Below are 90268 nucleotides of genomic sequence, written 5' to 3'. Positions count from 1 at the left end.
AGGGTGTGGGTGGGGTGCGGGGGGGGGGGGTTGGGGGGGGGGGGGGGGGGGGTTTTTGGGTTCCCCACCAAAACCCCCCCCCCACGACCCCCTCGCCGAACAGCGCAAATCACCAAGTCGGACACTGTCACCGCGGAAAAGTCCGTTATGAACAGTTGGAAGGTGCCTGGTCGGCGAGTCCCGCTCCTGCCGCCAACTCCGAATCGCCACTCACGACGCCGGTCAGTGGTCGATGGCGACCATCATCCGTGAATGCTTCGGCCGCTCGATCTCGTCGACCAGCGCGACCGCGAGGTCCGCGTAGGAGAACGGTCCCGCGTCCGCCGCGCGCGGCAGCACCCGGTGGTCCCCGCTGCGGTACGAGCCCGTGCGCTCGGCGTGTTCGTCGATCATCGCCGGCGGCGGCGCGATGACCACCCAGTCGAGCCCGCCGCCGGACGCACGGAAGACCTCCAGTTCCGCCGTGTGCCCGAGCGAGAACTCGCGGTGCTCGGGCGGCCGGCCCGGCTGGTCGTGGAAGGCGACGCCCGGAGCGATCTCCAGCGCCGACCCGACGCCGACGACGACCAGCCTCGCGACACCGGCCCGGCCGAGGCCGTCGATCAGCGCGTGCGCGGCGGCCGGGTAGTACTCGCGTGACGGAAGGTCCGCGCGGTAGATGGAACTGATCGCGGCGTCGTGCCCGGCGGCGGCCTTCGCGACGTCGTCCGCGACGGTGACGTCGGCGGCGATCAGGGTGACGTTGTCCCCGGCGAGATCCGGGTGGCGGCCGGGATCCCGCACGGCGGCGGTGACCTGGTGCCCGCGGCTCACGGCTTCGGCGACGGCGCGGCGCCCGCCGCGTCCACCCGCCCCGAAGATGACGATCCTGCTCATCGCGCTCCCTTTTCCGGTGCCGGCACCCGAGTACCGGCGGCGATCGCGATGCTAGGAGCGGCCCCCTCGGTTACCGCAACGAAACCGGCCCCGCGCGTTCTGGAGCCGTTCACCCGGATGGTGCTGGTGTATCGTCCCGGGATGCGTCACCTGGTACCCCATTCAGCCCTGAAAACCCTGAGCCGGTCGGCTCGCGGCACGCTCGGCCGGGGCCTGCACCGGCTCGCCCGCCGATTCCATGATCCTTATACCGAGGAACTGGAACGGGTCGCCGCGGAACTGCGGGAGGAGATCGTCCGCCAAGGGGATCGCTGTTTCGATCGGATCGTCGAGTTCGAAATCCGGAGCCGTCGCGACATCATCTACGCCGGTGACCAGGACGCGGCCAGGGACAGCAATCGTTTCGCCCGTGAGCATCTGACCGGGACCAAGCATTTCGCGCGTCCACAAGAGACTCTCGCGTACGCGCTTTCCCTTGCCCCGTCCGGGGGAATGGCCCTCGAATTCGGTGTCGCGAGCGGGAACACGCTGCGCGCGATCGCCAAGGCCCGCGGTGGTGTCGAGACCTACGGATTCGACTGGTTCCAGGGACTCCCGGAGAACTGGCTCAACGGGATGCCCGCCGGTTCGTTCGCGCGCGACGACCTGCCGGACGTCCCCGGAGCCGAACTCGTCGTCGGACTTTTCGCCGACACGCTTCCGGGTTTTCTCGAGCGGCACGAAGGCGTCGTCGATTTCCTTCACGTGGACGGCGATCTGTACAGCTCCGCGAAAACCGTACTCGATCTGGTGGGCCCGCGTCTGCGGTCCGGCAGCATCGTGCACTTCGACGAATTCTTCAACTACCCCGGCTGGCAGCGGCACGAGCACAAGGCGTGGCTGGAGTACGTCGAACGCACCGGCGTCGAATTCGAATACGTGGCCTACACCTACGCCGACAACCAGGTCACCGTCCGGATCGCCTAAAGCAGTTCGCGGACCTCGATCGTGCCGATCGCGGCCCACGGGTGGGTCTTCGCCGCCTCGACGGCTTGTTCGCGGCTGTCGCATTCGAGGATGTTGATTCCGCCGATCTGTTCCTTCGTCTCGGCGAACGGACCGTCCGTGAGCAGTGCCTCGCCGCCGCGGACACGGACGGTCGTCGCCGACTCGGGCGGGTGCAGTCCCATTCCGTTCACGCGCAGGCCGCGTCGCGTCATCTCTTCGCCCCAGGCGCGGCAGGGTTCGGTGATGTCGGTGGTGACCGCCGGATCGCCGGCGGTCCCGCAGAGCATGAGCAGGTAGCGCACCGCTCTTCCTAGTCGGTCAGTCCGTCTTCGTAGGCGCGCAGGGTATCGATGAACACGCGCCGTTCGGCCGGGGTCAACGGCGTGAGCGCCTTCTGCCAGGCGCGGGCGCCCTGCGCGAGCCAGCCGTCGATCGCGGGCCGCATCGGCTCGGCGATGGCGACGATCCGCCGCCGCCGGTCCGTCTCGTCCTCGCGCCGGTCGAGCACGTCCTTTTTGGTCAGTTCGCCGACCATCAGGCTCACCGTGGTCGGGGCGACCTCCAGGCGCTCGGCCAGCTCGTTCACCGTCATGGGCCCGTCGAAGAGCAGGTACGACAACAGTGACAGATGACGCGGAGCCAGCGACAGTGACTGGAGTTCTTCGGGGATCTTGATCCGCTTCGCGCGTCCGACCATCCGCGGCATGAGCAGCAGCAAAGCCCGCACGGCGTCGTCGACTTCCATGTCCTCGGTTGACACAGGGCACCCTCCTGGATACCTTTGCAGACAAAGAGACTTTGCTTGCAAAGCAAAATAGCTTTCACGATGATGCTACCTGGGGAGTACCGGTGCCGATGACCACCGCGGACGCCGAAACGGGGCGTCCCCGCACCACTCGTGTCGACTGCCGCCCGTCCGGGAGCCGGTACCTGGCGTTCGCGCCCGACGGCGATTCGCCTTGGTATCGCGACCTTCTGGTCAGTCCACAAGCGACACTCGAGATCGACGGCGTGCCGCATGCCGCGCGTGCCGTGCCGCTCGAAGGCGGGCAGCGGGGTTTCACGCTGCATCTCTTGGAAGTCGATGCCGCCCGCGGCCGGGCGATCGCCGACCAGCTGCTCGTCCATCACGGGGAGCTCCGCAAGACGCTGGCGGCCGCGCGGGCCGAACTCGACGGTGCGCCGGTCGCGGACCGGCGGAATCCGCGGCGCGAGCTGCTCGGCCATTGCGTGACCTTCTGCAACGACCTGCGCATGCATCATCTCCGCGAGGACGGCGCGTTCACCGCGATCGAGAAGGCCCATCCCGGGCTCGCGCCGGCGCTGAAGCGGTTGCGTCAGGAGCACGAAACCGTGTCCCGCGCACTGCGCGATCTCGATCAACTGCTGCTGCAGGGTAAGGGGAAGATCGAACGCGCCGTGCTGCGAGAGGAGTTCGAGCGCGTCGTGAAGGGACTCGAAGAGCACTTCGCCTACGAGGAGGCGAATCTGCTTCCCGCGCTCCGCGGTGACGGCGCGAGCTAGCCGCCGTTTTGTCACAGCTTGGGAACGAGCGTGGTGATCGAACTGCTGACCGAAGGCGCGTGTTGTGCACCTGGAACACGCGAGCGGGTTGCTCCGAGCGGGTGAGAGCCTTGGGACGGCCGGTGGGAAACACCGGTAACGAAGGTCCGTTCCTGGGCGACTGATCGTTGTCCGCACCGATCGGCGCGACGCCCCCGACCGGAATAGTGAGAACCGAATGAAGCTTCGAAGAGCCTCGATTCTGTCTCTGGTGGCCGCGGTGGCCACGATCATGCTCGTGACGCCCACCTCTGCTCTCGCCGCCCCGCCGACCAGCGCGGTGGAGGTCTCGCCGACAACAGTCCAACGTGGACAGACATTCACCGTGACGCAGACCGTCTACAACGCCGACGCGACGTCGACGATCGAGGGCGGCAAGGCGACGCTTTACGGAAAGGAATCCCCGCTCCCTGGGATCGTCGACCTGGTGTCCTGTCCCGGCGCGTTCGCCTGCGACATGCTCGGCGGCAGCATCCGCGGCGGCGTCGGCACCGTGACCCCCGGACAGAGCAAGACCGTGGTGTTCACCTTCCGGGTCAAGGACGACGCCCCGTTGGGCGATGTCACGCTGCAGCACCAGTTCGTCGGTGACAACTACAGCTTCGAGATCCTCGACGGCCCTGTGCTGACCATCACCGACACGCCGAGCACGGCCGACCTCGGGGTCACGCTGACCGCGTCCCCGCGCGGGCTCCTGACGTCGTCGATCGACTTCACGGTCAAGGTCACGAACGCGGGCCCGGCCGCGGCGTCCGGGATCCGGGTGGCGTCGACCCTCGGCGACGGGCTGCGCTTCACCGGCTCCCCGGCCTGCTCGAACCCGAGCGGCACGAAGGTCGTCAACTGTGACTTCTCGTCCCTCGCGTCCGGTGCCAGTGCCACGGCCAAGTTCTCGGTGGCGACCGGGCTGCTGACCGTCGGACCGGTCAAGACGACCGCGAAGATCACGCAGAGTTCCGTCGCCGACCCCAACGCGGCCAATGACACCGCGTCGGCGACCTGCACGGCGGTCACCGGGCTCCTCGTCAGCTGCTAGCACCCGGTGTCACATGGGCTGGGCGGGTCGTGAGTGGTAAGGACGGTTAGAACCGTCTTTACCACTCACGACCCCCAAGCCCGGCTCGCCACTCATGATCAGCGCAGGCGTTCGGCGCGGGTGTGGAGATAGCGCTGGTGCGGCAGGCTCGTGGCGCGCCGCGCGGCCTCCACATAGGACTCGACGGCTTCGGCGGTGTCTCCGGCCATCTCCAGCAGATGCGCGCGAGCGGCGTGGAACCGGTGGTCGCCGGAGATCCGGTCACCGAGCTCTTCCAACGCCGCCAAGCCTTCTCGCGGCCCTCGGGCCATTCCGACGGCGACGGCGTGGTTCAGCGCCACCACCGGATTGTCGGAGAGCCGCAGCAGAAGCCGGTACAGCGCCTCGATCTGCGGCCAGTCCGTCTCCTCGGCGTTCGGCGCCTCGTCGTGCAGCGCGGCGATGGCCGCCTGGATCTGGTACTGCCCGGTCGGCCCGTGCGGCAGCGCTTCGGACAGCAGCGCGACGCCCTCGGCGACGTACTCGGTGTTCCACCGGCCCCGGTCCTGTTCGGACATCGGGATCGGCGCGCCGTCCGGCCCCGTCCTCGCCGGACGGCGCGCGTCGGTCAGCAGCATCAGCGCGAGCAGCCCGGCGACCTCGCTGTCGTCCGGCAGCAGCCGATGGACGATCCTGGTCAGCCGGATGGCTTCGGCGGACAGGTCGTTCCGCACCAGATCGGGACCGGACGTGCTGGCGTATCCCTCGGTGAAGATCAGGTACAGCACGTGGAGCACCGCGTCGAGCCGTCCCGCTTCCGGCGGCATGCCGAACGGGACACCGCCGGCCTTGATGCCGGCCTTCGCGCGGCTGATCCGCCGGGTCATCGTCGCTTCGGGGACCAGGAACGCGCGGGCGATCTCCGCGGTGGTGAGGCCACCGACCGCGCGCAGGGTCAGCGCGAACTGCGACGCGGGCGACAGGGACGGGTGGCAGCACAGGAAGAGCAGGACGAGCGTGTCGTCCGAGTCGGCGGCACGCCGGTCCGCGGCGGGGGCGAGGTGCTCCTCCGGCAAGGTGCGCTGGACGACGGTGTCCTCGCGACGGCGCCGCGCCTGCTCGGCACGCAGGAGGTCGGTCAGCCTCCGTGAGGCGACCGTGATGAGCCACGCGCGCGGATTCTCGGGCAGCCCTTCGGTAGGCCATTGCGTCGCGGCCGCGAGCAGCGCCTCCTGCGTCGCGTCCTCCGCCAGGTCGAAGTGACCGTAGCGGCGGACGACGGCTCCGAGGACCTGCGGCGACAGCTCGCGCAGCAGATCCTCGACGCCGCTGTCCGGCACCTAGAGCTCCAGTTCTTCGAAGCTGTCGGCGCACGGCCGGATGTCGACGTACCAGTCGCGGCCGAGGTCGCTGCCTTCCGGATGCGGGGTGGCCGCCAGCCGGGCCGCGATCTCGGTCGCGCGGTCGTAGCTCACGCAGTCGACGGTCGTGTACCCGACCAGGACCTCCTGCGTCTCGGCGTACGGCCCGTCCGTCACCACGAGCGCGCCGTCCCGCAGGGAGACGCGGCGCGCGTGCGTCGGCTGGGAGAGGCCCTGAGCGTCGACGAACTCGCCGGACTCGACCAGGTCGTTGTTCCACTTGCTCATGAACTCGTGCAGGGCCTTGACTTCGTCGGCACTCCAGGCGCCGGCGATGTCGACGAGGTCCTTCTGCGACCCGAACATCATGATCATGTACTTCATGGTTCTCTCCTCTCGGCGGGCACCGCTCCGGTGCCTTCTGCCGGGGACGTCGGAGCCGCCGGACAGGACCGGACATGGTCCGCCGAGGATTCTTCCTCAGCCGCGGTCGGCCGCGGTGTTCATCGCGTCGGCGGGTTCCAGGGTCCGCCCACCGGTGATCTTGGCGTAGAGGTGCTCGCCGCCCAGGACCGGCGGATACTTCGGCGGGTTTTCGGCGGACTGGCAGGTCGGAAGGCATTCGAACCGGGCGTCGTGGTCGCCGTCGAAGAAGAACGCCACGCTTCGCCGCCGTGACGGCCCCGGCCCGGACGGCGGCACGACCCGGTGCAGGGTGGAGCGCCAGCGGTCGTTGGTCCATTGCGCGGTGAGGTCGCCCAGGTTCACCACCAGCGCGTCCTCGGCGGGGACGACGTCGTGCCAGGCGCCGTCGGGACCGTGGATCTGCAGCCCGGGGACGGGGTCGGCGTAGAGGACGGTGACGATGCCGTAATCGGTGTGCGCGCCGAGCCGCATCTGGCCCGGCAGGGGCTCGGGCGCTCCGGCGCGGCGCTCGAAGTGATTCACCCGCAAGGTGCGTGTCGGGTGCCGGGTGTACGCGCCGAGGTAGCCGTCGGGAGCCCGAGTGCCTTCTCGAAGATCTCCAGCAGCACTCGCGCGACCCGGTGCGCTTCGTCGGCGTACGCGGTGAGCGCGGGACGCAGGTTCTCCGGCAGCTCGGGCCAGATGTTGGGGGCGAAGAAGCCATAGGGGTCCTCGCCGTCGATGTGCTCCGCGCCGATGACGAACGATTCCGACAGGTCGGGTGGCGTCGTCTCACCGAGGCTGTACGCCAGCCCTTCGGTGCCTTCGGCCGCGTACCCGCGATCCGAGGCGCGGTCGGCCGGCGCGGATCGGAGCTTCTCCTCGACAGGGAGCGCGAAGAAGGCTGCGGTCGCTTTCCGCATGTCGTCGATCGTCGTCCGCGGGATGCCGTGCCCGACGACCTGCAGGAACCCGACGCGGCTCAAGGCCTCGTCGACGGCGTGCGCGAGCCGAGTGCGGTCGCCGTCGTGCCAGGTGCTCAGGTCGACCGTCGGTACGAGAGTCATGGAGCGACGGTAACCAGGTCCGCGCCGGTGATCACCGGGTCGCGGTCATCCGATCGGGCGATCTGCGCTGCCCGATCGGCCCGCGCAGGTTCACCGAGCACAACAGTCCGAGGATCAGCGCGCCGACGGGAAGGAGGAAAGCGGCCTTGACCCCGTCCGTGAGCGCGGCGCCGGTGACCTGCGCGGCGAGTTCCCGTGCCTGGGCCGCGATCTCGGACGGCAGATCCAGGGGGACCTCGGGAGTGCCGCCGAACTCGCCGGCGGCGACCTCCGCCCCGGCCTCCCCGGTGAAACCGTCGACGAAACGCTGCCGGAACTCGGCGGGCAACGCCGCCGCCGCTTCGTTCGCCCGCGCCGTCATCGAGGCGCCCGCCCGCGCCTGCACCAGGACTCCGACGGCCGCGCCGCCGAGCACCCCGCCGACCTGGCGCGCGGTGTTGAAGATGCCCGACGCGCTGCCGACCAGCGAACGCTCGACGGAGTTGAGGGTCACGTTGTTCATCGGCGAGAAGGTGAACCCGACCCCGAGACCGCAGAGCAGCAGTCCGGGGAGCAGGGCCTGCGGCGAACTCGCCGGGATGATCACCAGCGAGACGAGGCACAGGCCGCCGCTCAACGAGAGCAGCCCGAACGCCAGCAGGTACTTGGGATTCACCCGGTCCGAGAGCCTGCCCGCGAACGGCGCGACGCCGCCGGACACCACGGCGAGCGGCGCGATGAGCAGCCCGGCGTCGGCCGGGGACAGGCCGAGCACCGACTGGACGTAGATGACGAACAGCAGAAGCATGCCGGTCATCGTGAAACCGACCGTCACCGCGGCCGCGGCACCCAGCGAGAAGTCGCGGTGGCGGAAGATCCGCAACGGCAGTAGCGGTTCGCGGCGGTTGGCCCGTTGCCACAGGACGAAACCGCCCAGCAGCAGCACCCCTGCCCCGATGACCTCGAAGGCCGTTCCCCAGCCGTAGGTCTGTCCATTTTGGATACCGAAGACGACGCAAACGAGACCCGCGCCGAAGAGCAGGATTCCGGGAACGTCGAAGCGGTGCGAATTCCCCGGCCGCCAGTCGGGGACGAGGACGACGGTGAGCGCCAGCGCGATCAGCCCGACCGGGACGTTCGCGAAGAAGATCCATTCCCAGCCGAGATGGTCGACGAGCACACCGCCCAGTACCGGGCCGGCGATCATGGCGAGCCCCGCCACACTGCCCCAGGCGCCCATCGCCGGGCCGCGTTCGTCCGGCGGGAACAGATGCGTGATGAAGGCCGTGGTCTGCGGGGTCATCAACGCGGCACCGAGGCCCTGCACCGCGCGGGCGGCGATCAGCGTCTCGACGTCACCGGAAAGCCCGCACCAGAGCGACGCCGCGGTGAACACCAGCAGCCCGGCGACGAAGACGCGCTTCGGCCCGAAACGGTCGCCCAGCCTGCCGGCGGGCAGGATCGGGACGGCGTAGGCGAGCAGGTACACGCTGGTCACCCAGATCACCGCGGTCAGCTCGGTGCCGAGTTCGCGCACCATCGACGGCACCGCGATGTTCACGATGCTGATGTCGAGCATGACCATGAAGAAACCCAGGCACAGTGCGAAAAGCGCCGGCCAGGGCCGGGTCCGCTTCGCCATCCGTCCTCCTGTTCCGGCGCTGGAAGGGGCGGACGACGAGCAGGGCCGCTCGCCGTCCGCCCGGGGTCATCCTGCTTGCGTGACCATTTCGACGACGTTCGCCACGGGGGCCCAGACGCTGTCCGGACGACCGATTCCCTGATACGAAAGCCCGGTCCGCGCCACGGTGTTCGGGTCGAGCAGGTTCCGGGTGTCGATGACGGACCGGCCGTGGAGCCGGTCGGCGATCCGCCCCCAGTCGAGGGCACGGAACTCCGGCCACTCGGTCAGCAGCACGACCGCCGCCGCCCCGTTCGCCGCGTGATAGGCGGTCCCGGCGATCCGCACGTCGTCCGTCACGCCCGCCACCGGCGCGTGGACGCTGGGGTCGTAGCCGGTCAGTACAGCGCCTTCGGCGGCCAGCAGTGCCGCGATCGCCAGCGACGGGGAATCCCGCAGATCGTCCGTCCCGGCCTTGAACGTCAAGCCGAGCAGGCCGATCCGGACGCCGGCGAGGTCGCCGCCAACGGCCTTGCGCACCTTGTCGACCACGAGTTCCTGCTGCTTCACGTTGGTTTCGATCGCCGCTCGCAGCAGGGCGAAATCGCTGCCCGCCGATTCCGCGGTGCGCAGCAGCGCGAAAGTGTCCTTCGGCAGGCAAGAGCCGCCCCAGCCCGGGCCCGGTCGCAGGAACGACTTGCCGATCCGCTCGTCGTAACCCATCCCGGTCGTCACGTCGTCGATACTCGCGTCGAGGTACTCGCACAGTTCGGCGACGGTGTTCACAAAGGACAGACGCGTCGCGAGGTAGCAGTTGGACGCGTACTTGATCATCTCCGCGCTCGCGGAATCGGTCACCAGCACGGAGGTGTCGAGCTGCTCGTACAACTCGGCGACCCGGCGGGCGGGGACCGGGTCACGGTCGGCCGAACCGACCACGATCCGGTCGGGGTTCAGGAAGTCGTAGACCGCGAACCCTTCGCGCAGGAACTCGGGATTGGACACGACCGCCACGTCCGGGCGATCGATCAGGTCCGCGACGCGGGCCGCCGTGCCGACGGGGACCGTCGACTTGTTCACCACGACGCAGCCGGGCGGCAGCAGATCCCGCACCTCGGCCACAACGGATTCCAAAGTGGACAGATCCGCCGCGCCGCTCGCGCCCATCGGGGTCGGCACGCAGAGGATCACGATATCCGCCGCGGCCGCCGCCGCGCTCGCGCCGAGGACGAACCGCAGCCGCCCGGACGCCAGCCCGTCCACCACGAGTTCGCAGATCCCCGGTTCCCTGATGGTCGCCTCACCGCGCCGCAGCGCGTCGACCTTCTCCTGGTCGACGTCCGCGCAGACGACGCGGTGTCCCAAGGACGAGAGGCACGCGGCCGTGGTCAGTCCGACGTAGCCCGCGCCGATGACGGCGACCTCTGCCCCCATAGTTGCACCCATTCCCTTACCCTCCAGTTATCGAGGTCATCGGGCAGCACGGAGCCGCGCTGCCCGATGACCTCGCGAGATACGGATTTTCAGCAGGACGAACCGTGAGTCACTTGGCGTGCGGGATGGCCCTGATGCCCTCGTACGGGGTCTCCCTGCCGAGGTAGTCCACCGTTTCGAACAGGCCGATGGCGTCCATCGGGTAGCGGGCGCCCGCCTCCGCCGCGAAGACGCACGGAAGGATCTGCTTCCGCTCCGAGGCGGCGGCCTGGCCACCCTTGCGGATGTGCTTGTGGGTGTGGATCAGGATCGGCATGTAGCCGCCGCCGAGGAACGAACCCGCCTGCAGCACCGCCCCGCCGACGCAGTCGATCACGCAGCCCTTGCCGAGGATCGCGTCGCGGCCCTGGTAGTAGTACGAAGGCGTGGCGAGCGTGCCGTGCTCCACATGGAACACGCCCGCCGACAGACCGATGATCGAGCGGCCGCAGGTGCGCAGCACCGAGCGGTAGAAGTCGACCAGGATCGGCCGCACGGTGGTGTCCGGAAGCGAGAATTCCCCGCACATCAGAGTGATGCGCACCAGTTCCGCGAGGGTGAGGCCGGAACCGTGCTCCCCGGGGAATTCCTGGTCCCACGGCACGAGGTAGTCCGACGCCGCCACCATGCTCGTCCCGACGTCTTCGAGGATGAGCCGCTCCGCCTCGCCGACCGGTTCCGACGGCAGGACACCGTTCGCGAGGATCCGCACGGCGAGCATATGCCTGCTCTCCAGCGTTTTCGCGCGGCTGGCCGCGATCAGGAGGTTGAGCCTGCCGGTCACCGTTTCGGGGATGTCGAAGAGGTGGTCGATGCCGTCGGTGGGGACGGCGATCTTCGCCTGCAATTCCCGGGCGGGCAGCGGTTCGTAGGAGTCGACGACCTCTTGGAGGGCGCCGGCGTACTCGCCCGTGCCGATCCGTACGAGCTTTTCCGCGGCCAAAGCCCGGTAGTCGTAAGGGATCGAGGTCGACGTCGACAGCACGACGTCGGCGAGCAGGGCGCGATACCGGTCGTCGTCCAGCGACGACGCGGCCAGCTCCAAGGACAGGTAAGGGGATTCGTCGCCGGGGCCGTGGATCCAGCTCGCGGTGAAGGGTGCCTCGAACCGGCACGCCTTCGCGAACAGCGCGCGGGCGGCGTCGTCGTTCTTGATCTGGCCGGTGACCTCGGCCAGTGCCACTTCACGTTCCGAGACTTCGGGCAACATGTCCTTGGCCGGCCGCAACAGTGTCGAAAGATCCTCGATGCTTCGCGTCATGCTTCGCTCCCAATTCGTGCGAACTTCTCGTTTTCCGTTGTCTGCGGGAAGGTTCCGGTGAACATCGCCGAACCCAGCGCGGCGAGGAACCGGTGCTCGGCGGGGCGGACCACCGTGGTGCCCTCGTCGAGGTGCCGCAAAAGGTCCAGCTGGGTCAGAAGCGCCTCCTTGAAATGGTTGACGGCGATCAGGAAATGGCGCGCCGGAGCGGCGGTGTTCCGGATGTGGACGGCGTGGATGTTCTTGTGGTCGGGATCCGCGCCGAAGAACGGTTCGAAGACCAGGGTGACGTGCTTCCCGGAGAAGAGTTCGACGTCCGCGAACCGATACCGGAACTCGGACCCGTACGGGATCGCCGATGGGGCGATGAATTCCCTCGAAACCCGTTCCGGGAAAGCGAATCCGGCCAGTTCGGGGAAGGCGATGGCGCCGGTCGACGACGTGTAGAGCTCGATCTCCGGGATGCCGGGCGCCGTGGTCCGCACCCGCATCTCCGGTGTCACCGAAGACGGCACCGTGCGCAGATACGTCCGGTATTCCGAGGCGGGAAGGATCGCTCGCAGGATGCTCAACATGTGGAAGCCCTCATAGCCGGCTTCGCCGTATCGGGTGTCGACGAACCTGCCGTTCGCGACGTCGAATTCCCGGTTCTTGGTGAATTCGACGGTGATCTTCCTGAGCGGATCGGAGCCGGCGAGGTCCCGCGCCGACGCCGCGAAGCGCTGTACGGCTTCGCTGTGCGAATACACGTCGTTGACGATGATCCGGGCACGGGGGTGGCGCCGGACCGTGCGACCGAGACCGGCGAGGTCGTCCGGGTAGCAGGCCGGTTTCTCCAGCAGGACACGGGCATCGGGTTGCCGCCGCAGGATCTCGTCGACGACCTCGAGATGGGTCGCCGTCGGGGTGGCGACCACCCAGGCGTCGACCGACGAGGGATCGGGAACCTGCTCCACCCGCTCCCAGTCCGCGCCGTCGCCGAGGTCCACGGTGCCGATCCGGTGCCCCGCCTGTCCGTAACACGCGGCGTACAGCGAGCCGATCTTGCCGAGCCCGACGATCACGATCTTCTTCTCAGCCAGCGGCGGTGCCGACACGGGCTTCCCCTCCTCGCGACCGGATGGCGTGACGGGCGGCGGACGTGCCCGCCGCCCGGCCCAGCACGGCGCCGGCCATCAGGCCGGTGCCGCCCGGATAGCCCTGGTCGTAAAGGCCGCCGACGATCACGCCCGCCGCGTAGAGACCGCTGATCGGTTCGCCGCCGCCGCGCACCTCGGCGTCCGGGGTCACGGACAACCCGCCGTAGGTGAACGTCAGCCCGCAGACCACCGGGACGAACAGGAACGGAGGCGTGTCGAGACGTTTCTCCGCCTGGCCGTCGTGCAGCCGCTGGACTTCGGCGGTCAGGTTCGCCGCGTCGATGCCGAGCCGCCGGGCGCCTTCTTCGAGCGAGGAGACGGACACCGACGCCGGGTCGCCGACGTAGCCCTTCGGGAGCGCGCCCGCCGAGACGACCTTGTCGTCGAAGATCTGAAAGGCGATCTTTCCGGGCTGTTCCTGGATCTTCTGGCCCAGCGTGACGTAGGTGAGGTTGCTGTAGCCGCCGGATTCGTCGAAGAACCGGCGCCCGTCCCGGTTGACCACGACGCCCAGCGGGTAGGCGTAGCGGGCGAGGCCGTGGGATTTGTGCATCTGCCCCGGCAGCATGTGGTCGGGCAGGTTGATGCCCTGCGGTGTGGTGTGGCACTTTTCCCAGTTGCCCGCGGTGTCGGCGCCGAGGTCGACGGCCGCCGCCAGCGGGGCGCCTTCGTTGAACGGAACACCGCGCAGCTTCACTTCCCGCCACTCCACGCCGAGGTGGCGTTCACGCAGCCGGGTGTTCGCCTCGAAACCGGCCGATGCCAGCACCAGCGCGTCGGCGAGCATCGGGAACGCGGGACCGGAACCGTGGAGCAGATACCGGTCGCCGGCGGTCTTCTCGAAACCGGTGACCGCGCTGTCGTAGAAGACCGTTCCACCGAGCTGTTCGAACCGCGCGAAGTTCCGGTCCTGGAGGCTCTGGCCGCCGCCGTCGAGGACGATCGGCACGTCACCGGGCAGCGGCGTCGGTCTCGGGGCCCAGCGCTGCCCGAAGTCGCGCATCCAAGTGATCGTGTCCGTCGAACGGCGGACGATCGATTCGATGAGGGCGACGTCCACCTGGTCGCCGGACACCGCCAGCCAATCGGCTAGGTACTGCTCGTCGGCGTACCCGGTCCGGCCCGCCAAGATCTCGTCGACCCGGCCCTTGTCCGCCTCCCGTAACAGGGAGGCGATGAAAGGGCTTCCCGGCCACGAGAAACGCATGGTCCTGGTCAGGGAACTGTTCCCGCCGCGTAATTGTTCCGGCGCGGCTTCGAGGACGCTGACCGCCGTCGCGCCCGCCTGTAGTGCGGCTATTCCCGCGCAGAGGCCCGCATTACCGGCGCCGACGACGACTACCTGCCTTTCGGCGACGGTATTTCGACCGTTATCCATCAACAACGCTCCACAAATCCGATGTTCGCCAATTCAGGGACGACCGAGTTCGAACGAGACCGCGACGTACCGCCGGAGGGCATTTCGAAGGGTTATGCCCTCGAACGGGCGCCGAACAGTCGGTTCACTGCGGGAATCGCAGCTTTCACTCCTCGCGTGTGCTCAGATGTGCGGCGCACGAGGGTCTTTCTTCGGAATCAGCGCATCGCCCGCCCCATACGGGCGATGTCGGCGTCATCCGGTCTTCAGTGCGGAGATTTCAGTGGACGCCTTCCGAGATGAACCAGGAGTTTCCGCCGGGTTCACCGTCGCCCTTGACGATGATCATGCGGATGCCTCTGGTTTGCTCATTTTCTTCGGCCCGGCTTTCCCGGGCCTCCCCAGTTTCGATCGGCGGTGAGGCCGACTGGGGCCAGCCTGACTTCCTGACCAGCGCAGGGGCAACCTTCGGCCAGTTCGGCCTTGTTCGAAATCGTTCGAGTGGTCCGAACAGCTGTTTCCGGCGCCGCTGAATGGCGGTATCGCGGCTGAGATCGGCTCAGACAATCTAGAGCGATGATCGTTGATGAGGGGGGCGACGACGGGAAGTCGCCGGCGACGGTTCACCCGCCGGACTCGACGGCTTCACCGGCTGAGTTCACAGCAGCACTGCGTGTATTGAGAACATGGTCCGGATTGACCTATCGACAGTTGGCCGGTCGGGCGAAAGAACTCGGGGGAACACTTCCGGCGAGTACGGTCGCGACCACTCTCGGCCGCACCACACTCCCTCGCGAATCGTTCGTCGAGACGTTCACGCGCGCGTGCGGGCTGAACGACGAAGAGGTACGGCGGTGGCTCGACGCCCGGACCCGGATCGCGATGGGGACTCCGCCGCGGCCCGCCGACGAGACGAAGGTGGAAGCCGTCCCCCCGCCGCCGGAGCCCGAGCCGGAGCCGGAACCTCGACCCCGACGGCGCTGGCGCGCGCCGATGATCGTGGCCGCGATCGTGACCATCGTCATCGTAGGGACCTTGGGATATCTGACGCGGTCCTTCGGCGCGTCCTCGAAGGCCAAGGAAACCGCGGCCGTGGTGCCGGGGCTGGACGTCCGGGAAGTGGGCAGCTGGGCGCAGATCCGCCCCGCCCGGTCTCCCGAGTTCTGTCTCGCCGAAGGGCAGGATCGGACCGGGCTCTATTCCGGTGCCATCGTCGCCCAGCAGATCTGCGGTGGTGACGCGGCACCACGCCTGTTCATCGATCCTGTCGGGGAAGAGAACGCCGTGCAGTTCCAGTGGCACCATCCGGAGACCGGGGTCGGCTGCCTCACGGTCGTGAACGAAGGGCTCGGGCACGACCTGATCGAGTCCCGCGACGACTGCGACGACGATGGTATGGACCAGTTGTTCACCATCGCCCCCTTGGATCCGGCGGAGCCGGGACGGTTCGTCATCCGGCCCGTCGGCACCAGCCAGTGTCTGGGCCTGCGCGACCTGGACACCGTCGCGGGTACGGAGGTGGTCCGGGAGCGTTGTTCCGGCGCGCCCGACCAGACGTTCCTCATCGATCTGATCCCGCCGCCGTGATCGGCGTGCCGGGGTGGTCGTTCGGGTCAGGTCGTGAAGGCCTCCTTGCCTACCCTGACGGTAGTGAAGGAGGCCTTCACTACCTTCAGAGTCGCCGCTCTCGTCCCAGGTGCACCAGCGGCCACAGCGGGCACGGCGGCCGCGCGTGAAGGCCCCCTTCCCGCGGCTCAGCCGAGGAAACTCGACCTTCACACCTTGCCGAGTACATGAAGGCTCCCTTTCCTTGCGCCAGGCGCAAGGAAAGGGGCCTTCATGTACTTCAGGCGGGCACGGGCGCCGGTGACTCGTTCGGTGCCCACTGTGACGAACCCCTATGTCTTGAAGGCCTTCAGGACATGCCCACGTCCGTGAAGGCCTCCTTGCCTACCTTGAGGGTAGGGAAGGAGGCCTTCACGGAGCGGCCCCGAACGCGCCTCCCGTGATCACTCCACGAGAAAGGTGGCGGAGCCGGGAACCGAAGACGACCTTTCGACGACTTGTGGGGCTGAATCGTGCGGCCCGGCGAGCGGAGAGAGATGCACTGGTACGAGGACGACGACCTGTGGGTCGGCTTCGCGGACGTGATGTTCCCGCCCAGCCGGGCCGAAGACGCCGAACGCCTGACGGCCACGTCACCGCTGCTCGAAGTCGCCGATGGCGCGAAGGTGCTCGATCTGGCGTGCGGCCCGGCGATCCACGTCGTGCCGCTGGCGAAGAAAGGCGCCGACGTGACCGGCGTCGACCTCAGCCCGGCGATGCTCGAACGCGCGCGCGAAGCCTGCGAAAACGCGGGAGTCGCCGCGAAGCTGATCCAGGCCGACATGCTCGAATACACCGAGCCCGCCGCGTACGACCTGATCATCAACATGTACACGTCGTTCGGCTACTTCACCGAGCCCGGCGACAACCTCACGGTGCTGCGAAACGCCTACGCCAGTCTCGCGCCCGGCGGCAGGCTGCTGGTCGACGTACTCGGCAAGGAGGTGCTGGCCGGCTGGGTAGGTCGCCCCAAGGCGGTCGACGTCGACGGCGGGACGGTGTTCATGCGCGACACCATTCTCGACGACTGGACCCGGCTCAGGACCGAGTGGACCCTGGTCCGCGACGGCGAGGCGAAGCAGGCGTCGATCCTTTCCTTCTTGTACAGCGCCGCGGAACTGAAGGCGCTGTTCGAGACGGCGGGCTTCACCGGCGTCGAGTGCTTCGGGGACTTCGACGGCTCGCCGTACGACAACCACGCGCGCCGCCTGATCGTGCGTGGTGGACGTGACGGCTGAACCTCTCCGCCTCTTCGCGGAACCGGACGACGACACCACACGCCCGCTCCGGCTCACCGGCCCGGTGATCCTGCTGTCGGTCGCGCTCCTGATCTCGCTGATCGCGGGCATCGCGCTCGGCCCGTCGAACGTCGCGCTCACGGATGTCCTGCGCTACTTGGGAAAGGCGATCACCGGCGGAACCATCACCGGCGATGAGGTCACCGGGTACTCGATCGTCTGGCAGGTCCGCACCCCGCGGGTGCTGCTGGCGGCCGTGGTCGGCGCGGGGCTCGCGGTGGTCGGCGTCGCGGTACAGGCGCTGGTCCGCAACGCCCTCGCCGATCCGTTCGTGCTCGGGATCTCGTCGGGCGCCTCCGTCGGTGCCGCCGCCGTCGTGGTGTTCGGCCTGTTCGCCGGGCTCGGCGTGCTGGCGCTGTCGACGGCCGCCTTCCTCGGCGCGCTGGGCGCGACGGCGATCGTCTATCTCGCCGCCCGCGGCAAATTCGGCCTGACGCCGTTGCGTCTCGTGCTCACCGGGGTCGCGCTCACGTATGCCTTCCAGGCCGTGATGAGCGTGCTCGTCTACCTGTCGCCGAACGGCCAGGCCGCGCAGACCGTGCTGTTCTGGTTGCTCGGCAGCCTCGGCGCGGCGACGTGGGCCTCCCTTCCGCTGGCCGCGCTCGGGGTGGCCGTCGCCGTCGTGGTCCTGCTGCGCTACGGCACCGCGCTCGACGTCCTGTCCATGGGCGACGAGACCGCGATGAGCCTCGGTACCGACGCGGCCGCGCTGCGCCGCTGGCTCTTCCTGCTCACCGCGGTCGTCACCGGCTTGCTGGTGGCGGTCAGCGGCTCGATCGGGTTCGTCGGGCTGGTCCTGCCGCATGTGGTGCGGATGATCGCCGGTTCGGGGCACCGCCGGGTGCTGGCGCTCGCGCCGTTGGTGGGCGCGGTCTTCCTCGTGTGGGTCGACCTGCTCGCCCGCACGCTCGTCGCCCCCGAGGAACTTCCGCTCGGCGTGATCACCGCGCTCATCGGCGTTCCGGTGTTCCTCGTCGTCATGCGGCGCCGCGGCTACGCGTTCGGAGGTCGCTGATGCTGTCGTTGCGCGAACTTTCCGTCGAGGTGGCCGGGTCGGCGCTGATCCGCGAGCTGTGCCTGGACGTCGGCGCGGGCGAGGTCGTCGGCCTTCTCGGCCCCAACGGCAGCGGCAAGTCGACGGCGTTGCGCTGCGTCTACCGGGCGTTGTCGCCGTCCGGCGGCGCGGTCCTGCTCGACGGGACCGACCTCGCCGAACAGGGTCTGCGCGACACCGCCCGCCGGATCGCCGCGCTCACCCAGGACAGCCGGGCCGATCTGGACTTCACCGTCGAGGAGGTCGTCGCGCTCGGGCGGTCGCCGCATCAGCGCGGCAATCTCCGGCTGTCGGCCCGCGAACGCACGCTGTGCCGGGAAGCGTTGCGGCGGATGGACATCACCCATCTCGCCCAGCGCAGTGTGCTGACGCTGTCGGGTGGCGAACGGCAGCGGGTCCTGGTGGCGAGGGCGCTCGTGCAGGAACCGGAGGTGCTGGTCCTCGACGAGCCGACCAACCATCTCGACGTCCGCCACCAGGTGGAACTGCTGAAGTTCCTGCGCGACTGCGGGCTCACCGTGCTCGTCGCGCTGCACGACCTCAATCTCGCCGCCGCCGTCTGTCACCGGATCGCGTTGCTGCGCGGCGGATCGCTCGCCGCCTGCGGGACCCCGGCCGAAGTGCTCACCCCCGGAACGGTCCGCGCCGTGTTCGGCGTCGAGGTCACCCAGGTGACCCACCCCGTGACCGGGGCGCTCCAACTGCTGTACGACCTTCCCGCCGATGAAACCGAGGGGATCACACGATGAAGCCGTCCAGGGTGACCGCGCTCTTCGCCGCGGCGCTGCTCCTGAGCGCCTGCGGTGCCCAGGTCGAGGCCGGACCGACCGCGCCGGCACAGGCCACGGTGACCAATTGCGGTGCGCAGGTCGCCTTCCCGGCGCCGCAACGTCCCGTCGCCTACGACGTTTCGGGTGCCGAGAAGATGTTCGCGCTCGGGCTCGCCGGCCGCATGCGCGGCTACGTGATGAATTCGCTGGGCGACCCGTCGATCGCCGGTTCGCCGTGGAAGGACGACTACGCCAAGGTCGAACGCCTCGGCACCTCGCGGGTCACCCGAGAGATCCTGGTCGACGCCAAGGCGGACTGGGTGATCGCGGGCTGGAACTCCGGGTTCAGCGAGGAACGCGGGATCACCCCGAAACTGCTGGAGCAGGTCGGTATCCGGAGTTACCTGCACACCGAGACCTGCTGGGAATATCCGACGGCGAAGCAGGAGGTGGCGCCGCTCGAAGCGCTCTACACCGACCTGCGCAATCTCGGCGACATCTTCGGTGTCCGCCAGCGGGCCGACGAGCTGGTCACGGAACTCAAGGGGCGCTTCGACAAGGTCCGCGCCGGAGCACCGAAGACATCGCCGGCCAAGGTGTTCGTCTACGACTCCGGCACCGACCAGCCGTTCACGTCCGGAAAACACGCCGCTCCCGACGACATCATCGACGCCGCCGGCGGGACGAACGTCTTCCGCGATCTGCCGGACGGCTGGGGGAGTGTCGGCTGGGAAGCCGTGGTCAAGACCGAACCCGAGGTGATCGTCGTGGTGGACTACGCCGACCAGCCCGCGCAGGACAAGATCGCGTTCATCAAATCCGCGCCGCAGCTGAAGAACACGCCCGCCGTGCGCGACAACCGGTTCCACGTCATCTCATACGGGGACCTCGTGAGCGGCCCGCGTAACGCGGCGGGCGCCGAGTCGCTGGCCGCTTATCTGCGCTCGATCGGCCGGTGACCGCGATGTCCGCGCTGGTCCACGAACACGTCACCGACGCGATCAAGACGCCCGCGTTGATCCGGCTCGAACCGAACATCGTGCTGATCCGCTTCGAGACCCTGAAGGTCTACGCGGCGCTCGGCGCGGTCCGGTCGCTGCTCGCCGATGGCACTGTCCGAAAAGGACAGACGCTGATCGACAGCTCCAGCGGGATCTACGCGCTCGCGCTGGCGATGGCCTGTCATCGTTACGGCCTGCGCTGTCATATCGTCGCGTCGACCACCGTCGACCTCACCATGCGGTCGCAGCTGGAGATCCTGGGTGCGACAGTGGACCAGATGCCGCCATCGGACGACCTCCGCCTCGACCAGCGGCGCCGCGTCGCGCGCGTGCATGAACTGCTGGAACGGCATCCGGGCATGCACTGGATGCGCCAGTACCACGATCCCGTGCATTACCTGGGCTACGCCGAGGTCGCCGATCTCGTCGCCCGCGCGCTGCCGTCCGGGCCGCTCACCGTCGTCGGCAGTGTGGGCACCGGCGCGTCGACCGGCGGGATCGCGCGCTCGCTGCGCGAACGCGATCCGGACGTCCGCCTGACCGGCGTCCAGCCGTTCGGCAGTGTCACCTTCGGCAGCGAACGGTTCAGCGATCCGGACGCGATCATCGCGGGTATCGGCTCCGCCATCCCGTTCGGCAACGTGGACCACGAACTGTACGACCGGATCCACTGGCTGGACTTCGCGCACGCCATGGCCGCGACCATCGGCCTCATGCGTGAGCACGCCGTATTCGCCGGGCTTTCCACCGGTGCGGCGTATCTCGTCGCGGGCTGGGAGGCGGCGCGGAATCCGGAGCGGACCCATGTCGTGATCGGCGCGGACACCGGGCACCGTTACACCGCAAGGGTTTTCGCCCGGCATCGGGAAGCCGTCGACCCGGCGGGCCTCGCGCCGCGCGAGATCGCCTCCCTGGACGAGCTCGCCCTGCCGTGGGCGGCGATGGACTGGAGACGCCGCCGATTCGGGTTACCCGCACAGCCGCTGTACCGGAAGGAGCGGGTTTCGTGACCGTCGTCCTGTTGGAAGCACTCACCTTCGGCCTGGGCAGGCTCGCCGACGCGGCGGCGGAGGCCGGGCGGAAACTGGTGCTGTTCACCGGAAATCGCGCCATCTACCGCTACGAACTCGGCACGCTCGGGCCGGACCGGGTCGAGGTCGTCGACATCGACACCACCGACATCGCGGCCTGTGAGACCGCGTCGCGCGCCATCCCGGACCTCGCCGGGATCATCAACTCGACCGACACGTGGGCACTGCCCGGCGCGGAACTCACCGCCCGGCTCGGCTTGCCCGGCCCGGACGCGGCCGCCGTGCGGGTGCTACGGGACAAGGGCGCGGTGCGCGACCGGCTGTACGAACACGGGCTCACCCGCGGCAGGCCGGTGCCGGTCATGGTCGCCGAAGAGCTCGGGTTTCCTTTGGTGGTCAAGGATTCTTCGGGAACGTCGTCGCGGGGCGTCTGGCTCGTCCGCGATCAGGCCGAACTCGAACGAGCCAGACTCGAGGCGAAGACCACGCCGCTCAAGGGGCATCTGATCGCCGAGCCGTATTTCGCCGGCCCGCTCTACAGCGCGGAAACCGTGACCTGGCAGGGAAGGACCCGGCTGCTCGGGATCCTCTCCCGTCAGCTGTCGCCCGAGCCGGTGCGGCGTGAGGAAGCCGCCGCGTTCCCGGTGGCCTTCCCCGCGGCCGAGTACGCGGGCTTGGCGGACTGGATCGGCAGGGTGCTCAAGGCCGCCGGACACGAGCAGGGCTTCGCGCACACCGAATTCGTGCTCACCGCCGACGGCCCGGAGGTCGTCGAGATCAACATCCGGATCGGCGGGGCGATGCTCGGCGAGGCCTTGTGCCGGTCGCTGGGCACCAACGTCTATTCCGCGATGATCGCCATGGCGCTGGGCGAGGAACCCGCCTTGCTCACCCAGGAAGTCGGTGGGGGACCCGGGATCGGGTTCGTCTTGGCATACCCGGCCGCGGAAGGCGTGCTGAAGGGATGGTCGGGGCTCGACAAGCTGCCCGGCCTGCCCGGTTCGCCGGAGTGGTATCCGACGGCGAGCCCCGGCGACGAGATCCGGCACCTCGCGGATCAGCGGTCGTGCACCGGGATCGTCCTTGCCGAAGGGCCGACGGCGGAGCTGGCGTTGCATCGCGCGCTGGCCGCGGCGGGCGGGATCACGCCGGAGATCGATTCTTGAGAGTTCTCTCAGATGGATAGCTTTACTTTCTGTTATGGGAAGTGGGGCTATCCATCTGGAGGGAATCGTGGACGGAACAGTGGGCAGGCGCGCCTTGCTCGGGGGCGCGATGGCAGCCGGTGTCACGATGCTGGCGGCGAACACGGCCACGGCGGGGGAAGACCGGCGGCGGTTCGCGGGCAAGGTCGTGCTTGTCACGGGGGCGACGTCGGGGATCGGCCGTGCGGCGGCCATCGCCTTCGCCGCGGCCGGTGCGAAGGTCGGTTTCTGTGGCAGGCGGGAAGAGCTCGGGCGTGAGGTCGAGCGGGAGATCCGCCGTGCGGGCGGGGAGGCGACCTATCTCCGGGCGGACGTCCGGGTTCCCGAACAGGTTCAGTCCTTTGTGGACGCCGTCGTCCGGCGGTACGGCAAGCTCGACATCGCGTTCAACAACGCCGGGATCCACCTCGGCAAGCCGCTGCACGAGATCTCCCTCGACGAGTGGGAGGACGTGCAGCGCACCAACGCGCGCGGCGTGTTCCTCTCGATCAAGTACGAGGTGCCGCATCTGCTGAAGGCCGGCGGCGGGGTGATCGTCTGCACCGCGTCGGCGCAGGCCGACCAGACCAGGCCGGGGCACGCCGCCTACACCTCGAGCAAACGCGCCGTGCAAGGCCTGGTGCGCGCGGCCGCGCTGGACTACGGCGCGAGGGGGATCCGGGTGTTCTCGATCGATCCGGGGACGATCGACACCAGGCTGGTGCGCCCGCCGGGTATCCCGGACGACCTGTGGGCGCGGTTCAAGGAGGCTTGGGGGCCGCTGAACGTCCACGGTCCGCGGAGGATGGGGGAAGCCGCGGAGATCGCTTCGGCCGTCCTCGCCCTGGCGTCACCGGATTTCGCCTATCTGACCGGGACTTCCGTTCTCGTCGACGGCGGCCTGAACACCGGGAGGCCGATGGTGATGCCGCCAGGGTTCACCCCGCCCGCCTGAGCGGCCGTCGGGTTCGCTTGAAGCAAAGGCGGTAGTGAAGGCCTCCTTTCCTACTCTGAAGGTAGGGAAGGAGGCCTTCACTACGCTGCCGACGGTGCTTGGCGAGACCCATGGTCTGGAGATGTTCCGCGAAAGCCACAGTGAGGTGTGATGTCCCGAAAGTGGCTTTCGCGACACGATCGCAGACTGCCCTGAGCAGACCGCCCACCGCACGCGAAACCTTTACCCACCCCTCGATAACCGTCCTTGAGCGGGCGCGCACTTCTTGGCCTCCGCGGCGGCCGGCGCGGCAGGAGACCGGGGGTGTCCGTGACCGGTTCCTGCGTGGCGTCCATCGCCTTGACGGCCGCGTCCATGGCGGCTTCGTTCCCGGACTTCTCCAACCGCTGCTTGCCCGCGGTCGCCGCGTCCCTCGCGGCGGCGTACTGGTCCACAAGGGACTTCTTCACCGCATCGGAGGGGTGGAGGGTTGCCCTCAGCCGCAGCCGCCCATGATCCGGGTCAGTTCCCCGGGCAGCAGCGGGGGCTCCGGCAACGGATTCGCGGCGGGCGCCCGCATCCCGTCGAACAGCAGTGCGAGATGGCGGCGCCAGACCTCCGGCCGGACGGCCGCGGTCGCCTCCACGGTGCGCGCGATCCCCCAGGTCACAAAGGCCATGTCCTCGAGGGTGAAGTCCGCGCGCAGGGCGCCGCTCTCCTTCGCGCGTTCGACGATCCGGGTCATGAGTTCGTAGCCGCGTTCGAGGTCTTCGGTCTGCGGCGGACGCGTCGAGGCGAGTTCGTTGTAGCCGCGATCGGTGGCCTGCAATTCGCAGACCCGTTCGACGAAGGAGGTCAATCCGATCCAGGCGTCGTCGAGGGAAAGTGCGTGCTCGGCCAGCTTCGCGACGGTCTCGGTCCGGTCGGCGAACACGGCGTTCACCAGATCCGCGCGCTGGGGGAAGTGGTTGTACAGCGTGCCGATGCTGACGCCCGCGGTCTTGGCGATCTCTTCGAGCGCGACGTCGAGGCCGCGCTCCGCGTAGAGCCCCCTGGCGGCCTCGACCAGCAGGTCGCGGTTGCGCTGTGCGTCCTTCCGCAGGGGTTTGGTCATGACGGCATCATAGCCAAGTTGAAGGTGGCCTCAAGTTACGGGTATAAGTTGAGGAGACCCTCAACTTAAGTCTCCGGGAGGACATATGACCAAGACGCTCGCGATCTTCGGCGCCGGACCGGTGCTGGGACTTTCGCTCGCGCGTCGCTTCGGCCGCGAGGGCTTCCGTATCGCCCTCGTCGCGCGCACCACCGAGAACCTCGACGCGCTCGTCGCCGAACTCGACGGCGACGGCATCGAAGCGAGCGGGTTCGTCGCCGACGTCTACGAGCCGGCGCGGATCGCGGCCGCCGTCACCGCCATCGGCCGGATCGACGCGGTGGCGTTCAACCCCGGCGGCGGGACCATGGGCGAGGGCATCGTGCCGGTGCTCGACGTGGACCCGGAGAACCTCCGGCTCATCCTGGACCGTTTCCTGGTGTCCGCGGTGGCGCTGGTGCGGGCCGTGCTGCCGGACATGACCGAGCGCGGCGACGGCGCGATCCTGTTCACCGCCGGGCAATCCGGCCTGCACCCGGCGCCCTTCCTCGGCAACGTCGGCATGGCGCAGGCCGCGCTGCGGAACTATTTCCACAATCTGAACGCCGTGCTCGCGGAGAAGGGCGTCTACGCCGGGGCCGTCAACGTAGGCGCGCTGATCGAGGGCAGCGTGCCGCATCGGGCGCTCACCGCGAGCCCCATGGACTTCGAGCCCGAGGTGATCCATCCGGACGTGTTCGCCGACGCCTTCTGGAAGCTTTACGAGACCCGTGAAGCGCCGGAAGCGCTGGTCGGATCCTTCGGGAGGTGACCTACTTCTCGACGGCGTAGGCCTCGATCTCGACCTTCATCTTCGGGTCGAGCAACGCCGACACCTCGACCATGGTGGCCGCGGGCAGCACGTCGGCGAAGGCTTCGCGGTGCGCCCGCGCCACCAGATCGGCGTCCTTGATGCCGGTCACGTAGGTGACCGTGCGCACCACGGCGGACAGGCTGGAGCCGGCCTCGCGCAGCGCGGTCTCGATGAGCGACAGCACGGCCGAGGCCTGCTCGTAGGCGTCGCCCGAGCGGGCGGGTTCACGCGCCGTGGTCCCGGAAACGTGGATGTGCTCGCCGACGCGCACCGCCCGGCTGTAGCCGAAGACCGGCTCGTAGTCGCCGCCGGAGGAGATGTTCACCCGTTCAGTCATGACCCGAACGAAAGCACAAGGGGTCCTGTACCGGAACACCGGTACAGGACCCCTGGCCTTTACTGCTCTTCCTTGTCCTCCGGCGGTTTCTCGTTCGCGGCCGGCGGGATGGCCTTCGTCAGCTCGACGATGGTCTTCCCGGCCATGCCCGAAGCGCCGTAGGTCGGGTCGCTGAGGATCTTGGTCGTCTTCTCGATCGCGTCCGCCACCTTGGGGAACCGCTTGTGCAGATCGCCGATCGGGAAGCTGTTCCAGTAGTCGAACCGCTTCAGGATGTCCGCCGCCCCGTCCACCCCTTCCAGTTCCTTCGCCAGCTTCTCGCGCACGACCCGGAGGGGCATGTCGCTGAGCTTTTCCCGAGGGGGCTTGGGCGGAGTGTCCGGAGTGGTGTCGGACGGTTTGGTCGGCGGGCCTTCGATCGGCTTCTTGCCGCCGGGCATCGGCGTGCCACCGCCGGGTTTCGGCTTGGGCAGCGTGACCTTGCCACCGGCGAGCGTCAGCTTGACGACCTCGTCGGCCGCGCCGCGCGTCTTGGCCAGGATCTTGATCATCTCGGCGAGCTTCTTGGCCGTGTCGGCGATCTGCTTGGCGATCTTGGCGATCGCCACGGCGACCGTGGTCATGATGGAGGCGATCGCCGCGATGATCGAACCGCCGAAGGTGACGGGCGCCAGCGCCACCGCCACGATCGCGGCCTTGAGGATGCCGGCCAGCGTCATGGCGATGATGTCGCGGACGATGCCGCGGACCGCGCCGATCACGGCACCGGCGATCCCCATCTGCTTGCCCGCGAAGTTGATGTACTCGGCGAGCGCGTCGATCTGGGCGGCGACGCCTTCCATGTCGGCACGGAACTTGTCGGCGGCCTCGCCGTCCCACTTCTCCATGAACTTCTTGGTGGCGGCCGCGTGATCCTCAGACCACTCCTTGACGGCCTTGCCCTCGTTGTAGATCGCCGTCTTGGCCGCCTCGATGCCCTTCGGATCACCCAGCAGGAAGTCCAGCGGCCAGCGGAAGATGACGATGTGCTCGATCAGCCAGCCGATCCCGGCGGTGAGCAGCGACCCGATCGGGTCGACGACCATGCCGAGGACCTCGATCGCCATTCCCGCCGAGGCCAGCCCGATGCTGAGGCTGTCGCCGTCGTCGACGGCTTTCTTCAGTGAGAACGCGGAATCGAAGAAACCCGCGCCCGCCGTGTCCCCGCTGCCCGCGAGGAAGCTGCGATTCTCGTCCTTGAAGTCGTCGGCCTTGGTGCCGCTGCCGTTCCCGAAGTCGTTGCGGCTGTACTCGTCGCTCACTTGACCTTCACCTCGTCGATGCCCTTGCCGGCGTCGGTGATCAGCTTCTCGGCCTCTTGCTCGTTGGCGTCGTACTTCTTCGCTGCCTCGCGCACCCTGTCCGAGAACTCCTGCACGTTCTCGGAGTACTTGTTCAGGTGGTCCCGCGCCTTCGCGCAGTGCATGCTCGCGCCGGCGCCGTAGATCTGGCCGCCGAAAATGCCGAAGATGCCGGGGTCGGCCACGCAGCTGCCCACCATGCCGGCGCTCTTCCGCAGCGCGTCTTCGAGTTTGTCGAGGTGACCGGCGAACTCGTTCAGGGCTTCCGTCTTGACACCGAATCCGCTCACCACGGGCTCATTTCATCGTCGTCGGGGGAGGCCGGTCGCCGGGGTCGCGGCGCCGGGGGGTTCGGCGGCCGCACGGGACGGCCGGGCTGCGGGGGCATCGGGGGGCCCGCCTGCGGTGGTGGCGGCGGCCGGTACCCCGCCTGAGGAGGCGGCGGCTCGTTGTGCGCCTCGGGGGCCCACTTGTCCTGTTCCGGGTCGTCCGGCGCCTCGTCCTCCACCTTCGGCAGGAACGTGCGGACCAACCGCGCGGCCTCGTCTTCGCCGTTGATCTCGGTGTAGGACTCGGTGACCTTCTCGACGGTCTTGCGCTGGGCCTCGCGCACGGTCTGCATGACCAGTGAGGAGAGCCGGGCAGGCCCCAGCGAGGTGGCCCGGTTGCCGAACTCGATGGCGCTCAGCGAGCCGTTGGCTTCGACCGTCACCGTCACCGAGCCGTCGGGAGACCGCACCGTGGACGCGGACGCGGTGAACGCTGCCGTCAGGGCATGGGCTTTTTCCTCGAGTTTCTTGGCCTCTCGCTCCAAAAGGAGTGCGAAGTCCTCACCTGCGTCGAAATTGGGTTGCATGCGTCGCCTTGGCCTGGTTGGGATGGGATCACTATCGGGAGGTCGACGAGGCGGAACACCCCCGGCTTCCCCGCACGGAGGGTAGACCGGCCGTACTGGTTCCGCAGTGGACCGGTAGGTCACAAGCTGATTCGCCCGTATCGTTACCACCGGGCGCGCATCCGGACAACCCCGGTGATCGAGAACTGCCCGAAAGGTCCTCGGGACTGGCGGATCGGGGCAGGACGATGATCGTGCGGAACGCCGACAGAGACGACGTCATGGCCATCTGCCGCTTCGCCGAGGAGTATGTCCGAGCCCACTACGCGCCGTTGATCGGCGAAGAATCCGCTGCCAGACAAGTGCGGATGTGCTGGAACGAGACGGACATCGCCGGCGCCGTGGCCCGCGGTTCGGTCGTGGTCGCCGAAGAAGACGGATACCTCGCCGGCGTCGGGCAGCGCGGTCGCGACGGTGACGAGTACGTGATCGGCAAGCTGTATGTGCATCCCCGGCATCGCGGTGGCGGGTTGGGCCGGTGGCTGCTCGATGTCCTCATCGGACAGTTGCCCGCGGACGCCGAGCGGGTGTACGCCGAGCACTTCGTGGCGAACGAACGCGCGGCAGCCTTCTGCGAGCGCGAGGGTTTCACGGCGGAGCGGAGCGAACTCGGCGTCGTGCGGCGCGTGCGGGATCTCCGCTAGCGGAGGTTCCGGGCGAGGGGCCCGTCGAGCCAGCGATCGACCTGGCGCTGACCACGCAGACGGACGACGACGAGGTCCGGATACCGGTTCTCGGCGATGGCCTTGTGCACGCGGGCCCGGATGATCGGGTGATAGCGCCAGGCGAGTTTGACGATGTGGTCGCGATCGGTGAAGAACGTGCGCAGCGGGCCCTCGACGTTGCCGCCGGCGATCTTCGAACCGCGCCCCACACGGCGTTTCAGCGTCCGGATGACCGTGCGTGCCACGGTCATCGCACGCGGATGATCGAGCCAGACCAGGACGTCCAGCCGCTCGGTCATCCGCTCCCGGACCTCCTCGCCCTGCCATTCGATGGCCCACTCGTCCCCGCTGATGAAGTCCAGGACGTCGGCCTGCCAGGTCTCCCGCACCGTCCAGCCGGGCGCGTGGAAGAAGGACTCGAACTCGACGAACGGAAACCCCATGCGCTCGCACAGGGTTCGCGCCAGCGTCGACTTGCCGGATCCCGCGGGGCCCGCCACCGCGGCCCGCCGGATCCGGCGCGCGGGAAGAGCGTCGTCCGGCCCGATGATCTCCATGCGGGGAGCATAAGGAGAATCGGGTGGGCGACGCGCCTCGGGTGCGATCGGCCTTCCCTCTTCACTACCGGTTTTCGGCGGCCTTCTTCAGATCCTTCAGCCAGATTTCGAGGCCCTGCCCGAGCATCGCGGTGGAGCCGGGCACGTCCTTGTCGACCTGCGGGCCGGTGTGGCTCTCCTCGGTGCGGACGATGACGCCGCCGGGGACCTTGACGAAATTCCAGACGTGGACACCGTCGATGTGCACGCCGCCGGGGCCGTCGAGGGGGCCGGTCCAGCGGATGCACTTGCCGGGCTGGAGTTGCCGGACGGTGGAAACGATGGTCACGTCACCGGGCGGGTAGGGCATGCCGGGCGGGACGGGTATGGTCCACTGGAAGCGAGAATGCTTGCGCAGCGGGCCGTGGTCCAGACGTTTCATGGTGACGGGGATGGCGGGGTTCTGCCAGGACGGCCAGGCCTCCACGTCGGTCTGCAGGTTCCAGATGGTGCGCAGCGGCGCCTTGACGAAGGTCTCGGTCCGGTAGTGCACCTTGGCGGACCGGTCGATGCCTTTGCCTTGGCACGTAAGCGAAGCCGGCTTGGTGTGGTGGGCGGGCGCCGCCTGGGCGGGCGCCGTGGCGCCGAGGACGCCGGCGAGGGCCAGCGGGACCGTGAGCAGAGCGGCGCGTGTGCTGATCCGGCGGCGTGCGATGCGGGTCATGTCTCTTTCTCCTCCGCTTGTTAGCGCTTGTCGCGATAGTTATAACCTATAGCGGTCACCCCCTGAGCGTCAAGAGAAACCGTGAGAGGTTCTAACTGGCGAAGCGCGTGAAGGCCCCCTTCCCTCGGCTCAGCCGAGGGAAGGGGGCCTTCACGCGCGAAACCGCGGGGCTCAGACCGTCCGGCCGAGGAACGCCAGGAACCGCGCCTGCGGGTCGGCGTCCGCCGGCGGTTTCACCCGCGGCCCGAAAGTGCCCGGAGTACGGCTGATGATCAGCCGGGCGAGCGAGAACGACGGTGCGACGATGTCGGGATCCATGCGCACGTCCACGCCGAGCGCGGAGCCGATGTCCCAGGTGTGCACCAGGGTGTCGAACGTCAGCAGCGCCAGGTAGTCCGTGACCGTCGCATCAGGACGGTTGGCCACGTACCACGCGGGAGCGGGCCGAGCTAGCAGTCCGCCGGTGACGACGGCACTTGTCGCCGCCCGGGTCGCGCGCCAGCGGGCCAGCGGGTCTTCACCCGCCAGTTCCCCTGGCTTCTCGGAGCCCGCGGGCCCGTTCTCCACCGTGAATTCCCGGCCCGACGCGTGGTGGTGCAGCACCTCCAGGCCCCAGATGACGTGACCCGTCACGTCGCGCACAGTCCAGTGTTCGCACGCCGACGCGGCGTCCCACTGGTCCGGCCGCACGGTGGCGAGCACGGCGTCGAAGGCGTCTTGTGTCCGCCGGTGGCGATCCAAGGTTTCCATGGGGTTCCCCTACTTCAACGTCGCGTCGATGGCGGCCGTCAGTTCTCCGGCTCCGGGCACCAGGGCCTTGTCGAGCGCGAGGGCGTACGGGATGACGGTGCCGTCCGGACGGCAGACCCGCCTCGGCGGCGCCACCAGATCGAATTCCTCGGCCGCCGTCGCGACGATCTCCGCGCCCAGCCCGCACATGCGGTTCGAGTCGTCGATCACGACCAGCCGCCCGGTCTTGTCGACCGATTTGCGCAGGCATTCCCAATCGAAGGGATAGACCGTGCGCGGGTCGACGATCTCGATGTCGACCCGGTCGGCGAGGCGCTCGGCGACCTCGATCGCCGTGCCGACGTGCTGGCCCACCGCCACGACCGTCAGGTCGCCGCCCTCCCGGACGACGTTCGCCTGCCCGAGCGGCACGATGTCCTCTTCGCCCGCGTAGGACACATCGGTCGCGCCCAGCAACGACGAGGGAGCGAACACGGCCACCGGATCCGGATCCTGGATCGCCGCCCGCAGCAGCCCGTAGGCGTCGGCGGCCAGCCCCGGGACGACGGTCTTGACCCCCGCGTGCGCGAGCAGGCTGTACGGGTTGTCCGAATGCTGCCCCGCCCAGCCGAACCGCGAGCCGGATCCGGCCACGAGATACGTGACCGGGATCCGGACCTGCCCGCCCGTCATCAGGGAGAACTTGTGCGCCTGGTTCACGATCTGCTCGAAGACCAGGTAGATCAGCGAGGAGATCTGGAATTCGATCACCGGTTTCTTGCCCGCCATCGCCGCGCCGGTCCCGAAACTGGTGAAGGCCTGTTCGGACAGCGGAGTGTCCAGCACCCGCTCCGGGCCGAACCGGGGCAGGAGCCCCGAAGTGACGCCGCTCGCCCCGACACCGACGTCTTCGCCGAGCAGGAAGACGTCTTCGTCGGCCGCCATCTCGGCGTGCAGGGCGCGGTTCATCGCGTGCATGTAGCCGAAGTTCTCCGGCGAAGGAAGCCCGCTCACAAGATCACCCCAGGCCGGACGGCGGCCGTTCCCGCGTACAGGTACATCAGTGCGTCCTTCGGATCGGGCGACGGGGCGTTCTTCGCGAACGCGACCGCCTCGTCGATGGATTCCTTGACAGCCGCGTCGATCCCGGCGACGACGTCGGCACCCAGCCGATCGCCCAGCAGGGGGATCGGATCCCGTTGGCGCCAAAGGGCCACTTCGTCGGGATCGCGGAACTCGACACCCAGGAGTTCGAGCACGGAATGGTGCCCGAAGAACCGGTACGTCTCGCATTCCAGGAACGCCGGGCCCCGCCCCGCGCGAACCCCTTCGAGCAGTTCGGCGGCGGCGCTCTCCACCGCCTCGACGTCCATGCCGTCGACACCGCGCGAGACCAGCCCGAAGCCTTCGGCGCGCCGGGCGGCGCCGCCCGCGAGCCCCGATTCGAGTTTGAGGCTCGTCGCGTACCGGTTGTTCTCGCAGACGAACAGCACCGGCAGGGACCAGATCGCGGCGAGGTTGAAGGCTTCCAGCAGGACACCCTGACTCATCGCCCCGTCACCGAAGAAGCTGACGACGACCTCGGAATCGCCGCGGGCCTTGGCCGCCCACGCGGCGCCGGAGGCGATCGCGCCACCCGCGCCGACGATTCCGTTGGCGCCCAGGATGCCCAGCTTCATGTCCGCGGCGTGCATCGATCCGCCGCGGCCCTTGTTGAACCCTTCGAGGGTGCCGAGCAGTTCGGCGAGCAGGCGGCGCGGGTCCGCGCCCTTCGCCAGTACGTGGCCGTGTCCCCGGTGGGTGCTGGTGATGAAGTCCCGTTCGGTCAGGTTCGCGCAGATGCCCACGGCGACGGCTTCCTGCCCGATGTACGGGTGGATACCGCCGTCGATCTCCCCGGCGATGGCCATCGCCAGGCAGCGTTCCTCGAACTCGCGGATCAGTTTCATGGACCGGTACAGGGCCGGCCGGTTCTCGCTGGTCATTTTCGCGACAGCCCTTCTGCGGAGGTCCGGACGAGCATTCGGTCGACGTAACGGAGCAGCGCGCCGTCATCGGGGCTCGGCACGACGACGGGCTCGAATTCGCTGCTCGGCAGGCCGCTCGACGAAGAGGATCCGAAGAGCAGCTTCAAGATGGCGTGTTCCTCGGGGGAACGCGCTTCGAGCGCCGAGAGCCAGTCCGCCACCGGCAGGGTGCCGATCTCGGTACCGGCGCTCCGCAGGAGCCCCACCAGGTACGTGAGGCGCATCGGGCGTTCGCCGGCCAGCACGAACCGGCTGCCGTCCGGCCGCCGGTCCAGGCCGAGCCGGGCGAGCGCGCCCGCCGTCTCGTCCACCGCGATCCACGGTTCCTCGATCTCGGTGTCGGGCGCGGCGCCGAGTTCGAGGATGGCCCGCAGCACCCGCAGCATGATGTCCCGCGTGTTCCCTTGCCCGGTCCGCGAATCCCCGACGATCCGGGGCAGGCGGCAGATCGCCGCCGGCATCCCGCGTTCGTACGCGGTGGTGACCAGCTGCTCCGCGTGCGCTTTGGTCTCCGCGTATCCGCTGCGGGAGCCGTTCTCCTCACCGGCGGAAATGGTCGACACGAACTGCAGCCGCTTGAGCCGGGTGGTGGCCGCCAGCCGGATCAGCTCGCGGGTGCCGCCCACGTTGGCGCCTTCGAGTTGTTCGTAACTGGAGAGCGCGTCGACCCAGGCGCCGTTGTGGCAGATCAGGTCGATTTCGCCCGCGAGCCGTGCGAACACCGCGTCGGTGAGGCCGAGCCCAGGCGCCGCGAGATCGCCGGGAACGACGCTGATCCGCTTCTCGTCGACGTCGTCCCACAGGCCGTAGCGGTCGAGGTTTTCGCGCAGCCGTCGCCATCCCGATCCTTCGTCCGCCGCACGGACGAGACAGTGCACCCGCACGTTCTCGCGGGTCAGCAGCTCGCGGACCAGGTACGCCCCGACGAATCCGGTGGGGCCGGTGAGCAGGATCTCCGCGACGCCGCCGGTTCCGCGCGACGGCAACGGCTCAGGGAGGACGTCGCGAAGCCTGGCCCGCGGATCGAATGAGCGCACGGCGGCCTGCCGCTCGCCGTTGATCTCTTCGGCCAGCTTCGCGATGGTGGGCCGCTCGAACAGCGTCCGCAGCGGCAGGTCGATCCGCAGGGTCTCCCCGATCCGGACGGCGAGCTGCGCGGCCTTGAGCGAGTGCCCGCCGACGTCGAAGAAACTTTCGTCCCTGCCGACGGTTTCGCGGCCGAGGACCTGCGCCCAGATCGCCGCCAGCTTCTCTTCGGTCGGGTTGCGCGGCGGGGCGGCCTCGTCCCGCCGGAGGTCGTCCTCGGGTTCCGGCAGCGCCCGGACGTCCAGTTTCCCGTTGATGGTCAACGGGAGTTCGGGAAGCGACACGAACGCCGACGGCACCATGTACTCCGGCAGTTCACGGCGTAGTCCGGCACGCAGGGTGGTGTCGTCGAAAGTGCCCTTGAGATAGGCGACGAGCCGCTTCTGGCCCGAACCGTCTTCACGGGCGATGACGGCGGCCTGCGTGATCTCCGGCCGGGCCAGCAGCGCGGTTTCGATCTCACGGGGTTCGATGCGGAAACCGCGGATCTTGACCTGGTCGTCGACGCGGCCGAGGTACTCGAGATCGCCGTCGGCGTTGTGTCGCACGATGTCCCCGGTCCGGTAGAGCCGGCCGCCGGTGGTGTCGTGGTGGTCGGCGACGAACTGTTCTTCGGTGAGCTCCGGTTGTCCCCGATAGCCCCGGGCGACACCGGGACCTGCCACGTGGAGTTCTCCCGGCACCCCGGTCGGTGTGGGCCTGCCGAGTTCGTCGAGGACGTACACGCGCGTGTTGCCGAGCGGGCGGCCGATGGGGATTCCCTTGGCGTACCCGGGAACAGGGGCGGGGATCGGGTGACAGGTGGCGAACGTGGTGCATTCGGTGGGGCCGTACCCGTTGAAGAACTTCGTACCGGGCAGCGCGGCGACGGCGCGGCGCACATGGGTAACGGACAGCGCCTCGCCGCCGACGAGCAGCTGCCGGAGCCCGGCGAGCGCCGAGGTGTCCTCGTCGACGACGTGGTTGAACAACGACGAGGTCAGCCACGCCGTGCTGATCCGGTGCCGGGTGATCGCGTTCGCGAGCGGCCGGGCGGTGAGCACCCGCTCGGTCGAGATGACGCAGGTCGCGCCGGTGAGCAGGGCACCCCAGATCTCGAAGGTGGCCGCGTCGAAGGAGATCGCCGACGCGTGCAGGACCACCTCGTCCGGGCCGAGGATGCCTTCCGGCAGGCCGGTGACGAGGCGGATGATCGACCGGTGCTCGATTTCGACACCTTTGGGGCGGCCGGTCGAGCCGGAGGTGTAGATGACGTAGGCCAGGTCTCGCGGCCCCACTCCGGTTTCGAGTGCGGTCGGTGGCTCCTCGTCGAGCGTCGGATCGCCGATCAGGTCGGTCGTGATCACCAGCCGTGCCCCGCCGTCGGTGAGCAGGAGCCGTTGGCGTTCCTCGGGATACTCCGGGTCGATCGGCAGATACGCGGCGCCGGTCTTGAGGATCGCGAGCAACGCGGTGATCAGGCCCGGCGAGCGCGGCAGGCAGACGCCGATGACCGTCCCCGGTCCGGCGCCCAGCGTGCGCAACCGGTGCGCGAGCCGGTTGGATCGGACGTCGAGTTCCTCATATGTCACGGAATCGCCGCCGCAGACCAGCGCTGTCGCCTGTGGACGGTCGCGCACCTGTGCGGCGAACACCGCGGGCACCGTCGTCGGGGAGGGCAGCTCCGTGGTCGTGTCGTTCCAGTCCTCCGTCAGCCGCCGGAGCTCGGCATCGCTCATCATCGACCAAGCGGAAAGCGGCAGCTCCGGCTCGGCGGACGCGAGCAGTTGCCGGAAGTGCCGGACGAAGCGTTCGATCGTGACCTGGTCGAACACTTCGGCGTTGTAGTCGATCCGCGCTTCCAGCACCCCGTCCCGGTCCGACACGAGGCATTCGAGGTCGAACGGTTCCGAGCGGGTGCCGACCGGTGCGACGTCCGGCAACGGTTCGTCCACCACCCGGAGCACGACCTGTGCGAGCGGAGTGCGGCCGAAGTCCCGCCGCGGCGCCAATTCCTCGACGAGACGCTCGAACGGGACGTCCTGGTTCGCGTACGCGCCGAGCGTGGTCTCCCGCACGCGGCCGAGCAGCTCCGCGAAGGTGGGATCGCCGGAAAGATCGGTGCGCAGCACCAGCATCTTCGCCTCGGGCACGGGGACACCGACCGTGACGTCGGTGGTGCGCGCGTAGCGGGACAGCACGACGTCGAAGGCCGCCAGCAGCGTCATGAACAGGGTGGTGTCATGACGGCTGCCCGTTTCACGGATTCCGGGGTCCACGTCGAAGGAGAGCGAGCCGGCGCGATAGGACGCCACCGGCGGCCGGGCGTGATCGGCAGGCAGCTCCAGCGCCGCGGGCAGGTCATCGAACTGCTTGCGCCAGTAGTCGAGCTGTCCGCGCAGGGCCTCGAAAATCGGCTCGTCGGGATGCGCCAGCGTGTGCTCGACCAGCCGGATGAGCCTGCCGACGAGCCGGGTGGCGGTGGAGCGGTCGAAGAGACCGGTCCGGAACACCAGGGAGCCGTGCAGTCTGCCGTCCTGCACATGGGTCACCAGTTCCAGATCGAACCGGGTCGCCACCCCGGCCCAGTGCACGCTGGAGATCTCGCCTTCGCCGTCGGCGGGGATCTCGCCGTTGTGCACGACCACGACGTCGAAGATCGCGTTGCGCCCGGCGTCGCGTTCCGGCCGGACCTCCGCGACCACCTGATCGAACGGTGCCTGCTGATGCGCGTAGGCGTCGACCATCTTGGTGCGCGCCACCTTCAGCAGCTCGCGGAACGACATCGACGGCGTGATCCGGGCGCGCAGCACGACGGTGTTCACGAAGAAGCCGAGGACGTCGGCGAACCGGCGGTCGTCACGACCGGCCAGCACCGTGCCGATCGTGATGTCCTCCTGGCCGGAATGGAGGGCCAGCAGTGCCTGGAACACCGCGGCCACGGCGCTGGACAGCGCGCATCGGTTCCGCAGCGCGAAAGAACTGAAGGCCTTCGTGAGTTCGGCGGGGAGCACGAAATCGACATGGTCGCCCGCGAAGCCGGGATTGCCCGATCGCGGCCGGTCCGTCGGCAGCCGCAGCGGCTCGTAGCCGTCGAGCTCACGCCGCCAGTAGTCGATGTGCTCCGCCACCGAGCCGGCGGCCGCGCGCTGCACCGCGACGTACTCCTCGTAGGTCACTTCGAGTGGCGCGGGGGTCTCCGAGCGGTACAGCTTGACGACGTCCTCGGTCACGATCTGGATGGACCGGCCGTCGGTGATGATGTGGTGGTTCACCACGCACAGCACCGCCGACCCGTCGGCGCATTCGACCACCATCGCGCGGATGGGCGGCGCCGCCGCGAGGTCGAACGGCTCGCTGACCAGATCGGCCGTGTGCTTCTGCCAGTCGTCGTCTTCCGCGACGCGCCGGGCCACCGGGATGCGGAACCCCGGGGTCGGCACGGCGGCCGGTGTCCCGGTCTCGTCCACGACGAACCGCCAGCGCAGCACCGGATGCCGTTCGACGAGCGCGCCGAGCGCCCGGTCGAGCACGTCGAAGTCGACACCGTCGTGGAACCGGAAGACGATCGGGATGTTGTACGCGGCGCTGGTCCGGTCGAGTTGCTGCACCAGCCACAGCCGCTCCTGCCCGAGCGACAACCTCATCGATTTCTCCTTCATCGGGCGTTCGCGATCAGGGCCTGCTCGTCGACTTTCCCGTTGCGGGTCAGCGGGATCTCGTCGACCACCACCCAGCGGGCGGGTAACGCGTAGCTCGGCAGCCGCCGCGACAGGAACGCGCGCAGGGCGCGGGGTTCGGTGTCCTCGCCGGGGTGGACGACGATGGCCGCCACGAGCTGGGGGTTTTGGTCCTCCTGCCGGGAAACGACGATCACGGCGTCGCGGACACCGGGGTGACCGGCGAGGAGGGTGCCGATCTCCTCGGTTTCGATGCGATGCCCGTCGAGTTTGATCTGCTTGTCCACGCGGCCCAGGAAGACCACGTTCCCGCCGGGGTCGAGCCGGACCAGGTCACCCGTGCGATACAGGCGTTCGTCCACGTCGGGGGAGAAGTGGCCGAAGCGCTGCTTCGTTTCGGTCTCGTCGTCCAGGTACCCGTCGGCCAGGCCCGTTCCGGCCGCGTACAGCTCGCCGACGCCGCCGGGCGGGACGAGGCGGGCGTTCCGGTCGAGTACGAAGACCCTCGTGCCGGCGATCGGCCTGCCGATGGGCAGGGGCCCGTCGATCTCCGCGCCGCCGCGCACGGTGTGCGTGGTCGTGAACGTGGTGTTCTCCGTGGGGCCGTAGCCGTTAGTGAGCACCAGCCCGGGGTAGGTGTCGAGTATCCGTGCCGCCGCGTCGTGCGGTACGACTTCGCCGCCGCTCAAGAGCCAGCGCAGCCCGGCGAGCGCCTGCGGCCGTGAGTTGGCGACCAGCCGGAACAGGCTGGCGGTCAGCCAGGCGACGGAGACCTTCCGCTCGGTGAAGAACTTCTCCAGTGCCCGGACCGTCGGAAGCCGTCCGGGAAAGGCCTCCAGGGTCGCGCCGTTGAGCAAGGTCACCCAGATCTCGTACGTCGACGCGTCGAAGGCCAGCGGCGCCATCCGCAGGACCCGGTCGCCCGGGCGCGTCCGGAGTTCCGCCGTCCGCGCGAGCCTTGTGACCGCGCGATGCGGGACGACGACGCCCTTCGGCTCACCGGTGGATCCGGAGGTGAACGCGATGTACGCCGTCCTTTGTGGATCGTCGTGGCCGGGAGCCGGTTCGGGATCCGCGTCGATTTCCCCACCAGGGACCCAGACGTCGACCCGGGCGAGCCCGCGCAGGACGGGATGACCGGCCGTGGCCGCGTCGACCACCGCCGCCGCGGGCGCCAGCTTGCCGATGATCCGCGCCATCCGGGCTTCCGGCGCGTCGTCGTCGAAGCCCACGTACGCGGCTCCGGCACGGATGATCGCGAGCAGCGCCACGATCTCGCCGACCGACCTCTTGGTGGCGACGAGGACCGTGTCACCGGGCCGCACCCCGGCACGCCGCAGGACTTCGGCGTACCGATCGGCCGCCCGCGCGAGCCGCCCATAGGTCAGCTCGGCGTTCGCGTCACGGACCGCGACCCGTTCCGGGTGAAGCCGCGCCTGTTCCAGGAACAGGGTTTCGATATCGGCCGGAGGCGTGTCGGCGCCGGCCAGCGCGCCGAGGATCCGGCGGCGTTCCGGCGCGATACAGCGCACGTCCTCCAGCGAACCGTCGAGGTGGGCCAATTCGCCCACCGCGGCGGCGACGTCGGCGACGAAACCGTGCTCGGCGTCCGGCACCGCGGTGGCGAACCTGACCTCCCCGGACCGCAGATCCGTGTGCAGGGAAGCGAGTACGAGGTCCACCGGCCCCTCTTCGGCGACGCCGACGGGGTGGACCGAATCCAGGAAGTCCTCGACGCGTGCCTTGTCGTCGACGTGGACCCGGATCACCCTTCCGGCGACCGAGATCGCGGCCTCGGCCGCCGCCGTCCACCGGCACAGGGTCACCGCGAACGCGGCGAGCACCACCTTCGCGCGCCGGTATTCGGACGGCTCGGCCGCGAGCTCGGTCGTCAGATCGTAGGGAGCGGTGAACGCATCAGGCATCGGCCTCGCTGCTTCCCGCGCGCTTGCGCTCCAGCCGGACATGGAGGTGATCGGGCCGCCGGAAGATGTGGCCGCGTTCCCGCAGCCGCCAGAAACCCGGCCGGACGCCGTCGAGCGAACCGCTGAGCCGGACGCCGCCGAACCGGTGCGACAACCGCTCGAACAGCGTGTCGAACTCCGCCAGCGCCAGCTGGATGCCCAGGCAGGTGTGCGGACCGGACGAGAACGCCAGCAGCCGCTGGTCGGTCCGCTCCGGACGCCAGGAATCCGGGTCCTCGAACGCGTTCTCGTCGCGGCTGGCGCTGCCCAGCGACAGCAGGAGCGCGGACCGGCGCGGGACGTCCACCCCGTGCAGGTTCAGGTCTCTGGTCGCGTACCGGAGGATGGTGTGGCTCGGCGGTTCCCACCGCAGCGTTTCGCGCACCACCTGGGTCCGGTATTCGTGGTCCGCCAGCGTCGACAGGTCGACATTGTGCGCGAGTACCGCGTACATGATCTTGCCGATGGTCGCGACGCTCGTCTCGGTGCCGGCGAGCAGGAACAGCGTGGCCGTGCCCAACATGGATTCGTCGAGCGGTTCGCCCGGCGGGAAGACGAGGTCGAGGAACGGCATCCGGCCGCCTTCGCGGCGGTCGGCGAGTTTGTCCTTGAGGTAGCCGATCAGCTCCGCCTTGGCCGCGAGCGCCGAATCCAGCGAGGTCGCCGGGAACTCGATGGCACCCGCCAGCGGGAGCACCCGTGGGCGCAGCCAGGCGGCGTCCTCCGGCGGCAACCCGAACAGCCGGGTGACCATCGCGTAGGGCACTCCGACCGCGACCCGTTCCATGAACTCGACGTCGACCTCGTCCTTGGCGCCCATTTCGGCCTCGATCGAGTCGAGGACCTGGTCCACCGCGGGGATGAGGATCTCGGTGCGCAGCCGTTTCACCGAGGCACCGGCGAACAGCGGCATGAACAGCTTCCGCAGATCGCGATGGCGTGGTCCGTCGGTGTCCAGCAACGTGCGGCCGAACAGGCGGCGGCTGCTGCGCATCGGGAACCCGCTGCCGACCTCGCGGTCGGCCAGCAGGGCCTGGACGTCTTCGAACCTGGTGACCAGGAAGGCGTTGAACGCCGCCGACCAGTGCACCGGATCCGAACGCCGGAGCTCGGAGTAGATGGGCCAAGGGTCGGCGAGGAATTCGTCGGAGCTGAAGTCCAGTTTCACCGGGGCGGTGCTCATTTGTCGCCTCCGTTGCCGACCAGTTCGGTCCGGGACTTCAACTGACGTGCGGCCTCTTCCGACGTGAGCCGGATGGACTCGGCGGTGCCCTCGAATCCGCCTGCCAGGGTGGGCACGACCTCGTGCGCGAGCGCGGTCAGCTGATCGAGGGTCGCGCGGTGCGAAATCCACCTGGGGACGAAGAAGTTCAGCGACACCGGGTCGCCGACGCGGTCGATCAGGTCGCGGATCCGGGCCGCGCAGGTCGCGGCGTCCCCGACGATGAACCCGCCCGTGTCGACGAGGTTCTGCAACGTCTTGCGGTGCGCGACCGGGGAATCCGGGATGGGCATGCCCAAGGTGTTCCGGTAAAGGCCTCGGCGCAGCGCGGAAAAACCTTCCAACAGTTCTTCGACGCCCGCGGCGGGGGAGTCCGCGATGTGGACGAAGACGTTGCAGCGGATCCGTGTCCCGCCGGCGGATTTGTTCCGGTAGGCATCGACGCGCTCGATCAGCGCGCCCACCGGATCCGGGTCCATTCCAGGCCGGATGGCGCCCCAAGGCGGTGCCACGTGGACGGTCGGGGTCGTCGACGTGTCGGTCAGGAGCTCGATACCGGCCGGGCTCAGCGAAGACGCGACGACGGTCTCGATGGTGCCGGGACCCCTCAGCGGCTGGAGCTGGAGCACGGCCTTCTTGACGGTGAACCACGGCGTCGTCGTGTTGACCGTTTCGCCGTTGAGGAGCGCTTGCACCGTCCCCAGCGCCGCACGGAAATGGTCGCGGACCGAAGCCGGATCCACCCCGACCATTTCCATGTCGTGGACGTAGGTTCCGGTGCCGACGCCCAGGATCGCCCGGCCGGCGGTGAGGTGATCGAGCAGCGTGATCCGTTCCGCGACGTGCAAGGGGTGGTGGTACGGCAGCGGGATGACACCCGTGGCGAATCGGATACGGCGCGTCTCACGGGCCAGCGCGGCCATCAGCATTTCCGGGGAACTGAGCGTGCTCCAGCCGCTGGAATGGTGCTCGCCGAGCCAGATCTCGTCGAAACCCAGTTCGTCGACGAGGCCGCACAACTCGATGTCGCGTTTCAGCGACGCGTGCGGGCTGACCGAAGGGTCGTGGAAGGGAGGCAGGAAGCAGCCGAATGCCTTTGCGTTCATCTCAATCCTTTGTCTGGGGGCGGGCGATGGTGCTGCCTCAGGCCGATGGCACCTGTTCGAGCAGGTAGTCGCAGAACTTGTCCACAGTGGTCAGATCCTCGTTCTCTTCGAGGTCGATGAACACGTCGAGCTTCGTCTCGATCTTCTCGATGAGCGCCAGGTACTCGATGGAGCTCATACCCGTCTCGGGGAACTCCGTGTCCGCTTCGATGGTCTGGTTTTCCAGAACGCCGCCCGCGACCTCGGTCAGAAGGGAGAAAATCTGCTGACGCAATTCCGCCCGCGCGTCTTCCGCGTTCATGTGTCCCCTTTGCTGAATCCGCGCGTGAAGGCGCGGATGGATGAATGCTGAATGGTGATCACGCCGCATTCGAAACGCGGCGGTTCATTCGATGATCACGACAGCGAAAGTCACCCCAGTGTGCTCGCTGTCGTTCCTCCCAGTACGCCCGGACATCCGTCCATGCGGGCGATTCGAACCATTGTTGCCCGAAGCTTCCGATGTCCGCAACAGTCCGCGAGACCGATCTTCGGTGTTCTTCCGCGGTTACGTGACGAAATGATCAATGCGGAATGACGTGAAGGGGGCTTTCCGTGCGCGCGTGCACGGAAAGCCCCCTTCACGTCTGGTCAGCGCTTGCGCTTCTGCAGCAGTTCCGCGAACTGCCGCCAGTCCTCCGCTCGCGCCCTGGCGAGTTCGGAGATCAATTCCAGCCGGTGTTCGGGGATGTTCCTCGCGACCTGGTCCCATTTGTCGCGGTCGTTCAGATGCCCGTCCAGCAGTCGCACGAGGGTGCGGCCGGACTCGGTGTAGCGGATGGTGGGGTCCGACCGGAGCCGCTCCACCGCCGCCTGGGTGTCCGCTCCCGTGGGATCACCGCCGTCGGCCGGACGGGGGCGTGGCCTGGTCGCGGCGCGTGCCGCCTGCTCTTCGCCAAGGCGATGCCGGTGACGCACGTCGTGCGCGGTCGCCAGGGAAACGCCGGCGCCGCGCGCGATCTCGCGGATCGAGGCGGACGGGTTGCTCGTGATCAGCTCGTGGGCACGGCGACGGCCCTGTGCCGGGTCCAGCGCGCGGACACGGCCGTCGCGGCCGACGTGGGCGTTCGACTGGGGAACTTCCCCACTCGAACGCCGGCGCAACTTGCCGACCGTCTTGTGGGAAAGGCCCGTGACCGCCGCGATCGCCCGGTCGGACCAGTGAGGGCGGGCGCCGAGGATCCGGCAGGCGGCGGCTTTGCGGTCGGCGAGGGAAAGCGGCAAGCCGTGCGCGATGTTCGCCTTCACGGCGAGGATGAAGGCGGCCTGCTCGTCGCCGTCGAAGAACTGCACGTTGATCGTGGTGGCGTTCTTCAGCTTCGCCGCCTGGAGCCGATGCGTCCCGTCGATCACCCGCATCGTGGGACGGTGGACGAGGATCGGCGGTAGCGGGGCATCCGTCTCGGCGAGCACCCGTGCGTACGCGGGATCCACGCCCGCCGCCCGCGGGGTGTCCCGCACGGACAACTCGTCGAGCGGGACCTCGACGACCTCACCGAGCGGCGGGTCCGAGCCGACCGCGACCCACTCGTCTTCCCTTCTGGCCGCGGGGATCTGCGCGCCCTCCGCAGTTTTCTCCTTATGCCAGTTTAACATCTTCCAGCCCCCAGAACACTTGGTGAATATCAAACCTTTTCAATATTCGAGCTGGTGTGAGTGGATGTCAAGGTCCGTGAGTCGCAATCGGTGGTTCCGGCGTCGCCAGGGTGTTCGACGGTGTCTCGTGTTCTCGGCTACTGTCCGTCGTCATACGGCCGAACGGAAGCAAGTCGCTTGACGGGAGCGCGGAAGCCACGCAACCTGAACTTGACCCGTCGACGGAGGGAAGCCCATAAACCGCTCGGTGAAATACGTCCCCGTGAATTCCGGGGACGGCTCGGCGAATACTCCGCGATTGTTCTTTCCGGTCATCGGATGATTTCCGCCGTCCGCCGTATGCGACGATACTGACCGCTATGGAAGAGGTCCAGGTGGTCGTCGCCCACCATGATTGCGCGACCGTGCGCGCCGGTGACGTGTTCCTGAAGATCGACGCCGATCAAACGCGCACCGACGTGGAAGTGGCGGCGATGACCATGGCGCCGATCCCGACCCCGGAGGTTCTCTGGCGAAAGCCGCCCGTGCTCGCGCTTGCCGCCCTCCCCGGCGAAGCGCTCGGCCGCCTCGGCCGTCCGTCGACCGCGTCACCGGAGGCATGGGCCGCGGCGGGCGCCGCCCTGCGGACGCTGCACGACGCGCCGCTGCCACCGTGGCCGGGCCGAAGCCCCGACGAGGTCGCGGCGCACCTCGACGACGAATGCGAATGGCTCATCACGCAGGATGTCCTGCCCCCGAAGCTGGTCGAGCGCAACCGCCAGATCGCCGAAGCCGCGCTTCGACCGTGGACACCGGTGTTCACGCACGGCGATCTGCAGATCGCCCACGTCTTCGCCGACGGTGACGAGATCACCGGCGTGATCGACTGGTCCGAGGCGGCGCAGGGCGATGCCCTCTTCGACCTCGCCACCTTGACTCTCGGACACGAGGAGCGTCTCGAAGACGTCTTGTCGGGCTACGGCGCCGACCTGGACCTCAACGTGATCCACGCGTGGTGGTCGTTGCGAAGCCTGCGAGCGGTCCGCTGGCTGATCGAGCACGGCTTCGATCCGGCCGCGCCGGGCTGCGAGATCGATGTACTGAAGGCGCGGATGTGAAGGATGGTCATGAACCCGCTCCGTCGTCTGGGTGCCGTCGATCGATCTGCGACGGTGCTTCGGATACGGGGTTTCAGGGGGCGGCCCTGATGAAGGACTTGAGCCCTGCTCATCAGGCAGTCGAGAGGGGTGATCTTCCGCTGCTTCGTGAACTCCTCGATGGCGGCGCTGACATCAACGAAGAGCATGCTGGGCTTACGTTGTTGCACCATGCCATTGACGTCGAGGTTGACAGTCACACGCAGACGGGCGAGCCACTGCACGTGGATGTCACGGCTTACTTGCTTGCGCGAGGAGCGGACCCGAAGCGACTTTCGGATGGCGGTCGCGGCGTTACTGCCGAGCATATGGCGTTCGTAAGCCGTCACTGGTTGGCGTCGGCTCTCTTTGAGAGATGGGGCGCCCGTCGCAACGGAGTGGGCACCTAGCGGTTCGCGCTCGCCGACGATGGAACAAACGTGCAACTGAACCGTATGGTCGATCTGTGTGCCCTCGGCAGGATTCGAACCTGCGACACCTGCCTCCGGAGGGCAGTGCTCTATCCCCTGAGCTACGAGGGCGTTGCCGCCTGAGCGACGTTGGAAGCTTAGCGCATGTCCCCGCAGGGGCTCCCGAGTGGTGGTCGTTAACCGGCGTGGTGCTCCACGAGGCGCGCCAGTAGCCCGGTCGACTGCTCCACTTCGGCGCGGTCCAGTGGCGTGAGGAACGTGTCCTGTGTGCCACTGACCAGGTCTTCCGACCGCTCCAGCCGGCCTTGGTGCGGGGCCGGTGGCATCGGAAATGCGTAGCGTTGGTGGTACCAACGAACTGGAGGCCCGATGATCGAGCCGTTCGAAGTCCGGATCCCCGAATCCGCCATCGCCGACCTGTGTGCCCGCCTGCGCGCCACGCGCTGGCCCGAGCCGGCCACCGTGGACAACTGGGAGCAGGGAGTCCCGCTGGAGTTCGCGCGGGAGCTGTGCCGGTACTGGGCGGAGGACTACGACTTCGGGCTGGCCGATCGGGTCAACGCTTTCCCGGGTTTCAGGACCACTGTGGACGGTCTAGGGATCCACTTCCTGCACGTTCGCTCGCCGGAGCCGGACGCGATGCCGCTCGTGCTCACGCACGGCTGGCCGGGATCGGTCGTGGAGTTCCTCGACGTGCTCGGGCCGCTGACCGATCCCGCCGCGCACGGGGGTGATCCGGCGGATGCGTTCCATGTCGTGGTGCCGTCGCTGCCGGGGTTCGGCTGGAGCGACAAGCCGGCGTCGACGGGGTGGAACGTCGAGCGCATCGCGCGGGCCTGGGATGAGCTGATGGGGCGGCTCGGCTACGAGCGTTACGCCGCGCAGGGCGGCGACTGGGGCGCCGGGGTGACGAACATGCTCGCCAGGGTCGCGCCGGAGCGGCTGACCGGCGTCCACGTCAACATGGCGGGCGTCCCGTATGACGAGGCCGTCCTCGGTGAACCGACGGCCGAGGAGAAGGCGGCGATCAGTGACCTGGCGCGATTCCGCGCGGTCGGGTCGGCGTACGCGCAACAGCAGGCCACGCGTCCGCAGACGCTCGGTTACGGGCTCACCGACTCGCCGGCGGCGCAGGCGGCGTGGATCGCCGAGAAGTTGTGGGAGTGGACCGACAACGACGGCTCGCCGGAGACCGCGCTGTCCTGGCGCCAGATGCTCGACGCGATCTCCGTCTACTGGTTCACCGCGACGGCGGCCTCGTCGGCGCGGATCTACTGGGAGAACAAAAAACAGGACGTCTCGGCCGTTGAAGTTCCTTCGGGTATCTCGATCTTCCCCCGTGAGATCATCCGGCCGTCCCGGCGCTGGGCGGAGCTGCGCTACACCGACCTTCGCTGGTACGAGGTGCTGGCCGGGGGCGGACACTTCGCCGCCTTCGAGCAGCCTGAGGCCTTCGTCGGTCAGCTGCGGGGGTTCTTCCGGTCGCTTCGGTAGCGGTGCGTGGCGAGTCCAGGTTCCGGGAAGGCCCTCCTGGGGGATGGCTTCCGTGTGTGGCTTAAGACATGGTGAATTAGGCTCACCTGTATTGCACATATGCGCATGTGACAATATATTCGGCCTGTCGACTTCACGAGAGGCGGAGCAATGGGTCACGGGCACGGGCATGGAACGGCCTCGCCGTCGAGCGCGTCAGGCCGCTACCTCAAGAGCTTGACGATCGCCCTGGTCATCGGCGCCGGCTTCATGGTCATGGAGTTCATCGTCGGGTTCGCCACGGGCTCGCTCGCGCTGATCTCCGACGCCGCGCACATGTTCACCGACGTCCTCGGTGTCGGCATGGCGCTGGCGGCCATCCTGCTCGCCCGGCGCAGCGGCCCGACGCTGACCCGGACCTTCGGCTTCTACCGCGCCGAAGTGCTCGCGGCCCTGGCCAACGCCATCCTGTTGTTCGGCGTCGCGGGCTACGTCCTGGTCGAGGCCATCGGCCGGATCAGCGACCCGCCTGCCGTGCCCGGCCTGCCCGTCTTGCTGGCGGCGGCCGCGGGCCTCGTCGCGAACATCGCCTCGTTCCTGATCCTGCGCAAGGGCGCGGAGGAGAGCATCAACGTCCGCGGCGCGTACCTCGAAGTCCTCGCCGACCTGATCGGCTCCGTGGGTGTCCTGCTGAGCGGCGCGATCACGCTGCTGACCGGCTGGCGCTACGCCGACCCGATCATCGGTGTCGCGATCGGCCTCTTCGTCCTGCCCCGCACCTACGCCCTCGCCCGCCGCGCGCTGCGGATCCTGTTCCAGCACGCGCCGAAGGGCGTCGACGTCGCCGGGATCCAGGCCGAGCTTGGCGGGCTGAAGGGTGTCGAGGACGTCCACGACCTGCACGTCTGGACGCTGACTTCGGGCATGGAGGTCGCTTCGGCGCACCTCACGATCGCGCCGACCGTGGAGCAGGCCGAGGTGCTGACCGAGGCGCAGAACCTTCTGGCGAACCGCTACTCGATCGAGCACGCGACCCTGCAGATAGAAGTGCCCCAATGCGCTCAACGTTGCCGGGAACTCTCCTGGTGACCCCCTGACGCATTTCGTCCTCTGAATGCGGTAGTTGGTAAAGCGAACTACCGCATTCAGAGGACGAAATGCGTGAGAGGAAAGGCGTCAGGCGGGGAGGGGGGCCGCGCCGCGCTCTTGGAGCATGCCCTTCATCAGGGTGATCTCGGCGCCCTGCGAAACGAGCATGCTCCGCGTCAGCGACTTCACGTCCGCGATCGACGTGTGATCGTGGCCGTACTGCGCCATCTCGGTCCCGCCCTCGTGGTGCCGCAGCATGAGCTGGAGGAAGAAGACGTCCAGCTCCTTGCCGGTCAGCGACCGCAGTTTGGCGAGTTCGGCCGACGTCGCCATGCCCGGCATCGGCGCGCCGTTCGACGGCTTCATGTCGCCGCCACCGTGCCCGCCGTGGCCGGACATCGGCTCGGTCATCCAGGTCATGTAGGCGCCGGTCGTCTGCTCGGGCTGGCCCCACAGGCCCAGCCAGCCCTTCATCCGGCCGACCTGGCCGGTCTGCGTGCGCTCGATGTCGAACGCGAGGGTCTTGATCGCCTGATCGGTCGTGTGATCCCGCGCCCAGCCCGCCATGGTGACGGCTTGGAGGTGGTGCACCGACATGTCCTGCGCGAAGCCGACCTCGACCGAGCCCGCGCCCGGTGTCGTCTGCTCCGGTTCGGAGTCGATCAGCCTGGTCGTCAGCGCGCCGAGGCCGAAGCCGAGGATCAGCATGACGACCAGGGCGGCCCCGATCACCAGCCATCGGCTCTTGGCCGACCGTGAGGCTTCGTCCTGGGGATCGGGGTCCACTTGGCTCACTACTTGCTCGCGGGCGCCGAGGGCTGGGTGGCGGGCACGGAAGGCACGCCGCTCTGGCCGGTGCCGGGCTGGTCCTGCTCCGTGCCCGCGGTGCCCTTGTAGTCCATCGGCTTCGCGTCCGGGCCCGGCGGGGTCGGGTCGAAGTCGCCCGGCTCGATCTGCGCGTCGCAGGTGGCGTCACGCTCGGGGTACGCGCCGAACGGGTTGGTCCGCAGCGCGGCGACGAACTGGTCGATCCGCTCGTCGGAGGCGGAGTCCAGCTTGAGCTGGTGGCCCCAGGACTGCACGGAGATCGGCTTGTCCAGGTTCGGGTACGGCGACATCACCATGTACGGCTTGCCCTCGACGCGCACCTTCAGCAGGTCCAGCGCTTCGCCGGTGACCTGCTGCGGGTTGTAGGCGATCCAGACCGCGCCGTGCTCGAGACCGTGGACCATGTTCTCGTTGCGGACGGCCTTTTCGTAGACGACGCCGTTGCACGCGGCCCAGGCCTGGTCGTGCGGACCGCCGAAGGGCGGGGTCTTGTCGTAGTTGACGCGCTCGGCGGCCGAGACGTGGACGGAGCCCTCGTAGGTGGCCGTGGTCACCCCGGGGATGCGCTTCGAGGGGTCCGGGTCCTGCTGCGAGGGCGCGAAGGCGGCAGCGGCCTCTTCGCGGGTCTTCTGCTCGCGCTTGGGCGCCGAAGCGACCATGTAGTAGGTGACCACCGAGGCCGCCAGGACGACGATCGCGACGACGGCGATGATCGTGCCCCAGGGCGTGCCCTTCTTGGACACGACGGAACTACGGGCGGCCTTCATGGCGTTCTTCGACGACGCGCCCTTTTTTCTGGTTGTCCCGTTAGCCATGGCTCCTGCGTTCTCCGAAAGGGGTGGTCCCTGCGCGGGCCAGTGTAGAGACCGCGCGTCTGATCACCGTGAACAGCCGGAAGATCACCGGCTTGGCTCACACCTTCCGGCGGTCGCTGCGAAGCCCGGACCAGGTCACACCTAGAATTCCGCGAGTGACTCCCGCAGCTCTCGCCGACCTGGTCCGTAACTCCGCCGTGCAGGTTCTCGCCGCGCGCGGCCTCGACGATTCCGTGCTGCCGGAGAAGGTGACGATCGAGCGTCCCCGCAATCCCGAGCACGGCGATTACGCGACCAACCTGGCGCTGCAGGTGGCCAAGAAGGCGGGCATGAAGCCCCGCGACTTCGCCGACGCGCTGGCCGAGGCGCTTTCGGCCACCGACGGCATCGAATCGGCCGAGGTCGCCGGGCCGGGCTTCCTCAACCTGCGGCTCGCGGCCGACGCGCAGGGCCAGATCGTCCAGCAGGTGCTCGACGCCGGGGAGAAGTACGGCCTCGGCGACGCGCTGGCGGGCGTCAAGATCAACCTCGAGTTCGTCTCGGCGAACCCGACCGGCCCGATCCACCTCGGCGGCACCCGCTGGGCCGCGGTCGGCGACGCGCTGGGCCGCGTGCTGTCCGCGCAGGGCGGCCAGGTCACCCGCGAGTACTACTTCAACGACCACGGCGCGCAGATCGACCGCTTCGTCCGGTCCCTGATCGCCGCCGCCAAGGGCGAGCCCGCCCCCGAGGACGGCTACGCGGGCGGCTACATCAACGACATCGCCGCCGAGGTCATCCGCCAGGAGCCGAGCGCGCTCTCGCTGCCCGACGACGAGCGGGCCGAGACCTTCCGCCGGGTCGGCATCGAGCTGATGTTCACCGAGATCAAGCAGAGCCTGCACGATTTCGGCACCGATTTCGACGTCTACTTCCACGAGAACTCGCTGCACGAGTCCGGCGCCGTGGCGTCCTCGGTCCAGCAGCTGAAGGACTCCGGGAACCTGTACTTCTCCGACGGCGCCTGGTGGCTCAAGTCCAAGGAACACGGCGACGACAAGGACCGCGTCGTCATCAAGAAGGACGGCAACCCGGCCTACATCGCCGGTGACCTCGCCTACTTCCAGGACAAGCGCAAGCGCGGCTTCGATCTCTGCATCTACATGCTCGGCGCGGACCACCACGGCTACATCGCCCGCCTGAAGGCCGCCGCGGCCGCGTTCGGCGACGACCCGGCCGTCGTCGAGGTGCTGATCGGCCAGATGGTCAACCTGGTCTCCGAGGGCAAACCCGTCCGGATGAGCAAGCGCGCCGGCACCGTGATCACCATGGAGGACCTGGTCGGAACCGTCGGTGTGGACGCGGCCCGCTACGAGCTGATCCGCTACTCGGTCGACTCCACTTTGGACATCGACCTCGACCTGCTGCGCAAGCATTCCAACGACAACCCGGTCTACTACGTCCAGTACGCCCACGCGCGGCTGGCCTCGTTGCAGCGCAACGCTTCCGACCTGGGCCTGAAAACCGATGGCGAAGTCGACTTCGGCCTGCTTACGCTGCCCGCCGAGGGCGATCTGATCCGCACGATCGGCGAATTCCCGACCGTCCTCCGCCGGGCCGCACAGCTGCGTGAACCGCACCGCGTCGCCCGGTACCTCGAAGAACTCGCCGGCGCGTACCACAAGTTCTACACCGTCGGCCGTGTCCTTCCCCAGGGCGACGAGGAGGCCACCCCCCTCACGTTCGCCCGGCTCGCGCTGTGCCAGGCCGCCCGCCAGGTGCTGGCGAACGGCCTCAACGTGCTCGGTGTCTCTGCTCCGGAACGGATGTAACGAAGAATGGCTCACCCCGCGGGCCCCCGCCACGCCGACGTCTACCCCCACGCCGACGCCTCCGGTTTCCCGCCGTCGAGTCCCGAAGAACTCGACAGGCTGTACCCGAAAGTCTGGCCCCGCAACACTTTCCGCGGCGGTGACGGCGTCGTCCGCATCGCCGGTGTCGACGTCCGCGAGCTCGCCGAGAAATACGGCACGCCGCTGTTCGTCGTCGACGAGGCCGACTTCAAGTCCCGATGCGCCGACTACGCCGAGGCGTTCGACGACCCGGCGCTCGTGCACTACGCGTCCAAGGCGTTCCTGTCCATCGAGATCGCCCGCTGGGTGGCCGAACAGGGGCTGAGCCTGGACGTCTGCAGCGGCGGCGAGCTCGCCGTCGCGCAGCGCGCGAACTTCCCGGCGGAGCGGATCACCTTCCACGGCAACAACAAGTCGTTGCCCGAGCTGGAAGCCGCCGTCGAAGCCGGCGTCGGCACGGTCGTGGTCGACTCCTATCACGAGATCGCGCGGCTGGCCGACGTCGCCGCCCGGCACGACGTCGTGCAGAACGTCCTCATCCGGGTGACCGTCGGCGTCGAGGCGCATACCCACGAATTCATCGCGACCGCGCACGAGGACCAGAAGTTCGGTTTCTCGCTGGCTTCCGGTGACGCGGCCGAGGCCGTGCGCCGCGTGCTCAACGCGCCGTCGCTCAAGCTGATCGGCCTGCACAGCCACATCGGTTCGCAGATCTTCGACGCCGACGGTTTCGAGGTCGCCGCCCGCCGCGTGGTCGGCCTGCTGGCCGAACTCGCCAAGGAGCACGGCACCGATCTGCTCGACCAGTTGTCGATCGTCGACCTCGGCGGCGGTTTCGGTATCGCCTACACCGACAAGGACAACCCGCCCCCGCCCGCGCAGATGATCACGCAGATCCGCGAGATCGTCCGCAAGGAATGCGAGTACGCGGGCCTTCCGGTGCCGAAGATCGCCGGCGAGCCGGGCCGCGCCATCGCCGGCCCCGGCACGATCACGCTGTACGAGGTCGGCACCATCAAGGACGTCTCGCTCGGCGACAAGGCCGCCCGCCGCTACGTCAGCGTCGACGGCGGCATGAGCGACAACATCCGCACCGCGCTCTACGACGCCGTGTACGACTGCCGTCTCGTATCCCGGTCCGCGGACGACGACGGGGACGGCCAGGTCGCCGCCGCGTTGTCCCGGGTCGTGGGAAAACACTGTGAGTCCGGCGACATCGTCGTCCGTGACTGCTGGCTCCCGGACACCCTTGCTCCCGGCGACCTGCTCGCCGTGGCGGCCACCGGGGCGTACTGCTACTCGATGGCCAGCGGGTACAACCGGCAGCCGCGGCCCGCGGTGGTGGCCGTGCGCAACGGCAGCGCCCGCGTGCTGCTGCGGCGGGAGACGACGGACGACATGCTGCGCCTGGAGGTCTAGCAAGTGTCTACTGTGGACGAACGCGTGATCAGGGTCGCCCTGCTGGGCTGCGGGACGGTCGGCGGCGAGGTGGTCCGGCTGCTCACCGAGCAGGCAGGGGAGCTCGCCGCGAGGGCGGGCGCCAGGGTGGAGCTGGCCGGTATCGCGGTGCGGCGCCCCGACAAGCACCCCGAGCTCCCACCGGAACTGGTGACCTCCGACGTGACGAAGCTCGTCACCTCCCCGGACGTCGACGTCGTCGTCGAGCTGGTCGGCGGCATCGAGCCGGTGCGGCAGTGGCTGCTCGACGCGCTCAAGGCCGGGAAATCCGTTGTCACGGCGAACAAAGCGCTGCTCGCCGAGCATTCCGCGGAGCTGTTCGAGGCCGCCGACGCGGCGGGCGTGGACCTGTATTTCGAGGCGGCCGTGGCCGGGGCGATCCCGTTGCTGCGCCCGCTGCGCGAATCGCTGGCCGGCGACCGCATCACCCGCGTGATGGGCATCGTCAACGGCACCACCAACTACATCCTGTCCGCGATGGACTCCACCGGCGCCGGTTACGCGGAAACGCTGGAAGAGGCGAGCAGGCTCGGCTACGCGGAGGCGGACCCGACCGCCGACGTCGACGGTTACGACGCGGCGTCCAAGGCCGCGATCCTCGCCTCTCTCGCGTTCCACACCCGGGTGACCGCGTCCGACGTGCACCGCGAAGGCATCGCCGATGTCACCGCGTCGGACCTCGCCGCGGCGAACGTCTTGGGCCGCACGGTGAAACTGCTCGCCATCTGCGAGCGTGTGACCGCCGACGACGGCACCGAGTCCGTTTCGGCGCGCGTGCATCCGGTGATGATCCCGCGCAACCACCAGCTCGCCGGGGTCGGCGGCGCGTACAACGCCGTCTACGTCGAGGCCGACGCCGCTGGTGAGCTCATGTTCTACGGTCAGGGCGCCGGTGGCGCGCCGACCGCGAGTGCCGTGCTCGGCGACCTCGTCGCGGTGGCTCGAAACCGGGTCGTCGGCGGACGTGGCCCGCGCGAATCCGCGCATGCCGCGCTCCCGGTCAGGCCGATGGGCCAGACGCCGACGCGGTACCACGTCAGTCTCGACGTGGCCGATCGAGCGGGCGTCCTCGCCCAGGTGGCCCAGGCGTTCGCCGGGCACGGTGTCAGCATCGCCGCCGTGCGGCAGCGCGACGCGAACGACACGGCCAGCCTGGTCGTGGTCACCCACCTGGCGCCGGACGCGGCATTGCGGTCCACTGTGGACGACATTGCCGAACTCGATGTGGTGAACCAGGTCGTCAGTGTGATGCGCGTGGAAGGCGAAGACCAGTGATTCCCCAACCGTGGCCCGGGATCATCCAGGCTTATCCCGACCGGATCCCGGTCCCGTCCGGCGCGAAGGTGATCACCCTCGGCGAAGGCAACACCCCGCTGCTGCCCGCCCCGCACCTCTCGGAACTGACCGGCTGCGAGGTCTACCTCAAGGTCGAAGGCGTGAACCCGACCGGGTCGTTCAAGGACCGCGGGATGACCGTCGCCATCACGCACGCGCTCGCCAGCGGGCTCAAGGCCGTCATCTGCGCCTCCACCGGCAACACGTCGGCGTCGGCCGCCGCCTACGCGGCCCGTGCCGGGCTCACCTGCGCGGTGCTGGTGCCTCAGGGCAAGATCGCGATGGGCAAACTCGCCCAGGCGGTGCAGCACGGCGCGCGGATCCTCCAGGTGGACGGAAACTTCGACGACTGCCTCGAACTCGCGCAGAAGACCGCGATCGACTACCCGGTGACCCTGGTCAACTCGGTCAACCCGGTGCGCATCGCCGGCCAGAAGTCGGCCGCGTTCGAGATCTGCGACGTCCTCGGCCGGGCGCCGGACATCCACTGCCTGCCCGTCGGCAACGCGGGCAACATCACCGCCTACTGGGCCGGGTATTCCGAGTACGCGGGCGACGGTGTGGTGAAGAACACCCCGCGGATGTTCGGGTTCCAGGCGGCCGGTGCCGCGCCACTCGTGCACGGCGAGCCGGTGGCCGATCCCGACACCATCGCGACCGCGATCCGCATCGGCAGCCCCGCGTCCTGGGACGGCGCGATGAAGGCGAAGAACGCGTCCGCGGGCCTGTTCGAAGCGATCACCGACGAGAAGATCCTCGAGGCGTACCGGCTGCTCGCCCGCAAGGAAGGCGTGTTCGTCGAGCCCGCTTCGGCGACCAGCGTCGCGGGTCTGCTCGCCACGGCCGCCGACGGGCGCCTGCCGAAGGGCTCGACGGTCGTGTGCACCGTCACCGGACACGGCCTGAAGGACCCGGCCACGGCGCTGGAGGGCAACGTCGAGGTCGAGCCGCTCGCCGTCGACCCGACCGCCGTCGCCACCGCGCTGGACCTGCGATGACGCTGATCGAGGTCAAGGTCCCGGCGTCGTCGGCGAATCTCGGCCCGGGATTCGACACCCTCGGCCTCGCGCTGGCGTTGTACGACCGGGTCGAAGTCCGGATCACCGACGCCGGGCTCAAGATCGAGGTGATCGACGTCGGCGCGGGCGGGGTGGACGACGTCCCGACCGACGAGTCGCACCTGGTCGTCCGCGCTTTCCGGCGCGGTTGCGAGCACCTCGGCCTCCGCCCGCCGGGCCTGCACCTGCGCTGCTTCAACGCCATCCCGCACGCCCGCGGCCTCGGGTCGTCCGCGTCCGCCGTCGTGACCGGTGTCGCGGCGGCGTACGCGCTGGCTGAGAAGGCCCTGGACGACGACGCGCTGCAGCTGGCCGCCGGGTTCGAGGGACACGCCGACAACGCCGCGGCGAGCCTGCTGGGCGGCTTCGTGGTGGCCTGGACCGAGGGCGAGCGGTTCCGCGCCGAACGGCTCCAGCCGCACCACGACATCCGGCCCGTGGTCGCCGTCCCGGCGCTGCGGTCCTCGACCGACGCCACGCGCGGGCTGCTCCCCGCCCAGGTCCCGCACGCCGACGCGGCCTTCACAGCAGGCCGCGCGGCGCTCGCGGTCCACGCGCTCACCTCGCGCCCGGACCTGTTGCTCTCCGCGACCGAAGATCGGCTCCATCAGCACTATCGGGCGCCCGCGTACCCGGCGAGCAGTGAACTGGTGCGCGCGCTGAGGGCCGAAGGGGTGGCCGCGGCCATCTCCGGAGCCGGTCCGACCGTGCTCGCGCTGACCACCGGGGGAATACTCCCGGCAGGCGTCGACGTTACGTCTTTCGACGTCACCGAGCTGCCGATCGATCCGGGCGGCGTTCAGGTTGCGGCTCAGTAAAGCCTCGGTCACAGGCCGGAGCCCCATCCCGCCACGCGGGGGGTGGTTGTTGCACCGGACCGTGGCGCGGTCTACCCTCGGGGGCGTTCGATCACCGTGCGTTTCCGCACCCGGTGCCGGTCCAGGTGACCAGTGTCATCCTTGGCCCGCATCCTTCGTTGATCCGCCAGTTCCGTACACCGCCTGGCAAGCGGGGAGTAGCGGATGGACGCAGGCGGGTTCCCGGTTCCGGCGGTGCCGAATTCCGCTTCCTCCGTTTGGAGGACGCAAATCCCTGTGCTGGAGGCCTTCTAGCTGTGTTCAACACGGCCGAGGAGCTGATCGCCCGTATCGGGGGCCAATTACGCCGTTTCGCAATCGGACGCGAGCGGCGGTCCGCTGATCCACCTGGAGGCGTGGATCGGTCAGGAAGGACATTTGTGAGCAACACCGATCTTTTGAGCGACGTCGAAGGTGGCGCCGCCGAGTCGAACGGCGCCGTCGCTCCCAAGCGCACGGTCGGCGGATTGACCGGCAAGACCGTCGCCGAACTGCGCTCGATCGCTGGGGACCTTGGCATCGGCGAGACCACGGGTATGCGCAAGGGCGATCTGATCGCGGCCATCCGCGAGCGCCAGGGCAAGACCAAGCGCAAGACCCCCGCCGCGGCGAGCGAAACGCTTCCGCTCGAGGGGATCGATGCACCGCGCAAGGCCCCCAAGGCCGAAGCGCCCAAGACGGAGGCCCCGAAGCAGGAAGCCCCGAAGGCCGAAGCAGCTCCGGCCGAGGCTCCTCGCGCCGAGAAGACCGAGAAGGTCTCGGAGAACGGCTCCGCGCCCGCCGCCGAGCGGCCCGCGCAGCAGGAGAACTCCCAGCAGGACGGCCAGCCGCAGCAGGAAGAGGGCGGCCGCAACCGTCGTCGCCGCGGCTCCAACCGTGCCGCGGGTTCGCCCGAGCAGGGCGGTCAGCAGCGTGAGCGCGGTGAACAGCGTGACCGTGGCGAGCGCGGTGACCGGGGTGACCGCAACGAAGGCGGTAACCGTCAGGGCAACCGCGACGGCCGTGGCCAGGACAACCGCCAGCGCAACCAGCAGGGCGGCGGCCAGGACAACAGCCAGCGCCAGGGCCAGGGCCCGCAGGGCGACGACGACGAGGAAGGCGGCCGTCGCGGCCGTCGCTTCCGCGACCGTCGCCGCCGCGGTTCCGGCGGTGGCCGTGAACAGGGCGGTTCGCCCGACACCGAGATCCGCGAGGACGACGTCCTGCTGCCCGTCGCGGGCATCCTGGACGTGCTCGACAACTACGCGTTCGTGCGCACCTCGGGCTACCTCGCCGGGCCGAACGACGTGTACGTCTCGCTTTCGCTGGTCCGCAAGTACGGCCTGCGCCGCGGTGACGCCATCACCGGTGTCGTGCGCCAGCCGCGTGACGGCGAGCAGCAGCGGCAGAAGTTCAACCCGCTGGTGCGTGTCGACTCGATCAACGGCCTGGAGCCGGACGAGTCCAAGCGTCGTCCCGAGTTCACCAAGCTGACGCCGCTGTACCCGAACGAGCGGCTGCGTCTCGAAACCGAGCCGCACAAGCTCACCACCCGCGTCATCGACCTGGTGATGCCGGTCGGCAAGGGGCAGCGTGCCCTGATCGTGTCGCCGCCGAAGGCGGGCAAGACGACGATCATGCAGGACATCGCGAACGCGATCTCGACGAACAACCCCGAGTGCCACCTGATGGTCGTGCTCGTGGACGAGCGTCCGGAAGAGGTCACCGACATGCAGCGGTCGGTGAAGGGTGAGGTCATCGCCTCGACCTTCGACCGCCCGCCGTCCGACCACACCTCGGTCGCGGAGCTGGCCATCGAGCGGGCGAAGCGCCTGGTCGAGATGGGCCACGACGTCGTCGTGCTGCTCGACTCGATCACCCGTCTGGGCCGTGCGTACAACCTGGCGGCCCCGGCGTCCGGCCGGATCCTCTCCGGTGGTGTCGACTCGACGGCGCTGTTCCCGCCGAAGCGGTTCCTCGGCGCGGCGCGCAACATCGAGAACGGCGGTTCGCTGACGATCTTCGCCACGACGATGGTCGAAACCGGGTCCACCGGTGACACGGTCATCTTCGAAGAGTTCAAGGGCACCGCGAACGCGGACCTCAAGCTCGACCGGAAGATCGCCGAGCGGCGCGTGTTCCCCGCGGTGGACATCAACCCGTCCGGTACCCGTAAGGAAGACCTGCTGCTTTCGCCGGACGAGCTCGCGGTCACCCACAAGCTGCACCGGGTGCTGCACGCGCTGGACTCGCAGCAGGCCATCGACCTGCTGATCTCGCGACTGCGCAAGACGAAGACCAACATCGAGTTCCTCATGCAGGTCTCGAAGACGGCCCTCGGCTCGAACGACGACGACTGATCTTTTCGGTCGGTAAGTACATGAAGGCCCCCTTCCCTGCGCCAGGCGCAAGGAAGGGGGCCTTCATGTACTCGGGGCGTATGTCAGCGAGGTGAGGTCGTGAAGGCCTCCTTCCCTACTCTCAGGGTAGGGAAGGAGGCCTTCACGGACGGCGGTCCATGCAGGGAGGAAGCCGTGGGTTCGGTGCCGGGGCGCATCGTCGTGTACGGGGTCACCGGCTCGGGTAAGTCGACGCTGGCGCGAAAGCTGGCCGAGCGGACCGGGCTGCCGTGCCATTCGGTCGACGACGAACTCGCCTGGCAGCCAGGCTGGGTGCCCGTCCCCGACGACGAGCAGCGACGCCGGATCGGCGCGCTGGTCGCGGGGGAGCGCTGGGTCATCGACGGGATGTTCGCCAAATGGCGCGACATCGCGTTGCCCCGCGCCGAACTGGTCGTCGCGCTGGACTATCCGCGCTGGGTTTCGCTGAGCCGTCTGGTGCGCCGGACCGTGGTGCGGTGTGTCACCCGTCGGCGGATCTGCAACGGCAACGTCGAGACGCTGCGGGGCATGCTCTCCGGCGACTCGATCATCGTGTGGCACTTCCGCTCGTTCGCGCGCAAACGGCGCACGATCCGCGGCTGGGTCGCGGATCCGGCGGTGCCGGTGGTGCGGCTGACCTCGCCGCGCACGACGAAGCGCTGGTTTGCGTCGATCGAAGGTCCGTGAAGGCCTCCTTCCCTACTCTCAGGGTAGGGAAGGAGGCCTTCACGGACGGCGGTCCAAGCGATGGCTCAGCGGTGCGGAACCGCAGCGGGAGTCCAGCCGCGGTAGTTGTTGAAGTAGTGCACGCTCGACGCGTGGCCGATCTTGCCGCCGATGCTGGAGGCGTAGATCCCGCCAGAGCCGTCGGCGATGCCGACGTGGCCCCACTGGCTGATGTTCCAGTACACGAAGGAGCCCTTCGGCGGCGTCCCGGTCGTGTGCTTCGGGCTCGCGCCGTTCCAGTGCGCGTTGGCCGAGGCCCAGACGCCGGTGGTCCCGTACGCGTTCTCGACGGCCTTCTCACAGAGGCCCTGGTACGCGGTGGAGCCCATGTGGTTCTTGAACCACTGGACGGCGCCGGCGGGCGTGCCGTCGCCGGCGCCCTGGATGGCCAGGTCGCCGTCGGACAGGGTGGTGAACGTCCCGGCGGCCGGGTTGATGTCGGCGGCGGTGATGGTGGCGGCCGTTTCGGGGGCGGCCGGAGCGGCTCCTGCGACCGGAGCCACTGCGAGGGCCGCGATGGCCAGCGCGGCGACGGAGGCCGGCTTCGCCACCTTGGCGAGGATGGTGCGCATGATCAGTACCTCCTGTTGAGGAATCACCAACAGGCGGAGCATCACGTGATCAAGTACAAATTTCGTACAACTGGATGTCGATAGTTGATAACTCAACGTAGTGGAATATGCCGAGGGTGGGGTGCGTTGACGCCACTGCCAGCACATCTGGCAAAATCATCCGCTGAAGTCCGGCACCGGTTCACCCCGCACGGGGACCCGGGGCCAACGAGAGAGGACACCATGAAAAGCGGTATTCACCCCGAGTACGTGGTCACGCACGTGAACTGTGACTGTGGCAACGAATTCACCACGCGCAGCACCAAGACCTCCGGCAACCTCCACGTCGAGATCTGCTCGAACTGCCACCCGTTCTACACCGGCAAGCAGAAGCTCATGGACACCGGCGGCCGCGTCGCGCGCTTCGAGGCTCGCTACGGCAAGCGCAAGAAGGCCGAAGACGCCAAGTAGCTTGAACGACGGCGCCTACCCGCATGTCCGGGTAGGCGCCGTTTTTCATGGTTCTATCAGGGTCCGTTGAGAGGTGGAGTGGTGGATTCGAGTTCGCTGAAGGGTCTGCTCGAAGAGCATGCCCAGCTGGAAGAGCAGCTGGCCGACCCGTCCGTGCACGCCGACCAGGCGCGCGCTCGCAAGCTCGGCCGCCGGTACGCGGAGCTGAGCCCTGTCGTCAAGACGGTCCGCGAGCTCGACACCGCCCGTGAAGACCTCGAGACGGCGAAGGAACTGGTGGCGGAAGACTCGGCCTTCGCGGCCGAGGCCGAGGAGATCTCCGCCAAGATCCCCGTGCTCGAAGCCAAGCTCACCGAACTGCTCCTGCCGCGCGACCCGTACGACGGCTCCGACGTGGTCATGGAGATCAAGTCGGGTGAAGGCGGCGAGGAATCGGCGCTGTTCGCCGGCGACCTGCTGCGTATGTACCTACGCTACGCCGAGCGTCACGGCTGGAAGGCCGAGGTGCTCGACTCGGTCGACTCGGACCTCGGCGGTTTCAAGGACGTCACCGTGTCCATCAAGAGCCGTTCCGCCGAGGCCGACGGCGTCTGGGCGCGCCTGAAGTTCGAGGGCGGGGTGCACCGCGTGCAGCGCGTGCCCGCCACCGAATCGCAGGGCCGCATCCACACTTCCGCGTCCGGCGTGCTCATCTACCCCGAACCCGAGGACGTCGAGGTCGAGATCGACCCGAACGACCTGCGGATCGACGTCTACCGCTCGTCCGGCCCCGGCGGCCAGAGCGTGAACACGACCGACTCGGCGGTGCGGATCACCCACCTCCCGACCGGCGTGGTCGTCTCGTGCCAGAACGAGAAGTCGCAGATCCAGAACCGCGCCCGCGCCCTGCAGGTGCTGCAGGCCCGCCTCCAGGCGATCGCCGAGGAGGAAGCCGCCGCGAAGGCGTCGGACGCGCGCCGCTCGCAGGTCCGCACCGTCGACCGCTCCGAGCGGGTCCGCACCTACAACTTCGCCGAGAACCGCATCGCCGACCACCGGGTGAACTACAAGGCGTACAACCTGGACCAGGTCCTCGACGGCGATCTCGACGGCGTGCTGGACGCGCTCATCACCGCGGACCGCGAAGAGCGGCTGGCGGCCCACGCCGGCTGAGGCGACGGGATCAGAGCCACGACCTCGGTGCCGGCCCGTTGTCGAAACGGCCCTCGTCGAGCTGGTCCTGGAGGTATTCCTCCAGATAGCTGTGCCGGTAGCTTCCGTCCAGGATGCCGACGGCCGCTGCTTCGGCTTCACCGATGAGACGGAAAGGTCCTTCTATGGGGCCCGCGCCACCGTACTCGCCGAAGCGATCCCCAGAGGCGGTCACCGCGCTCCAGTAGAGATCGGGTGGATCGGGGAAGAGTTCGAGCAGCGCCGGATGATTGCCGAGGATCGGCCACGTACCGTTCCTGATCAACCGGTGGCCCGTGTGGATCGGGATGTGCCGAGCGCGATGGCCACCGACGTCGCCGACCTGCGGCTGAGGGAAGACGCCTTCCAGCAGCCCGATGGCGAGGCCTGTGCTGTCGTCGCCGATCACCACCGCCAAGTGGTGCCCCCGCGGCTGCGCGGGGATCGCGATGACGTCGCCGGTCTTCGACCGGAAACTCTTCTTGGCTTTCGGCAACGTCAGCGCTTGGATGTTCTCGGCCGTGATATCGGCGAAGACGCGTTCGCCGGCCTGTAGGACCTCGAAGACACAGTTCGCGAGATCCCCGGGCGACATCGTCCGGGTGCCGCCGCCGGTATGCCGATCCACGAGAAGTGCCAGGAACGCGCCCGCCTCGGCGAAAGTGTTGTCGTTGAGGGAATCCATCCTGTCCGAGGGTTCGGCCTTGTACCACCGGCCGTTCTTCCTCTTCGCCTTCATCAGGAGAGGGAAGGGTGAGCCGGGAACGACGTCCTCGTCAGGCTGAATCGAGAGGCTCAGTACTTCGAGGAATTCACCGAGTGTCGGCTCTTCGCCGATCTCCTCGATGAACGCCTCGAACACGAAGTCCAACGCCTCCAGGGCGCTTCTCAGATCTGGTGGGTTCACGATGTCCCTAGCCGGGCTCGGTGTAGAACGGATCGTCCTCCAGCGCGGTATGGACCGCCCGGACGGACATGTTCACCTGCGACAGTCTGCCGGTCACCTCGTCCGCGACTCGCCTGAGCGCTTCTTTGCCGCTTTCCCCTTCCAGAGCCGGGAAAGCCGACAGCAACACCGCTTCGCAAGGACCCGCGTCCGTGCTGATCCGGACCAGCGACGCCGAAAGGTCGGCCGCGGGACGACCGCACAGGTCCACGGCCGACCGCAGGTCACCGGTGGGGACATAGAGATGCACCCGCGAAATCACATCGGTTTCGGCGCGCGGGGTGAAATCGTGCCTGGTGACGTACGCGGGCTCACGTGGATCGGTGCCGCCGACGGACGCCATCAGCGAATAGAGAGTGAATCCGTCCGCTCGGATGTCGTAGCCGTCGTAGCTTCCGTATTGTCCGGTCTCTGGCGTGCCGTGAATTTCGAAGAATTGCGCATTCAGGCTGAAGTGGAAAAGCGCGGGTACCGCGGCTCGATGCAGTGTTTCGGTGGGATCTTCGCCGTCGGCCGGAGGCGTGCGATATCCGACGGAGACCAGATACCCCGTCCAACCGCCTTCGGGGTCCGCCCGGCAGATCTCCAGCTCGGTGGCCTCGAACTCGCCGATGAGACGTTCGCCCAGCGCGGCGGCCGCGGCGAAGTCCTCGGTCTCGATATTCGCGGATATCCGCGTGACGACCGTCGTTTCCCGGAGATCCATGACTATCGCGTGAGCCCTTCGGCGACAACAGATGCGCCTCAGTCTACGTGTGTGGAGAAAGGCCGGTCGGATCGGGCCGTCCACGTTCGCCGTTGACCGCCCACCGGGCGCGTGGCTGGCCGAGTGGAGCCGCCACGTGCCCGGTAAGAATTGATCAGCCGCTCGTTTCAGGGGAAGGTTGTTTGTGTTCGCGTTGCGATGTGGCAAATATCAATTCAAGTTCTTGGCCCTCTTGTGAATTCCTGGTGATGCGGATTCCCGACGCGGCCACGAAACCATCGAAGTTCGAGCCGGACAACTTGATCAAGAGGCGGGGAAAGTGAAGTATCTCGGGATAGTCGCCGTGTTTGTCGATGATGGAGAAGCCGAACGGTGGCATGTAATGCCGGCTCGCTTCTATTCGTTCGACGCCATCGAACAAGACTTGGATTACGTCATCAATGCTTTCGCTGTAGCCATGAAAGAACAACTGTGAGTGGCTTGCTGTATATTGCGACAAGCTGAACCCGCGGTCGCTGGACCACGTCAGGTCGGCTGAATGCTTGCTTGAGGGGATGGGCCACCACCTTTGATTGTGTGATAACGGACATTCTACCTGTGATCAGTAGCATGGCGTTACCGGCTGACCTCCGGCGTTGAACGGATTGACCACAATTTTACCCTTGCAGTAGAAGATGACTCTGTTCCAGGCGTGAGATGCCTCCCTGATCTCGTTGAGCTCCCACGCCGTCAGATGGCCATAGTCGGTGAGCGGATTCCGGCCGACGCCGCCATTTGCGAACTTTACGGGGTCGGGAATTCCGTCAAGATTGAAATGAATTCTGGTAATGCCATCGTCGATGGCCTCCATGATGTGCTGGAACCATGGCTTGGATTTCGATCAGTGATTGTATGTCGCAGCGCCTATCTCCCAGCCGAACAGTTCCAGCGAGGAAACTCCATCTATTGTGCGGTCGCGCCCGAGGGCGATGTCCGTGCAGCCAGTGTTGTGGACCAGCACGAAAGTCGACCCAATTGCCGTGTAGTAGGTGTGCAGGTCGGCGACAGTGAAATTGAATACTTGGATTGATTCATCGTACGTTCGAACCGAGGTGATCAGCTCCGAAGCTCCGGATGGGCTTCGGAGGTGTGAGCCCGGCCGAAGATCTTTCGCGGCAAACCCACGAATCGCTGTCTTCGTTCCAGAACGGATGGTCATCGGTGGTTCGAAGAACTTCTCCGGTTTCAGAGGTGTCGAGTCGAAGCTCAACCAGGTGTTTCAAGCCCTGCCCATTCACCAACTGGGTGACCGGTTTGGCCGCTGTCTACCTGCTGTTGGATATGCCGGCCTTCCTCGCCGGTGCGGCTCCGGAGAAACTGCTCACCGTCTACGTCAGCGCCACCGACGTCTGGACGCAGCTCACCATGGGAGCACCGTCGATCTGGCAGTTCTTCCGGGGTGAAAAAGGCCTCGAAGCCATGCGTACGCCCGGTGTTCTCTTCGCCGGTGTCCTCGTCTTGATCGGCTGTCTTCTCGTCCTCATCAGCCGCGCCGAGCTCACCGACACCCGGATCCTGTTGCTGGGTGCCGTGTCGACGATTCTCGTCCCGTTCGTGTTGCCGTCGATGCACGACCGGTACTTCTACCTCGCCGACATCCTCACCGTGCTGCTCGCGTTCCACCTTCCCCGGCGACTTTGGTTCCTGCCGCTCGGGATCCAGTTCACCTCGTTGTTCAGCTACGTTCCCTTTCTCTTCTGGGCCAAGGGAGGTGCTGAGGGCATCGACTTCCGCATCCTCGCCGCGATTCAGTTGGTACTCCTCATCGCGCTCCTGCGCGAGACGACGCGGGAACTGTGGAGTCGACCCAGGTCGCAGCTGAGCACACCGCTACCGGAAAAGCCCTAGCCGGCGAGCGATGGGTGGTTCAGCCCGGCGAACCGGGCTGAACCACCGCGGGTTCGGCTGCCGCCTGCCGGAAGACGATCTTCTTGTACAGGACGTAGTTCCACACCATGCCGACCGCGATGGCGCCCAGTTTCGGGATGAGCACGTTGATCCCGGGGAAGAGCTTGGTGACCCCGAAGATCACCGCGGCGTGCACGACCCACAGGCCGAAGGCCGTCACGGCGAAGAAGAGAACGGCCTGACGGCGGATGTCGCCGTCCTTCGCGCGGAAAGTGAAGTTCCGGTTGAGCGTGAAACTCAGGAGCATGCCCGCCGTGGTCGAGATGAAGTTCGCGACGAACATCGGGACCCCGAGCGTCGCCAGCAGGGCGTAGCCGAGCGCGTCGACGGCGGTGTTGAGCACCCCGACGACACCGAAGCGCACTTGGGTGCCGCTGATCGGCTTCACCGGGCGACTTGCCCGGCGTCGACGGGTGAACCGGAGCGGACCGACGCGACGCCGTAGAGCGGGCGGTTCTGCACCTGCGAGTAGGTCCGGCCGATGTAGCTGCCGAGTACCCCGAGCATGATGATCTGGATACCGCCGAGGAAGAACATCGCGGCGGTGATGAAGGCCCAGCCCGGGACGGCGGTCGTCGGCGCGAAAAGCTTGACTCCGAGCACGTACAGGATGCCGAGGAAGCTGAGCAGCGAGATCAGGTAGCCGAGCCGGGTGATCATCCGCAGCGGCGCGACGGAGAAGCCGAGGATGCCGTCCGCGGCGAAGCGGAGCATCTTGCGCAGGGGATAGCCGGTCACCCCGGCGTGCCGCTTGTCGCGGTCGAACAGGACGGCTGTCTGCTTGAAGCCGATGTAGCTGATCAGCCCGCGCAGGAACCGGTCCTGTTCGCGGTATTTGCGCAGTTCGTCGACGACCTTGCGGTCGATCAGCCGGAAGTCGCCGGTGTTACGGGGGATCTCGACGGACGCCATCTTCCGGAGGAACCAGTAGAAGGCGCCGGCGGTGAGCTTCTTGAACGCCGAGTCCTGGCGCGAACGACGCTGCGCATAGACGACGTCGAAGCCTTCTTCCCATTTGGCGATCAATTCCAGCGCAACCCTCGGCGGGTCCTGCATGTCGCTGTCCATGATGATCGCGGCGTCCGCGTCCACCAGGTCGAGCCCGGCGGTGACCGCCATCTGGTGGCCGAAGTTGCGGGAAAGTTCGATCACGGTGACGCGGGCGTCGCGCCTGCTCAGCGCGGTGAGCAGGTCCATCGACCGATCGCGGCTGCCGTCGTCGACGTAGACGAAGCTGAAGTCGTACTTGTCGACGAGCGGCGCGATCGTCTCGTCCACCGTGCGGTGGAGGAGTTCGATGTTCTCTTCCTCGTTGTAGATGGGAAAGATGAACGCGATCCGGCGTCTGTCGTGGTCCGCGGGCACTGGATACCCCCTGTGCGGTTTTCAAGAGAAGGCGGTGAGTGACTCTCACGGCCTGAGCGGAGTGATTCTAGAAGATCGCTGAAAGGCTTTTCCGGGACCCTGCCGGTTTCTCAGCCTGCCCAGTGACCTGTCGCGAACCGGATGAAGATCGCGGTACAGATCAGCGAATTCAGGTACAGCGTCGCGTAAATCACACCGCGCAGTTTCGGTCGCCATTCGGCCAAATGGACCAACGCCAAGTACATGACCAGACACGGAAGGAGATAACGGTGCACCGAGACGACGTTGCTGTTCAGCGTCAGCATCACGAAGGAGGCGATCCCGAACAGCGCGAGCGGCAGGCCTTTCGACCGCAGCGCGACGAAGAAGTAGATCGACGAGGCCACGAGCAGGACCAGGCCGATCGTCGGCAGTACGTGGCTCATCAGCGTCCACCCGGTCATCGGGCTGCCGCCGGTGAGCGCGCTCGCGGTGATCTTCAGTTCCGTCAACGTCGTGCTGAGGATGTTCGGGTTGAACTTGTGGTACGACCAGGTGCTGGCGCTTTCGAGCGCGGTGAAACTGGCGGTCGCGCTGCCGGTCTCGAGCTTCATGTACAGCATGTGCGCGCCGAGGCCGACATACGCGACCGGGAACCAGAGGATCGGCCAGGACAGCAGGCCGCGCGGCTTCCAGCCGGCGGAACGCCAGAACTCGAGGAAGCACAGCCCGATGAACACCGCGGCCGTGATCCGCGACGCGGTGAGCGGGATCAGGCACAGTCCCATCCACAGCCATTGGCGCCGTAACGCGAACAGATACGCCCAGAAGCCGAGTGCGCAGAACACCGCCTCGCTGTAGAACGAGTGCAGGAAGAAGGCGGCGGGCGCGGTCAGGAACGCGCCGACGACCAGCCAGTGCGAGCGAGTCGCGGTGAGGAAGAACCGGGCGATCTTGAGCAGGGCGACGCCTGCCAGCCAGGTCGCGATCAGGTTGACGATGAACCCGGCCGTGAGCAGGCCGAGAGTGCCGAAACTGAGGGTCTTGACCAGCCACACGCAGATCGGGAACACCGGGTAGAAGGCCCGCACCGGGATGAAGTCGCCGGTGTACGCGTGTTCGGCGATCTCGCCGTAGTTTCCCGCGTCCCAGCGGTAGGTGTGGGACAGCAGGCTCAGCGTCGAGCCGATACCGGTCTTGGGAATACCCTCGCTCGACGGAGTGGAGGGGCCGAACAGCCACGCCACCGCGGTCAGTGCGACGTTCCAGGCGAGGACGACCAAGAGGACCTTGCCGTAGTCCCCGGCCAGCCGGCCGAGCACTCGCTCGCGGCCGGATCTTCGCTCGCTCGCGTCCGCGGGAACCTTGGTGGGGCCCGCCGTGATCATGTCGGTCATGACTGAATTCCTACAGGGGCGGCACGGCATGGCCTGAGCGGGGTGCCGATGCCCCGGTGACCGGAACAGAATCGGCCCGCCGGACTTGTCCGAATACCGCGGATTCAGGAGAGCGCGGTCGCTGTTTCCCTGGTCTCGGACGGTTTTTCGAGGTCCGATTCGTTGTTTCGCCGCGGAAGGAACGAAAGCGCGGCGAAGGCGGCGGCGAGCAAGGTCGGGAAGATCGTCAGCTGCTGGTGCTTGATGTTCTCGATGCCTTCCGCGAGGCCGGAGAGCAGGAACTGTCCCATCGCGAACAGCAGGAACATGAGCACCACGATGCCCACGTCGCGGCGCCCGGTGCGGTTCCGGAACGCGCGGAGCCCCGCCCAGCCGATGAGCAGCCAGATCGGCAGCAAGGCGAACAACCCCAGCGGCGCGATCCAGCCGGTGATCCCGGACAGGACGGGGATCCGGTACTCCTTGGCCATCGGCGGCTGCCCGGCGTGCTCGCCGAAGCTCCCGAGGTTCGGCACGCGGGCCGTCAGCGTCTCCTGCGCGGAGCGGTGCAGCATCTGGACCACGCGGCCCGGGTGTTCGAGGTAGTACTGGGCGACGTTGCGGCGGCTGATCTTGTCGCGGTACTTCGGATACTCAGGGGAGTGCCACGCCGCGTTGTCGCTCCACCAGCCCGTGCCGACGTACTCGGCGAACTCGGGCGGGAGACCCAGCGCGGCGAGATCGCCGGTGGTGTCGTGTTTCCCGTCCACGATCCCGTTGAACACGACGTGATACATGTTGGCCTCGCGGTACTCCGCGTTCGCGGAGTCGCCCGCACCCTGCACCAGTGCGGTGCCCGTGCCGACAACGGCGAGCACGGCCAGCGGCAGGGCCCATCGGGCCAGGCCACGGCTGCCCGCCGGCCGGACGAACAGGAGCGCGAGCGCGAACACCGGGATCAGCAGCAGCGTCTGCGACTTGGCGTTGATCCCGATCATCGCGCCGAGCACGGTGACCGCGGCGCCGGCGTAGCGCCACGGCCCGGTGCGATGCATGAGCAGGAGCCCGCCGGCGAGCAGGAGCATCCCGACGAAGGCGGCACCCTCGCTCAGCACCGAGGCGAAGTAGCCGAAGAAGGCCGAGTCCGCCACGACCAGCAGTAGCGCGACCGTGGCGATGACGCTGTTCCGGGCCGAAAGGCGCAGGCCCGCCACGATCGCGGCGATCCCGCCCGCGACCAGCAGGCAGCCCAGCACGCCCAGCACCAGGAGGTCCAGGATCGCCGACGAGCCGAGCAGCTGTCCGAGTTCGCTGGCGATCTTGTCGATCCAGCTCTGGCTGGAGATGTACTCGCTGTTACAGGCCGGGGCAGGGCCGTAGGAGAAGCGGACGAAGTCTTCCGAAGGCCTGTCGAGCTCGCGGGCGCCGAGCCGGCACAGGATGCGCCAGCCGTCACCGTTGTCCGCCATGCCGATCGGGCGCGGAACAAGGAAACGGACGAGCAGCACGCCTAGCGCGGCGGAAAACACGCCTAAGGGCAGACCGATCTCCCGATACCTCATCCGGGCCACCATAGAATATCCGGCACAGTGATCGACTCGGCACCCTCTGTATACGAGAACTATGCCTGGTCGAGGAACTTCTGGATCACGCCGAGCCATTCGTCGCGGGCCTCGGTGCCGATACCGTGCCCGGCCTCGATCTCGACCAATTCGGCGTCGGGGATCCCGGCCGCGAGTTCGCGGGAGTGGACCGGCGGGACGAGGCCGTCCAGTGTCGTGGCGATGACGAGGGTGGGGACCGAGATCCCGGCCAGTTCGGCGCGGGTGTCGACGTTCGCGACCAGGGCCGCGTGTTCGGGGCTGCCCTCCGGGATGAATCCGGCGAGTCCTTCGATGGTGGCTTCGAGCTCCGAGGGGGTCAGCGCGTTCAGCTGCTTCTCGCCGGTGGCGGCGAAAGTGAGGAACTTCGCGAGCAGCTTCCGGTCGCCGGTCAGCAGCTCGCGCCAGATGTCGACGGCCAGCAGGAGCCGGTTGTCCGGTTTCGTGAACCCGGCGGTCAGGATGAGCCCGGTGACCCGATCGGGGTGCCGGGTCGCGGCGCGGACGGCGACGCCGGTGCCGAGCGAGTAGCCGAGGATCGCGAAGCGTTCGAGGCCGGCCTCGACGGTGATGGAGACCAGCTCGTCCGCGACGGCGTCGAGGTCCAGCGGTTCGGTGCTGCGCGGCGTGGCCCCGGAGCCGGGGTAGTCGGGGCCGACGACGGTGTGCGTGCGGGCGAGGTCGTCGAGGATGCTCCCGAAGTTGCCCTCGACGCTGCCGCCACTGCCGTGGGCGAGCAGCAGGCCGGGACCGGAACCGCGGACGACGCGCGCGAAATGATTCGTCATGCTGGCGACGTTAGGTACTGACATCGATGTGAAGGTCAAACTCGGATGACGGGGGTCACATGCTGATCGGCGAGCTGTCCCGGCGGACCGGCGTGAGCCAGCGGCTGCTGCGCTACTACGAGGAGCAGGGGCTGCTGGTCTCGCGGCGCGACTCCAACTGCTATCGCAGCTTCGACGAAGACGCGGTCACCACCGTGCGGCAGATCCGCGCGCTCCTCGCGGCCGGGCTGAGCACGCAGGTCATCGCGAAGGTGCTGCCGTGCGCGAACGGCGAACTGCCGGAACTCGATCTGTGCCCCACGGTCGTCGGGGAGATCCGGCGCGAACTGGCCGAAATGGACGACCGCATCGACACCCTCCGCCGGCGGCGCGGGACACTGGTCGGATATCTCACTCTCGACGCGTAGGAGAACTGTGGAGGCCCTGGCCAGATTCGGGTTCGAACTGGGTGTGCTCAAGCGGATCCGGCGGGCCGGGTGGTGGCAGGCGGGGGTCCGCGATCCCGAATCGGTCGCCGAGCACACCGCCCGGGTCGCGCAGCTGGCCGGTCTGCTCGCGGCGGAGGGCGGTGCCGACCCGGCGAAGGCGGCGTATCTCGCGCTCTGGCACGACACGCAGGAGACGCGGACCGGCGACCTTCCGCACACGATCAAGGGTTTCGTCGAGAAGCCGGATCCGCGCGCGATCACCGCCGCGCAGACGTCGTCGCTTCCCGGTGCAGCGCGTGACTCGGTGCGCGACGCCGTCGACGAGTACGAGTCCGCTGAGAGTCCGGAAGCACTCTACGCGCGTGACGCGGACAAGCTGGAGATGTTGCTTCAAGCCGTCGAATACCGCGATGTCGGTGTACGGAACGTGGACGAGTGGATCGCTTCGGCGACGAAGAGCCTTCAGACCGACCTGGCGCGGCGTGTGGCCGAAGCGGCACTGACGTTGTCGTCGCTCTCGTGGCGGGTGAGGTGAAAGGAATCGATACCCTGGGCCCGCGTGTATCGACCCCGGCACGCGTGCCTCGTGTGTCAGGCTTGACTCTGTGAAGGAACACCAGTGAACCGGCAGCCGTTGCGCCTCGCCATCATGGAAGCGACCCGCATCCTCACCGAGGCCGGTGTGGCGTCACCGCGTTCGGACGCGGAACTGATCGCCTCCCATGTCCTCGGCGTCGAACGCGGCCGCCTGCCGATGGTGCCGCTGGTGGACCCGCCCGTCATCGACGCGATCGGCCAGCTCGTGAACCAGCGGGCCAAACGGATCCCGCTGCAGTACCTCACCGGCTGGGCCGCGCTCGGCGACATCACGGTCAACGTCGGCGCCGGGGTGTTCGTCCCGCGCCCGGAGACCGAACTGCTCCTGGAATGGGGCCTCAAACTGCTGCACGGGCGCGAGTACCCGGTGGTGGTCGACCTGTGCACGGGGTCGGGCGCGCTGGCGCTGGCCGTGCAGCACGCGCGGCCGGACGCCGTCGTCTACGCGGTCGACATCGACGCGCAGGCGCTCGCGTGGGCCCGGCACAACGCGGACGTCCACGCCGACGCGGGGGACACGCCCATCCGCCTGTACTCCGGCGACGTCGCGGACAGCACGATGTTCGCCGAACTCGACGGGCTCGTCGACCTGGTCCTGTGCAACCCGCCGTACGTCCCCGAAGGCACGCCTGTGCCGACGGAGGTCGCGGAGCACGACCCGCCGCGGGCGGTGTTCGCGGAGGAGAGCGGGCTGGCGGTGATCCGGCACGCGATCGCCGCGGCCGCGCGCCTGCTGCGGCCCACCGGCGGGATGGCGATCGAGCACGACGACACGCACGGCTCCGCCGTCCCGGCGCTCGTGCGGGCACGACGGGTGCTCACCGATGTCCAGGGGCACCTCGATCTCGCCGGACGGCCGCGGTTCGTCACCGCCCTGCGCGTCTCCTGACCCCCTGCATTTAGCCCTCTGAATGCGGTACTTGCACGCGCAAGGACCGCATCCAGAGGACTGAACGCGGGGGATAGTTAGCGAGACTCACGACTTCCGGCGGTGCCCACGGCAAAGGCCACCTCTTAACGTCGAGCACGGCCGCCTCATCGGCGGTCCGACTGGGAGGTGTACCCCGATGCGATCGTCTCTCCGACGAGCCCCACTCAGAACACTCGCCGTCCTCGCCACCGTCGCGCTGCTGCCGGGTCTGGTCGCCCAACCCGCGTCCTCCGCGGTGCCGGTGAAAGGCTGGCCCGCCCCGATCGACGGGTCGACCTGGGAGAACCAGGACCACATGACGTGGGACGACTACCGCAAGCCGCCCGGCACCAACTGGGCCGACCCCGCGCTGAAGCCGACGAAGCGGACGTTCAAGGGCGCCGTGGTGCTCGCGGACTACCCGGACCAGGAGTTCGCCGTCACGCAGCCGACGCATTCGACGGTGTTCGGCAACCCCGGCCCCGCCGCGAGCAACATCCCGCGCGCGGACGTCGCGAAGTTCTACCAGGACTTCCTCAACAAGCCGCAGGCGATCAACCGCGGCCACACCATCAACGAGTACTGGATGGAGGACTCCGGCGGCAGGATGGGGGTCGAACTGACCGCGTTCGGGCCGTACCGCCTGCCCGGCAAGTCCTTCGAATACGGCATGGAGTTCCAGCCCGACGCCTGTCCGCCGGACGCGAACTGCAAGCGTGACCTGCGCGCCGACGCGGGGGCGGCCTGGCGGGCGGACGTGGGTGACGTCGCCAAGCAGTTCGACTTCATCTTCTACCTTTCCGCGGGCCAGGACGAGAGCGCGACCTGGCAGGAATTCGGCGTGATGAAGTTCGGCGAGCCGGGGAACGTGCCCGACGAATTCGGCCCCGGTGTCGCGGGAATGCCGAACGCCGCGTCCACCCGGTACGTTCCGTGGACGTCGTGGAAATCGGCGGCGAGTATCTGGCCGAACGCGGTCACCGGTTCCTCGACCCAGGCCGAAAGCTCGGGTCAGGCGGTCTACGCGCACGAATTGAGCCACATTCTCGGTATCGGCGACAATTACAACAACCCGTTCGGCACCCCGCCGTCCAGGACCTACACCGGTCCGTGGGAGATGATGTCGCGCGGCAGCTTCAACGGCCCGGGCGGACCGCACACGCGCTGGCAGATCCCGGCGACGCAGGGTGGCTCGATGGGCTCGCATCACATGCTGCGCACCAAGATGAAGCTCGACATCATCGACCCCGAGGACGTGCTGAAACTCGACCGGAACCAGCTCGCCGAGACCGGCCCGGTTTCGGCGAGGATCACGGCGCGTTCGGTTCTTCCCGGGCAGGGTGCCTACAGCGGCATCAACATCGCGCTGACCGGCGGGGACCTTTCGCCGAAATGCGACCGGTCCAAGGATCCGTTCTGTGACGGCGGTGGATACAACAATTACACCGTCGAGGTCGTCGACCGGATGGGCAGCGATTCCTTCGCCCCCGATTCCGGGGTCATCATCGCGAAGACCAAGAACCAGGACAACGCGCCGTTCGAATGGATCGTCGACGCGAATCCGGCCGACATCGGCATGACCGACTACAAGAAACCGGACGGCACCGCGGTGCCGATCACGATCGGCGACTACCGCCAGCTCAACGACGCGGCGTTCAAGGCGGGCACCGGTTCCGCGAGCAAGTACGAGTACACCGACGAGGCGAACAGGCTGAAGTTCCTCGTCTCGGACGTCGAGCGCGACCGCAAGGGCGTGCTGTCCTACGTCGTCACGGTGGCTTCGCTCGACGGCGCCGGCTCTCGGGCCAGGGGTGTTTCGCTGTGGCCATCGGCCCCGGCGTTCGCCAAGCAGGGCCTCGCGAGCTGCTCGTTCCCGGTGTTCAACACCGGGGACGCGAAGGGCGCGGCGGCGCCGTTCGACACCGACACCTACCGGCTGAGCGCGTCCACCAACGCGAAGGGCTGGGAGGTACGGCTGCCGAACGAGCTGTCGACCGTCCCGTTCGGCGGGCGGTCTTCGGCGACGGCGCACGCCAAACGGGCCGCGGGCGGTGACCACGTCGCGCATATCAAGCTGACCGCGACGTCGATCGCGGATCCGGCGAAGACGGCGACGTCGTTCTGCACCGCTTTCGCCTTCTGACCCAGCACGGCTCGTGAGTGGTAAGGACGGTTCTAACCGTCCTTACCACTCACGAGGCCGCAGGGCTACGCTCACAGGCCATGAGCGCGGTGTACGACTGCAGCAAGCATGAATCCCGGGCCGACGGGCTCGCCGCGGCGGCGAGCGCCGTGCGGTCCAGCCGTCTCGTCGTCCTCCCGACGGACACGGTCTACGGCATCGGCGCGGACGCCTTCGACAGCGGCGCCGTCCAGTCCCTCCTCCGGGCCAAGAACCGCGGGCCGGACATGCCGGTCGGCGTCCTGGTCGGCTCCTGGTCCACTGTGGACGGGCTCGTGCTCGGCACGCCGCCGCAGGCCCGCGCGCTCATCGAGGCCTTCTGGCCCGGCGACCTCTCCATCGTCCTGCCGCACGCGCCGAGCCTGCAGTGGGATCTCGGCCAGTCACGCGGAACGGTGATGCTGCGGATGCCGCTGCACCCGGTCGCGCTGGAACTGCTGCGTGACGTCGGCCCGATGGCGGTCTCGAGCGCCAACGTCTCCGGACAGCCGCCCGCCTCCACCGCGCAGGAGGCCGTCGATCAGCTCGGCGACAGCGTCGCGGTGTACCTCGACGGCGGCTCCACCGGAGAGCCCGTTCCGTCCACGATGGTCGATCTCACCGGCGACGACCCGGTCATCCTGCGGGAGGGCGCGGTCAGCCGGGCCGCCGTCGCGGAAGTACTGGGAGTGCCCGCGGAGTCACTCGCCTGATTCACCGGGTGTCAGTACCGTGTCCGGGCGTATCCCCCTCACGCGGTAGCGTGTTCGAGTGACTTGGACCTCGGCGGCGTAACGCATCATGCCTCCTACGCAAGGCCTCCCGATCCGGGAGTACATCCTCGTCGCCCTCACCGCGGCGGCCGTGACCTTCCTGCTCACCGGCGTCGTGCGCCGGGTCGCCATCCGGATCGGCGCGATCGCCAACCCGCGGGCCCGCGACGTCCACGTCACCCCGATCCCGCGGATGGGCGGTATCGGGATCTTCCTCGGCGTCGCCGCCGCGATGGGGCTCGCGCACCAGCTGCCCGCGCTGAGCCGCGGTTTCGACTTCTCCTTCGATTCGCTGGGCGTCCTGCTCGCCGCCGGGGTGATCTCCCTGATCGGCGCCCTCGACGACCGGTTCGAGCTGGACGCCTGGACGAAACTGGCCGGCCAGGTCATGTGCGCCGGGATCCTGGTGATCTTCGGTGTGCAGTGGGTGTCGTTCTGGGTGCCGTGGGGCGGCGGTGGCGAGTCCTTCGGCCAGGTGCTGGTGCTGGACAAGAACCAGGGCGCGCTGCTGACCGTCGTGCTGGTGGTGGTCATGGTCAACGCGATGAACTTCGTCGACGGCCTCGACGGGCTCGCCGGCGGCCTCGGCTTCATCGCCGCCGCGGCGACCTGTTCCTTCTCTCTCGGCCTGCTCGACTCCTCGGGTGGCGACGTCGGCGCGTACCCGCCCGCCCTCATCGCCGCCACGCTCGCCGGGGCCTGTCTCGGCTTCCTGCCGTACAACTTCCAGCCCGCGAAGATCTTCATGGGCGACTCGGGTTCGATGATGATCGGCCTCATGCTGGCGGGCGCGACGACGTCCGCGTCGGGCCGCGTGCCGTACCCGCAGTTCAGCGGAAAGGACGCACTCGCGTTGCTTTCGCCGCTTGTCGTGGTCGCCGCGGTGCTGTTCGTGCCGATGCTCGACCTGATCATGGCGGTCATCCGCCGCACCCGTCGCGGCGAGAGCCCGTTCGCCGCGGACAAGATGCACCTGCACCACCGCCTGCTGGAGATCGGCCACTCCCAGCGCCGCGCGGTGCTGCTCATCTACTTGTGGGCGGGCCTGCTCGCGTTCGGCGCGGTTTCGGTCACGCTGTTCGACAGTGCCGCGGTCTTCTGGATCGTCGGCTTCGGCTTCCTGCTGGCGACCCTGGTGTCGATCGTGCCCCGGCTGCGGTCCCGGAACCGGACCGCCTGAACCGCACACACCGGCACGGGCCTACACTGGCGGGCTGAGACGACCAGGGAGTTTTCTGTGAGCGAGACCGAGAAGACCGTCGAGGCGGAGGAGAACCCCCACGCCAAGGTGGTCCTGCAGGCGGCCAACGCGATGACGAAGGCTTCCCTGCGCATCACCCCGCCCGCGGTTCTCGTGTGCGTCGTGGTGTTCACCATCCTCAATGGACTGCCCGGGCTCGTGGGTTCGGTCATCGGTGGCGTGCTCGCCATCGCGTCCGCCCTGGCGACGCTGGGAATGATGCGCTTCTGCGCCGGCTTGGACCCGATGTTCGTGCTGGCGATCACTCTCAGTGGGTACATCGCCAAGGTCCTCCTCCTTTTCGGGGCGCTTTCCCTGCTCCGCGGCGTCTCCGCCGTGCATCCCATGTCGCTGGGAATCACCATGATCGTGGGCATCCTCCTGGCCGCGGGCGTGGAGTTCGCGGCGTTCCGCAAGGTCAAGATCCCGACGATCATCCCTGCTTCCCGCTGAATCCGGGACGAAGGTCCTGACCTGGGACGGGACCTAGGTCCTCGACCGATCAGGGCAAAGTAGTACGCCTGTACGGTGCGTGGGAAGCGGCTGATATGGTCCGCGTGTGGGCGGCGGCCTCGGCTGCCTGCTCCCGATGACGAACCCCGAACAGCAGTGTGGCGACGGAGTTGAATCGTCCCCTCATGCCGCTGTCAGGCGTCTGTCCTCCGGGAGTATTGCAGCGAGAATCCTCGTGCGCGGAACGTGATCCCATGTTCAGCACATCGTGGGGTGGCCGCCTCCGACGGCCCGATACGTGTCGGGTACGTTAAGTCCAGATCGTGACGATTCCCCCGGCGGAGTGAACGCCGGCCGGGAGAACCGGAAGGAGCCCAGTGGGCGCGCTGGTACTAGCCGAGGGTGCGGAGTTCAAGCCGCCAGGCATCGCGGACTTCAACCTGCCGCCGTTGTTCGGCTCCGGCTATTGGCTGAGCTTCACCAAGCCGATGTTGCTGGTGATCATGTCCGTGGTCATCATCGCCACTTTTTTCCTGCTTGCCTCGCGCAAGCTGAAGGTCGTCCCTGGCAAGGGACAGTTCCTGGCCGAGTCGATTTACGGCTTCGGCCGTAACAACATCGCGCGGGACCAGATCGGCTCGAAGGACTTCAAGCCGTTCATTCCGCTGATTCTGGGACTGTTCACCTTCGTACTGGTGAACAACTTCTTCGGGATCATCCCGTTCTTTCAGTTCCCGACCATGTCACGGATCGGCTTCCCGCTCGCACTCGCGTTCCTTGTCGTTTACCCGGTGTACCACTACGTGGGTATCAAGCGCCACGGTCTCGGTGGTTATCTGAAGAAGGAACTCGCGCCGCCGAGCGTGCCGTGGTTCGTCATGCCGCTGTACGCGCTCATCGAGTTCGCGCAGAAGTTCTTCATCGCCCCCGCCACCTTGGCGATCCGGGTCTTCGCGGCGATGTTCGCCGGGCATCTCATCATCATGGTCTTCGCCCTCGGTGGCAGCTTCCTGCTGACCGATGGTGAAGGTTTGGTGAAACTCGCTTCGCCGGTCGGGTTCCTCTTCGCCATCGCGATGACGTTCCTGGAGGCATTCATCCAGATCCTGCAGGCGTACATTTTCGCATTCCTGGCCGCAGGGTACATCGGCGCCGCACTGGCGTCGGAGCACTGAGAGAACACCAAAAGCCCCCGATCCGCGTGAGTCGCGCGGACCGAGTTTGAAGGGAAACGCACGTGAGCAACATCGTTCTTGCGCAGGCTGCCGAGGCCGCCACCAGCATCAACCCGGGCCTCGCCGCCATCGGTTACGGTCTCGGTACCCTCGGGCCCGGCCTCGGCGTCGGTCTGATCTTCGCCGCGGTCATCAACGGCACCGCCCGTCAGCCGGAGGCGCAGGGCAAGCTGCAGAGCATCGCCTTCTCCACCTTCGTGCTGGTCGAGGTGCTCGCGCTGATCGGTATCGTCGTCTACTTCCTCGCCTCCACCAGCTGAGTTGTCGCTAGCTCATCTCGCTTAAGGAGACGTTGTGCTGAAGACCGAATTGGTGTTGGCCGCCACGGCGCCCAACCCGATCCTGCCGCACATTCCCGAGCTGATCCTCGGGTTCGTCGCCTTCCTCCTGCTGCTGTGGGTGCTCAAGAAGTACGTCGTTCCTCGTTTCGAGGCGATGTACGAGGAGCGGAGCAAGCTGATCGAGGGCGGCATCGAAAGGGCTGAGAAGGCGCAGGCCGAAGCCGAGGAAAACCTCGCGCAGTACAAGGCGCAGCTGGCGGAAGCCCGTTCCGAGGCCGCGAAGATCCGCGATGACGCCCGGCTCGAAGCCGAGCAGATCAAGGTGGAGCTGCGGGCCGAGGCCGAGGCCGAGACCCAGCGCATCGTCGCTCAGGGGCAGGCCCAGCTGCAGGCCCAGAAGGCGCAGATCATCGCCGAACTGCGTGCCGAACTCGGCCGTAACTCCGTCGAGCTGGCCAGCCGCATCGTCGGCGAGTCGCTCGCGGACGACGCGCGCCGTCACGGCACCGTGGACCGGTTCCTGGCCGAATTGGAGACCGCGGGCACCAACGGTGCCGGTCTCGGAGCGGGGAAGTAGACCAGAATGACGCTGCATGCTGCGAGCCGTGAAGCGCTCGACCTCGCCGAGAACAGGCTCGGCGAGGTTCTGGCCGCCGCGGGTACGGACCCGGCGACGGTCGGCGACGAGTTGCTTTCGGTCGTCGCCCTGCTGGACCGGGAGATCGGCCTGCGCCGGGCCGTCGCCGACGGTTCGGCCACGCCCGACGCCCGGATCGGCCTCGCTCGCGGGATTCTCGCGGGCAAGGTTTCCGAGCCGGCCCTGCAGGTGCTCGACTCCGTGGCGGGCAGCCGCTGGTCGAGCCCGCGCGAACTGACCGACGGGCTCGAGGCCCTCGGCCGCTCGGCGCTGCTCACCAGTGCGGAGAAGTCCGGGAACCTCGACGCGGTCGAGGACCAGTTGTTCCGGGTCAGCCGTATCGTTGCGGGCGAGCCGGAGCTCGAACGGGCCCTGTCCGACCTGACCGCCCCCGCCGAGGCGAAGCGGACGCTGGTCCGCACCCTGTTCGCCGACAAGGTGGACGTGGTCACCGAGACTCTCGTCGAGCAGGTCGTCCTGCGCGCCAAGGGCCGCGGGGTCGCCAATGCCCTCGAGCGGTTGGTCCGGCTGGCCGCGGAACGCCGTCAACGCTCGGTCGCCCAGGTGACCAGCGCGAGCGCGCTGTCCGACGAGCAGCAGGCTCGGCTGAGCGAGAAGCTCAACGCCCTGTACGGGCGGCAGCTCGCGCTGCACGTCGAGGTCGACCCGTCACTGGGCGGCGGACTCGTCGTCCGCGTCGGCGACGAGGTCATCGACGGCAGCACCGCGGGGCGCATCGACGCCCTGCGTCGCCGGTTGGCCAGCTGAACCCATAACAACGACTTTGCACACTGGCACGAACGAAGCGAGAGCGGGATTGAAATGGCGGAGCTGACGATCTCCTCGGATGAGATCCGTAGCGCGATCGAGAACTACGTCTCGAGTTACGCCCCGGACGTGAGCCGGGAAGAAGTCGGCGTCGTCATCGACGCCGGTGACGGCATCGCCCACGTCGAGGGCCTTCCCTCGGCGATGGCCAACGAACTGCTCGAGTTCCCCGGCGGGGTCCTCGGTGTGGCGCTGAACCTGGACGCGCGCTCCATCGGTGCCGCGATCCTCGGTGACTTCGAGACCGTCGTCGAAGGCCAGGAAGTCAAGCGGACCGGGCAGGTCCTTTCGGTTCCGGTCGGCGAGGGCTACCTCGGCCGCGTCGTGAACCCGCTGGGCGCCCCGATCGACGGCCTCGGCGAGATCGAGACCACCGACCGCCGCCCGCTGGAGGTCAAGGCCGCTTCGGTGGTCGAGCGCCAGCCGGTGTCGGAGCCGCTGCAGACCGGTATCACCGCGATCGACGCGATGACCCCGATCGGCCGTGGCCAGCGCCAGCTGATCATCGGTGACCGAAAAACCGGTAAGACGGCCGTCGCGGTGGACACGATCATCAACCAGAAGGCCAACTGGGAGACCGGCGACCCGAAGAAGCAGGTTCGCTGCATCTACGTCGCGGTCGGCCAGAAGGGCTCCACGATCGCCGCGGTGAAGAAGTCCCTCGAGGACGCCGGCGCGATGGAGTACACCACCATCGTCGCGGCCCCCGCGTCGGACTCCGCCGGCTTCAAGTGGATCGCGCCGTACACCGGTTCGGCCATCGGCCAGCACTGGATGTACGAGGGCAAGCACGTCCTCATCGTGTTCGACGACCTGACCAAGCAGGCCGACGCCTACCGCGCGATCTCGCTGCTGCTGCGTCGCCCGCCGGGCCGTGAAGCCTTCCCCGGCGACGTCTTCTACTTGCACTCCCGTCTCCTCGAGCGTTGCGCGAAGCTCTCGGACGAGCTGGGCGCGGGCTCGCTGACCGGTCTCCCGATCATCGAGACCAAGGCGAACGACGTGTCGGCCTACATCCCGACGAACGTCATTTCGATCACCGACGGTCAGTGCTTCTTCCAGTCGGACCTGTTCAACGCCGGTCAGCGCCCGGCCATCGACGTGGGTATCTCGGTTTCCCGCGTGGGTGGTGCCGCGCAGGTCAAGGCGATGAAGGACGTTTCGGGTTCGCTCCGTATCGACCTGTCGCAGTACCGCGAGCTGGAGGCCTTCGCGGCCTTCGCTTCGGACCTCGACGACGCGTCGAAGGCGCAGCTCGAGCGTGGTGCCCGCCTGTACGAGGTGCTCAAGCAGCCGCAGTACTCGCCGATCCCGGTCGAGGAGCAGGTCGTCACGGTGTACCTCGGCACGAACGGTCACTTCGACTCGGTCCCGACCGAGGACGTGCGCCGCTTCCGCGACGAGTTCATCGATTCCGCGCGTCGCAGGCACGGCGAGCTCCTCAAGGACATCCGCGAATCGGGCAAGTTCTCCGACGAGACCGCCTCCGGGCTGGTCGACGCGGTGAACGAGTTCAAGAAGGAGTTCACCACTTCCGAGGGCAAGAGCCTGGTCGAGGTCTCCGACGCGATGGACGCCGAGAAGGTCGGGCAGGAGACCGTCAAGGTCAACAAGCCCGCACCGAAGAAGTGAGCTGATAGCTCATGGCCGCACAACTCCGAGAACTCCGGTCGCGTATCAAGGCGACCAAGTCCATCGGCAAGATCACCAAGGCGATGGAGCTCATCGCCACCGCGCGCATCACCAAGGCGCGGGCGAAGGTCGCGGCGTCGCGGCCCTACTCGGACGAGATCACGAAGGTGCTCTCCGCGTTGGCCAGCGCCTCGGTGAACCTCGACCACCCGCTCCTGGTCGAGCGCCCCAACCCGAAGCGCGCGGCGGTCCTCGTGATCACCAGCGACAAGGGTCAGTGCGGTGGATACAACTCCAACGTGCTCAAGGCGACCGAGGAACTGCTCACGCTGCTGCGTGAGCAGGGCAAGCAGCCCGAGCTCTACGTCACCGGCAACAAAGGCTTGAGCTACTACCGGTTCCGTGGCCGCGAGGTTTCCGAAAGCTGGACGGGCTTCTCCGACCAGCCCGGTTACGTCAACGCCGCGGAGGTCGGTGAGCTGATCGTCGAGTCCTTCCTCGCCGGGGCGGACGACGAGGAAGGCAACGCCGACGGCATCGACGGTGTCGACGAGATCCACGTCGTCTACACCGAGTTCGTCTCGATGCTCACTCAGCGGCCGGTCGCCAAGCGTGTCGCGCCGCTCGAAGTCGAGTACAGCGACGACGAGGACGAGAACGAGAAGTCCGCCGGTCTGCTGCCGGGCTACGAGTTCGAGCCCAACGCCGAGGAGCTGCTCGCCGCGTTGCTGCCGAAGTACCTCAAGACGCGGATCTTCGCGGCGATGCTCGAGTCGGCGGCGTCCGAACTCGCGGCCCGCCGCACCGCGATGAAGGCGGCGTCGGACAACGCGAACGAACTGGTGAACACGCTGACGCGGGAGGCGAACCAGGCCCGCCAGGCGCAGATCACCCAGGAGATCTCCGAAATCGTCGGTGGGGCGAACGCTCTCACCGCAGCAGGAAGTGATGACTGATGACCAGTACTGAAGCCCGTGCCAAGGGGCGCATCGTCTCGGTGACCGGCCCGGTCGTCGACGTCGAATTCCCGCGCGGTTCCGTTCCCGACCAGTTCAACGCGCTCAAGGTCGAAATCGAGTTCGAGCAGCTCCGCAAGACGGTGACGCTCGAGGTCGCCAGCCACCTCGGTGACAACCTCGTCCGCACCATTTCGCTCCAGCCGCAGGACGGCCTCGTCCGTGGCGCCGAGGTCACCGACACCGGCGGCCCCATCACGGTGCCGGTCGGCGACAAGGTCAAGGGCCACGTCTACAACGCGCTCGGCGAGTGCCTCGACGAGCCCGGCTACGGCGAGGACCTCGAGCGCTGGGGCATCCACCGCAACCCGCCCTCCTTCGACCAGCTCGAAGGCAAGACGGAGATGCTGGAGACCGGCCTCAAGGTCGTCGACCTGCTGACCCCGTACGTGCAGGGTGGCAAGATCGGCCTGTTCGGCGGTGCCGGCGTCGGCAAGACGGTGCTCATCAAGGAGATGATCACCCGTGTCGCCCGGAACTTCGGTGGTACCTCGGTGTTCGCCGGTGTCGGCGAGCGCACCCGTGAGGGCAACGACCTCTTCCTGGAGATGTCCGAGGACGGCGTCATCAACGACACCGCCCTCGTCTTCGGTCAGATGGACGAGCCGCCGGGCACTCGTATGCGGGTCGCGCTGTCCGCGCTGACCATGGCGGAGTACTTCCGCGATGTGCAGAACCAGGACGTGCTGCTCTTCATCGACAACATCTTCCGGTTCACCCAGGCCGGTTCCGAGGTGTCGACCCTGCTGGGCCGCATGCCTTCGGCCGTGGGTTACCAGCCGACGCTGGCCGACGAGATGGGTCAGCTCCAGGAGCGGATCACCTCGACCCGTGGTCGTTCGATCACCTCGATGCAGGCGATCTACGTCCCCGCGGACGACTACACCGACCCGGCCCCGGCGACGACGTTCGCCCACCTGGACGCCACCACGGAGCTTTCCCGTGGCGTGTTCCAGAAGGGCATCTTCCCGGCGGTGGACCCGCTGGCGTCGACGTCGACCATTCTCGACCCGGCCATCGTCGGTGAGGACCACTACCGCGTGGCCTCCGAGGTCATCCGGATCCTGCAGAAGTACAAGGAGCTGCAGGACATCATCGCGATCCTCGGTATGGACGAGCTGTCGGAAGAGGACAAGCTGACCGTTCAGCGCGCGCGCCGCATCGAGCGGTTCCTGTCGCAGAACATGCTGGTCGCCGAGGCGTTCACCGGTCAGCCGGGCTCGACCGTGCCGCTGTCGGAGACCATCGAGTCCTTCGACCGCATCACCAAGGGCGACTTCGACCACTACCCGGAGCAGGCGTTCCTGGGTATCGGTGGCCTCGAAGACCTCGAGAAGAAGTACAAGGAAATCACCAAGAAGTGATGTTCCGATGAGCGGCGGGATCAGTGTCTACTGTGGACGCTGGTCCCGTCGTTCGCTTACCGGGATCATTGACTATTACACTCGGTGCCAGCACCTGAGGTGAAGGGAAGCTACGTGGCTGAGATTTCTGTCGAGCTGGTAGCCGTCGAGCGCCGTCTGTGGTCCGGTACCGCCACGTTCGTGGTGGCGCAGACCACCGAGGGCGAGATCGGCATCATGGCCGGTCACGAGCCGGTTCTTGGCCAGCTCGTCGAGGGTGGCGTCGTGAAGGTGACGACCACGGACGGCGAGACCGTGACCGCCGCGGTGCACGGCGGGTTCCTGTCGGTCACCGCGACCGGTGTGAGCATCCTCGCCGAGAGCGCGGAGCTTTCGGACGAGATCGACGTCGACGCGGCCAAGAAGGCGCTGACCGGCGAAGACGAGCAAGAGCGGGCTAGGGCGACCGCCCAGCTCCGCGCGGCCGGTCAGTCAGTCTGACCGGGCGAAGGACAGGGGCCGGGCCGTGGAAATCGCCGTGGGTGTTCTCGGGGCCCTGACCATCCTGGCCGTCGTCGTGGCCTGGTATTCGTTGCGGTGGGTCCGGATGCGCCGCGGTGGTGGCGTGAGTGTCGCCCTGCGGTGGCGTCCGGACGAGGCGCGGTCCAGCTGGCATCTGGGGCTGGGCCGCTACGAGGGCGACGAGTTCGTCTGGTTCCGAGTGTGGAGCCTGCGGACCGGCCCGGACCGGGTCTTCCAGCGGGCGAGTATGGAGATCGCGGACCGGCGCGATCCCTCCGGCACGGAGGCGTACGCCGTCCCCGAAGGTTCGATCGTCCTGCGGTGTGAGTCCGCCACGCAGGAGGCGATCGAGATCGCGATGGGTCCCGGTGCCCTTACCGGCTTCCTCTCCTGGCTGGAGTCGGCCCCGCCGGGCCGCCGCCTCCCACGCGCCTCCTGAGTTACGCCCCCAAGCACGCATGTCCCGTCTCTGAGCACGCGAGTTCGCCGTTCGAGCACGCCGTATGCTCACGCCGTGACCATCGTCGACATCCCCGGTTCGAAGTCGATCACCGCCCGAGGCCTGTTCCTCGCGGCCGCCGCCCACGGGACGACCGTGCTGGGCAGGCCGCTGCGTTCGGATGACTCCGAGGGCTTCGCCGAAGGCCTTCTCAAGCTCGGCTACCAGGTTTCCCGCACTGACGGGGAGTGGACGATCGAAGGCAGGCCCGAGGGGCCCGCCGTCGACAGCGCCGACGTCTTCTGCCGCGATGGTGCCACCACCGCGCGTTTCCTGCCCGCGCTGGCCGCGGCCGGGCACGGCACCTTCCGCTTCGACGCCTCCGAGCAGATGCGCGCCCGGCCGCTGGGGCCGCTGACCGACGCGTTGCAGGAGCTGGGCGTCGACCTGACCTTCGAAGGCTCGCCGGGGCACCATCCGCTGGTCGTGCGGGCCGACGGGATCAAGGGCGGGGAGCTGACGCTGGACGCGGGGCTGTCCTCCCAGTTCCTGACCGCGTTGCTACTGGTCGGGCCGCTGACGTCCGAGGGACTGCGGATCACCGTGACGGACCTCGTTTCGGTGCCCTACGTCGAGATCACCATCGCGATGATGCGGCGCTTCGGCGTCGAGGTCGTCCGGGACGGCGACACGTTCGTCGTGCCGCCCACGCCGTACCGGGCTTGCCACTACGAGATCGAGCCCGACGCTTCGACGTCCAGCTACTTCTTCGCGGCCGCCGCGCTGACCGGCAACTCGGTGACCGTGCCGGGCCTGGGTGACGGTGCCCTGCAAGGAGATCTGGCCTTCGTCGAAGTCCTGCGGCAGATGGGCGCGGACGTCGAGGTGGGCCCGGACGCCGTGACCGTGACCGGGACGGGCGGGCTGCGCGGCGTCACGGTGAACATGCGCGACATCTCCGACACCGTGCCGACGCTCGCGGCCATCGCGCCGTTCGCGGACGGGCCGGTGCGGATCGAGGACGTCTACAACACGCGGATCAAGGAATGCGACCGGCTCGCGGCATGCGAGGAGAACCTGCGCGCGATGGGTGTCTCGGTCGAGACGGGGCGGGACTGGATCGAGATCCAGCCGGGTGTGCCGACGGGGACGCTGGTGAAGTGCCGTCGGGATCACCGGATCGCGATGTCGTTCAGCGTCACGGGGCTGCGGACGCCGGGGATCACGCTGGACGACCCGGGTTGCGTGAAGAAGACGTTCCCGGGTTTCCACGACGCTCTCGCTTCACTGCGGGCTTCCTGGGGCACTTAGTCCTCTGAATGCGCCCGCGGAAACATGGGATCATCACGAAGCGGCATTTCTACCGGCCTTCCGGTATGCCGCGCGGCTATTCTCGGCATATGACTCAGAGCGAGGACACGAACCGCTGGAGCCACCTTCCCGAGGCCGTGTCCCTGGAGGACACGATCACGATGAAGGCGATCGACCCGGGCAAGGACGGCACGCCCGAAGTCGACCTCGAGCGCTATTGGGCAGCACAGGAACAGGGCTGAACTCCTACCCATCACGCGATCCGGCACCTGGTCGCGGTGATCGCTCACGCGACGACCGCGACCAGGTGCCGGATCGCGTCGTCAGGAGGCGCCGCCGGGCCGCCACAGGATGTCGCCGTCCGGATTCGCCAGCCGGGACAGGATGAACAGCAGATCCGAGAGCCGGTTCAGGTACTTGATCGCCAGCTGATTGGTCGTGGCCTGCTCGGCCTCGAAAAGCGCCCAGCCGGAACGCTCCGCCCGCCGCGCGACCGTGCGGGCCTGGTGCAGGAACGCCGCACCCGGGGTGCCACCCGGCAGGATGAACGACGTCAGCTTCGGCACCCGCTCGTTGAACTCGTCGCACCAGCCTTCCAGCCGCTCGATGTACCGCTCGGTGATCCGCAGCGGCTCGTACGGCGGGTTCTCCACGATCGGCGCGCACAGATCCGCGCCGACGTCGAAGAGATCGTTCTGCACCGCACGCAGCACCTGCGTGATCTCCTCGGGGAGACCACCCATCGCGAGCGCGAGCCCGATGACGGAGTTGGCTTCGTCGACGTCGGCGTACGCACCCAGCCGTGGCGAGGTCTTCGGCACGCGGGAGCCGTCGCCGAGCGCCGTGGTGCCGTTGTCGCCGACCTTCGTGTACACGCGGTTGATGCGTACGACCATGAAGCCGACTCTACCGGCCCGGCGTAAGGCAAATCCGGGCGAGAGGGCATGATTGGCGCCCATGAGCGAGCACTTCGACGTGCACGGCGGAGCACGGCTGGTCGGCGAGGTCGACGTGGTCGGGGCCAAGAACAGCGTCCTGAAACTGATGGCCGCGGCCCTGCTGGCCGAGGGTACGACGACCATCACGAACTGCCCCCAGATCCTGGACGTCCCCCTGATGGGCGACGTCCTGCGCAGTGTCGGCTGCGACGTCGTCATCGACGGCGACACCGCCAAGATCACCACTCCGGCCGAGCTGTCGCACCGGGCCGATTCGGCCGCGATGGGCAAGCTGCGCGCGTCGGTGTGCGTGCTGGGTCCGCTGGTCGGACGGCTCAAGCAGGCCGTCGTCGCGCTGCCGGGCGGTGACGCCATCGGTTCCCGTCCGCTGGACATGCACCAGAACGGACTGCGCAAGCTGGGCGCCACCAGCACCATCGAGCACGGCTGTGTCGTGGCGAAGGCCGACGGGCTGCGCGGCGCGCAGATCTGGCTGGACTTCCCGAGTGTCGGCGCCACCGAGAACATCCTGATGGCCGCCGTGCTCGCCGAGGGCACCACGGTCATCGACAACGCCGCGCGTGAGCCCGAGATCGTCGACATCTGCACGATGCTGACCGAGATGGGCGCGAAGGTCGAAGGCGCGGGCACCTCGACCCTCACCGTCGAGGGCGTCGAGAAGCTGCACCCCACCGAGCACCGCGTGATCGGCGACCGGATCGTCGGCGCGACCTGGGCGTTCGCCGCCGCGATGACCAGGGGCGACCTGACCGTCCGCGGCGTCAACCCGCACTACCTCGACCTGGTCCTCGACAAGCTCCGCCTGGCGGGCGCCGAGGTCGAGACGTTCGGCGACAAGGGTTTCCGCATCGTCCAGAACGAGCGCCCGAAGGCGGTCGACTGGGTGACGCTGCCGTACCCCGGTTTCGCGACCGACCTGCAGCCGTTCGCGGTGGCGCTGTCCGCGGTCTCCGAAGGCACGTCGATGATCACGGAGAACATCTACGAGGCCCGGTTCCGGTTCATCGAAGAGATGATGCGGCTTTCCGGCGACGCGCGTACCGATGGCCACCACGCCGTCGTGCGCGGCGTGGAGAAGCTCTCGAGTGCTCCGGTGTGGGCCGCGGACATCCGCGCCGGTGCCGGGCTGGTGCTGGCCGGTCTCTGCGCGGACGGCGTCACCGAGGTCTGGGACGTCTTCCACATCGACCGCGGTTACCCGCACTTCGTGGAGAACCTGAACCGGCTCGGTGCCAGGATCGAGCGCGTGGCCGGGGAGCCTGACCGGGCTTGATCAGGGCAGGGCGACGAACGGCGCGAGGAAGTCACGCGACGTCGGCGAGTCCAGCCGGTAGGTGACGTTGGTGGCGAAGCAGGGTCCGTCGCCGGTGATGGTCGTCGACACCAGGACGCGCTTGCCGCCGATGGTGGCGAAGTTCGGCCCACCGGAGTCGCCGTAGCAGGCGCCGCCGTTGCCCTGAGGCGCTGTCATCGCCAGCCGCACCCACGTGTTGTTCAGCGCGTTGAAGGTGACCGGCGCCTTCATCCGGACTCCGCCGCCCGGATGGGTGTGCCCGCCCGGCGCGTTCACGGCCTCCTGCGTGCCGTAGCCGGCGACCACGAACGGCGTCGAGTTCAGCGCCTGTGGCCCGAGCGCGTCGAGCTGGCCGGCGCTCGGCAGCGTGGCCGGAGTGAAGGTCCAGCGCGCGGAGACCTGCTTCGCGGGCACCTGGACGACGGCGATGTCGTGCGAGTCGGCCGAGTTGCCGGGGTATCCGGGCTCGTTGTGCGCGACCCCTTCCACCGCGACGGCCTTGGCGATCGCCGCCGGGTCGCCGGGGTACTTCTTCGCCGCCGCGTCGAGACCCGCTTGCACGTCCTGGTCGAGCGAGACGAAGAACCGCACGTTGGCCGGCCAATCGGTGGTGCAATGCGCGGCGGTGAGGAAGGTGTCGGCGTCGACCATCGTGCCCGAGCACACCCAGTCGACCCGGTCGGGTGTGGCGGGGTCGCCGTCGTTGTCCCAGGTCGCGACGAGGGCACCGACCTCGGTGCGCTCCGGTGCGGGCGTGGCGTTGTAGGAGTTGATCGCGGGCGCGGCGGTGGCGCCGCCCAGCAGCAGGGCGGCGGCCATCGCCGCGACGGTGGCGGCGGGGGTGAACCTCACGAAGGGCCTCCTCGTCTCGTGCTTCTGGAGACGGGATTCAATGTGGTGGGCGCCCGAAAGTCATCCGCCGAAAGTAGTCACGCGTCCCTGCGCCGCCGGGTCCCCGCGTACAGCGCGGCACCCGCGGCCAGCGAACCTAGCCCGGTCAGCAGCACGGGTTCGAGTTCGAAACCGGTCTTAGCCAGCGAAGGCGGGCTCGCGACCGCGCTGACGGGCCGAGGCGTGACGGCCTCGCCCTGGACCGCTACCGGCACGGCCGCGGGACGGACGCCCCCGCTGTGCGGTCCCCCGCGCGGGGGAGTCTCGGCCGGAGGGTTCGAGGCAGGCGGTGTCCGGTCCGGCACGCAGGCGGTGTGCGCGGGATTGCCGCGCCCGACGCCGTGGTTGCGGTCGCATTCGTAACCCGCGTTGGCATCCGAGCCGCCGGGCAGCTGTCCGGGCGGGTTCTTGTTGTCGGCCTTGCCGACGCAGCCCGCGCACGGCTTTCCGGCCGCTTCACCACCGCCGTTGCCGTTGGCCGACGGTGAGCCGTCCCGTGTCGAGTCGTAGGGCCCGCGCTTGTTGGCGCCGTGCCCGGAGAAGTCCGCTTTGGACGGAGGCTGCGGTTTGGTGGTGTCCTGGGCGCGTCCCGGCGGGGCGACGCCGTTGCCGCGCTCACCGGCGTCGGCGGGGGCCGCGCCGAGAAGAACGAGGGAGAAGGCGGCTCCGGCGAGAACGCCGTAGGTCTTCTTGTTCATCGAAGCCTCCTAAGGTCGCGCCATTGCGACATCCGGAGTATCGCGTAAACGACCGAAGGGGTTACTCGAGGACGAGAGCGGCGCCGAAACCGACCAGCGCGGTCCCGGTGACGCCGTCGAGCGCGCGCCGGACCTTGCGGCGTTCCAGCCAGGCCCGGACGCGGTGCACGAAGAACAGCAGCAGAAGCTGGGCGATGGTGCCCGCCGCCGCGATCGTGTAGGCCAGCAGCAGGGCGTCCCCGGTGCCGGTGACGCCCGGGGTCAGGAACTGCGGCAGCACCGACAGGTACAGGACGAGGACCTTCGGATTGGTGAAGTTGGAGAGGAAACCCTCCCGCCAGCGGCGGAATCCGCTCCGGGCGGCGGCGGTCTCGGCGAGCAGGCCGTAGTCGCCGCGGAAGGCGCCGATCAGTGCCCGGACGCCGAGGTAGCAGAGGTAGGCCGCGCCCGCCCATTTCACGGCTTCGAACACCGGCCGCGAGTTCATGATGACCGCGCCGAGGCCGAGCGCCGCCGCGGTCGCCTGCGCGAGGTTCGCGACGCCGATGCCGAAACAGGCCCAGCCGCCACCGCGGACACCGCCGGACAGCGCGTTCTTCAGCACCACCATGTTGTCCGGGCCCGGGACGAGCGCCAGCGCCAGCATCATCAGCGCGAAACCGCCGTAGACACCCCAGGTCATGACTCGAGCACCAAAGCCGCGCCGAAACCGACCAGCGCGGTCCCGGTGACGCCGTCGAGCGCGCGCCGGACCTTGCGGCGTTCCAGCCAGGCCCGCACGCGATGCACGAAGAACAACAGCGTCAGCAGCCAGACCGCGCCCAGCACCGCGACGGTGTACGCGAGCAGCAGCGCGTGCCACGCCGAGGTCGTCACGGGGTCGAGGAACTGCGGCAGCACCGAGAGGTACAGCACGAGCACCTTCGGGTTGGTGATGTTGGAAAGGAAGCCCTCACGGACGCGGCGGAATCCGCTCGATCGTTGCTGCTTCACCGCCGTGACACCGGAGTAGTCGCCCCGCCACGCGCCGCGCAACGCCTGGAAACCGAGGAAGACCAGGTATGCGGCGCCGACCCATTTGAGCGTCACGAACACCGGCTGCGACTGCGCGATCACGACGCCGAGGCCGAGCGCGGCGGCGGTGCCCTGGACGGCGTTGGCCACGAAGATCCCGGCCGTGGCGAGGAAGCCGCCGCGGGTGCCGCCGGAGAGCGAGTTCTTGAGCATCACCATCGTGTCCGGCCCCGGCGCGAGGACGATCAGGACGACGATGACCAGATAGCTGCTGTACGCACTCCACGTCACGGTCACCCACGCTAGACGCCGGGCACGGGCGAGTCTCGCGGATTTCGGTCACAGTCACGATTCCGCGGCCGCGGTAGCCGCTGGGCCGGGTGGGTCGTGGGGGGGGGGTTGGGGGGGGAAACCAAACCCCCCCCCCCCCCCCCCCCCCCCCCCCAACCCCAACAGGCCCTTCTTCTCCAAAATCTC

Annotated in this window: 93 protein-coding genes and 1 tRNA gene; 47 read left to right on the top strand and 47 right to left on the bottom strand. The window is 68.1% G+C overall.

Annotated elements, in window-relative coordinates:
• Window positions 1–222: 222 nt before the first annotated feature.
• Complete coding sequence (locus tag AC069I_RS24795; RefSeq protein ID WP_478229625.1) at window positions 223–876, bottom strand: NAD(P)-dependent oxidoreductase; 654 nt, start codon at window positions 874–876, stop codon at window positions 223–225.
• A gap of 141 nt (window positions 877–1017) precedes the next feature.
• On the opposite strand from AC069I_RS24795, the gene AC069I_RS24790 reads away from it, so the two are divergent.
• Window positions 1018–1842 carry a class I SAM-dependent methyltransferase gene (locus AC069I_RS24790; RefSeq protein WP_478229626.1) on the top strand — a complete coding sequence of 275 codons (825 nt, stop codon included), beginning with the start codon at window positions 1018–1020 and terminating at the stop codon, window positions 1840–1842.
• Here the strand turns inward: AC069I_RS24790 and AC069I_RS24785 are convergent.
• A complete protein-coding gene (locus AC069I_RS24785; RefSeq protein ID WP_478229627.1) occupies window positions 1839–2165 on the bottom strand; it encodes a YciI family protein in 327 nt (108 codons plus the stop codon). The genes AC069I_RS24790 and AC069I_RS24785 overlap by 4 nt on opposite strands.
• 8 nt (window positions 2166–2173) lie before the next feature.
• A complete protein-coding gene (locus tag AC069I_RS24780; protein WP_340688756.1) occupies window positions 2174–2608 on the bottom strand; it encodes a MarR family transcriptional regulator in 435 nt (144 codons plus the stop codon).
• A gap of 110 nt (window positions 2609–2718) precedes the next feature.
• Here AC069I_RS24780 and AC069I_RS24775 point away from each other — a divergent pair, with 110 nt between their 5' ends.
• On the top strand, window positions 2719–3387 hold the full coding sequence (locus AC069I_RS24775) for a nitroreductase/quinone reductase family protein (RefSeq protein WP_478229704.1): 669 nt from the start codon (window positions 2719–2721) through the stop codon (window positions 3385–3387).
• A 250-nt stretch (window positions 3388–3637) separates the two neighbouring features.
• Window positions 3638–4462 (top strand): hypothetical protein, encoded by an 825-nt coding sequence (locus AC069I_RS24770; RefSeq protein ID WP_478266490.1) that lies wholly within the window; start codon window positions 3638–3640, stop codon window positions 4460–4462.
• A gap of 98 nt (window positions 4463–4560) precedes the next feature.
• On the opposite strand, the gene AC069I_RS24765 is transcribed toward AC069I_RS24770, so the two are convergent.
• The 9 genes from AC069I_RS24765 to AC069I_RS24725 all read right to left on the bottom strand — a co-directional run bounded on the left by AC069I_RS24765 (window position 4561) and on the right by AC069I_RS24725 (window position 14125).
• The gene (locus AC069I_RS24765; protein WP_478266489.1) at window positions 4561–5781 is read right to left on the bottom strand and encodes an RNA polymerase sigma factor; all 1221 of its coding nucleotides are present in this window, start codon (window positions 5779–5781) and stop codon (window positions 4561–4563) included.
• Window positions 5782–6186: a YciI family protein gene (locus AC069I_RS24760; RefSeq protein ID WP_478229630.1), complete on the bottom strand. Its 405-nt coding sequence runs from the start codon at window positions 6184–6186 to the stop codon at window positions 5782–5784.
• A 96-nt stretch (window positions 6187–6282) separates the two neighbouring features.
• Window positions 6283–6750 (bottom strand): 2OG-Fe(II) oxygenase family protein, encoded by a 468-nt coding sequence (locus AC069I_RS24755; RefSeq protein ID WP_478229631.1) that lies wholly within the window; start codon window positions 6748–6750, stop codon window positions 6283–6285.
• Complete coding sequence (locus tag AC069I_RS24750; protein WP_478229632.1) at window positions 6747–7274, bottom strand: 2-oxoglutarate and iron-dependent oxygenase domain-containing protein; 528 nt, start codon at window positions 7272–7274, stop codon at window positions 6747–6749. Before AC069I_RS24750 ends, AC069I_RS24755 begins: the two co-directional genes overlap by 4 nt.
• Window positions 7275–7305: 31 nt before the next feature.
• A complete protein-coding gene (locus AC069I_RS24745) occupies window positions 7306–8895 on the bottom strand; it encodes a DHA2 family efflux MFS transporter permease subunit (RefSeq protein ID WP_478229633.1) in 1590 nt (529 codons plus the stop codon).
• Between the two features lie 66 nt (window positions 8896–8961).
• Window positions 8962–10308: a UDP-glucose dehydrogenase family protein gene (locus tag AC069I_RS24740; RefSeq protein WP_478229634.1), complete on the bottom strand. Its 1347-nt coding sequence runs from the start codon at window positions 10306–10308 to the stop codon at window positions 8962–8964.
• Window positions 10309–10417: 109 nt separating this feature from the next.
• Complete coding sequence (locus tag AC069I_RS24735) at window positions 10418–11608, bottom strand: hypothetical protein (protein ID WP_478229635.1); 1191 nt, start codon at window positions 11606–11608, stop codon at window positions 10418–10420.
• Complete coding sequence (locus tag AC069I_RS24730; protein ID WP_478229636.1) at window positions 11605–12705, bottom strand: Gfo/Idh/MocA family oxidoreductase; 1101 nt, start codon at window positions 12703–12705, stop codon at window positions 11605–11607. The genes AC069I_RS24735 and AC069I_RS24730 overlap by 4 nt, the downstream gene beginning before the upstream one ends.
• The gene (locus tag AC069I_RS24725; RefSeq protein ID WP_478229637.1) at window positions 12683–14125 is read right to left on the bottom strand and encodes an FAD-dependent oxidoreductase; all 1443 of its coding nucleotides are present in this window, start codon (window positions 14123–14125) and stop codon (window positions 12683–12685) included. The genes AC069I_RS24730 and AC069I_RS24725 overlap by 23 nt, the downstream gene beginning before the upstream one ends.
• Before the next feature lie 555 nt (window positions 14126–14680).
• On the opposite strand from AC069I_RS24725, the gene AC069I_RS24720 reads away from it, so the two are divergent.
• The 8 genes from AC069I_RS24720 to AC069I_RS24685 all read left to right on the top strand — a co-directional run bounded on the left by AC069I_RS24720 (window position 14681) and on the right by AC069I_RS24685 (window position 23002).
• Window positions 14681–15691 (top strand): helix-turn-helix domain-containing protein, encoded by a 1011-nt coding sequence (locus AC069I_RS24720; protein WP_478229638.1) that lies wholly within the window; start codon window positions 14681–14683, stop codon window positions 15689–15691.
• Between the two features lie 515 nt (window positions 15692–16206).
• A complete protein-coding gene (locus AC069I_RS24715) occupies window positions 16207–16947 on the top strand; it encodes a class I SAM-dependent methyltransferase (protein WP_478266488.1) in 741 nt (246 codons plus the stop codon).
• Window positions 16928–18022, top strand: coding sequence for a FecCD family ABC transporter permease (locus AC069I_RS24710; RefSeq protein WP_478229640.1), 1095 nt, complete (start codon window positions 16928–16930; stop codon window positions 18020–18022). The genes AC069I_RS24715 and AC069I_RS24710 overlap by 20 nt, the downstream gene beginning before the upstream one ends.
• The gene (locus AC069I_RS24705) at window positions 18022–18810 is read left to right on the top strand and encodes an ABC transporter ATP-binding protein (protein WP_478266487.1); all 789 of its coding nucleotides are present in this window, start codon (window positions 18022–18024) and stop codon (window positions 18808–18810) included. The genes AC069I_RS24710 and AC069I_RS24705 overlap by 1 nt, the downstream gene beginning before the upstream one ends.
• Window positions 18807–19790 (top strand): ABC transporter substrate-binding protein, encoded by a 984-nt coding sequence (locus AC069I_RS24700; protein WP_478266486.1) that lies wholly within the window; start codon window positions 18807–18809, stop codon window positions 19788–19790. The genes AC069I_RS24705 and AC069I_RS24700 overlap by 4 nt, the downstream gene beginning before the upstream one ends.
• Window positions 19787–20842: a cysteine synthase family protein gene (locus AC069I_RS24695; RefSeq protein WP_478229643.1), complete on the top strand. Its 1056-nt coding sequence runs from the start codon at window positions 19787–19789 to the stop codon at window positions 20840–20842. The genes AC069I_RS24700 and AC069I_RS24695 overlap by 4 nt, the downstream gene beginning before the upstream one ends.
• Complete coding sequence (locus AC069I_RS24690; RefSeq protein ID WP_478266485.1) at window positions 20839–22029, top strand: ATP-grasp domain-containing protein; 1191 nt, start codon at window positions 20839–20841, stop codon at window positions 22027–22029. The genes AC069I_RS24695 and AC069I_RS24690 overlap by 4 nt, the downstream gene beginning before the upstream one ends.
• A gap of 67 nt (window positions 22030–22096) precedes the next feature.
• Window positions 22097–23002 carry an SDR family NAD(P)-dependent oxidoreductase gene (locus tag AC069I_RS24685; protein ID WP_478266484.1) on the top strand — a complete coding sequence of 302 codons (906 nt, stop codon included), beginning with the start codon at window positions 22097–22099 and terminating at the stop codon, window positions 23000–23002.
• Window positions 23003–23477: 475 nt separating this feature from the next.
• Here AC069I_RS24685 and AC069I_RS24680 read toward each other — a convergent pair whose 3' ends face one another.
• Entirely contained in the window at window positions 23478–24095 is a 618-nt protein-coding gene (locus AC069I_RS24680) for a TetR/AcrR family transcriptional regulator (protein ID WP_478229646.1), read from the bottom strand.
• Window positions 24096–24180: 85 nt separating this feature from the next.
• On the opposite strand from AC069I_RS24680, the gene AC069I_RS24675 reads away from it, so the two are divergent.
• Window positions 24181–24885 (top strand): SDR family NAD(P)-dependent oxidoreductase, encoded by a 705-nt coding sequence (locus AC069I_RS24675; protein WP_478231858.1) that lies wholly within the window; start codon window positions 24181–24183, stop codon window positions 24883–24885.
• A 1-nt stretch (window position 24886) separates the two neighbouring features.
• Here AC069I_RS24675 and AC069I_RS24670 read toward each other — a convergent pair whose 3' ends face one another.
• Genes AC069I_RS24670 through AC069I_RS24655 form a run of 4 tightly spaced genes read right to left on the bottom strand, consistent with a single transcriptional unit; the run spans window position 24887 to window position 27460 of the window.
• Window positions 24887–25264, bottom strand: coding sequence for a RidA family protein (locus AC069I_RS24670; protein ID WP_478266483.1), 378 nt, complete (start codon window positions 25262–25264; stop codon window positions 24887–24889).
• Between the two features lie 59 nt (window positions 25265–25323).
• Window positions 25324–26565: a hypothetical protein gene (locus AC069I_RS24665; protein WP_478266482.1), complete on the bottom strand. Its 1242-nt coding sequence runs from the start codon at window positions 26563–26565 to the stop codon at window positions 25324–25326.
• The gene (locus AC069I_RS24660) at window positions 26562–26894 is read right to left on the bottom strand and encodes a type VII secretion target (protein ID WP_425341953.1); all 333 of its coding nucleotides are present in this window, start codon (window positions 26892–26894) and stop codon (window positions 26562–26564) included. The genes AC069I_RS24665 and AC069I_RS24660 overlap by 4 nt, the downstream gene beginning before the upstream one ends.
• Entirely contained in the window at window positions 26891–27460 is a 570-nt protein-coding gene (locus tag AC069I_RS24655) for a YbaB/EbfC family nucleoid-associated protein (protein WP_478229650.1), read from the bottom strand. Before AC069I_RS24655 ends, AC069I_RS24660 begins: the two co-directional genes overlap by 4 nt.
• A 227-nt stretch (window positions 27461–27687) precedes the next feature.
• On the opposite strand from AC069I_RS24655, the gene AC069I_RS24650 reads away from it, so the two are divergent.
• Complete coding sequence (locus AC069I_RS24650) at window positions 27688–28143, top strand: N-acetyltransferase family protein (protein WP_478266481.1); 456 nt, start codon at window positions 27688–27690, stop codon at window positions 28141–28143.
• On the opposite strand, the gene AC069I_RS24645 is transcribed toward AC069I_RS24650, so the two are convergent.
• The 11 genes from AC069I_RS24645 to AC069I_RS24595 form a co-directional block, all read right to left on the bottom strand.
• A complete protein-coding gene (locus AC069I_RS24645; RefSeq protein ID WP_478266480.1) occupies window positions 28140–28721 on the bottom strand; it encodes a P-loop NTPase family protein in 582 nt (193 codons plus the stop codon). The genes AC069I_RS24650 and AC069I_RS24645 overlap by 4 nt on opposite strands.
• Window positions 28722–28785: 64 nt before the next feature.
• The gene (locus tag AC069I_RS24640) at window positions 28786–29424 is read right to left on the bottom strand and encodes an SRPBCC family protein (RefSeq protein ID WP_478266479.1); all 639 of its coding nucleotides are present in this window, start codon (window positions 29422–29424) and stop codon (window positions 28786–28788) included.
• 171 nt (window positions 29425–29595) lie between these two features.
• The gene (locus AC069I_RS24635) at window positions 29596–30174 is read right to left on the bottom strand and encodes a TIGR03086 family metal-binding protein (RefSeq protein WP_478266478.1); all 579 of its coding nucleotides are present in this window, start codon (window positions 30172–30174) and stop codon (window positions 29596–29598) included.
• A gap of 9 nt (window positions 30175–30183) precedes the next feature.
• The gene (locus AC069I_RS24630; RefSeq protein WP_478229655.1) at window positions 30184–31167 is read right to left on the bottom strand and encodes an alpha-ketoacid dehydrogenase subunit beta; all 984 of its coding nucleotides are present in this window, start codon (window positions 31165–31167) and stop codon (window positions 30184–30186) included.
• Window positions 31164–32138, bottom strand: a complete 975-nt coding sequence (locus AC069I_RS24625; protein ID WP_478229656.1) for a thiamine pyrophosphate-dependent dehydrogenase E1 component subunit alpha — start codon at window positions 32136–32138, stop codon at window positions 31164–31166. The genes AC069I_RS24630 and AC069I_RS24625 overlap by 4 nt, the downstream gene beginning before the upstream one ends.
• Window positions 32135–36892, bottom strand: a complete 4758-nt coding sequence (locus tag AC069I_RS24620; RefSeq protein WP_478266477.1) for an amino acid adenylation domain-containing protein — start codon at window positions 36890–36892, stop codon at window positions 32135–32137. The genes AC069I_RS24625 and AC069I_RS24620 overlap by 4 nt, the downstream gene beginning before the upstream one ends.
• An 11-nt stretch (window positions 36893–36903) precedes the next feature.
• Complete coding sequence (locus tag AC069I_RS24615) at window positions 36904–38850, bottom strand: amino acid adenylation domain-containing protein (protein WP_478266476.1); 1947 nt, start codon at window positions 38848–38850, stop codon at window positions 36904–36906.
• Window positions 38843–40072, bottom strand: coding sequence for a cytochrome P450 (locus AC069I_RS24610; RefSeq protein ID WP_478229659.1), 1230 nt, complete (start codon window positions 40070–40072; stop codon window positions 38843–38845). Before AC069I_RS24610 ends, AC069I_RS24615 begins: the two co-directional genes overlap by 8 nt.
• Complete coding sequence (locus tag AC069I_RS24605) at window positions 40069–41217, bottom strand: LLM class flavin-dependent oxidoreductase (RefSeq protein ID WP_478229660.1); 1149 nt, start codon at window positions 41215–41217, stop codon at window positions 40069–40071. The genes AC069I_RS24610 and AC069I_RS24605 overlap by 4 nt, the downstream gene beginning before the upstream one ends.
• Window positions 41218–41254: 37 nt before the next feature.
• Window positions 41255–41518, bottom strand: coding sequence for an acyl carrier protein (locus tag AC069I_RS24600; RefSeq protein WP_034309004.1), 264 nt, complete (start codon window positions 41516–41518; stop codon window positions 41255–41257).
• A gap of 329 nt (window positions 41519–41847) precedes the next feature.
• Window positions 41848–42852, bottom strand: coding sequence for a ParB/RepB/Spo0J family partition protein (locus AC069I_RS24595; protein WP_478231847.1), 1005 nt, complete (start codon window positions 42850–42852; stop codon window positions 41848–41850).
• A 359-nt stretch (window positions 42853–43211) separates the two neighbouring features.
• Between AC069I_RS24595 and AC069I_RS24590 the strand changes: the two genes are divergently transcribed.
• Window positions 43212–43949: a phosphotransferase family protein gene (locus tag AC069I_RS24590; RefSeq protein ID WP_478266475.1), complete on the top strand. Its 738-nt coding sequence runs from the start codon at window positions 43212–43214 to the stop codon at window positions 43947–43949.
• 89 nt (window positions 43950–44038) lie between these two features.
• Complete coding sequence (locus AC069I_RS24585; protein WP_478231845.1) at window positions 44039–44377, top strand: ankyrin repeat domain-containing protein; 339 nt, start codon at window positions 44039–44041, stop codon at window positions 44375–44377.
• Window positions 44378–44436: 59 nt separating this feature from the next.
• On the opposite strand, the gene AC069I_RS24580 is transcribed toward AC069I_RS24585, so the two are convergent.
• Both AC069I_RS24580 and AC069I_RS24575 read right to left on the bottom strand, forming a co-directional pair.
• Window positions 44437–44509 (bottom strand) — tRNA-Arg (locus tag AC069I_RS24580).
• Window positions 44510–44574: 65 nt separating this feature from the next.
• The gene (locus tag AC069I_RS24575; protein WP_478229664.1) at window positions 44575–44724 is read right to left on the bottom strand and encodes a hypothetical protein; all 150 of its coding nucleotides are present in this window, start codon (window positions 44722–44724) and stop codon (window positions 44575–44577) included.
• A gap of 43 nt (window positions 44725–44767) precedes the next feature.
• Between AC069I_RS24575 and AC069I_RS24570 the strand changes: the two genes are divergently transcribed.
• Window positions 44768–45892 (top strand): epoxide hydrolase family protein, encoded by a 1125-nt coding sequence (locus tag AC069I_RS24570; protein WP_478266474.1) that lies wholly within the window; start codon window positions 44768–44770, stop codon window positions 45890–45892.
• A gap of 150 nt (window positions 45893–46042) precedes the next feature.
• Window positions 46043–46960, top strand: a complete 918-nt coding sequence (locus AC069I_RS24565; RefSeq protein ID WP_340683776.1) for a cation diffusion facilitator family transporter — start codon at window positions 46043–46045, stop codon at window positions 46958–46960.
• Window positions 46961–47047: 87 nt separating this feature from the next.
• Here AC069I_RS24565 and AC069I_RS24560 read toward each other — a convergent pair whose 3' ends face one another.
• Both AC069I_RS24560 and AC069I_RS24555 read right to left on the bottom strand, forming a co-directional pair.
• The gene (locus AC069I_RS24560) at window positions 47048–47746 is read right to left on the bottom strand and encodes a DUF305 domain-containing protein (protein WP_478229705.1); all 699 of its coding nucleotides are present in this window, start codon (window positions 47744–47746) and stop codon (window positions 47048–47050) included.
• 8 nt (window positions 47747–47754) lie between these two features.
• Entirely contained in the window at window positions 47755–48555 is an 801-nt protein-coding gene (locus AC069I_RS24555) for a DUF3105 domain-containing protein (protein WP_478229706.1), read from the bottom strand.
• 203 nt (window positions 48556–48758) lie between these two features.
• Between AC069I_RS24555 and argS the strand changes: the two genes are divergently transcribed.
• The 7 genes from argS to AC069I_RS24520 all read left to right on the top strand — a co-directional run bounded on the left by argS (window position 48759) and on the right by AC069I_RS24520 (window position 58190).
• The gene (argS, locus tag AC069I_RS24550; RefSeq protein WP_478231842.1) at window positions 48759–50414 is read left to right on the top strand and encodes an arginine--tRNA ligase; all 1656 of its coding nucleotides are present in this window, start codon (window positions 48759–48761) and stop codon (window positions 50412–50414) included.
• 6 nt (window positions 50415–50420) lie between these two features.
• The gene (gene lysA, locus AC069I_RS24545; protein ID WP_478229667.1) at window positions 50421–51854 is read left to right on the top strand and encodes a diaminopimelate decarboxylase; all 1434 of its coding nucleotides are present in this window, start codon (window positions 50421–50423) and stop codon (window positions 51852–51854) included.
• A 3-nt stretch (window positions 51855–51857) separates the two neighbouring features.
• Window positions 51858–53168, top strand: coding sequence for a homoserine dehydrogenase (locus tag AC069I_RS24540; RefSeq protein ID WP_478231840.1), 1311 nt, complete (start codon window positions 51858–51860; stop codon window positions 53166–53168).
• Window positions 53165–54226 (top strand): threonine synthase, encoded by a 1062-nt coding sequence (gene thrC, locus AC069I_RS24535; protein WP_478266473.1) that lies wholly within the window; start codon window positions 53165–53167, stop codon window positions 54224–54226. The genes AC069I_RS24540 and thrC overlap by 4 nt, the downstream gene beginning before the upstream one ends.
• Window positions 54223–55104: a homoserine kinase gene (gene thrB, locus AC069I_RS24530; protein WP_478266472.1), complete on the top strand. Its 882-nt coding sequence runs from the start codon at window positions 54223–54225 to the stop codon at window positions 55102–55104. Before thrC ends, thrB begins: the two co-directional genes overlap by 4 nt.
• A 419-nt stretch (window positions 55105–55523) precedes the next feature.
• Window positions 55524–57482, top strand: coding sequence for a transcription termination factor Rho (gene rho, locus AC069I_RS24525; RefSeq protein ID WP_478266471.1), 1959 nt, complete (start codon window positions 55524–55526; stop codon window positions 57480–57482).
• Between the two features lie 174 nt (window positions 57483–57656).
• The gene (locus AC069I_RS24520) at window positions 57657–58190 is read left to right on the top strand and encodes an AAA family ATPase (RefSeq protein ID WP_478229672.1); all 534 of its coding nucleotides are present in this window, start codon (window positions 57657–57659) and stop codon (window positions 58188–58190) included.
• A 65-nt stretch (window positions 58191–58255) separates the two neighbouring features.
• Here the strand turns inward: AC069I_RS24520 and AC069I_RS24515 are convergent, their stop codons facing one another.
• The gene (locus tag AC069I_RS24515; protein WP_478231835.1) at window positions 58256–58801 is read right to left on the bottom strand and encodes a CHAP domain-containing protein; all 546 of its coding nucleotides are present in this window, start codon (window positions 58799–58801) and stop codon (window positions 58256–58258) included.
• Window positions 58802–59023: 222 nt separating this feature from the next.
• Here AC069I_RS24515 and rpmE point away from each other — a divergent pair, with 222 nt between their 5' ends.
• Both rpmE and prfA read left to right on the top strand, forming a co-directional pair.
• Complete coding sequence (gene rpmE, locus AC069I_RS24510; RefSeq protein ID WP_007028345.1) at window positions 59024–59251, top strand: 50S ribosomal protein L31; 228 nt, start codon at window positions 59024–59026, stop codon at window positions 59249–59251.
• 81 nt (window positions 59252–59332) lie between these two features.
• Window positions 59333–60403 (top strand): peptide chain release factor 1, encoded by a 1071-nt coding sequence (prfA, locus tag AC069I_RS24505; protein ID WP_478229674.1) that lies wholly within the window; start codon window positions 59333–59335, stop codon window positions 60401–60403.
• A 10-nt stretch (window positions 60404–60413) separates the two neighbouring features.
• Here prfA and AC069I_RS24500 read toward each other — a convergent pair whose 3' ends face one another.
• Together AC069I_RS24500 and AC069I_RS24495 are read right to left on the bottom strand one after the other, a co-directional pair.
• Complete coding sequence (locus AC069I_RS24500) at window positions 60414–61328, bottom strand: hypothetical protein (RefSeq protein ID WP_478266470.1); 915 nt, start codon at window positions 61326–61328, stop codon at window positions 60414–60416.
• Between the two features lie 7 nt (window positions 61329–61335).
• Window positions 61336–62073, bottom strand: a complete 738-nt coding sequence (locus AC069I_RS24495; protein ID WP_478266469.1) for a hypothetical protein — start codon at window positions 62071–62073, stop codon at window positions 61336–61338.
• Between the two features lie 319 nt (window positions 62074–62392).
• Here AC069I_RS24495 and AC069I_RS24490 point away from each other — a divergent pair, with 319 nt between their 5' ends.
• Complete coding sequence (locus AC069I_RS24490; protein WP_478266468.1) at window positions 62393–62548, top strand: hypothetical protein; 156 nt, start codon at window positions 62393–62395, stop codon at window positions 62546–62548.
• A 126-nt stretch (window positions 62549–62674) separates the two neighbouring features.
• Here AC069I_RS24490 and AC069I_RS24485 read toward each other — a convergent pair whose 3' ends face one another.
• Window positions 62675–62923, bottom strand: coding sequence for a hypothetical protein (locus AC069I_RS24485; protein ID WP_478266467.1), 249 nt, complete (start codon window positions 62921–62923; stop codon window positions 62675–62677).
• Between the two features lie 30 nt (window positions 62924–62953).
• On the bottom strand, window positions 62954–63271 hold the full coding sequence (locus AC069I_RS24480) for a polymorphic toxin-type HINT domain-containing protein (RefSeq protein WP_478266494.1): 318 nt from the start codon (window positions 63269–63271) through the stop codon (window positions 62954–62956).
• Window positions 63272–63366: 95 nt separating this feature from the next.
• Here AC069I_RS24480 and AC069I_RS24475 point away from each other — a divergent pair, with 95 nt between their 5' ends.
• Window positions 63367–63960 carry a hypothetical protein gene (locus AC069I_RS24475; protein ID WP_478266466.1) on the top strand — a complete coding sequence of 198 codons (594 nt, stop codon included), beginning with the start codon at window positions 63367–63369 and terminating at the stop codon, window positions 63958–63960.
• A 19-nt stretch (window positions 63961–63979) separates the two neighbouring features.
• Here the strand turns inward: AC069I_RS24475 and AC069I_RS24470 are convergent, their stop codons facing one another.
• The 5 genes from AC069I_RS24470 to AC069I_RS24450 form a co-directional block, all read right to left on the bottom strand.
• On the bottom strand, window positions 63980–64408 hold the full coding sequence (locus AC069I_RS24470; protein WP_478266465.1) for a GtrA family protein: 429 nt from the start codon (window positions 64406–64408) through the stop codon (window positions 63980–63982).
• Window positions 64405–65385 (bottom strand): glycosyltransferase family 2 protein, encoded by a 981-nt coding sequence (locus AC069I_RS24465; RefSeq protein WP_478229681.1) that lies wholly within the window; start codon window positions 65383–65385, stop codon window positions 64405–64407. The genes AC069I_RS24470 and AC069I_RS24465 overlap by 4 nt, the downstream gene beginning before the upstream one ends.
• A 110-nt stretch (window positions 65386–65495) precedes the next feature.
• Entirely contained in the window at window positions 65496–66761 is a 1266-nt protein-coding gene (locus tag AC069I_RS24460; protein WP_478266464.1) for a mannosyltransferase family protein, read from the bottom strand.
• Window positions 66762–66865: 104 nt separating this feature from the next.
• Complete coding sequence (gene wsfD, locus AC069I_RS24455; protein WP_478229683.1) at window positions 66866–68302, bottom strand: glycan biosynthesis hexose transferase WsfD; 1437 nt, start codon at window positions 68300–68302, stop codon at window positions 66866–66868.
• Window positions 68303–68361: 59 nt separating this feature from the next.
• Entirely contained in the window at window positions 68362–69129 is a 768-nt protein-coding gene (locus AC069I_RS24450) for an alpha/beta fold hydrolase (protein WP_478229684.1), read from the bottom strand.
• 59 nt (window positions 69130–69188) lie between these two features.
• On the opposite strand from AC069I_RS24450, the gene AC069I_RS24445 reads away from it, so the two are divergent.
• From AC069I_RS24445 to AC069I_RS24360, 18 genes are all read left to right on the top strand, one after another.
• A complete protein-coding gene (locus AC069I_RS24445) occupies window positions 69189–69536 on the top strand; it encodes a MerR family transcriptional regulator (RefSeq protein WP_478229685.1) in 348 nt (115 codons plus the stop codon).
• Window positions 69537–69543: 7 nt separating this feature from the next.
• Window positions 69544–70092: an HD domain-containing protein gene (locus AC069I_RS24440; protein ID WP_478229686.1), complete on the top strand. Its 549-nt coding sequence runs from the start codon at window positions 69544–69546 to the stop codon at window positions 70090–70092.
• Window positions 70093–70176: 84 nt separating this feature from the next.
• Window positions 70177–71043: a peptide chain release factor N(5)-glutamine methyltransferase gene (gene prmC, locus AC069I_RS24435; protein ID WP_034308966.1), complete on the top strand. Its 867-nt coding sequence runs from the start codon at window positions 70177–70179 to the stop codon at window positions 71041–71043.
• 178 nt (window positions 71044–71221) lie between these two features.
• Window positions 71222–73207 carry a M6 family metalloprotease domain-containing protein gene (locus AC069I_RS24430; RefSeq protein ID WP_478266463.1) on the top strand — a complete coding sequence of 662 codons (1986 nt, stop codon included), beginning with the start codon at window positions 71222–71224 and terminating at the stop codon, window positions 73205–73207.
• An 80-nt stretch (window positions 73208–73287) separates the two neighbouring features.
• A complete protein-coding gene (locus AC069I_RS24425) occupies window positions 73288–73938 on the top strand; it encodes an L-threonylcarbamoyladenylate synthase (RefSeq protein ID WP_478229688.1) in 651 nt (216 codons plus the stop codon).
• Window positions 73939–74026: 88 nt separating this feature from the next.
• On the top strand, window positions 74027–75178 hold the full coding sequence (locus AC069I_RS24420; protein WP_340683754.1) for a glycosyltransferase family 4 protein: 1152 nt from the start codon (window positions 74027–74029) through the stop codon (window positions 75176–75178).
• A 57-nt stretch (window positions 75179–75235) separates the two neighbouring features.
• Window positions 75236–75691: a hypothetical protein gene (locus AC069I_RS24415; RefSeq protein ID WP_478229689.1), complete on the top strand. Its 456-nt coding sequence runs from the start codon at window positions 75236–75238 to the stop codon at window positions 75689–75691.
• Window positions 75692–76068: 377 nt separating this feature from the next.
• A complete protein-coding gene (gene atpB, locus AC069I_RS24410) occupies window positions 76069–76866 on the top strand; it encodes a F0F1 ATP synthase subunit A (RefSeq protein ID WP_478229690.1) in 798 nt (265 codons plus the stop codon).
• 62 nt (window positions 76867–76928) lie between these two features.
• Window positions 76929–77186, top strand: a complete 258-nt coding sequence (locus tag AC069I_RS24405; protein WP_478229691.1) for an ATP synthase subunit c family protein — start codon at window positions 76929–76931, stop codon at window positions 77184–77186.
• 34 nt (window positions 77187–77220) lie between these two features.
• The gene (locus tag AC069I_RS24400; protein WP_478229692.1) at window positions 77221–77784 is read left to right on the top strand and encodes a F0F1 ATP synthase subunit B; all 564 of its coding nucleotides are present in this window, start codon (window positions 77221–77223) and stop codon (window positions 77782–77784) included.
• 6 nt (window positions 77785–77790) lie between these two features.
• Window positions 77791–78612 (top strand): F0F1 ATP synthase subunit delta, encoded by an 822-nt coding sequence (locus tag AC069I_RS24395; protein WP_478229693.1) that lies wholly within the window; start codon window positions 77791–77793, stop codon window positions 78610–78612.
• 54 nt (window positions 78613–78666) lie between these two features.
• Entirely contained in the window at window positions 78667–80304 is a 1638-nt protein-coding gene (atpA, locus tag AC069I_RS24390) for a F0F1 ATP synthase subunit alpha (RefSeq protein WP_478229694.1), read from the top strand.
• An 11-nt stretch (window positions 80305–80315) separates the two neighbouring features.
• Window positions 80316–81260 (top strand): F0F1 ATP synthase subunit gamma, encoded by a 945-nt coding sequence (locus tag AC069I_RS24385; protein WP_478229695.1) that lies wholly within the window; start codon window positions 80316–80318, stop codon window positions 81258–81260.
• Window positions 81260–82684: a F0F1 ATP synthase subunit beta gene (atpD, locus tag AC069I_RS24380; RefSeq protein ID WP_038508936.1), complete on the top strand. Its 1425-nt coding sequence runs from the start codon at window positions 81260–81262 to the stop codon at window positions 82682–82684. Before AC069I_RS24385 ends, atpD begins: the two co-directional genes overlap by 1 nt.
• 114 nt (window positions 82685–82798) lie before the next feature.
• Window positions 82799–83164: a F0F1 ATP synthase subunit epsilon gene (locus AC069I_RS24375; protein WP_016336851.1), complete on the top strand. Its 366-nt coding sequence runs from the start codon at window positions 82799–82801 to the stop codon at window positions 83162–83164.
• A gap of 25 nt (window positions 83165–83189) precedes the next feature.
• Window positions 83190–83624: a DUF2550 domain-containing protein gene (locus AC069I_RS24370; protein ID WP_039915170.1), complete on the top strand. Its 435-nt coding sequence runs from the start codon at window positions 83190–83192 to the stop codon at window positions 83622–83624.
• Window positions 83625–83699: 75 nt separating this feature from the next.
• Entirely contained in the window at window positions 83700–84935 is a 1236-nt protein-coding gene (gene aroA / locus AC069I_RS24365; RefSeq protein WP_478266462.1) for a 3-phosphoshikimate 1-carboxyvinyltransferase, read from the top strand.
• Between the two features lie 89 nt (window positions 84936–85024).
• Window positions 85025–85177, top strand: a complete 153-nt coding sequence (locus tag AC069I_RS24360; protein ID WP_478229697.1) for a hypothetical protein — start codon at window positions 85025–85027, stop codon at window positions 85175–85177.
• An 81-nt stretch (window positions 85178–85258) separates the two neighbouring features.
• Here the strand turns inward: AC069I_RS24360 and AC069I_RS24355 are convergent, their stop codons facing one another.
• The gene (locus tag AC069I_RS24355; protein WP_478229698.1) at window positions 85259–85831 is read right to left on the bottom strand and encodes a cob(I)yrinic acid a,c-diamide adenosyltransferase; all 573 of its coding nucleotides are present in this window, start codon (window positions 85829–85831) and stop codon (window positions 85259–85261) included.
• Window positions 85832–85892: 61 nt separating this feature from the next.
• Here AC069I_RS24355 and murA point away from each other — a divergent pair, with 61 nt between their 5' ends.
• The gene (gene murA / locus AC069I_RS24350; protein ID WP_465367979.1) at window positions 85893–87167 is read left to right on the top strand and encodes a UDP-N-acetylglucosamine 1-carboxyvinyltransferase; all 1275 of its coding nucleotides are present in this window, start codon (window positions 85893–85895) and stop codon (window positions 87165–87167) included.
• On the opposite strand, the gene AC069I_RS24345 is transcribed toward murA, so the two are convergent.
• The 4 genes from AC069I_RS24345 to AC069I_RS24330 all read right to left on the bottom strand — a co-directional run bounded on the left by AC069I_RS24345 (window position 87168) and on the right by AC069I_RS24330 (window position 90082).
• Window positions 87168–88040, bottom strand: a complete 873-nt coding sequence (locus AC069I_RS24345) for a trypsin-like serine protease (protein ID WP_478266461.1) — start codon at window positions 88038–88040, stop codon at window positions 87168–87170.
• A gap of 77 nt (window positions 88041–88117) precedes the next feature.
• Complete coding sequence (locus AC069I_RS24340; RefSeq protein ID WP_478266460.1) at window positions 88118–88777, bottom strand: LPXTG cell wall anchor domain-containing protein; 660 nt, start codon at window positions 88775–88777, stop codon at window positions 88118–88120.
• A 61-nt stretch (window positions 88778–88838) separates the two neighbouring features.
• On the bottom strand, window positions 88839–89459 hold the full coding sequence (locus AC069I_RS24335; protein WP_478229702.1) for a LysE family translocator: 621 nt from the start codon (window positions 89457–89459) through the stop codon (window positions 88839–88841).
• Window positions 89456–90082, bottom strand: a complete 627-nt coding sequence (locus AC069I_RS24330) for a LysE family translocator (RefSeq protein WP_478266459.1) — start codon at window positions 90080–90082, stop codon at window positions 89456–89458. The genes AC069I_RS24335 and AC069I_RS24330 overlap by 4 nt, the downstream gene beginning before the upstream one ends.
• Window positions 90083–90268 lie beyond the last annotated feature (186 nt).

Source organism: Amycolatopsis sp. NPDC043885 (assembly GCF_056435685.1).
Note: the sequence above shows the minus strand (reverse complement) of the source record. Positions and strands in the feature narration are given on the sequence as shown.

Coding starts and splice junctions, on each gene's coding strand:
- AC069I_RS24555 (WP_478229706.1), bottom strand. CDS start 48,555: ATGAAGGCCGCCCGTAGTTCCGTCGTGTCCAAGAAGGGCACGCCCTGG.
- AC069I_RS24640 (WP_478266479.1), bottom strand. CDS start 29,424: ATGACCCGCATCGCACGCCGCCGGATCAGCACACGCGCCGCTCTGCTC.
- AC069I_RS24430 (WP_478266463.1), top strand. CDS start 71,222: ATGCGATCGTCTCTCCGACGAGCCCCACTCAGAACACTCGCCGTCCTC.
- AC069I_RS24735 (WP_478229635.1), bottom strand. CDS start 11,608: ATGACGCGAAGCATCGAGGATCTTTCGACACTGTTGCGGCCGGCCAAG.
- rpmE (WP_007028345.1), top strand. CDS start 59,024: ATGAAAAGCGGTATTCACCCCGAGTACGTGGTCACGCACGTGAACTGT.
- AC069I_RS24745 (WP_478229633.1), bottom strand. CDS start 8,895: ATGGCGAAGCGGACCCGGCCCTGGCCGGCGCTTTTCGCACTGTGCCTG.
- AC069I_RS24590 (WP_478266475.1), top strand. CDS start 43,212: ATGGAAGAGGTCCAGGTGGTCGTCGCCCACCATGATTGCGCGACCGTG.
- AC069I_RS24595 (WP_478231847.1), bottom strand. CDS start 42,852: ATGTTAAACTGGCATAAGGAGAAAACTGCGGAGGGCGCGCAGATCCCC.
- AC069I_RS24780 (WP_340688756.1), bottom strand. CDS start 2,608: ATGGAAGTCGACGACGCCGTGCGGGCTTTGCTGCTGCTCATGCCGCGG.
- AC069I_RS24420 (WP_340683754.1), top strand. CDS start 74,027: ATGCCTCCTACGCAAGGCCTCCCGATCCGGGAGTACATCCTCGTCGCC.
- AC069I_RS24760 (WP_478229630.1), bottom strand. CDS start 6,186: ATGAAGTACATGATCATGATGTTCGGGTCGCAGAAGGACCTCGTCGAC.
- AC069I_RS24790 (WP_478229626.1), top strand. CDS start 1,018: ATGCGTCACCTGGTACCCCATTCAGCCCTGAAAACCCTGAGCCGGTCG.
- AC069I_RS24460 (WP_478266464.1), bottom strand. CDS start 66,761: ATGACCGACATGATCACGGCGGGCCCCACCAAGGTTCCCGCGGACGCG.
- AC069I_RS24700 (WP_478266486.1), top strand. CDS start 18,807: ATGAAGCCGTCCAGGGTGACCGCGCTCTTCGCCGCGGCGCTGCTCCTG.
- AC069I_RS24740 (WP_478229634.1), bottom strand. CDS start 10,308: ATGGGGGCAGAGGTCGCCGTCATCGGCGCGGGCTACGTCGGACTGACC.
- AC069I_RS24445 (WP_478229685.1), top strand. CDS start 69,189: ATGCTGATCGGCGAGCTGTCCCGGCGGACCGGCGTGAGCCAGCGGCTG.
- wsfD (WP_478229683.1), bottom strand. CDS start 68,302: ATGAGGTATCGGGAGATCGGTCTGCCCTTAGGCGTGTTTTCCGCCGCG.
- AC069I_RS24605 (WP_478229660.1), bottom strand. CDS start 41,217: ATGAACGCAAAGGCATTCGGCTGCTTCCTGCCTCCCTTCCACGACCCT.
- AC069I_RS24425 (WP_478229688.1), top strand. CDS start 73,288: ATGAGCGCGGTGTACGACTGCAGCAAGCATGAATCCCGGGCCGACGGG.
- AC069I_RS24450 (WP_478229684.1), bottom strand. CDS start 69,129: ATGACGAATCATTTCGCGCGCGTCGTCCGCGGTTCCGGTCCCGGCCTG.
- AC069I_RS24355 (WP_478229698.1), bottom strand. CDS start 85,831: ATGGTCGTACGCATCAACCGCGTGTACACGAAGGTCGGCGACAACGGC.
- lysA (WP_478229667.1), top strand. CDS start 50,421: ATGGCTCACCCCGCGGGCCCCCGCCACGCCGACGTCTACCCCCACGCC.
- AC069I_RS24650 (WP_478266481.1), top strand. CDS start 27,688: ATGATCGTGCGGAACGCCGACAGAGACGACGTCATGGCCATCTGCCGC.
- AC069I_RS24480 (WP_478266494.1), bottom strand. CDS start 63,271: ATGACCATCCGTTCTGGAACGAAGACAGCGATTCGTGGGTTTGCCGCG.
- AC069I_RS24750 (WP_478229632.1), bottom strand. CDS start 7,274: ATGACTCTCGTACCGACGGTCGACCTGAGCACCTGGCACGACGGCGAC.
- AC069I_RS24705 (WP_478266487.1), top strand. CDS start 18,022: ATGCTGTCGTTGCGCGAACTTTCCGTCGAGGTGGCCGGGTCGGCGCTG.
- AC069I_RS24615 (WP_478266476.1), bottom strand. CDS start 38,850: ATGCCTGATGCGTTCACCGCTCCCTACGATCTGACGACCGAGCTCGCG.
- AC069I_RS24725 (WP_478229637.1), bottom strand. CDS start 14,125: ATGGATAACGGTCGAAATACCGTCGCCGAAAGGCAGGTAGTCGTCGTC.
- AC069I_RS24680 (WP_478229646.1), bottom strand. CDS start 24,095: ATGACCAAACCCCTGCGGAAGGACGCACAGCGCAACCGCGACCTGCTG.
- AC069I_RS24655 (WP_478229650.1), bottom strand. CDS start 27,460: ATGCAACCCAATTTCGACGCAGGTGAGGACTTCGCACTCCTTTTGGAG.
- AC069I_RS24670 (WP_478266483.1), bottom strand. CDS start 25,264: ATGACTGAACGGGTGAACATCTCCTCCGGCGGCGACTACGAGCCGGTC.
- AC069I_RS24720 (WP_478229638.1), top strand. CDS start 14,681: ATGATCGTTGATGAGGGGGGCGACGACGGGAAGTCGCCGGCGACGGTT.
- murA (WP_465367979.1), top strand. CDS start 85,893: ATGAGCGAGCACTTCGACGTGCACGGCGGAGCACGGCTGGTCGGCGAG.
- AC069I_RS24395 (WP_478229693.1), top strand. CDS start 77,791: ATGACGCTGCATGCTGCGAGCCGTGAAGCGCTCGACCTCGCCGAGAAC.
- atpA (WP_478229694.1), top strand. CDS start 78,667: ATGGCGGAGCTGACGATCTCCTCGGATGAGATCCGTAGCGCGATCGAG.
- AC069I_RS24795 (WP_478229625.1), bottom strand. CDS start 876: ATGAGCAGGATCGTCATCTTCGGGGCGGGTGGACGCGGCGGGCGCCGC.
- thrB (WP_478266472.1), top strand. CDS start 54,223: ATGACGCTGATCGAGGTCAAGGTCCCGGCGTCGTCGGCGAATCTCGGC.
- AC069I_RS24675 (WP_478231858.1), top strand. CDS start 24,181: ATGACCAAGACGCTCGCGATCTTCGGCGCCGGACCGGTGCTGGGACTT.
- AC069I_RS24360 (WP_478229697.1), top strand. CDS start 85,025: ATGACTCAGAGCGAGGACACGAACCGCTGGAGCCACCTTCCCGAGGCC.
- AC069I_RS24495 (WP_478266469.1), bottom strand. CDS start 62,073: ATGGATCTCCGGGAAACGACGGTCGTCACGCGGATATCCGCGAATATC.
- AC069I_RS24635 (WP_478266478.1), bottom strand. CDS start 30,174: ATGGAAACCTTGGATCGCCACCGGCGGACACAAGACGCCTTCGACGCC.
- AC069I_RS24585 (WP_478231845.1), top strand. CDS start 44,039: ATGAAGGACTTGAGCCCTGCTCATCAGGCAGTCGAGAGGGGTGATCTT.
- AC069I_RS24610 (WP_478229659.1), bottom strand. CDS start 40,072: ATGAGCACCGCCCCGGTGAAACTGGACTTCAGCTCCGACGAATTCCTC.
- atpD (WP_038508936.1), top strand. CDS start 81,260: ATGACCAGTACTGAAGCCCGTGCCAAGGGGCGCATCGTCTCGGTGACC.
- AC069I_RS24625 (WP_478229656.1), bottom strand. CDS start 32,138: ATGACCAGCGAGAACCGGCCGGCCCTGTACCGGTCCATGAAACTGATC.
- AC069I_RS24570 (WP_478266474.1), top strand. CDS start 44,768: ATGATCGAGCCGTTCGAAGTCCGGATCCCCGAATCCGCCATCGCCGAC.
- AC069I_RS24335 (WP_478229702.1), bottom strand. CDS start 89,459: ATGACCTGGGGTGTCTACGGCGGTTTCGCGCTGATGATGCTGGCGCTG.
- AC069I_RS24715 (WP_478266488.1), top strand. CDS start 16,207: ATGCACTGGTACGAGGACGACGACCTGTGGGTCGGCTTCGCGGACGTG.
- AC069I_RS24620 (WP_478266477.1), bottom strand. CDS start 36,892: ATGAGGTTGTCGCTCGGGCAGGAGCGGCTGTGGCTGGTGCAGCAACTC.
- AC069I_RS24485 (WP_478266467.1), bottom strand. CDS start 62,923: ATGGAGGCCATCGACGATGGCATTACCAGAATTCATTTCAATCTTGAC.
- AC069I_RS24565 (WP_340683776.1), top strand. CDS start 46,043: ATGGGTCACGGGCACGGGCATGGAACGGCCTCGCCGTCGAGCGCGTCA.
- AC069I_RS24340 (WP_478266460.1), bottom strand. CDS start 88,777: ATGAACAAGAAGACCTACGGCGTTCTCGCCGGAGCCGCCTTCTCCCTC.
- AC069I_RS24775 (WP_478229704.1), top strand. CDS start 2,719: ATGACCACCGCGGACGCCGAAACGGGGCGTCCCCGCACCACTCGTGTC.
- AC069I_RS24600 (WP_034309004.1), bottom strand. CDS start 41,518: ATGAACGCGGAAGACGCGCGGGCGGAATTGCGTCAGCAGATTTTCTCC.
- AC069I_RS24575 (WP_478229664.1), bottom strand. CDS start 44,724: ATGCCACCGGCCCCGCACCAAGGCCGGCTGGAGCGGTCGGAAGACCTG.
- AC069I_RS24385 (WP_478229695.1), top strand. CDS start 80,316: ATGGCCGCACAACTCCGAGAACTCCGGTCGCGTATCAAGGCGACCAAG.
- AC069I_RS24515 (WP_478231835.1), bottom strand. CDS start 58,801: ATGCGCACCATCCTCGCCAAGGTGGCGAAGCCGGCCTCCGTCGCCGCG.
- AC069I_RS24645 (WP_478266480.1), bottom strand. CDS start 28,721: ATGGAGATCATCGGGCCGGACGACGCTCTTCCCGCGCGCCGGATCCGG.